The 110,586-nt window shown below is 60.1% G+C and carries 108 protein-coding genes and 6 pseudogenes (2 of these 114 cut by a window edge); 73 read left to right on the forward strand and 41 right to left on the reverse strand.

Translation table 11 applies throughout. From position 1 onward, the window contains the following. The 7 genes from KVY02_RS03595 to KVY02_RS03625 all read left to right on the forward strand — a co-directional run. Nucleotides 1-209, forward strand: the 3' portion of a protein-coding gene (locus tag KVY02_RS03595; protein WP_218314394.1) for an alpha/beta hydrolase. Its footprint begins 646 nt before the window's first position; only the last 209 of its 855 coding nucleotides appear in the window; its start codon lies off the left edge, out of view; it ends in the stop codon at nt 207-209. A 224-nt stretch (nt 210-433) separates the two neighbouring features. Then, on the forward strand, nt 434-2,185 hold the full coding sequence (locus KVY02_RS03600) for an AMP-binding protein (RefSeq protein ID WP_218314395.1): 1,752 nt from the start codon (nt 434-436) through the stop codon (nt 2,183-2,185). Between the two features lie 35 nt (nt 2,186-2,220). Further along, complete coding sequence (locus KVY02_RS03605) at nt 2,221-3,117, forward strand: bile acid:sodium symporter family protein (protein WP_218314396.1); 897 nt, start codon at nt 2,221-2,223, stop codon at nt 3,115-3,117. A gap of 154 nt (nt 3,118-3,271) precedes the next feature. Then, nucleotides 3,272-4,285, forward strand: coding sequence for a Bug family tripartite tricarboxylate transporter substrate binding protein (locus tag KVY02_RS03610; protein WP_218314402.1), 1,014 nt, complete (start codon nt 3,272-3,274; stop codon nt 4,283-4,285). A gap of 67 nt (nt 4,286-4,352) precedes the next feature. Beyond that, on the forward strand, nt 4,353-4,805 hold the full coding sequence (locus KVY02_RS03615) for a tripartite tricarboxylate transporter TctB family protein (protein WP_218314404.1): 453 nt from the start codon (nt 4,353-4,355) through the stop codon (nt 4,803-4,805). Between the two features lie 19 nt (nt 4,806-4,824). Beyond that, nucleotides 4,825-6,333, forward strand: coding sequence for a tripartite tricarboxylate transporter permease (locus KVY02_RS03620; RefSeq protein WP_218314406.1), 1,509 nt, complete (start codon nt 4,825-4,827; stop codon nt 6,331-6,333). A gap of 67 nt (nt 6,334-6,400) precedes the next feature. Then, nucleotides 6,401-7,372, forward strand: coding sequence for an AbrB family transcriptional regulator (locus tag KVY02_RS03625; protein ID WP_256357557.1), 972 nt, complete (start codon nt 6,401-6,403; stop codon nt 7,370-7,372). On the opposite strand, the gene KVY02_RS03630 is transcribed toward KVY02_RS03625, so the two are convergent. Genes KVY02_RS03630 through KVY02_RS03655 form a run of 6 tightly spaced genes read right to left on the reverse strand, consistent with a single transcriptional unit; the run spans nt 7,314 to nt 15,908 of the window. Then, nucleotides 7,314-8,729, reverse strand: coding sequence for a sensor histidine kinase (locus KVY02_RS03630; RefSeq protein ID WP_218314408.1), 1,416 nt, complete (start codon nt 8,727-8,729; stop codon nt 7,314-7,316). The genes KVY02_RS03625 and KVY02_RS03630 overlap by 59 nt on opposite strands. Beyond that, the gene (locus tag KVY02_RS03635) at nt 8,726-9,409 is read right to left on the reverse strand and encodes a response regulator transcription factor (protein ID WP_016916246.1); all 684 of its coding nucleotides are present in this window, start codon (nt 9,407-9,409) and stop codon (nt 8,726-8,728) included. The genes KVY02_RS03630 and KVY02_RS03635 overlap by 4 nt, the downstream gene beginning before the upstream one ends. Nucleotides 9,410-9,459: 50 nt before the next feature. Then, nucleotides 9,460-10,164: a response regulator gene (locus tag KVY02_RS03640; RefSeq protein WP_016916247.1), complete on the reverse strand. Its 705-nt coding sequence runs from the start codon at nt 10,162-10,164 to the stop codon at nt 9,460-9,462. 13 nt (nt 10,165-10,177) lie between these two features. After that, nucleotides 10,178-11,608, reverse strand: a complete 1,431-nt coding sequence (locus KVY02_RS03645; protein ID WP_218314410.1) for an ATP-binding protein — start codon at nt 11,606-11,608, stop codon at nt 10,178-10,180. Further along, a complete protein-coding gene (locus KVY02_RS03650; protein WP_218314412.1) occupies nt 11,605-14,706 on the reverse strand; it encodes an efflux RND transporter permease subunit in 3,102 nt (1,033 codons plus the stop codon). Before KVY02_RS03650 ends, KVY02_RS03645 begins: the two co-directional genes overlap by 4 nt. Beyond that, complete coding sequence (locus tag KVY02_RS03655) at nt 14,703-15,908, reverse strand: efflux RND transporter periplasmic adaptor subunit (protein WP_016916250.1); 1,206 nt, start codon at nt 15,906-15,908, stop codon at nt 14,703-14,705. Before KVY02_RS03655 ends, KVY02_RS03650 begins: the two co-directional genes overlap by 4 nt. A gap of 191 nt (nt 15,909-16,099) precedes the next feature. Between KVY02_RS03655 and KVY02_RS03660 the strand changes: the two genes are divergently transcribed. Together KVY02_RS03660 and KVY02_RS03665 are read left to right on the forward strand one after the other, a co-directional pair. After that, nucleotides 16,100-16,702, forward strand: a complete 603-nt coding sequence (locus KVY02_RS03660; RefSeq protein WP_218314414.1) for a TetR/AcrR family transcriptional regulator — start codon at nt 16,100-16,102, stop codon at nt 16,700-16,702. A 269-nt stretch (nt 16,703-16,971) separates the two neighbouring features. Then, a complete protein-coding gene (locus KVY02_RS03665; RefSeq protein ID WP_016915207.1) occupies nt 16,972-18,117 on the forward strand; it encodes an RNA-guided endonuclease InsQ/TnpB family protein in 1,146 nt (381 codons plus the stop codon). 18 nt (nt 18,118-18,135) lie between these two features. On the opposite strand, the gene KVY02_RS18500 is transcribed toward KVY02_RS03665, so the two are convergent. Together KVY02_RS18500 and KVY02_RS18505 are read right to left on the reverse strand one after the other, a co-directional pair. Further along, on the reverse strand, nt 18,136-18,315 hold the full coding sequence (locus KVY02_RS18500; protein WP_371317397.1) for a hypothetical protein: 180 nt from the start codon (nt 18,313-18,315) through the stop codon (nt 18,136-18,138). Beyond that, nucleotides 18,312-18,599 (reverse strand): hypothetical protein, encoded by a 288-nt coding sequence (locus KVY02_RS18505; RefSeq protein WP_371317416.1) that lies wholly within the window; start codon nt 18,597-18,599, stop codon nt 18,312-18,314. Before KVY02_RS18505 ends, KVY02_RS18500 begins: the two co-directional genes overlap by 4 nt. On the opposite strand from KVY02_RS18505, the gene KVY02_RS18245 reads away from it, so the two are divergent. Next, nucleotides 18,546-18,716, forward strand: coding sequence for a hypothetical protein (locus tag KVY02_RS18245; protein ID WP_254893749.1), 171 nt, complete (start codon nt 18,546-18,548; stop codon nt 18,714-18,716). The two genes, KVY02_RS18505 and KVY02_RS18245, sit on opposite strands and share 54 nt — an antisense overlap. A 70-nt stretch (nt 18,717-18,786) precedes the next feature. On the opposite strand, the gene KVY02_RS03675 is transcribed toward KVY02_RS18245, so the two are convergent. Further along, the gene (locus KVY02_RS03675; RefSeq protein ID WP_081192564.1) at nt 18,787-19,797 is read right to left on the reverse strand and encodes a zinc-binding alcohol dehydrogenase family protein; all 1,011 of its coding nucleotides are present in this window, start codon (nt 19,795-19,797) and stop codon (nt 18,787-18,789) included. 119 nt (nt 19,798-19,916) lie between these two features. Between KVY02_RS03675 and KVY02_RS03680 the strand changes: the two genes are divergently transcribed. From KVY02_RS03680 to KVY02_RS03690, 3 genes are all read left to right on the forward strand, one after another. After that, nucleotides 19,917-20,801, forward strand: a complete 885-nt coding sequence (locus KVY02_RS03680; protein ID WP_218314416.1) for a LysR family transcriptional regulator — start codon at nt 19,917-19,919, stop codon at nt 20,799-20,801. Between the two features lie 30 nt (nt 20,802-20,831). Beyond that, nucleotides 20,832-21,716: an alpha/beta fold hydrolase gene (locus KVY02_RS03685; RefSeq protein ID WP_218314417.1), complete on the forward strand. Its 885-nt coding sequence runs from the start codon at nt 20,832-20,834 to the stop codon at nt 21,714-21,716. A 108-nt stretch (nt 21,717-21,824) separates the two neighbouring features. Continuing rightward, nucleotides 21,825-24,017, forward strand: a complete 2,193-nt coding sequence (locus tag KVY02_RS03690; RefSeq protein ID WP_218314418.1) for an OsmC domain/YcaO domain-containing protein — start codon at nt 21,825-21,827, stop codon at nt 24,015-24,017. A 224-nt stretch (nt 24,018-24,241) separates the two neighbouring features. On the opposite strand, the gene KVY02_RS03695 is transcribed toward KVY02_RS03690, so the two are convergent. Both KVY02_RS03695 and KVY02_RS03700 read right to left on the reverse strand, forming a co-directional pair. Beyond that, a complete protein-coding gene (locus KVY02_RS03695; RefSeq protein WP_016916255.1) occupies nt 24,242-24,622 on the reverse strand; it encodes a type II toxin-antitoxin system VapC family toxin in 381 nt (126 codons plus the stop codon). Next, on the reverse strand, nt 24,619-24,828 hold the full coding sequence (locus tag KVY02_RS03700; protein WP_016916256.1) for a type II toxin-antitoxin system VapB family antitoxin: 210 nt from the start codon (nt 24,826-24,828) through the stop codon (nt 24,619-24,621). Before KVY02_RS03700 ends, KVY02_RS03695 begins: the two co-directional genes overlap by 4 nt. A 325-nt stretch (nt 24,829-25,153) precedes the next feature. On the opposite strand from KVY02_RS03700, the pseudogene KVY02_RS03705 reads away from it, so the two are divergent. Together KVY02_RS03705 and KVY02_RS03710 are read left to right on the forward strand one after the other, a co-directional pair. Next, nucleotides 25,154-26,485, forward strand: a pseudogene (locus tag KVY02_RS03705) (alanine/glycine:cation symporter family protein); the annotation flags it as partial. 4 nt (nt 26,486-26,489) lie between these two features. Then, nucleotides 26,490-27,320 (forward strand): asparaginase, encoded by an 831-nt coding sequence (locus KVY02_RS03710; RefSeq protein ID WP_256357559.1) that lies wholly within the window; start codon nt 26,490-26,492, stop codon nt 27,318-27,320. Between the two features lie 69 nt (nt 27,321-27,389). Here KVY02_RS03710 and tnpA read toward each other — a convergent pair whose 3' ends face one another. After that, the gene (tnpA, locus tag KVY02_RS03715) at nt 27,390-27,803 is read right to left on the reverse strand and encodes an IS200/IS605 family transposase (protein WP_081136200.1); all 414 of its coding nucleotides are present in this window, start codon (nt 27,801-27,803) and stop codon (nt 27,390-27,392) included. A gap of 56 nt (nt 27,804-27,859) precedes the next feature. Between tnpA and KVY02_RS03720 the strand changes: the two genes are divergently transcribed. Further along, a complete protein-coding gene (locus KVY02_RS03720) occupies nt 27,860-29,035 on the forward strand; it encodes an RNA-guided endonuclease TnpB family protein (protein ID WP_218314419.1) in 1,176 nt (391 codons plus the stop codon). A gap of 50 nt (nt 29,036-29,085) precedes the next feature. Here the strand turns inward: KVY02_RS03720 and KVY02_RS03725 are convergent, their stop codons facing one another. From KVY02_RS03725 to KVY02_RS03740, 4 genes are all read right to left on the reverse strand, one after another. Beyond that, nucleotides 29,086-30,315 (reverse strand): nucleoside recognition domain-containing protein, encoded by a 1,230-nt coding sequence (locus KVY02_RS03725; protein ID WP_081136197.1) that lies wholly within the window; start codon nt 30,313-30,315, stop codon nt 29,086-29,088. A gap of 72 nt (nt 30,316-30,387) precedes the next feature. After that, nucleotides 30,388-31,320, reverse strand: a complete 933-nt coding sequence (locus tag KVY02_RS03730; RefSeq protein WP_081136195.1) for a lysine exporter LysO family protein — start codon at nt 31,318-31,320, stop codon at nt 30,388-30,390. After that, a complete protein-coding gene (locus tag KVY02_RS03735; protein WP_371317417.1) occupies nt 31,321-31,965 on the reverse strand; it encodes a hypothetical protein in 645 nt (214 codons plus the stop codon). It lies immediately after the preceding gene. A gap of 199 nt (nt 31,966-32,164) precedes the next feature. Continuing rightward, the gene (locus tag KVY02_RS03740; protein WP_218314423.1) at nt 32,165-33,100 is read right to left on the reverse strand and encodes a 2-hydroxyacid dehydrogenase; all 936 of its coding nucleotides are present in this window, start codon (nt 33,098-33,100) and stop codon (nt 32,165-32,167) included. Between the two features lie 298 nt (nt 33,101-33,398). Between KVY02_RS03740 and doeA the strand changes: the two genes are divergently transcribed. The 7 genes from doeA (at nt 33,399) to KVY02_RS03775 (ending at nt 40,844) form a co-directional block, all read left to right on the forward strand. Then, a complete protein-coding gene (doeA, locus tag KVY02_RS03745; protein ID WP_081136191.1) occupies nt 33,399-34,598 on the forward strand; it encodes an ectoine hydrolase DoeA in 1,200 nt (399 codons plus the stop codon). 27 nt (nt 34,599-34,625) lie between these two features. Continuing rightward, nucleotides 34,626-35,657, forward strand: coding sequence for a N(2)-acetyl-L-2,4-diaminobutanoate deacetylase DoeB (gene doeB, locus KVY02_RS03750; RefSeq protein WP_016916264.1), 1,032 nt, complete (start codon nt 34,626-34,628; stop codon nt 35,655-35,657). Between the two features lie 8 nt (nt 35,658-35,665). After that, a complete protein-coding gene (locus tag KVY02_RS03755; RefSeq protein ID WP_081136187.1) occupies nt 35,666-36,142 on the forward strand; it encodes an Lrp/AsnC family transcriptional regulator in 477 nt (158 codons plus the stop codon). 167 nt (nt 36,143-36,309) lie between these two features. After that, the gene (locus KVY02_RS03760; RefSeq protein WP_218314425.1) at nt 36,310-37,806 is read left to right on the forward strand and encodes an NAD-dependent succinate-semialdehyde dehydrogenase; all 1,497 of its coding nucleotides are present in this window, start codon (nt 36,310-36,312) and stop codon (nt 37,804-37,806) included. A gap of 185 nt (nt 37,807-37,991) precedes the next feature. Beyond that, entirely contained in the window at nt 37,992-39,425 is a 1,434-nt protein-coding gene (locus tag KVY02_RS03765) for an aspartate aminotransferase family protein (RefSeq protein WP_081136184.1), read from the forward strand. 549 nt (nt 39,426-39,974) lie between these two features. Beyond that, complete coding sequence (locus KVY02_RS03770; protein ID WP_016916271.1) at nt 39,975-40,325, forward strand: putative quinol monooxygenase; 351 nt, start codon at nt 39,975-39,977, stop codon at nt 40,323-40,325. A 51-nt stretch (nt 40,326-40,376) separates the two neighbouring features. Continuing rightward, the gene (locus KVY02_RS03775; protein ID WP_081136182.1) at nt 40,377-40,844 is read left to right on the forward strand and encodes an S-ribosylhomocysteine lyase; all 468 of its coding nucleotides are present in this window, start codon (nt 40,377-40,379) and stop codon (nt 40,842-40,844) included. Between the two features lie 77 nt (nt 40,845-40,921). Here KVY02_RS03775 and KVY02_RS03780 read toward each other — a convergent pair whose 3' ends face one another. The 6 genes and pseudogenes from KVY02_RS03780 to KVY02_RS03800 form a co-directional block, all read right to left on the reverse strand. Next, nucleotides 40,922-41,758 carry a DUF3037 domain-containing protein gene (locus KVY02_RS03780; RefSeq protein WP_218314427.1) on the reverse strand — a complete coding sequence of 279 codons (837 nt, stop codon included), beginning with the start codon at nt 41,756-41,758 and terminating at the stop codon, nt 40,922-40,924. Continuing rightward, nucleotides 41,755-42,504: a HipA family kinase gene (locus tag KVY02_RS03785; protein ID WP_016916274.1), complete on the reverse strand. Its 750-nt coding sequence runs from the start codon at nt 42,502-42,504 to the stop codon at nt 41,755-41,757. The genes KVY02_RS03780 and KVY02_RS03785 overlap by 4 nt, the downstream gene beginning before the upstream one ends. A 363-nt stretch (nt 42,505-42,867) precedes the next feature. After that, a pseudogene (locus KVY02_RS18250) lies at nt 42,868-43,026 on the reverse strand (FAD-dependent oxidoreductase); the annotation flags it as partial. Nucleotides 43,027-43,041: 15 nt separating this feature from the next. Beyond that, nucleotides 43,042-44,121, reverse strand: a complete 1,080-nt coding sequence (locus tag KVY02_RS03790) for a YkvI family membrane protein (protein ID WP_100732351.1) — start codon at nt 44,119-44,121, stop codon at nt 43,042-43,044. Between the two features lie 50 nt (nt 44,122-44,171). Beyond that, nucleotides 44,172-44,549: a RidA family protein gene (locus tag KVY02_RS03795; RefSeq protein ID WP_038483437.1), complete on the reverse strand. Its 378-nt coding sequence runs from the start codon at nt 44,547-44,549 to the stop codon at nt 44,172-44,174. A gap of 255 nt (nt 44,550-44,804) precedes the next feature. Beyond that, nucleotides 44,805-45,803, reverse strand: coding sequence for an IS5 family transposase (locus tag KVY02_RS03800; RefSeq protein ID WP_218313908.1), 999 nt, complete (start codon nt 45,801-45,803; stop codon nt 44,805-44,807). A 165-nt stretch (nt 45,804-45,968) separates the two neighbouring features. Between KVY02_RS03800 and KVY02_RS03805 the strand changes: the two genes are divergently transcribed. Next, entirely contained in the window at nt 45,969-46,595 is a 627-nt protein-coding gene (locus KVY02_RS03805; RefSeq protein WP_100732372.1) for a helix-turn-helix domain-containing protein, read from the forward strand. A 985-nt stretch (nt 46,596-47,580) separates the two neighbouring features. Here KVY02_RS03805 and KVY02_RS03810 read toward each other — a convergent pair. Next, nucleotides 47,581-48,931: pseudogene (locus KVY02_RS03810) on the reverse strand (IS1380 family transposase). 282 nt (nt 48,932-49,213) lie between these two features. Here KVY02_RS03810 and KVY02_RS03815 point away from each other — a divergent pair. From KVY02_RS03815 to KVY02_RS03845, 7 genes are all read left to right on the forward strand, one after another. After that, complete coding sequence (locus KVY02_RS03815; RefSeq protein ID WP_100732252.1) at nt 49,214-50,290, forward strand: hypothetical protein; 1,077 nt, start codon at nt 49,214-49,216, stop codon at nt 50,288-50,290. Then, entirely contained in the window at nt 50,272-50,964 is a 693-nt protein-coding gene (locus KVY02_RS03820) for a hypothetical protein (RefSeq protein WP_218314429.1), read from the forward strand. Before KVY02_RS03815 ends, KVY02_RS03820 begins: the two co-directional genes overlap by 19 nt. Beyond that, entirely contained in the window at nt 50,961-51,878 is a 918-nt protein-coding gene (locus tag KVY02_RS03825; RefSeq protein ID WP_100732253.1) for a hypothetical protein, read from the forward strand. The genes KVY02_RS03820 and KVY02_RS03825 overlap by 4 nt, the downstream gene beginning before the upstream one ends. Further along, a complete protein-coding gene (locus tag KVY02_RS03830) occupies nt 51,875-52,477 on the forward strand; it encodes a type I-E CRISPR-associated protein Cas6/Cse3/CasE (RefSeq protein WP_218314430.1) in 603 nt (200 codons plus the stop codon). Before KVY02_RS03825 ends, KVY02_RS03830 begins: the two co-directional genes overlap by 4 nt. Nucleotides 52,478-52,615: 138 nt before the next feature. Then, complete coding sequence (locus tag KVY02_RS03835; RefSeq protein ID WP_218314431.1) at nt 52,616-54,685, forward strand: helicase C-terminal domain-containing protein; 2,070 nt, start codon at nt 52,616-52,618, stop codon at nt 54,683-54,685. A 296-nt stretch (nt 54,686-54,981) separates the two neighbouring features. Then, nucleotides 54,982-56,112, forward strand: a complete 1,131-nt coding sequence (locus tag KVY02_RS03840; RefSeq protein WP_218314432.1) for a FliC/FljB family flagellin — start codon at nt 54,982-54,984, stop codon at nt 56,110-56,112. Nucleotides 56,113-56,197: 85 nt separating this feature from the next. Further along, complete coding sequence (locus KVY02_RS03845) at nt 56,198-56,749, forward strand: hypothetical protein (protein WP_218314434.1); 552 nt, start codon at nt 56,198-56,200, stop codon at nt 56,747-56,749. 246 nt (nt 56,750-56,995) lie between these two features. On the opposite strand, the pseudogene KVY02_RS03850 reads toward KVY02_RS03845, so the two are convergent. Next, nucleotides 56,996-57,199: pseudogene (locus KVY02_RS03850) on the reverse strand (transposase); the annotation flags it as partial. A gap of 73 nt (nt 57,200-57,272) precedes the next feature. Here KVY02_RS03850 and KVY02_RS03855 point away from each other — a divergent pair. The 15 genes and pseudogenes from KVY02_RS03855 (at nt 57,273) to KVY02_RS03925 (ending at nt 65,122) form a co-directional block, all read left to right on the forward strand. Next, a complete protein-coding gene (locus KVY02_RS03855) occupies nt 57,273-57,590 on the forward strand; it encodes an IS66 family insertion sequence element accessory protein TnpA (RefSeq protein WP_218314435.1) in 318 nt (105 codons plus the stop codon). Next, nucleotides 57,590-57,958, forward strand: a complete 369-nt coding sequence (tnpB, locus tag KVY02_RS03860; protein WP_081136160.1) for an IS66 family insertion sequence element accessory protein TnpB — start codon at nt 57,590-57,592, stop codon at nt 57,956-57,958. The genes KVY02_RS03855 and tnpB overlap by 1 nt, the downstream gene beginning before the upstream one ends. Before the next feature lie 45 nt (nt 57,959-58,003). Next, nucleotides 58,004-58,878: pseudogene (locus tag KVY02_RS03865) on the forward strand (transposase); the annotation flags it as partial. Between the two features lie 314 nt (nt 58,879-59,192). After that, the gene (locus tag KVY02_RS03870; protein WP_213262753.1) at nt 59,193-60,050 is read left to right on the forward strand and encodes a tyrosine-type recombinase/integrase; all 858 of its coding nucleotides are present in this window, start codon (nt 59,193-59,195) and stop codon (nt 60,048-60,050) included. After that, on the forward strand, nt 60,043-61,194 hold the full coding sequence (locus tag KVY02_RS03875) for an IS91 family transposase (protein WP_218314437.1): 1,152 nt from the start codon (nt 60,043-60,045) through the stop codon (nt 61,192-61,194). Before KVY02_RS03870 ends, KVY02_RS03875 begins: the two co-directional genes overlap by 8 nt. Nucleotides 61,195-61,530: 336 nt before the next feature. After that, nucleotides 61,531-61,830 (forward strand): hypothetical protein, encoded by a 300-nt coding sequence (locus KVY02_RS03880; RefSeq protein WP_218314438.1) that lies wholly within the window; start codon nt 61,531-61,533, stop codon nt 61,828-61,830. A gap of 128 nt (nt 61,831-61,958) precedes the next feature. Further along, complete coding sequence (locus tag KVY02_RS03885; RefSeq protein WP_081136158.1) at nt 61,959-62,216, forward strand: type II toxin-antitoxin system Phd/YefM family antitoxin; 258 nt, start codon at nt 61,959-61,961, stop codon at nt 62,214-62,216. Continuing rightward, nucleotides 62,204-62,506, forward strand: a complete 303-nt coding sequence (locus tag KVY02_RS03890) for a type II toxin-antitoxin system RelE/ParE family toxin (protein ID WP_218314439.1) — start codon at nt 62,204-62,206, stop codon at nt 62,504-62,506. Before KVY02_RS03885 ends, KVY02_RS03890 begins: the two co-directional genes overlap by 13 nt. A 126-nt stretch (nt 62,507-62,632) precedes the next feature. Beyond that, the gene (locus tag KVY02_RS03895; RefSeq protein ID WP_100731017.1) at nt 62,633-62,914 is read left to right on the forward strand and encodes a type II toxin-antitoxin system RelE/ParE family toxin; all 282 of its coding nucleotides are present in this window, start codon (nt 62,633-62,635) and stop codon (nt 62,912-62,914) included. A 14-nt stretch (nt 62,915-62,928) separates the two neighbouring features. After that, nucleotides 62,929-63,243 (forward strand): HigA family addiction module antitoxin, encoded by a 315-nt coding sequence (locus KVY02_RS03900; RefSeq protein ID WP_008174257.1) that lies wholly within the window; start codon nt 62,929-62,931, stop codon nt 63,241-63,243. Nucleotides 63,244-63,342: 99 nt separating this feature from the next. Then, a complete protein-coding gene (locus KVY02_RS03905) occupies nt 63,343-63,570 on the forward strand; it encodes a hypothetical protein (RefSeq protein WP_218314440.1) in 228 nt (75 codons plus the stop codon). Nucleotides 63,571-63,691: 121 nt separating this feature from the next. Then, nucleotides 63,692-63,847 carry a hypothetical protein gene (locus KVY02_RS03910; RefSeq protein ID WP_218314442.1) on the forward strand — a complete coding sequence of 52 codons (156 nt, stop codon included), beginning with the start codon at nt 63,692-63,694 and terminating at the stop codon, nt 63,845-63,847. Beyond that, a complete protein-coding gene (locus tag KVY02_RS18510; protein ID WP_218314443.1) occupies nt 63,840-64,073 on the forward strand; it encodes an HNH endonuclease signature motif containing protein in 234 nt (77 codons plus the stop codon). The genes KVY02_RS03910 and KVY02_RS18510 overlap by 8 nt, the downstream gene beginning before the upstream one ends. 171 nt (nt 64,074-64,244) lie before the next feature. Continuing rightward, nucleotides 64,245-64,346: pseudogene (locus KVY02_RS03920) on the forward strand (IS5/IS1182 family transposase); the annotation flags it as partial. 125 nt (nt 64,347-64,471) lie between these two features. Beyond that, a complete protein-coding gene (locus KVY02_RS03925; RefSeq protein WP_081136178.1) occupies nt 64,472-65,122 on the forward strand; it encodes a peroxiredoxin in 651 nt (216 codons plus the stop codon). Nucleotides 65,123-65,161: 39 nt separating this feature from the next. On the opposite strand, the gene KVY02_RS03930 is transcribed toward KVY02_RS03925, so the two are convergent. Together KVY02_RS03930 and KVY02_RS03935 are read right to left on the reverse strand one after the other, a co-directional pair. Continuing rightward, on the reverse strand, nt 65,162-66,430 hold the full coding sequence (locus KVY02_RS03930) for a PAS domain-containing methyl-accepting chemotaxis protein (RefSeq protein ID WP_218314444.1): 1,269 nt from the start codon (nt 66,428-66,430) through the stop codon (nt 65,162-65,164). Between the two features lie 131 nt (nt 66,431-66,561). After that, on the reverse strand, nt 66,562-67,575 hold the full coding sequence (locus KVY02_RS03935; RefSeq protein WP_100731020.1) for an isocitrate dehydrogenase: 1,014 nt from the start codon (nt 67,573-67,575) through the stop codon (nt 66,562-66,564). Between the two features lie 475 nt (nt 67,576-68,050). Here KVY02_RS03935 and KVY02_RS03940 point away from each other — a divergent pair, with 475 nt between their 5' ends. Next, entirely contained in the window at nt 68,051-69,541 is a 1,491-nt protein-coding gene (locus KVY02_RS03940; protein ID WP_218314445.1) for a SulP family inorganic anion transporter, read from the forward strand. Nucleotides 69,542-69,560: 19 nt separating this feature from the next. Continuing rightward, nucleotides 69,561-70,418, forward strand: a complete 858-nt coding sequence (locus tag KVY02_RS03945; protein WP_218314447.1) for a universal stress protein — start codon at nt 69,561-69,563, stop codon at nt 70,416-70,418. An 82-nt stretch (nt 70,419-70,500) separates the two neighbouring features. Here KVY02_RS03945 and KVY02_RS03950 read toward each other — a convergent pair whose 3' ends face one another. The 3 genes from KVY02_RS03950 to KVY02_RS03960 all read right to left on the reverse strand — a co-directional run bounded on the left by KVY02_RS03950 (nt 70,501) and on the right by KVY02_RS03960 (nt 73,068). Beyond that, a complete protein-coding gene (locus KVY02_RS03950; RefSeq protein ID WP_218314449.1) occupies nt 70,501-70,890 on the reverse strand; it encodes a fluoride efflux transporter FluC in 390 nt (129 codons plus the stop codon). Beyond that, on the reverse strand, nt 70,887-71,270 hold the full coding sequence (locus KVY02_RS03955) for a fluoride efflux transporter FluC (RefSeq protein ID WP_081192501.1): 384 nt from the start codon (nt 71,268-71,270) through the stop codon (nt 70,887-70,889). Before KVY02_RS03955 ends, KVY02_RS03950 begins: the two co-directional genes overlap by 4 nt. Before the next feature lie 103 nt (nt 71,271-71,373). Beyond that, nucleotides 71,374-73,068, reverse strand: a complete 1,695-nt coding sequence (locus KVY02_RS03960; protein WP_218314451.1) for a 2-isopropylmalate synthase — start codon at nt 73,066-73,068, stop codon at nt 71,374-71,376. Between the two features lie 219 nt (nt 73,069-73,287). Between KVY02_RS03960 and KVY02_RS03965 the strand changes: the two genes are divergently transcribed. Both KVY02_RS03965 and KVY02_RS03970 read left to right on the forward strand, forming a co-directional pair. Beyond that, nucleotides 73,288-73,764: an Lrp/AsnC family transcriptional regulator gene (locus KVY02_RS03965; protein ID WP_081192497.1), complete on the forward strand. Its 477-nt coding sequence runs from the start codon at nt 73,288-73,290 to the stop codon at nt 73,762-73,764. Nucleotides 73,765-73,863: 99 nt separating this feature from the next. Next, nucleotides 73,864-74,223: a RidA family protein gene (locus tag KVY02_RS03970; protein ID WP_039175573.1), complete on the forward strand. Its 360-nt coding sequence runs from the start codon at nt 73,864-73,866 to the stop codon at nt 74,221-74,223. An 8-nt stretch (nt 74,224-74,231) separates the two neighbouring features. Here the strand turns inward: KVY02_RS03970 and KVY02_RS03975 are convergent, their stop codons facing one another. The 4 genes from KVY02_RS03975 to KVY02_RS03990 all read right to left on the reverse strand — a co-directional run bounded on the left by KVY02_RS03975 (nt 74,232) and on the right by KVY02_RS03990 (nt 80,900). Further along, entirely contained in the window at nt 74,232-75,095 is an 864-nt protein-coding gene (locus KVY02_RS03975; RefSeq protein ID WP_218314452.1) for a MurR/RpiR family transcriptional regulator, read from the reverse strand. Continuing rightward, entirely contained in the window at nt 75,085-76,854 is a 1,770-nt protein-coding gene (locus KVY02_RS03980) for an EAL domain-containing protein (protein WP_218314453.1), read from the reverse strand. The genes KVY02_RS03975 and KVY02_RS03980 overlap by 11 nt, the downstream gene beginning before the upstream one ends. Further along, a complete protein-coding gene (locus KVY02_RS03985; RefSeq protein ID WP_218314454.1) occupies nt 76,851-79,472 on the reverse strand; it encodes a GAF domain-containing protein in 2,622 nt (873 codons plus the stop codon). Before KVY02_RS03985 ends, KVY02_RS03980 begins: the two co-directional genes overlap by 4 nt. A 72-nt stretch (nt 79,473-79,544) precedes the next feature. Further along, nucleotides 79,545-80,900 carry an aldehyde dehydrogenase family protein gene (locus KVY02_RS03990; protein WP_218314455.1) on the reverse strand — a complete coding sequence of 452 codons (1,356 nt, stop codon included), beginning with the start codon at nt 80,898-80,900 and terminating at the stop codon, nt 79,545-79,547. 144 nt (nt 80,901-81,044) lie between these two features. Between KVY02_RS03990 and KVY02_RS03995 the strand changes: the two genes are divergently transcribed. The 12 genes from KVY02_RS03995 (at nt 81,045) to lpxL (ending at nt 91,680) form a co-directional block, all read left to right on the forward strand. Continuing rightward, nucleotides 81,045-82,217, forward strand: coding sequence for a GNAT family N-acetyltransferase (locus tag KVY02_RS03995; RefSeq protein ID WP_218314457.1), 1,173 nt, complete (start codon nt 81,045-81,047; stop codon nt 82,215-82,217). A gap of 44 nt (nt 82,218-82,261) precedes the next feature. Further along, entirely contained in the window at nt 82,262-82,627 is a 366-nt protein-coding gene (gene ftsB, locus KVY02_RS04000; protein ID WP_016916293.1) for a cell division protein FtsB, read from the forward strand. Beyond that, nucleotides 82,624-83,349: a 2-C-methyl-D-erythritol 4-phosphate cytidylyltransferase gene (gene ispD, locus KVY02_RS04005; RefSeq protein ID WP_218314458.1), complete on the forward strand. Its 726-nt coding sequence runs from the start codon at nt 82,624-82,626 to the stop codon at nt 83,347-83,349. The genes ftsB and ispD overlap by 4 nt, the downstream gene beginning before the upstream one ends. Beyond that, complete coding sequence (gene ispF, locus KVY02_RS04010) at nt 83,349-83,837, forward strand: 2-C-methyl-D-erythritol 2,4-cyclodiphosphate synthase (RefSeq protein ID WP_218314460.1); 489 nt, start codon at nt 83,349-83,351, stop codon at nt 83,835-83,837. The genes ispD and ispF overlap by 1 nt, the downstream gene beginning before the upstream one ends. After that, a complete protein-coding gene (truD, locus tag KVY02_RS04015) occupies nt 83,830-84,870 on the forward strand; it encodes a tRNA pseudouridine(13) synthase TruD (RefSeq protein ID WP_218314461.1) in 1,041 nt (346 codons plus the stop codon). Before ispF ends, truD begins: the two co-directional genes overlap by 8 nt. 21 nt (nt 84,871-84,891) lie before the next feature. Continuing rightward, nucleotides 84,892-85,638 (forward strand): 5'/3'-nucleotidase SurE, encoded by a 747-nt coding sequence (surE, locus tag KVY02_RS04020; protein ID WP_081192483.1) that lies wholly within the window; start codon nt 84,892-84,894, stop codon nt 85,636-85,638. Beyond that, nucleotides 85,625-86,302 (forward strand): protein-L-isoaspartate(D-aspartate) O-methyltransferase, encoded by a 678-nt coding sequence (locus tag KVY02_RS04025; protein WP_016916298.1) that lies wholly within the window; start codon nt 85,625-85,627, stop codon nt 86,300-86,302. Before surE ends, KVY02_RS04025 begins: the two co-directional genes overlap by 14 nt. 38 nt (nt 86,303-86,340) lie before the next feature. Continuing rightward, nucleotides 86,341-87,252 (forward strand): DUF368 domain-containing protein, encoded by a 912-nt coding sequence (locus KVY02_RS04030; protein ID WP_371317398.1) that lies wholly within the window; start codon nt 86,341-86,343, stop codon nt 87,250-87,252. 56 nt (nt 87,253-87,308) lie between these two features. Continuing rightward, nucleotides 87,309-88,328 (forward strand): peptidoglycan DD-metalloendopeptidase family protein, encoded by a 1,020-nt coding sequence (locus tag KVY02_RS04035; protein WP_016916300.1) that lies wholly within the window; start codon nt 87,309-87,311, stop codon nt 88,326-88,328. 152 nt (nt 88,329-88,480) lie between these two features. Further along, entirely contained in the window at nt 88,481-89,455 is a 975-nt protein-coding gene (rpoS, locus tag KVY02_RS04040; RefSeq protein WP_081136430.1) for an RNA polymerase sigma factor RpoS, read from the forward strand. 200 nt (nt 89,456-89,655) lie between these two features. Next, the gene (alr, locus tag KVY02_RS04045) at nt 89,656-90,756 is read left to right on the forward strand and encodes an alanine racemase (protein ID WP_218314463.1); all 1,101 of its coding nucleotides are present in this window, start codon (nt 89,656-89,658) and stop codon (nt 90,754-90,756) included. Between the two features lie 12 nt (nt 90,757-90,768). Beyond that, nucleotides 90,769-91,680, forward strand: a complete 912-nt coding sequence (gene lpxL / locus KVY02_RS04050; RefSeq protein ID WP_081192479.1) for an LpxL/LpxP family Kdo(2)-lipid IV(A) lauroyl/palmitoleoyl acyltransferase — start codon at nt 90,769-90,771, stop codon at nt 91,678-91,680. 122 nt (nt 91,681-91,802) lie between these two features. Here lpxL and speD read toward each other — a convergent pair whose 3' ends face one another. The 4 genes from speD to KVY02_RS04070 all read right to left on the reverse strand — a co-directional run bounded on the left by speD (nt 91,803) and on the right by KVY02_RS04070 (nt 95,019). After that, entirely contained in the window at nt 91,803-92,597 is a 795-nt protein-coding gene (speD, locus tag KVY02_RS04055) for an adenosylmethionine decarboxylase (protein ID WP_081136133.1), read from the reverse strand. Nucleotides 92,598-92,825: 228 nt separating this feature from the next. Next, entirely contained in the window at nt 92,826-93,245 is a 420-nt protein-coding gene (locus tag KVY02_RS04060; RefSeq protein WP_016916305.1) for an OsmC family protein, read from the reverse strand. Nucleotides 93,246-93,355: 110 nt separating this feature from the next. Beyond that, complete coding sequence (murU, locus tag KVY02_RS04065; protein WP_081192477.1) at nt 93,356-94,012, reverse strand: N-acetylmuramate alpha-1-phosphate uridylyltransferase MurU; 657 nt, start codon at nt 94,010-94,012, stop codon at nt 93,356-93,358. After that, nucleotides 94,009-95,019 carry an aminoglycoside phosphotransferase family protein gene (locus KVY02_RS04070; protein ID WP_218314474.1) on the reverse strand — a complete coding sequence of 337 codons (1,011 nt, stop codon included), beginning with the start codon at nt 95,017-95,019 and terminating at the stop codon, nt 94,009-94,011. The genes murU and KVY02_RS04070 overlap by 4 nt, the downstream gene beginning before the upstream one ends. Nucleotides 95,020-95,089: 70 nt before the next feature. On the opposite strand from KVY02_RS04070, the gene KVY02_RS04075 reads away from it, so the two are divergent. The 7 genes from KVY02_RS04075 to KVY02_RS04105 all read left to right on the forward strand — a co-directional run bounded on the left by KVY02_RS04075 (nt 95,090) and on the right by KVY02_RS04105 (nt 102,901). Then, nucleotides 95,090-97,537 (forward strand): LPS-assembly protein LptD, encoded by a 2,448-nt coding sequence (locus KVY02_RS04075; protein ID WP_100731035.1) that lies wholly within the window; start codon nt 95,090-95,092, stop codon nt 97,535-97,537. 35 nt (nt 97,538-97,572) lie between these two features. Then, entirely contained in the window at nt 97,573-98,610 is a 1,038-nt protein-coding gene (locus tag KVY02_RS04080) for a peptidylprolyl isomerase (RefSeq protein WP_081192474.1), read from the forward strand. After that, nucleotides 98,610-99,653: a 4-hydroxythreonine-4-phosphate dehydrogenase PdxA gene (gene pdxA / locus KVY02_RS04085; protein WP_218314476.1), complete on the forward strand. Its 1,044-nt coding sequence runs from the start codon at nt 98,610-98,612 to the stop codon at nt 99,651-99,653. Before KVY02_RS04080 ends, pdxA begins: the two co-directional genes overlap by 1 nt. A 26-nt stretch (nt 99,654-99,679) precedes the next feature. Continuing rightward, entirely contained in the window at nt 99,680-100,507 is an 828-nt protein-coding gene (gene rsmA / locus KVY02_RS04090; protein WP_016916311.1) for a 16S rRNA (adenine(1518)-N(6)/adenine(1519)-N(6))-dimethyltransferase RsmA, read from the forward strand. Continuing rightward, nucleotides 100,504-100,881, forward strand: a complete 378-nt coding sequence (gene apaG / locus KVY02_RS04095) for a Co2+/Mg2+ efflux protein ApaG (RefSeq protein WP_016916312.1) — start codon at nt 100,504-100,506, stop codon at nt 100,879-100,881. Before rsmA ends, apaG begins: the two co-directional genes overlap by 4 nt. An 86-nt stretch (nt 100,882-100,967) precedes the next feature. Continuing rightward, nucleotides 100,968-101,783, forward strand: a complete 816-nt coding sequence (locus KVY02_RS04100; protein WP_218314479.1) for a symmetrical bis(5'-nucleosyl)-tetraphosphatase — start codon at nt 100,968-100,970, stop codon at nt 101,781-101,783. Beyond that, nucleotides 101,783-102,901, forward strand: coding sequence for a polynucleotide adenylyltransferase (locus KVY02_RS04105; protein WP_218314481.1), 1,119 nt, complete (start codon nt 101,783-101,785; stop codon nt 102,899-102,901). The genes KVY02_RS04100 and KVY02_RS04105 overlap by 1 nt, the downstream gene beginning before the upstream one ends. Here KVY02_RS04105 and folK read toward each other — a convergent pair. Both folK and folB read right to left on the reverse strand, forming a co-directional pair. Then, nucleotides 102,898-103,443, reverse strand: coding sequence for a 2-amino-4-hydroxy-6-hydroxymethyldihydropteridine diphosphokinase (folK, locus tag KVY02_RS04110; RefSeq protein WP_218314483.1), 546 nt, complete (start codon nt 103,441-103,443; stop codon nt 102,898-102,900). The genes KVY02_RS04105 and folK overlap by 4 nt on opposite strands. Further along, the gene (gene folB, locus KVY02_RS04115) at nt 103,440-103,820 is read right to left on the reverse strand and encodes a dihydroneopterin aldolase (protein ID WP_218314485.1); all 381 of its coding nucleotides are present in this window, start codon (nt 103,818-103,820) and stop codon (nt 103,440-103,442) included. Before folB ends, folK begins: the two co-directional genes overlap by 4 nt. 103 nt (nt 103,821-103,923) lie before the next feature. Between folB and KVY02_RS04120 the strand changes: the two genes are divergently transcribed. After that, nucleotides 103,924-104,493 carry a glycerol-3-phosphate acyltransferase gene (locus tag KVY02_RS04120; protein ID WP_218315036.1) on the forward strand — a complete coding sequence of 190 codons (570 nt, stop codon included), beginning with the start codon at nt 103,924-103,926 and terminating at the stop codon, nt 104,491-104,493. A 9-nt stretch (nt 104,494-104,502) separates the two neighbouring features. Here KVY02_RS04120 and tsaD read toward each other — a convergent pair whose 3' ends face one another. Continuing rightward, the gene (gene tsaD, locus KVY02_RS04125) at nt 104,503-105,558 is read right to left on the reverse strand and encodes a tRNA (adenosine(37)-N6)-threonylcarbamoyltransferase complex transferase subunit TsaD (RefSeq protein ID WP_081136116.1); all 1,056 of its coding nucleotides are present in this window, start codon (nt 105,556-105,558) and stop codon (nt 104,503-104,505) included. Nucleotides 105,559-105,758: 200 nt separating this feature from the next. Between tsaD and rpsU the strand changes: the two genes are divergently transcribed. The 3 genes from rpsU to rpoD all read left to right on the forward strand — a co-directional run bounded on the left by rpsU (nt 105,759) and on the right by rpoD (nt 110,096). Further along, on the forward strand, nt 105,759-105,974 hold the full coding sequence (rpsU, locus tag KVY02_RS04130) for a 30S ribosomal protein S21 (protein WP_016416934.1): 216 nt from the start codon (nt 105,759-105,761) through the stop codon (nt 105,972-105,974). 187 nt (nt 105,975-106,161) lie between these two features. Continuing rightward, nucleotides 106,162-108,009 carry a DNA primase gene (dnaG, locus tag KVY02_RS04135; RefSeq protein WP_218314487.1) on the forward strand — a complete coding sequence of 616 codons (1,848 nt, stop codon included), beginning with the start codon at nt 106,162-106,164 and terminating at the stop codon, nt 108,007-108,009. A gap of 230 nt (nt 108,010-108,239) precedes the next feature. Continuing rightward, nucleotides 108,240-110,096, forward strand: a complete 1,857-nt coding sequence (rpoD, locus tag KVY02_RS04140; RefSeq protein WP_081192460.1) for an RNA polymerase sigma factor RpoD — start codon at nt 108,240-108,242, stop codon at nt 110,094-110,096. A 100-nt stretch (nt 110,097-110,196) separates the two neighbouring features. Here the strand turns inward: rpoD and KVY02_RS04145 are convergent, their stop codons facing one another. Then, nucleotides 110,197-110,586, reverse strand: the final stretch of a protein-coding gene (locus KVY02_RS04145) for an AbgT family transporter (RefSeq protein ID WP_039175630.1). Its footprint extends 1,182 nt past the window's final position; 390 of the gene's 1,572 nt are visible here — the last part of the coding sequence; its start codon lies beyond the right edge, outside the window; its stop codon occupies nt 110,197-110,199.

The following is a 110,586-nucleotide window of genomic DNA, read 5'->3' on the forward strand; positions in this document are numbered from 1 at the left end:
TGTTTCACGGCCGCTGGGATCGGCTCGTGCCCGTCGATCACGCCACCGATTTTTATGCCGCGCTTCAGGCGCAAGGTACGCCCAGCGAGCTGTATCTTCAGCGTGGCCGAGGCCATTTCGCCAGCTTCCTGCTGCGTGGCAGTGCCATCGAGGCAGGTATCGCGTTTCTGAATCAGCAGGTTCAGCCGGAGGGCAGGCGCGGGAACTAGATGTCAGAGGGTTGTGTGAGGGCCGAGCTGACGGGGCCAGTGCGTCTTGCGCTTGGCCCGTTTTTTTATTTGACGCCCCACCTGGCGAAAGCAAAAATTAAAACGGTTGACTTAAACTCAGCGGCTGCGTTATTCCATGGAGAGCCTGTGCGGTAGAAAAACATGTAGAAAGCTAATAAAAACAATGGCCCCTTCATGAAAGGGCCCCAACGAAGAGAATGTGCATGTCAAATGATCACTTCTATGACAGCGCGCCGTGGGCACATCTTTATGGCACCAACCATCACGCAATAGGTGACCAGCCGCAGCCGCGCTTTGCCAGTATTCCCGCGATGGTCACTGCGGCAGCCCAGCAGTTTGGCTCCCACACCGCGTTCACCACCTGCATGCCCAACGGCATGAATGGCACGCTTGCTTATCGGCAAACGGATACTCTCTCCGATGCGTTTGCGGTTTACCTGCGTGACACCCTGGGGCTTGCCAAAGGCGACCGCGTTGCGGTGCAAATGCCCAACTGTCTCGCGCTTCCGGTGGCCATTTTCGGCGTTTTGAAAGCGGGCTGTGTGCTGGTGAACGTCAATCCGCTCTATACGCGTCGAGAAATGGAGCATCAGTTCAACGATGCTGGCGTCAAGACGCTTGTCATCATGGATATGTTTGCCGACAAGCTGGAGGACGTGCTCCCCAACACTGGCATTCAGCACGTCGTACTCACTTCGCTTTCGCAATGGTTTTCACCAGTCGTGCGCACGGTATTGGATGCCGTACTGAAATATTGGAACAAAGCCATCCCCCAACACTCGCTGAACGCCGTGACACTGAGCCAGGCCATTCAAACGGGCAGTGCACGGCAAGCCGAACAAGGCATTGACGTAGCGCGCTACTGGCAGGCTATCGCGCGTGAAGACACCGCGCTCTTGCAGTACACCGGCGGCACCACCGGCGTCAGTAAAGGCGCAGAGCTGACGCACGGCAATCTGCTGAGCAATTTAGAACAGGTCGATCTGGTGGTTGGCAGCCACATAGAGGTTGGCAAAGAGTGCGTTCTCACCGCGCTGCCCATCTACCATATTTTCGCGTTCACGGTGAACCTGCTGGCGTTCTACAGCAAAGGGGCGCACAACGTCCTCGTGCCCAGCCCGCGGCCTATTCAGAACTGCCAGCGCGCTTTTGATAACTACCCGATCTCCTGGATTTCAGGTGTCAATACGCTGTTCAACGCGCTGCTCAACGAAGAGTGGTTCACCGTGTACCCGCCTAAAAACATGAAAGTGGCGATGGCGGGCGGCACCGCACTACATAAATCCGTCGCTGAGCGCTGGCGCGCGGTGGTCGGCACACCGATTGCCGAAGGCTACGGGCTAACAGAAAGCTCTCCGGTGATCTGCTTCAACCCGATTGGGCATGAGCGTGCTAACAGCATCGGCATTCCCGCGCCGTTTACTCAGGTGCGCATCGTCGATGAACAGGGCGTGACGGTTGCCCCGGGCGAGCCTGGCGAGATTATCGCGCGCGGCCCACAAATCATGAAAGGTTACTGGAACAATCCGGAAGAGACCGCCAAAACGTTAAAAGATGGCTGGCTTTACACCGGCGATGTGGGAACCATGTCAGAGGATGGTCACTTTCACATCGTCGACCGTAAAAAAGATATGATTCTGGTCAGCGGATTTAACGTTTACCCCAACGAAGTAGAAGACAGCATTGCGCGCTTACCGCAAGTGCAAGAGTCCGCCGTCATTGGTGTCCCCGACGATCAGACAGGCGAAGCGGTTCACGCCTACGTCGTGCTGCGTGAACAGGGGCTAAGCGCCAAGGACGTTATCCGGCACTGTAAAACAGAGCTTGCCGCCTACAAGGTTCCCAGAAAAGTAGTGTTCTGGGATGAACTGCCCAAGACCCCTGTTGGCAAGGTGCTGCGCAAAGAAGTGCGTGCCATCGTGCAGGGCACTCACGCCGAGACTAAACAACAATAACCGCAAACAGCGGCAAGTTACGGAGTTACAGCACTATGCTAAGCCCATTGGAAGAAAGCTTACTGTCGATCATGATGGTGATCATCATGTTCGGCATGGGGGCATCGCTCACCTTCAAGGACTTCAAACTCTCCATGCGCCACCCCCAGGCCATTGGGGTTGGCTTCTCATCGCAGTATCTGCTGATGCCTTTTATCGCCTTTGCCCTGGCGCGCCTTCTCGACCTGTCGGTTGAACATACCGTGGGGCTAGTGCTGATGGGGTGCATGCCGGGCGGCACGACCTCCAATATTTTTGCCTACTTCTCACGAAGCCTGCTCAGCCTCAGCATCATGATGACCATCTGCTCCACGCTGGCGGGCTTTGTTCTGGTGCCGCTGTGGATGGCGTTTTATACCCAGGGGATTGATGACGCCTTCCGCATACCGCCCGACCAAATTGGCCGCCTGCTGTTCGTACTGCTGATTCCAACGCTGTTGGGCATGTGGATACGCCGTAAAAATGCCAACCTTGGCGCGGTCATTGAGCTGGTAGGCGGCGTGTTGGGGGCTATCGTGATCGTGTTTCTGGTGGTGACGTGGGCACCGCGCAACTGGCGCTTGCTGATGGAGACCAGTTGGCAGGTATATGCAGCGGTGATTCTGCTCGGTTTGGTGGGTTTTCTGTTCGGTTATTTATTCTCCCGCGTGCTCAAACTCAGCCCGCAAAAAGCCCGCACGGTATCTCTTGAAACGGGGATTCAAAACGGCCCGCTGGCCGCATTGATCGTCATCATGACGTTTAGCGGCGAAACACAGCAGCTGATTCTACTCATACCCGTCATGTATTCGCTGTTTATCGTGCTGAATTCCACGGCCGTAGCGGTGTTTTACCGCAAGCTAACGAAAAAGGAGGAACTGGCCCGCGATCAAGCCAAGGTCGAACCTTCGTAGGTCGGTCGGAAGGTTCAGCCGGTGGGCAGGCGCGGGGACTAGACTTTAGTTGGTTTTGATCCCCGTGCAAGGTTGATGACAGTTTCGTGGGATAGCGTTGTTCTCTACAGGCAGCCGCCTGATTCTAATAACACCCATACCAAGAGACATCGCTATGCTCAAGCAATCTGTTATCTCGTTTCCTCGCGCGCTTAAATCCCTACTGGTGGGCGCCACCGTCACGGTAGCGTCACTGGCCATGGTGCTGCCTGCTGCGGCAGACAGCTACCCGGAACGCCCGCTCAACATGGTCGTCGGGTTTGGTACCGGCGGCAGCGCCGATCGGTTGGCCCGTTTGATGTCGGGATACATCTCCGAAGAGATTGGCGTACCCATTCAAGTCACCAACCGCCCCGGGGCGGGAACTCAGGTCGCTTCCAACTACGTGCTGAACGTACCGGACGACGGCTATACCGTTTATGCCTCCACCTTCGCCCCTTACCTGACCAACTCGATTCTGACGGGTGGGGCCAATTTCAGCGTGGATGACTTCTCCTACATCAATTTTCAGTGGTTCGACCTCGACCTGATCGCAGCCAACAAGGACAGCGGTTACGACGACCTGCCTTCGCTTTTGGAGGCGATTCGTGAGCAGCGCGGCCAGGTGCGCGGTGCCGTGGTACAAGGCTCGGCGGGCCACCTGATGGTGCGGTTGCTGCTGGAAGAAGCGGGCATCCCCCAGGAAAATCTCAATCTGGTGACCTACAACAGCGGTGGTGAAGCGCGTTCGGCGGTGGCCGGTGGCCAGGTGGATTTCGTCTCCATTAGTGCACAGGGCAGCGAAGGCATTCGTGAGTTCCTGACGCCGCTGGCCATCGTCAACGACGAGCGTATTGAGCAGTGGGATGCGCCGACCATCAATGAGGCCCTTGCTCCCATGGAGCTGGAAGTGCCTGTGCTGCAAGGCTCCATGCGCGGCTTCGCGGTGACCAGCGAAGTCGAGCGTCAGCATCCGGGCCGTTACGAAGCCCTCGCGGATGCCATCCAGAACGCGCTGGCGCGCAAGGACGTGCAAGAGCATCTGGAGCGCAATGAAATGGGCGGCGTATGGGTAGGCCCCGAGCGTTCCAATGAGCTGATGCGCGAAAACTACGACGTGTTCGAGAAGTACGCCCACCTGCTCAACTGATCACCCCATCGTCTGACGATCCTGTAGTGGCAGGCACCCTCAAGGGGTGCCTGCCAGGAGTTTACCCATGACGGCACAAAAACGTGACTATGGGGACGCGCTCGTCCTCATCGGTCTGGCGAGCTTTACGCTGTGGTATCTGATGGATGCCATTCGCGTCTCCGCGACCCCCCAGAACTTACTGCTGATTCTTCCCATGGCGCTGCTGGTACTGGCGCTGATTGCCCTGGAGGTGGTACTGCGCCTGAAGAAAGGCACGCTGCTGACCCAGGACCAGCAAGAGGAACCCCTGCTGCGTACGCTGCCGGTGGTGGGCCTGTTTGCCGCTTACGTGATGTCGTTGGAAACCCTGGGTTTCGACCTGGCGACGGTGGCGTTCATCGCGTCTTTTCTGATTCTCAAGGGTGAGCGCAACTGGCTGGCGGTATTCGGCTTCAGCGCGCTGTTTGGCCTTGGTGCAGCGTTCTTCTTTTCGCGAATGCTGCCTTACCCCATGACGCTGCTGCTGATCCCCAACTGAACGCATCGAAGGAGGCAACATGATTGATTTTGGTGCCGTCGAGCAGAGTATGAACCTGCTCTTCTCCAGCGCAGGCCCTTGGCTCGTGGTGATTCCCGGTATCGTGCTGGGGCTGATTTTTGGGGCAACGCCTGGCCTGCAGATCTCCATGGCCATGGCGATCTTCTTGCCCATGACCATGTACATGGACTTCATTCAGGCCATGCTGTTCTTGACGGCGATTTTTACCGGCGGCTCGTTTGGCGCAGGGATCCCGGCCATCCTGATGAACATTCCCGGCACTTCCTCGGCCATTGCCACGGCCTTCGATGGCTACCCGATGGCGCGACGCGGGCAGCACAATCAGGCGCTGGGAGTGGCGTTGGCCGCCTCGGTGGTCGGTTCGCTGATGGGCTACGTGGTGCTGTTCTTCATGATCCAGCCGCTCTCCTATATGGTCCTGCGCCTGGGGCCCGCCGAGATGTTCGTGGTAATCCTCTGGGGCATGACGCTGATCGCCAGCCTCAAGGGTGAGCAGGTGCTCAAAGGCCTGGTGGCCGGTTTTGTGGGGCTGCTGGTAGGAACCATCGGGTTCAACGAAATTGGCCTGGCCCGGGGCACCATGGGGCAAACCTACCTGCTGGACGGGGTGCCGGTGATTCCTGCCATGATGGGCATGTTTGCGGCGTCCGAGCTGTTCAAGCTGGCCAACAAGGGGTTCATCGTCGAGTCGGCGGATGCGCGCAAGGTGCGTGCCAGCGAAATTTTTCAGGGCTGCAAGATGGCGCTGCGTCATCCTGTGGTGATGATTCGCGGTGGCTTGATCGGTGTGCTGGTGGGCGCGGTGCCCGGTGTCGGGTCGTCGGTTTCCAATTTGCTCTCCTACATCGAGACCAAGCGGCGGGATAAAGACCCGGACTCCTATGGCAAGGGCAACCCCAAAGGGGTCGTCGCGTCCGAGGCCGCCAACAGCAGCTCGGAGGGCGGCTCCATGGCAACCCTGCTGGCACTGGGTATTCCCGGCGGTGGGGCAACGGCGGTGATGCTGGCCGCGTTTGCCATGCACAACATTACCGGTGGCCCGCAGTTCATCCGCCAGCAAACGGACGTGGTCTACGCCATCATCTTTGCCAACTTCGCCCAAGTGTTTTTGCTGGTCATCGTGGGGATTTTGTTCATTCCGCTGCTGGCCAACATCGTCAAGGTACCCATGCGCTATCTGATTCCTTCCGTGCTGGTATTGGCGGTCATGGGGTCGTTCGGGCTCACCGGCAACATGACCGGGCCTGCCACGGTGCTGGTGTTTGCCGTGATCGGCTGGATCTTCCGCCACTACGGTTACTCGGTGCCTGCGGCGGTCATTGGCATGCTGCTGGGGGCTCTGGCGGAGAAGTCGCTGCTGCACTCCTACCAGATCAGTGGCGGGGACATCACCTACGTGCTGGAGCGGCCTGCGACCCTGGCCATCCTGGCGCTGCTGTTGATTTCGCTGTTTGGCCAGCCGCTGGTCAAGCGCTTTCAGGCGCGGCGTGCGGCGGCCCGGGCGTAGCGCAGCAACGGGGGAACGGGTGAAAAAAACGCTGAAAACCATTGGTTTGGGATGTTTGGGTGGCCTAGTGGCCACCCTTTTTTCGCTGCCGCTGGCGTGGATGCTAGGGGCGCTGTTCATGGTCATGGGCGTTTCGCTGGCAGGCGTTCGCACCGGGGTAGACAAGCGCTTGCATCGCGTGGCCATTGCCCTACTGGGACTGTTCATCGGCAGTCGTATCCACGCGGACGAGCTGGTGAGCCTGGTGCAGTGGTACCCCAGCGTGCTGGCCATGCTGGTTTACATGGTGCTGATGCTGGCAGGAGGGTACTGGATCTTTGCTCGTGCCCGCGTCGGCAGCCTGAACGCCATGTTCTGTGCCTACCCAGGCAGCATGAACTCGGCCCTGGTACTGGCCGAGCGTGCCCATGGTGACCTGCGCTGGATCGCCATTTCTCACTCGCTGAGGCTGGTTACCGTGGTATCGGGCGCGGCGCTGCTGGCCAGCCTGTTCGTCGACAGCGTGGCCTTGCCGCCCTCTGCCGAGCCGCTGTCGCTCATGGGGGTGCTGCCACTGCTGCTGGCTCCTGCTTGCTGGTGGCTAGGTCGCCTGATCCGCTTGCCGCTACCGGAGTTTCTGGGGCCGATGGCGGCAGGTGCCTTGATTGCCAATGTGGGCGTAGCCTACACGCTGCCCAATGAAATCCTGCTGGTGACCTTTCTGGTGCTGGGCTCCTCGGTGGGCTCGCGTTTTTCAGGCACCCACTGGAAACAGGTGGTGCGGGTAGGGCGGTTCGGCATGCTGTATGCGCTCTTTGCGCTGGTGGTGGCTGCGTTGATGGCCTGGCTGGTGGCCAGCGTCACGTCATTGCCGTTCGTGGCGGTGATGCTGGCGCTGATACCGGGGGGCGTCGGGGAGATGGCGGTCATCGCCATGGTCATGGGGATCGACCCGGTTTACGTGGTCTCTCACCATATTCTGCGGCTGTTGCTGCTGATCTTCATGACGCCGCTGATGATCCGCTTGACGACGCTGGCAGCACCGGAAACGCCACCGTGACTTCCAGCCCGCCCTGAGGGCGATTGCGCACGGCAAGCTGGGCGCCGTGGGTAGTGGCCACCTGTTCGACGATGGCCAGGCCAAGGCCGCTGCCCGGTGCATGGGCGTTATCGCGGAAAAACCGTTCGGTGAGCTGCGGCAGCCGGGCGGGGTCCACCCCCACGCCGTCATCGTGCACGCTGAGTCGTACCGTATCGGCGTCATGGGTGAGGCCAATGGTAATGGTGCCCTGGTAAGGGAGCGCGCCGCCCGCGTGGAGGCTGGCGTTATCGATCAGGTTGATCACCAACCACTGCAGCAAAATGGGGTCGCCATGAATGGAGGGCAGGGCCTCGGGCTGCTCGAAGGCCAGCTCCTGGCCCTTTTGGTAAATGCCGGTGGCGACCTGCTGGCAAGCCTGCTGGCATAGTGCGATCAGGTCAACGGCCTGCAGCTGGGTGAGTTCGAACAGCTCACTGCGGGTCTTGGCGTATTTCAGCAGCTGTTGCACGGTGTGCCCGGCATGCTCGGCAATGCGCTGAATCTCCAGCAGGTTGGCCCTGTTGGCGGGTGATTGCTCGCTCTTCAGGGTCATTTCCGTGAGTGCCCGAATCTCTGAAATGGGCGTGCGTAGCTGGTGGGAAACGTCTGCGTTGAGCTGTTGGGTGCTGGTAATACTGCTTTGCATGCGTTGCATCAGGTAATTGATGCTTTGCGTCAGGGGACGTATTTCCCTGGGCACGCTGTCGCGGATGGGCTGCAGATCGTGGGGCGAGCGCTGGCGCAGTGCGCGGCTGATGGCGTTCAAGGGGGCGAGGCCACGGTGGATGGCGAGGAGCGCCAGCGTGATCGCCAGCAGCCCGGTCACCGCCGTGAGCCCGGCCAGGGTGACCATGAAGTCGTGGGTCAATGAGTGCCGGGTCTCTTTTGATTCCGCCACGATGACTTCGATGTCCACGACATCACGCCCGCGGCGAAAAGGGAAGGTCAAGGCCACGGCCCGCAGCTCGTTGCCTGCGTAAGCCACGTCGTAAAACAGCGGCGCGTCGAGGGAGTCGGGCGGATCGCCCAGCCCTTGAAAACCGGCAATCATGCCCCCCTGGGCTTCCCGGATACGGTAGAAAATCTTGCCCTCCCCACGACTGCCCAGCGTGCTGATGCTGAAGTAGTGCATGTTGATGCGTAGCTGGCCATCGGCGGTATATACCCGACGCTCCAGGCGCTGGGCGGCATTCAGCAGCATGGCGTCGAAGGCTTCGTTGATCTGCTTGCTCAGCAGCAGGTAGCTGGAGAGCAGGGCCAGGAAGGCCAGGGCGGTGAACGGCAAGGCAATCCACAGCAGCAGGCGACTGCGGATGGAGCGGGGTGTCTGGGTCAAGGCGCGCCTTCCTCCGAGGCGGGTGGGGCCAGGTAATAGCCCAGCCCTCGCACGGTTTTCAGGCCGAAGTCATGGCCGATCTTTTTGCGAATACGTGAAATGTAGGTTTCCACGGCGGCGTAGCTGATGGCTTCATCCGTCGAGGAGAGCCGGTCGATGATCTGGTCCTTGCTGACCAGTCGATTCTGATTGATCAGCAGGTATTCGATGACCTCCAGCTCGCGGCGGTGTAGCGTGAGGGCCTGGCCGTCCACGCGCAGCTCCATGGCATCCGGAAAGAACTCCAGGCGCCCGCAGCGCAGGCTCTCACCGCCAAAATGCTTGGCTCTTCTGACCAGCGCGCGGGCTCTGGCGGCTACCTCGTTCAGCGAGAAGGGCTTGCACAGGTAATCGTCCGCACCGACTTCCAGCCCCAAAATGCGCTGGTCCAGGGTGTCGCGGGCGGAGATGATCAAGACGGGAATGGTGTTCTGCTGGTGGCGCAACAGGCGCAGCAACGACATGCCATCGAGCAGCGGCAGCCCCAGGTCGAGTACCAGCAGGTCATACCCCCCTTGCTGCAGCATGAGCAGCGCTTTTTCACCATCGCAAGCCACGTCGATGGTGAAGCTGGCCTCTTCTAACGTCGAGGCAATCGAGCGCGCAAGATTGTCGTTATCTTCTACGATGAGCGCTTTCATGGTGCATTGACCCGTAGCGGTGCCCAAGTGCGCCTGTCGACCTGCCAGGCTTACCCTTCGGGCTGATATTTGTAACCCACACCATACACCGAGCGAATGATTTCCTGCTCGGGCAGGGCTTCGGTGATCTTTTTGCGCAGCTTCTTGATATGGCTGTCGACGGTACGTTCGGACACGATGCGGTTGTCGCGATACATGTGGTCCATCAACTGCTCGCGGCTGAAAATACGCCCCGGCGACTGCATCATAACGCGTAATAGCTGAAACTCCACGGCGGTGAGCCCCAGGTCCTGGCCATTGACGAGGGCCTGCCAGCCCTCTTCATCCAGGGTGACCGGCGCTTGCCGTGTGGTCGGGGTGTGGCCGGTGGCCTCGGCAATGGCTTGGCTGCGGCGCAGCACGGCCTTGACCCTGGCCACCACCTCGCGGGGGCTGAACGGCTTGCAGATGTAGTCATCGGCGCCCAGCTCCAGACCCAGCAGCCGGTCCACTTCCTCGACCTTGGCCGTCACCATGATGATGGGCAGCAGCGGCCACTGCTGGCGTATTTCCCGGCACAGGGTGAGGCCATCCTTGCCGGGCAGCATGACGTCCAGCAGTACCAGCGCTGGGGAGTGCTGGGTGAGCCAGGGCATCACATCGCTGCCATGGCCGATGATGGTGGGGGCAAAGTTATGGCTGCCAAGGTAGTCCGCCATGAGCCTGGCAATTTTGGGTTCGTCTTCGACGATCAGCAGGGATGCTTCCTGGGTCATGGTCAACTCGCATTCAGTAAGGGTCAGAAGAAATCAGCGGAAAGCGCAGTGTCCAGGCCAGCCCGCCCAATGTCGAGGCGCTGGCTTCCATGGTGCCTCCGTGAGCACTCACCAAAGCGCTGGCAATCGACAGGCCCAGGCCGCTACCGCCGCTGGCACGGTTACGCGAGCCCTCGACCCGATACAGGCGCTCGGTGAGCCGCCCCAGCTCGCTGTCGGGGACACCGGGGGAGCTGTCCTGCCAGACGATGACGGCCTGACCGCGCTCGCAGCCGAGCGTGACGCGCAGCGCCCCGGGCGATTGCGTATAGGCACAGCTATTGTCCAGCAGATTGTTCCACAGCTGGCGCAGGCGTTGGGCATCGCCGCGAATCATGATGTCCTCTTCCAGCTGGCAGGTCAGGCTCAGGCCGCTCTGCTCCAGCCAGCGGTCGGCGTCGGTCAGGCGGCTGCCCAGACTGTCGCTCAGGTTCAGCGGGGCCAGCTGGATGTCCAGCGCTCCCGCATCGCTTTGCGAGAGCAGCCGCAAGTCGGAGACCAGGCGCTCCAGCTGAGCCACTTCCTGGGCCAGCGAGCTCAGGTTTTCCTGATTCAGCGGGCGAATACCATCCTGCATGGCTTCGATTTCACCGCGCAGTACGGCCAGCGGCGTGCGCAGCTCATGGGCCGTGTCCGACACCCAGCGTGCCCGGGCCTCGCGGCTGGCTTCCAGGGTGGCCGCCAGCACGTTGAAATCCCGGGCCAGGCGAGACAGCTCATCGCGGCCGCGTTCGGGCAAGCGGGTATGGTAGTCGCCTTCGGTGAGCCGCAGGGTGGCACCGGCCAGCGCCCGCGTGCGTCGGCCCAGCCACCAGGAGAGCCCGCCGGCCAGCAGCAGGGAGGCAATGCCCAGCGAGATCACGATCAGGATCAGGTTACGCTGCTGGCGCTCCAGAAAGCGGCTCTCCATGCGCTCCATCATCTCCCGGGGTGGGCGAAAACCGAGGGCACCAATGGCCTCGCGCTGGCCATTGGGCGCCAGGTCGCTGTAGAGGGTCATCCAGTGCCAGTTGCGGGAGCCCCGCGGGGTGCCGCCGGGGGGGATAATGGAACGGCCATCGGCACCCTGCAGAGCGAAATCCTGCGCTTCCCCCAGGGGGGATGGCCGATCACGATGCTCCTGGCCCAGCTCGAAGCGCACGATGTAGGGCCAGCGGTCGGGGGCCTCTTCCAGCCACGCCCAGCTGTTCTGAGTTTCCCAACGGGTAATGAGGCCGTCGGCCAGCAGCGTGGCACGGCGCTCCTGGGCCTGGTTCAGGTAGTCGAGAAAGCCGCGGTCGATACTGTAGGTGACCGCCAGAAATACGCTGGCGGCAATGGCCACATTGACGCTCAGGATGGCCGCGAACAGCTTCATGCCCAGCCGCGAAGGGCGCCACTGGCGCAGGCTATGTAACGCCTTCATGGGTTAGCCCTCTCGGGTTCGGGAGGGGGCGGTGCGCTGAGGCGTTCGCGCAGATTCTCCAGGCTGAGATAGAGGCAGGGCACCAGAACCAACAGAATGACCGTGGCGAATAGCATGCCAAAACCCAGAGAGATGGCCATGGGAATCATGAAGCGTGCCTGTCGCGAGGTTTCCAGAATCATCGGTGCCAGCCCCAGGAAGGTCGTCAGTGTGGTCATCATGATTGGCCGCAATCGGCGTGTGGCGGCGGCCACGATGGCTTCCCGAGGCGCCATGCCTTCGCGCCGCTTGCGGTTGGCGTAGTCGATCAGCACCAGGGCATCGTTGATGACCACGCCGGACAGCGCCAGCATGCCCAGCAGGCTGATGATCGACAAGCCAAAACCCATCAGCATATGTCCCCCGATGGCACCCACGATACCAAACGGAATGGCGGCCATCACCAGCAGCGGCTGCAAGTAGCTTCGGAAGGGAATCGCCAGCAGGGCATAGAGTGCCGCAATCATCAGCCACATGGCCTTGCGCAGCGTGGCCAGGTTGTCGGCGGTATCCTGCTGGCGGCCACCCATGCTGACTTCGAGGCCCGGCCAGGTATTGCTGAGGGTGGGGAAGACATCCTCCTGCAAGGTGGCAAGCACCTGATTGATGGCCTGGTCGCCCTCGGAGTCGGCGGTGACGGTGATGATGCGCCGGCCGTTGATGCGTTGCAGGCTGCTGGACGCCTGGCTGAGGGTGATGTCGGCCACCCGCGACAGCGGCACGCTGAGCCCCTCGGGGGTGCGCACGGGAAGCCGGTACAGCTCACTGAGACTATCGCGAGAGGCTTCCGGTAAACGCACTTCGACGCTGACCTCTCGGCGGCCGATGAACTGCTCGACGGCGGTGGCGCCTTGCAGCGGGCCACGCAGTGCCTGTGCCAGGTCACTGCCGGTCAGCCCCAGCGAGCGGCCTTCGGCCGACAGGCGCATTTCCAGCTGTGGCTTGCCGTCACCCAGGCCGCTGTCGATGTCCGTCAGCCCGTACTCTGCCAGCTGTTCGGCCAATCGTGTGGCGGCTGCCTCCAGCACCTGGGTGTTGGGGTGAGAAAGCCGCAGGCTCAGCGCGGCGCCGCTGCCGGGGCCGCCAAAGTCGGATTCGAAGCGGACCGATTGCGCGCCCAGCAGGTCGCCGGTCAGTTCACGCCACTCGCGGGCAATGCGTGAGGGTGGCCAGCTCTCCAGGCTTTCCGAAGCGATGTCGAGGCGTACGGAGAGGCTTTCGCCATCCAGACGGCTACGGGTGCTGGTGAAGTTCAACCCCTCTTCACGCTCGCTCAGGGCCGTGGCGGCGTCCAGCAATTGCTGGCTCAATTCGCGGCTGACGCTGATGTGGCTGCCAATCGGCAGGGTGACGCTGGCCTGCACCTGGTCGGATTCCACCCGGGGCATCAGCGAGAAGCCCAATCGGCCGCTCATGGCCCATGCTAAGGTGATCGCCAGCAGCGCCACGCCCAGCGAGACGGTCAGCAGGCGCTGGTTCAGTGCACCCTGCAGAAAGGGCTCGAAGCGCCGGTAGGTGAAATGATGCAGCCCCTGCTGCATGCGTAGCCGCACGGCCTCCAGAGGGCGCTGCCAGGCTGGCGTTTGCCTCGGCTTGTTGGCGTGGGCCAGGTGCGCGGGCAGGATCAGCAGCGCTTCCACCAGCGAGATCACGAAGACCGTGATCACCACGACCGGCACCGTGGCAAAGATCAGCCCCAAAAAACCGGGCAGGAACAGCAGGGGCAGAAAGGCCACGATGTTCGAGAGGATCGCAAAGGTGAGCGGCGTGGCAATTTCCTGGGCGCCCTTGACCGCCGCATCGCGGAACGAGTAACCCTCTTCGCGATAGCTGTAGATGTTCTCGCCCACCATGATGGCGTCATCGACGACGATGCCCAGCGCAATGATGAATGCGAACATCGACATCATGTTGAGCGAGACGCCTATCCAGGGCAGGAACAGCATGGCCCCGAGAAACGCCGTGGGAATGCCCAGCGTCACCCAGAACGCCAGTCGCGCTTCGAGAAACAGCGCCATCAGCACCAGCACCAGCGCCAGGCCCATCCAGGCGTTCTTGAGCAGCAGGCCGAGCCGGTCTTCGTAGACTTCCGAGCTGTCCCGGGCGATGTCCAGGCTCACGCCGTCGGGCAGGTTGGCGCGCAGCCGTTCCAGCTCGCCGCGAACCGCGTTGGAAATGCTGGTCGGGGTTTGGCCGCCAATCTGGTACACATCCACCGAGATGCCCGGCTGGCCGTTGTAGAACTCCTCTCGGTCGGTTTCGGCAAAGCCTTCACTGACCTGGGCAATGTCACGCAGCAGCACCGGCGAGCCCTGGGCCGTGGTCAGAATGGGCAGCTCGGCGAACTCTTCGGCGCTATTGCGGCGCCCTTGGTAGCGGATCAGCCATTCTCCCTCGGCGGTGGTCAACTGGCCGCTGGCCAGGTCCAGTGCTTCGGCGGCGATGCGGCTGGCCAACTGCTGATGATCGAGCCCGTAGCGCTCGATGGCTTCATCGTCCAGGTGCACCTGGATTTCCCGGTCCCGGTTGCCGGAGAGCTCCGCCCGGGAGATGCCGCTGGTGGCCTGTAACTCGGCCCGCACGTTCTCGGCGGCGTCGTGCAGGGCTTCCTGGCCCACCCTGCCGTACACCTGCAGGCTGACGACGCTGCGCGAGCGGCCTGCCAATGTAATGCGGGGTGGGTCGGCAGCGGCGGGCAGGGTGGTAATGGCATTCACGGCTTGTTGAATGTCCTGGTAGGCGCGCATCACATCCACGCCGTCGATCAGCGTTGCGCTGACCACGCCGCTGCCTTCGCTGGCGCTGGCGGTCATCTCGTCGATGCCTTCCACGTTGGCGATGGCGGCTTCCATGGGCAGCAGCAGGCTTTGCTCGATATCTTCCGGGGTGGCGCCTGGGTAGCTGATGGAGACCTGGACGATTTCCGTTTCGAACTCCGGAAAGACCTCTTTCTTGATGGCCATCGAGGCCATCAGGCCGCCCACGATGAACAGCACCATCATCAAGTTGGGGGCAACGCCGTGATCCACCATCCACGCCAACGGGCCTTTACGCATCATTGAGCGCTCTCCTGATCACGTGCCGGGGTGTCGCCGCGTTGGCGCAGGCGAACTTCCTGCCCCTCGCGGGGCTGCGCCAGGCCTGCAACGACCACGCGCTGGCCCGCTTCCAGGCCCTCCCGGATCAGTACGTCATCCTGGCCGCGATAAGCGAGAGTGACGCGGGTACTGCGCAAGCGGTTGTCGTCGTCCACCCACCAGACCTGCTCGCCGGGGCGAAGCGCGGCAGAGGGTAGCCTGATCAGTGGCTCCTGGGCCCGGGTGTGGAAGGTGAGCCGCATGACGTCGCCCAGCCGTAGGGCGGGACCCTCATGATTCAGGGCCAATGGGTCGTTCACGGCAATCAGCAGCTGGGCCTGCAAGCCGTTCTCTTCCAGGTTGGGCAGCACGGAGAGCAGCTCGCCCTCCCGTTCGGCCTGATCGGGCCAGCCTTGGCTGGTGAGCGTGACGCGACCGCCACTCTCCAGCCAGGCCAACGTATCGCCGGGCAGCGACGCGCGTACCCAGAACTGCTCGACACCCACCAGGCTGAGCACTTCGGTGCTTTGGCTCAGCAGGCTGCCAGCCCCCACCAGGCGCTCCTGAACCATGGCGCGCCAGGGCGCCGTGAGGGTGGCTCGTTCCAGGTTTAGCGCCGCCTGGTCGCGGACTACGCGCGCCTGGGTCAGCTGCGCCTGGGCCTGGCGCAGCTGGGGTTCACGCAGCACCAGCGCACGCCGTTCGGCGCTGAGCTGCCTGCCGAACGACTCGTACTCACTGCGGGCGCGCTGCTGTTCGGCCTGTTCCAGGGCCAGCTGGGCTTCGGCGTTTGCCAGTTGAGCCTGGGCATCCTCCAGTGCCAGCTGCAGGTCGGCCTGGTCGATGTAAGCCACCGGTGCTCCCTGCTCGACCACACGGCCGGGCAGTACGCCTTCGGCAAAACGTTCAAGCTGCCCGGCCACGCGGCTGGCCAGCAGCGTCGACTGTTCCGCTTCGACACGGCCAAAGCCACTCAGGGTAGGCGACTGTTGGCGCTGTTCGACGGTCATCACGTCGACCACCGGGGGCACGGGCGGTGGCGGTGGCCTGCGCTCTACCCTGGGTGGCTGGCTGATGATCCACCAGGCCACGGCAAGGCCGCCTGCCAGTACCAGCAAGGCGGCCAGGGCACCCAGGCCCAGGCGGCCTTGCTGTGAGGAGGCAAAAGAGCGAGGTGGAGTCATGGCCGGGGGGTATCCATTGGCTGAAGGCAAAAATGCCCGAGAAGTGGCAAGATCATGCTAGCATCACCGATTCCTACGCAGCGATTAGGCAAGCATTGTGCAAATAGCGTGCAACCCAAACGCTGACGCGGTTTCCGATACCTGTCATCATTGACGTGAAAAACCATAGACTTCCTGGTCTGCATGACGCTATGAAAAACACCGCCACGCGCGATAAGTTGATTGATACCGGCGCTGAGCTGATTGCCCAGCAGGGCTATAACGCCACGGGTATCAATGCCGTTCTAAAAACCTGCGGTGTACCCAAGGGTTCGTTTTACCACTATTTTGCCAGTAAAGAGGACTTTGGTCTGGCGGTGATCGAGCGGTTTGCCAGCCAATACGATGCCAATCTGGCCACCTTGATGGGAGATTCGGCCGTGCCACCTCTCGAACGCCTGCGTCGCTACTTCGCGGCAGGCCGGGCGCATATGCTCGACTGTGACCACTCCACGGGCTGCCTGATCGGCAACCTGGGGCAGGAGCTGGCGGGCCAGAACGATACCTTCCGCGATGCCCTCAGCGTGGTCTTCCAGCGCTGGGAAAAACGCCTGGTCACGTGCTTGAGCCAGGCGCAGGCAGAAGGCAGCGTGCCGGAAGGGTTGTCACCTGACACGCTGGCCAGCTTCATTCTCTCGGGGTGGGAAGGTGCCATCCTGCGCGCCAAGACGCTCAAGTCGCTGGCTCCCATGGAGCAGTTCGAAGCCATTCTGTTTTCCCATGTGCTGACGACTGCGACGCCACCGCCACGTTAATGGCGCGCACGAAAATGGTACTCCCCTGCGGCGATATCGTTCTGAATGGCGGCCAGTAGCGCCGCATCCAGGGATGGGTCGTCCAGTGCCAGTAGCCCGCACTGGGCGAGCGCTTCGCGCAGGCTGGTCTGTTCATCAGTCTTTGCGCGAGAAACCCCGCACTTCTAGTGCGGGGAGGGATAGCGCGTCGTCCGTCAGGACGACCCTGTTCTCGCTGCCTCCCTCTCTGGTGGTTGCCATCTTACAGCTAATGGCATATTTTGTGAGGCATGACGAAACGCGCCTACAAATACCGCTTCTACCCGACGCCTGAGCAGGAACAGCTCCTGGCTCGGACGTTTGGGTGTGTGCGCTTCGTCTACAACGCAGTGCTTCGCTATCGCACCGATGCGTTCTACGCGCGCAAGGAAAAGGTCGGCTACGTAGCGGCGAACGCCGAGTTGTCGCGCATGAAGAAGGCTGACGATACCGCGTTTCTCAACGAGGTCAGCTCGGTCCCGCTTCAACAGTGCCTTCGCCACCAGCAGACGGCCTTCAAGAACTTCTTCGAGGGCCGGGCCAGGTACCCGAGCTTTAAGAGCAAGCGGCACCGCCAGTCGGCGGAGTTCACTCGCTCGGCCTTCAAGTACCGCGACGGCGAGTTGTTTCTTGCCAAGTGCAAGGAACCGCTGGCGATCCGCTGGAGCCGTGAATTGCCCAGCGAACCGACCACCGTCACCGTGTCCAAGGACGCCGCAGGGCGCTACTTCGTCAGCTGCCTCTGCGAGTTCTCGCCCGAGACGCTGCCCGTGACCCCGAAAATGGTGGGCATCGACCTCGGCCTGAAAGACCTGTTCGTCACCAGCGACGGGCATCGAATCGGCAATCCCCGCCATACGGCGAAATACGCGACCCGGCTGGCCAGGGCACAGCGTCGGCTGAGTAAGAAGCAGCGCGGCTCGAAGAACCGTGCCAAGGCCAGGCAGAAAGTCGCCCGCCTTCACGCCAGGATCTCCGATTGCCGGATGGACAACTTGCACAAGTTATCCCGCCAGATCGTCAACGAGAACCAAGTGATCTGCGTCGAGTCCCTCAAGGTGAAGAACATGCTGCGCAATCGCTCGCTGGCCAAGTCGATCAGCGATGCGGGCTGGGGCGAATTCGTCCGGCAGCTGGCGTACAAGGCCGACTGGGCGGGCCGGCAACTGTCGGCCATCGACCAGTGGTATCCCTCCAGCAAACGCTGTTCTGGCTGCGGGCATGTGATGCCCGAGATGCCGTTGCAGGTTCGGACCTGGACGTGCCCCGAGTGCGCCGCCGATAACGACCGCGACATCAATGCCGCGCTTAACATTAAAGCCGCCGGGCTGGCGGTGTTAGCCCTTGGAGAGAATGTAAGCGGCATGGAGCCAGTCTCCGTGTCCGATTCTCGTTGAATTGGGAATCCTCGTCCTTCAGGGCGAGGAGCAGTCAACCAGCCGCTGATACACCACTCTCACACAGCAGGGCATGCGCTCGCTGTTGTCTGCCACGCCCATCTTCAGCCCCGTCAATCGCGTTACCTGGCTTTGAAAGCTGGGAAACAGAATGGTCTGGGTGATCTCGTGACCGTTCAGAGTTTCGTGGTCGATCAAGAACAGCCGGTCCGCGAGTTTGACTGCCGCCCCCACATAGCGGTTATGGCAGGGGCGTTTGCCGGGGGCCACCGGCATGCGTTCGGTGCGCTGATACACCACGCCGCCGTCGCGCTCCTCCAGACAGACCAGCGTACGCATGATATGACCAGGGCGCGAAAATCCTGGTGGGGGAGGGCAATGTCGTCTGCGGTGACGCCAAGAAAATGGCATATTCGTTGGAGCGCCGCATGACTGGGGTAGTAGCGCCCGCTCAAGTAGCGGTTGAATTGCGCTCGGTTCATCGGCAGGCGGCGGCGCACATCGGCAATCGACGGGTAGTAGCTGCACAGCAGGCGCAAATTGGCCACAAATTCATCGTGCATGGGCGTGACTCGGGGCTCTTGGGCGGTGGCGGCTAATGTGCCGCCTTGCGCCCAAGAGTGCAGCGGCTGATACCTCAAGCGGGCTTGAAATGATCGGCGCGCGTGCTTAAAACCCCGCTAGCACCAGCTTGCCTACGGTGCGGTTGCTCTCGATCAGCGCGTGGGCACGCGTCAGGTTGTCGGCAGTGATGGGGCCAAGTACCTCGCCAAGCGTCGTGGTCAAACGGCCGCTATCCACCATGGCGGCAACTTCGCTCAATAGGTCGTGCTGCTTGGCAATGTCCTCGGTAGTAAACAAAGGCCGAGTGAACATCAGCTCCCAGTGCAGTGACAGGCTCTTGAGCTTGAGTTTACGCACGTCGATCAGCTCCGGGTCATCGATCAGTGCCAATTTGCCCTGGGGCTTCAAGGCATTGATGATCGCCTCGAAGTGGTGATCGGTTTGGTTAAGGCTGATGACCATATCCACCTGCTCGTAGCCTGCGGCTTTGAGCGCTTCATCCAGCGGTTGGCGGTGGTCGATCACCGCATCGGCGCCGAGCGACGTGACCCAGGCTTGGCTTTCCGGGCGTGAGGCCGTCCCAATCACGGTGATATCGGTGAGCTGCTTGGCCAGCTGAATCAGAATCGAGCCAACGCCACCGGCAGCACCTACCACTAATAATGTTTTGCCTTTGGTGTCGCGCAGGCCTAGTTCCAGGCGGTCAAACAGTAGCTCCCAGGCGGTAATGGCGGTGAGAGGGAGAGCCGCTGCCTGGACGTCAGACAGACTTTTCGGCGCCAGGCTGACGATACGCTCATCGACCAGTTGGTACTCGGCATTGGAGCCTTGGCGCGCAATGCTGCCTGCGTACCACACCCGGTCACCTGGCTGAAAGCGAGTGACTGCACTGCCCACGGCATCGACCACGCCCACCGCGTCGTAACCCAGCACCCGCGGCTCGCCGCCTTCGGGCAGCGCGCTTTTGCGCACCTTGGCATCTACCGGGTTGACGGAAACTGCGCTGACCGCGACACGAATATCGTGGGGCTCGGGTGTGGGCAGCGGCAGCTCGACGGCGTGCAGGGCGTCTGGGTGGTCGATCGGTAGGCTTTTGGTAAACGCGAATGCTTTCATGGTCGTTCTCCAAGCGATGATGAATGGCGATATCATGCCTGGGTGTCGTTTTATGAAAAAGAGGGCTAATGTAGCTAACAGTTTCCAATTTTTTTTGAAAATAAGGGCGCTATCGCTCCATGCGTACCGATGACCTAAACGTGCTTGTCTATGCCGCCGAGCACGGCAGCCTTTCCGCCGCCGCGCGGGAGCTGGCGATTACCCCGGCAGTGGCTAGCGTGGCGATCAAACGCCTTGAAGACGCGTTGGGCACGCGGCTACTGGTACGCTCTACCCGCAGCTTGCGGCTAACACCCGCCGGGGCGCACTATTTAGTGCATGCGAAAACGGCATTGAGCGCCCTTGCCGAAGGGGAAAAAGAGCTGCACCGCGAACGCCAGGAGATCGCGGGAGAGCTCAGCCTCTCCATGCCTTCCGATCTGGGCCGCAACGTGCTGCTGGGCTGGCTGGACCATTTTATGGCGCTGCATCCGCAGCTGCGTCTGCGGCTTCGGGTCAGCGACCGGGTGAGCGATCTGTTTCGCCAGCCAGTGGAGATTGCCCTGCGTTACGGCGTGCCGGAGGATTCCAGCCTGGTAGCCCTGCCGCTAAAAAGTGATAACCAACGGGTGGTGTGCGCCGCACCTCGCTATATCGCGCGCCACGGCGAGCCCGCCACGCCAGATGAACTACGCCAGCACAACTGCCTCTGCTTCAATCTTGGTGAGCGGGTGCATGACCAGTGGCAGTTCGGCAGTGAGCGTATCGGCGTGCAGGGCAATCGGGTGAGCGACGATGCTGAGTGCGTGCGCCGCTGGGCGCTGGCGGGAGAGGGCGTTGCCTATAAATCTCGCCTGGATGTTCAGGCAGACCTCGATGCAGGCCGCTTGGTGGCGCTGTTGGCTGCGTTTCCTACCGAGCCCGCGCCGCTGTATCTCGTCTGCCCGCATCGGCTGTCGCTCACGCCCGCCGTGGTCGCGCTGAAAGACTTTCTGATCGAGCGGTTACAAGAAGTCGTCGAATGAAGAGCATCATCTATCCGCGAGGAGCTCGTTATGTTTGAAGGGTTTGAAAAACAGACACGCCGCGTTAACGGCGTCGATATTGCCTACCGCAAGGGGGGCAGTGGCCCGGCGTTGCTGCTGCTTCACGGGCACCCGCAGACCCATATGATCTGGCACAAAGTGGCGGCTACGCTTGCCCAGCACTTCACGGTGATTGCCGCCGACCTGCGCGGCTACGGCGACAGCGGCAAGCCGGACGATGACGCAGAGCATCTCAATTACGCCAAGCGCACCATGGCCGCCGATATGGCTGAACTGATGAGCGCGCTGGGCTTTGAGCGGTTTAAAGTACTGGCCCACGACCGCGGCGCGCGGGTGGCGCATCGTTTAGGCGTTGATTACGCCGATCGGATCGAGCGCATGGTGCTGTTAGATATCGCCCCTACGCTGGCCATGTACCGTGGCACCAATGAGGCTTTTGCCCGCAGCTACTGGCACTGGTTTTTTCTGATTCGCCCTCAGCCGCTGCCGGAAATGCTGATTCAAGCCGACCCCGAGCAGTATCTGAAAAGCGTGATGGGCGCCCGCAGCGCAGGTATGGCACCGTTCGCCCCGGAAGCGCTGGCAGAGTACGAGCGCTGCCTGTCGCTTCCCGGCACGGCCACTGGCATCTGCGGCGACTACCGCGCCAGCGCGACTATCGATTTAGAGCACGATCAGGCGGATATCGACGCGGGTGTGAAGCTCACCTGCCCGATCAACGTGATGTGGGGTGCCCAAGGCGCGATTGAAGCCTGCTTCGATGCCTTGGCTGAATGGCGCAAGGTAGCGACGCAGGTAGAGGGCAAGGCGCTGCCCTGCGGCCACTATATCGCCGAAGAGATTCCTGACCTGCTGCTGGAAGAGGCGCTACCATTCTTGCTACATCAGCCATGAGCGATTCAAGCGACTGCCCAAGACGAAGCGGGCAAAAAACTGGATAATGGCCGCCATTCGCCTGATGCGTTGGCGCTCAGGCTCACTCATTACTCCGGACGCCCGCTTATGGAAATCAAAGTTAACTATCTCGACAACCTCCGCCTGGAGTCCAGGTTCGACGATTTTACGGTCATTTCCGACCAGCCGATTCGCTACAAGGGTGATGGTTCGGCTCCTGGCCCGTTTGATTACTTCCTGGCGTCGTCGGCCATGTGTGCCGCCTACTTCGTCAAGGTGTACTGCAACGCGCGCAATATTCCCACCGAAAACATCCGCCTGTCGCAAAACAACATCGTCGACCCGGAAAACCGCTACAAGCAGATCTTCAAGATTCAGGTCGAGCTGCCGGAAGATATCTCGGAAAAAGATCGCGAAGGCATTCTGCGCTCCATCGACCGCTGCACGGTGAAGAAGGTCATCCAGACCGGCCCCGAGTTTCAGATCGAGGTGGTCGAGAACATCGACGAGGACGCCCAGGCGCTGCTGATGGGGGCACCCGAGGGCGGCAGCACCTTTATCCCCGGCAAGGACCTGCCGCTGGAGCAGACCATCGCCAATATGAGCACGATTCTGGCGAACCTCGGTATGAAGATCGAGATCGCCTCCTGGCGCAATATCGTGCCTCACGTGTGGTCGCTGCATATCCGCGATGCGGCCTCGCCCATGTGCTTTACCAACGGCAAAGGCGCGACCAAAGAGAGCGCGCTGTGCTCTGCGCTGGGCGAGTTCATCGAACGCTTGAGCTGCAACTTCTTCTACAACGATCAGTTCTTTGGCGAAGAGATCGCGAACAGCGAATTCGTGCACTACCCCAATGAGAAGTGGTTCAAGCCGGGGCCGAATGACGAGCTGCCCGCCGAAATTCTCGACGAGCACTGCCTGGCGATTTACAACCCGGAAGGCGAGCTGGGTGGCTCGAACCTGATTGATACCAACTCGGGCCGTGAAGACCGGGGCATCGTTTCGCTTCCCTTTGTGCGCCAAAGCGACGGCGAAACGGTCTACTTCCCCTCCAACCTGATCGAAAACCTGTTCCTCAGCAACGGCATGAGTGCCGGCAATACGCTGGTGGAGGCTCAGGTACAGTGCCTTTCAGAGATTTTCGAGCGGGCAGTGAAGCGTGAGATCCTCGAACAGGAGCTGACCCTGCCCGACGTACCGCAAGAGGTGCTGGCCAAGTACCCGAGCATCGTGGAGGGCATTAACGCCCTGGAAGCCCAGGGCTTCCCGGTGCTGGTCAAAGATGCCTCTATGGGCGGTCAGTTCCCGGTGATGTGTGTCACGCTGATGAACCCGCGCACCGGCGGTGTGTTTGCCTCCTTTGGTGCCCACCCAAGCTTTGAAGTGGCGCTGGAGCGCAGCCTGACCGAGCTGCTTCAAGGGCGCAGCTTTGAAGGCTTTAACGACCTGCCGCTGCCGACATTTAACTCGCAAACCGTCTCTGAGCCGAACAACTTCGTCGAGCACTTCATCGATTCGGTGGGCGTGGTCTCCTGGCGCTTCTTCAGTGCCAAGCCCGACTTCGAGTTCAGTGAGTGGGACTTCTCTGGCAGCAACGAGGAAGAAGCCAAGACCCTGTTCGGTATTTTCGAGGAGCTGGGGGCCGAAGTGTACATGGCGGTACACGAAGACCTGGGCGCACCGGTGTGCCGCATTCTGGTGCCGGGCTACTCCGAGGTGTACCCCATCGAAGACCTGATTTGGGACAACACCAACAAGGCGCTGGATTACCGCGAAGATATCCTCAACCTGCACCGCCTGGACGACGCACAGCTGACCGACCTGGTCGAGCGGCTGGAAGAGAGTCAGATGGACGACCACGTCGATATCATCACGCTGATCGGTATCGAGTTCGACGAGAACACCGTGTGGGGGCAACTGACCATTCTTGAGCTGAAGCTGCTGGTCTACCTGGCGCTTGGCCGTCATGAAGAGGCGCTGGACTGCGTGCAGATGTTCCTGCAGTACAACGACAACACCGTCGAGCGTGGCCTGTTCTATCAAGCCGTGAACGCGGTGCTGGAGATTGCCCTGGACGACGAGCTGGCGTTGGACGACTACCTGCCCAACTTCCAGCGCATGTTCGGCGAAGCCACCATGGCGGCGGTGGTTGGCTCAGTGGACGGCAGCGTGCGCTTCCACGGCCTCACCCCCACCAACATGCAGCTGGAGGGGCTGGAGCGCCACCAGCGCCTGATCGAAAGCTATAAGAAGCTTCACGCGGCCAGGGCGGCAAACGCGGGCATTGCGTGCCCCTAATCGGTGGTAATGATGTTACGGATGTAGGGGTTGGCGATGTATTAAGCACTCCGTAAGCTAAGCGTTATCCACGCCCTGGGCAGTAAGCTTTCCCACATATCTCGGGATAAGCCGACCCCTGGGGCGTTTTTCGTTTGAAGAAGGAAAAGAAGCCATGCCTGCAGCAATGTTGATCGATGGTGGCTATTTTATTAAGCAGCTCAAGCGGATATTGTGATCAGCTCTCAATGTACCGCGACCCGGTAGGCCGCAGCGAACTTGTCCGCCATATCCGCGAGACGCTTGTCTAGCGTCCATAACTGCGTATCGGGCGTGATAAGTGTTGAGGCAAGTAAGCACATGTCGACTAAGCCGCAGCCCAGGCCATAGAGCTTTTCACGTTCGATGAAGTCCATCACCTCCGACAAACTAGCCTGATGACAGGGCCGCAAGAGGGCAACACTCTTTAGCGTTTGAGTGCGCGGGGAGGGAGGTGTCCCGCAGGCAAGCTCAGCCAAAACCATGGGGTGGTTGAGCACAAGATCTTTTTCGATCAATCCGATCAGGGCATCGTTTCGTTTTCTGAAATGATCCACCCAGACCGATGTGTCGACTAGCACGTTCATTGCGTTGAAGGCGCCTCGCGACGGCGGGGTATGTCGGGCATCTCTGGCGCAGTCCCACCCAGGGCTGCAAGGCGTCGACCGGCTTGCACGCGGACATAGGTTTTCATGGCCTCGCGAAAGAGGTCTGACGGTTTATCCATTCCCGGCTCGGCAAACGCCAATGCCTGCTCGTAGAGCTCATCGTCAATGGTAACAGTGGTTCGCATCGTTCACTCCTGCCTGGTCGTGCACTCGCTTGCATCGATATTGATGTTATTTAACGTCAATCGGTGCATCTTCACAAGTGGGCATCGCAGTAACATCATCAGATGACTGCTCGGTACATTCTCTCTAGCGGTCATCATCTCGCGGGGGCTGTATACGCCTGATGCACTGTGATGCACCCACTGGCGCAGTGAGTGCAACCAACTGCATCGCTGCGCCAAACGTCATCCCGTGTTTGGCTTGGTACAACACTCTCCGCGCCTCTCAATCGCAAACAAAGACGCGATCACAACCATAACGCCAATATAAAAATGCGGAGACTATCCCATGCTCGATATGCTCAACGACCTCCTCTGGGGGAAGGTCCTGCTCGTTTTACTGGTGGGCGTTGGTATCGGTTTTACCGTTGCCTCCCGCTTCGTACAGTTTCGTTATTTTGGTCAGATGTTCCGTATTCTGGGTTCCGGTCAAGCCTTCAAGCGTAATCAGCACGGCCACTTGAGCTCGTTTCAGGCGCTGGTACTGTCGGTAGCGGGGCGCGTGGGCGGCGGTAACATCGCCGGCGTGGCCGTGGCGATTACGCTGGGCGGCCCGGGGGCGATTTTCTGGATGTGGATCGTCGGTTTGATGGGTATGGCGACCAGCTTTCTAGAGTGCACCCTGGCGCAAACCTACAAACAGGCGGAAGGCGACGGCACCTACCGTGGTGGTCCGGCGTACTACATCGTCAAAGGTCTGGGCAAGCAGTGGCGCTGGCTGGCAGCGTTCTACTCGGTACTGCTGTTACTCACCTTCGGTTTTGCCTTTACCGCCTTGCAATCCTATGCCGTTGCCACTTCGTTTGGCGACGCCTTCGGCGTGCCGGTGCTGTACAGCGGTATTGCGCTGGCAATGCTGGTGGGCCTGATCATCTTTGGCGGCATCAAGCGGATTGCTCGCATCTCCGAATTCCTGGTGCCCTTCATGGCCGTGGGCTATATCGCCGTGGCGCTGTTAGTGATTGCCATGAACCTGGGGGATATCCCCGCGGTGATTGCCCTGATTGTCAAGAGCGCCTTTGGCCTGGAGCCGCTGGTGGGTGGTGGGATTGGCGCTGCCATCATGATGGGCTTGAAGCGTGGCCTGTTCTCCAACGAAGCGGGCCTCGGCAGTGCGCCCAACGTGGCTGCCGTGGCGTATGTGCCACACCCGGCCAACCAGGGCATCGTGCAGGCGTTCTCGGTGTTCATCGATACGGTGATCATCTGCTCGGCCACGGCGTTTCTGATTCTGCTCAGCGGCGTGTATGACCCCGCCGCCGGGGCGGGTGTCGAAGGTATCGCGCTCACCCAGGCTGCCTTGGCAGACCACGTGGGCGAGTGGGGCCGCACCTTCGTGAGCCTGGCGCTGCTGCTGTTTGCCTTCAGCACCATCCTCTACAACTACTACCTGGGCGAAAACAGCCTGAACTTCTTCAGCCGTGACAACCAGAACCTGTTCAACGCCTTCCGGGTGGCGATTGTACTGCTGGTGTGCTGGGGCGCGACCACCGATCTAGGCACCGTGTTTGGCTTCGCCGATGTGACCATGGGCCTCTTGGCAGTGGTCAACCTCGTGGCGCTGATCCTGCTGTTCAAGTGCGGCCTGCGCATTCTGAACGACTTTGATCGACAGCGCCGAGCTGATGCCCGAGGCGTGGAATCGACTGATCGCGGCGCTGGAAGCCCACTGGCAGGTCTACGATGCCTTCGTGATTCTGCACGGCACCGATACCATGGCCTACAGCGCGTCGGCGCTGTCGTTCATGCTCGGGGCCTTGAACAAGCCGGTGATCTTCACCGGCTCTCAAATTCCGCTGGGTGAGCCCAGAAGCGACGCGCTGAACAACGTGGTCAGCGCGCTACAGCTGGCGGCTCATCCGGCCACACCCTGCGAAGTGAGCCTGGTCTTCCATGACCGGCTGCTGCGCGGTAACCGCGCCCGCAAGGTGCGTACTCAAGGTCTGGATGCCTTCGACTCTCCCAACTTCCCCTGGCTTGCCGAGATCGGCATTGGCATCACCTTTCCCCAGCCCTCGGCGCTGCTCAGCGGGGAGCCCAACTTTGCTCCCATCGAACTCGATGACGAGGCGGTAGCGGTGCTGCCGCTGTACCCGGGTATGTCGCTAACGCGCGCCAAAGCGCTACTGGCAGACGACACGCTGAAAGGTGTGGTGCTACACAGCTACGGCGTGGGGAACCCGCCCAGCTTTGACGGTGCACTGCTCGACGCCTTGAAAGCGGCCCATGAGCGGGGCGTGGCGCTGCTCAACGTCACGCAGTGCGCTCAGGGGGAGGTCATTCAAGGCGCCTACGCCACCGGGGCGGCGCTCAATCAGGCGGGCGTGATCGCTGGAGGAGACATCACGCTGGAAGCCGCCGTGGCCAAACTCACCGTTCTGCTTGGCCGTGGGCTTTCTGGGCCAGCGCTGCGCAAAGCACTCAGCGCAGCGATGCGTGGCGAACGGGCTTGCTGATTCAGCAAAAACCCGCGTGAACCCTCACCCACTCGGGCGGGGAGGTAAGCGGGGGCCGCGCAAGCGGCCCTATTCTGGTGTCTTCTGTCCCTGCACATAAGCCTTGAGCGTCTCGATAGTGGCTCCGCCTGCGCTACAAGCGAAATACGATCTCGACCACAGCACGGCGCTCTTGCTGAGGCGCGGAATATGGGCATTCAAGAACCGCACCCGTCGGGACGACGTGGACTTCAAATTGTTGACCAGCACACTGATCGACAGCCTTGGCGGATATTCCACGAGCAGGTGAACATGGTCTTCTTCACCATCGAACTCAAGGATGCGGCAGTCGAGTTTTTCGCAAGCTGATTCAAATGCCTCTCGGAGCTGCCCGATCATGTAGCCGTCGAACACTTTGCGCCGATACTTCGTCGTAAAAACAAGGTGGACGACTAGCCGAGTGACGCTATGCCGCCCTCGCCGATAACTTTCATGCACACTCACTTTACATTCCTCGCTATAGCCCTTAATCTCTGGCTATTGTAGCAGTGAGCACTGACATGCTGAAGGCCACCAAGGTACGCATCTATCCCACGACCGAGCAGGCGGAGTTCCTGAACCGCCAGTTCGGCGCGGTACGTTTCTGCTACAACACCGGCCTTCGCATCATGTCGCATCGCTACAAGCGTCACGGGCAGTCGCTGAGCGCCAAGCACGACATCAAGAAGCTGCTGCCGGTGGCCAAGAAATCGCGCAAGTACGGCTGGCTGAAAGAGGCGGATTCCATGGCGCTCCAGCAGTCTTGCATCAACCTTGATCAGGCCTTCCAGCGCTTCTTCGACCCCAAGCAGAAGGCCGGCTATCCGCGCTTCAAGAGCAAGCGGGGCAAGCAGTCCAGCTATCACTGCGTCGGCGTCAAGGCCGGCGACAACTGGATCAAGGTGCCCAAGCTCGGGCCGATCAAGGCCAGGATGCATCGCCAGGTCGAGGGCAGGCTGAAAAGCATCACCCTGACCCGTACCGTCACCGGCAAGCACTACGCCTCGTTGCTGTTTGACACTGAGCAGGCTGCCCCGGCACCGCTGAAGGACGTTGACGCCGCTAAGGTCGTGGGCCTCGATATGGGGCTGTCGCATCTGGCCATTGACTCCACCGGCCGCAAGGTCGCCAATCCGCGCTTCCTCAAGCAGGCGCAGAAGAACCTCAAGCGCAAGCAGCAGGCGCTGTCCCGCACGAAGAAGGGCAGCGCCCGCCGAGCCAAGGCACGATTACTCGTTGCCAAGGCTCACGAGCGGGTTGCCAACGCCCGCAACGACTTCCAGCACAAGCTCTCTCGACAGCTCGTTGACGACAACCAAGCGGTGATCGTCGAGACGCTGAAGGTCCGCAACATGATGAAGAACGCCCGCCTCGCCAAGCACATCGGCGATGCGTCCTGGCATGCCTTGATGACCAAGCTGGGCTACAAGGCCAGGGAGCAGGGCAAGCATCTGGTCAAGATTGACCCGTGGTTTGCCAGCTCCAAGACCTGCCATGTCTGCCAGCACAAGATGGACGCCATGCCGTTGAACGTCCGGTCGTGGGAGTGCCCCGCCTGCCACACACAGCACGACCGGGACATCAACGCGGCGCTGAACATCAAGCATCAAGGCATTATCGAGCTGAAGGCGGAAGGGCTGTCCGTCTCTGCCCATGGAGGCTTGCGTAAGTCCGGCACATCGTCGGCAGCTGCCTGAGAAGTGGGAAGCCTCGCCCGTGGCGCGTCAGCGCTTAGGGCGGGGAGCAGTCACCCAAAGAACCAGTAACACACCAGAATGGCGGTGGTGATGCCTGCCACATCGGCGACCAGGGCGCATCCCAGTCCATGGCGAATGCGGCTAATGCCTACGGCGCCGAAGTAGACCGCCAGCACATAAAAGGTGGTTTCGGTGCTGCCCTGGAACGTGGCAGCCAGTAGCCCTGGGAAGCTATCGACACCAAAGGTGTTCATGGTCTCGATCATCATGGCGCGGGAGCCGCTGCCGGAGAGTGGCTTTACAAAGGCGGTGGGTAGTGCATCCACAAAGCGGGTATCCCAGCCAATGCCTTCCACCAGCCAGCGAATGCCGCCAAGCCCGGCATCCAGCACGCCGCTGGCGCGCAGCACCCCGACGGCCACCAGCATGGCCACCAAGTAGGGCAGCAGGGTGATGGTAAAGCTCAGGCCTTCTTTGGCACCCTCGATAAAGGCGTCATACACCTTCACGCCGCGCAGTGCCCCCACGACCAGGAACATGATCACAATGCTGAACAGCGTGAGGTTGCCAACCAGCGTGGAAGCCGCGGCCAGCGCTTGAGCCGACATCCCCGCCAGCGTGGTGATCAAAAGCCCCAGGGCCAGCGCAGCGGCCAGCAAGTACCCCAGCACCACCGGTTGCCAAAGCTTCAGACGCTGCATGATGGCCACCGCCAGCAGCCCGGCGAGGCTGGACGCACTGGTCGCCAGCAGAATCGGCAGGAACACCAGCGTCGGCTCTGCCGCCCCTTGCTGGGCGCGGTACATGAAAATCGTGACGGGCAGCAGGGTCAGCGACGAGGTATTCAGTACCAGAAACAGGATTTGCGCATTGCTGGCGGTATCGCGGCTGGGGTTCAGGGTTTGCAGCGAATGCATCGCCTTGATGCCAATGGGCGTCGCAGCGTTATCCAGGCCGAGAATGTTGGCGGCAAAGTTCATGCTGATCAGCCCCATGGCCGGGTGGCCGCGGGGCACTTCGGGCATCAAGCGGCAGAACAGCGGGTCGAGCACTCGCCCCAGCAGGCGGATTAACCCCGCCTTTTCAGCAATGGCCAGAAATCCCAGCCACAGCGTCATGGTGCCCAGCAGCACCAGAATGATATCGACGCTGACCCTTGCCATATCGAACAGCGACTGCACCAGGCGGGCAAACACCTCGCTGTCGCCACCCACCAGCCATTGCCAGAGCGATGCCGCAAAGGCGGCAATGAAAAAGCTTAACCAGATTCCGTTGAGCATGGTGGGTGGGCGTCCTTGATGATCGAAGCAATACGCTAGCTGCGTATCCTACCCAAGGAGCGCCCGCTCACGCTAACCCGACAGCGAAAGAAAGAACAGAATCAGCGGCGGGGAGAGTAGCGAGAGGATAAAGCCGCTGACCACGGCAATGGGCACACAGGCCACGCCGCCATGCTGCTGAATCACGGGCAGGGTGAAGTCCATGGAGGTGGCCCCGCCATAGCCAATCGCCAGCGCGGTATGGCGGTGGATGACCAGCGGAATCAGTATGAACGCCAGCAGCTCGCGGGTCAGGTCGTTGAAGAACGCCACGCCGCCCATCAGCGGGCCGAGCTGGTCGCCAATCAGAATGGCCGACAGCGAATACCAGCCAAATCCGGAGGCCATGGCCAAGCCTTCGTTCCAGCGCAATGAGAGCAAGGGGGCGGCGGCCAATCCTGCCAACAGCGAGCTGAGCGCCAGGGTGACCGCAATAGCGAGCCCCAGGCGATTGAGCAAAATCTGTTTGAGCGGCATGCCCGAATTACGCAGTTGGCAACCAATCAACACCAGCAGCACGTAGAGCACCCACTCTGCCAGCCAGTCCGCCATGGTAAATAGCGCTTCTCCCAGCGTGGGGCCGAGCAGCAGCCCCAGCGCCACGCCACCTGCCACCACGGCGACGAGCATCAGCGAGCCGCCCATGGCCGCCAGTTTGCTGGTGGGGGCGTCCTTGACCACGGGAGAGCTCCCCGCGCTCAGGCGTACGCGTCTGGACAGCCACCAGAGGGCGGCAAGATTGAAGAGGGTGGTGATACTGAAAAGCAGCAGGGCGTTACCCCCGAGGCGAGACAGCTGGCTACCCAGATTTTCAAGCCCCGCCAGGCTCACTCCCATGAACAGCAGTATCAAGTACACCGAGCCACTGACGGCTCGGTTGATGAGATTCAGCCACGCCGTGGAGCGAACGCGAACCAGATAGCCCAGAAACAGCGGCAACAATACGATCAATAAGCCTGAGAGCATCTAGCGTTCATTACCCTCGTCAGGCGTGAAGCGTGTCATGGTGATGGTGGTCTGGCGACGCCCCTCCTTTTGGTACTCCGCAGAAAGGATCAGCCCGGGCCAGTCAGGGTGAAAATTGATCACCAGGTAACGGTCGGGTTTGTCGGCATCCACCAGGGTAACCGGCTGGGCATCGAAATCCCCAGCGGGGACGCTGACGCTGGCCGGGGCATTCAGGTAGTACTGAAAGTGCTCGTCTCGGCCCCGGTGATCCACGAACGAGATATCGCAGGGCGCCTGCTGGGAGCAGTCTTCATGGCCGACCCGCCGTGACAGGTCGAACAGAGCCGTCTGGCGGTCCAGCGAGTGGATATCGGCTTCGTTCAACTGGTAGCTGTCGCCCACGCCAAACAGCGAGTAGCTGCTGTTATAGAGCAGCGAGCGAGTGGCGTCATCGTCCACCGCAAAGCGGCTGCGCTCTTGGCCGCGCGCCACGGCCACGGAAAAGCTCATGTCGCTGAGCCAGTGCAGGCCTTCGTTGGATAGCGTATGGGTGATGGTCGCGCCCGGCCAACCACGAATCTCCAGCCGGTACTGTGCTTCGAACGGCTGCGGGGCAGCCCAGGCAGCATCCTCGACGGGCTGCTCTGCGACGGCGGCTGTCATGCCAGACATAGTCAGGGCACCCACGGCAATGCTCAGCCAGCGATGAGCCGCAGTGACGTTAATATGACGCAAAGGCCATTCCTCCATTGAATATATGATCCTCAGAGCCCTTGACTCAGCCCTTGGTTCCCTTGCGTCGCTGGCCCGTTCTCAGCAAACGATAGCACTTGGCAAAGTATAACGTGCCGAGCAGTGGGCGTCAGTAGCCCGCCTCAGGGTTGACGGTGGCGAGAGGTTCACCGGCATCGAAGGCATGCAGATAGGAGATGACCTGATCGATGGCGTCATTCAGCGGAGTCGGGGCCGCCATATGCGGCGTCACGATCACCCTAGGGTGCTGCCACAGTGGGTGGTTGGCAGGCAGCGGCTCTTCGTGGAAGACGTCCAGCAGCGCACCGCGCAGGTGGCCTGGCTGCTGTTCCGTGCCAAGGGCTTTCAACAGGGCTTGTTCGTCGATCAGACTCCCGCGCCCAGGGTTGATCACACTTGCCCCTGGCGGAAGTTGCGCCAGCCGGGCGGCGTTCAGGATATGCCGAGTGGCCGGGGTATCCGGCAGGATGGTCACGACGCTCTGCACCTTGCTTAACAGCTGGTCCAGGCCCTCGTCACCGTGCAGGCAGCGTACCCCGCTGATCTGTTTGGCAGAGCGGCTCCATCCCCAAACCGGAAACCCTGCCTGCTGCAGTGCACTGGCCACATAGCCACCAATGGCCCCGAGCCCCAGCACGCCCACCGGCCAGTCGGCCTTGCCGGCGACTGGCTGCGGCGTCCACTGGGCGTGGGTCTGCTGTTGGCGATAGCGGTCCATGCTGCGGTAGAAGTGCAGCACGCCGTATAGTACGTAGTCGGCCATCAGTTCGCTCATGCCCGCGTCGCGCAGCTTGACGATGGGCACGCCTTCAGGAAGGCCCGGCGTATTGAGCAAGTGGTCGACGCCTGCCCCGAGATTGATGATGCCCTTCAGGTGCGTTTGCTCCTGCAGCAAATGGGCCGGAGCCTTCCAGACGGCCAGGTAATCAGCGTCGAGCCGCTCGCTGGCCGGGGCGTCGCTGGTCAATACCGTGGCCTGGGGCAATGCGTCGGCAATAGCGGCCTGCCACTGCGCGGCATTGTCGATATGGACGACAATTTTCATGAAGGCTCCTTAGCTGCGGCTTCTGGGGGGAAGCTTTATCATGAGCGAGAGAACCCGAAGACCGCAACCCATGCGAGGCGCGTCGCTTCGCGGTCAACGCCTCGTTAGAAGCGATGTTAACGGTCTATGCAATTTTTGCCATAAAGGCTTTGACCGCTGACCAAGGAGGGGTGCTAGTATCGGGGCAAGGCGACATTGGCGGGCCAGCAGCGGCGGTGACCAGGTCGATCCTGTGGCCCAGTGCCGCGACTTACCGCGGGCGCTGGTTCTAAGTGATCTTTTATTGGCGAGTTGCCCGATGACAGAGGTTTCCCTGCCTTTCACCCGTGAAGAGTACGCCAGCCGTTTATGGAAAGTGCGTGCTGAAATGGCCGGTCGCGGCATCGATGTGTTGATCGTCAGCGACCCTTCCAACATGGCGTGGCTGACCGGCTACGACGGCTGGTCATTTTATGTGCACCAGTGCGTGCTGGTGGGGTTGGAGGGTGAGCCGGTGTGGTTTGGTCGCCGGATGGATGCCAATGGCGCGCTGCGCACCTGCTGGATTCACCCCGATAACATCACCTATTACCCGGATTACTACGTCCAGAACCCCGACATGCACCCGATGGAGTATCTGGCGCAGTCGATCATGCCCGATCGTGGCTGGCACACCGGCGTGGTGGGCATGGAAATGGACAACTACTACTTTTCTGCCAAGGCTTACCAAAGCCTGCTCAAGGAGCTTCCCCACGCGCACTTCATGGATGCCAATGCGCTGGTGAACTGGTGCCGGGCGATCAAGTCTCCCCAGGAAATTGCCTATATGCGGGTCGCCGCCAGGATTGTCGAAGGCATGCACTCGCGCATTCTGGAAGTGATCGAGCCGGGGTTGCCCAAGAGCAAGCTGGTGTCTGAAATCTATCGCGTGGGCATCGAAGGGTTCATCGACGAAAACGGCAAGGTGTTTGGCGGTGATTACCCGGCCATCGTGCCCATGCTGCCTACGGGCAAGGATGCAGCGGCGCCACACCTGACCTGGGACGATACGCCGTTCCGCAGTGGTGAAGGCACCTTCTTCGAAATTGCCGGGGTGTTCAAGCGCTACCATGCGCCCATGTCGCGCACTGTGTTCCTCGGCACGCCGCCCACCGACTTCATCCGCGCCGAATCGGCCTTGCTGGAAGGCATCGAAAACGGCTTGGCCGTTGCCAAGCCCGGCAATCGCACGGCCGACATCGCCATGGCGCTGGGGGCGGCCATGGACAAGTATGGTTTTGACCGCGGTGGCGCGCGCTGTGGCTACCCGATTGGCATCTCTTACCCCCCCGACTGGGGCGAGCGCACCATGAGCCTGCGCCCCTCGGACGAGACGATTCTGCAGCCGGGCATGACCTTTCACTTCATGCCGGGCCTGTGGGTCGATGACTGGGGGCTGGAAATTACCGAAAGCATACTGATTACCGAAGACGGCTGCGAAACGCTGGCAAACTTCCCCCGCCAGCTGTTCGTGAAATAGCCGCTCGTTCAATAAAAAGGATTTACCATGACGCTTCAACCGAACTCACTGCGGCCCAGCCCCATCTCTGCCACCGTCGACTTCGACGCCGACGGCGTGCAGCACGGCTTCTTGAAGCTGCCAATCTCCACCGATGAATCCGCCTGGGGGGCGGTGATGATTCCCGTGACCGTGGTGAAGAACGGCGAAGGCCCCACGGCCCTGTTGACGGGGGGCAACCATGGTGACGAGTACGAAGGCATAACGTCGCTGCTCAAGCTCTCCTCGACGCTCAAGGCCGAGGAGGTGACTGGCCGTGTGATCATCGTGCCCTGCATGAACACCCCGGCGGTGATGGCAGGCAAGCGCACCTCGCCGATGGACAAAGGCAACCTGAACCGCAGCTTTCCCGGCGACCCTAACGGCACGGTGACCTCACAAATTGCCGACTACTTCACCCGGGTGTTGGTGCCCATGAGCGATGTCGTGCTCGACCTGCACTCCGGTGGCCGCACGCTGGATATCCTGCCGTTTGGTGCGTCTCACGTACTGGATGACAAACACCAGCAGCAGGCGGCGCTGGAAGGCGCCAAGGCCTTCGGTGCGCCTTATGCCATGGTGATGTTCGAGCTGGATGCCGAAAAGTTGTTCGATACCGCCTGCGAACGTCAGGGCAAAGTATTCGTGGCCACCGAGCTTGGAGGCGGCGGTACCTCCACCCCGCAAAGCATCGCCATTGCCGAGCGCGGCGTGCGCAACTTCCTGATTCATTACGGTTTGGTAGAAGGCAACGTGGAGATGCCCGAAGGCGGGCAGATGTACCTGGATATGCCGGACGCCAGCTGCTACGTGCAGAGCCAGCACGCCGGCGTGTTGGAGCTGCTGGTGGCACTGGGCGACGAAGTGAAGAAGGGCCAGACCATTGCCTACGTTTATGACATGACCCGCAGCGGGTCGGCACCGGTAGCGTACCAGGCCGAGCGCGACGGCATTCTGATGGCGCGCCGGGCCCCTTCGTTGATCAATATGGGCGACACCCTGGCGGTGATCGCCGACGTTGTCGAACGCCTGGAGGCATAGCCCTCGGCATGATGAAACTGGATCGCTATGATTTAAAAATCCTCGATATCCTCTCCCGGGATGGACGGATCACCAAATCGAAGCTGGCCGAGGCGATCAATCTCTCGGTCAGCCCCTGTTGGGAGCGGGTGAAGCGCCTGGAGAAGGCGGGTGTGATCGAAGGCTACACGGCACGCATCAATGCGGAGGTATTGGTGCCGCGCAACCCTGTGTGGGTGCAGATCGAGCTCAAACAGCACAACGCCGAAAGCTTTGCCCGTTTTGAAGCACTCGTGATGGCTACCCCCGAGGTCACCGAATGTGTGGCCGTGGGCGGTGGCGTTGATTACCTGGTGAAGTTCGAGGCCCGCACCATCGACAGCTACCAGCGGCTGATGGACAAGTGGCTGATATCGGAGGCGGGGATCGAGCGCTATTTCACCTATATCGTCACCAAAACCGTCAAGCAAGCGCCCATCGGAATCGATATCGACAGCGCCCAGTAGCCGCGCTGCCGAAAAAACCCACGCTCACGCCGCATTTTGCAAAAAAAGCGCAGGGTTTGCCGGTCGCTTTCAAAAACACTTCGTGGCCACTCTCCGTTAACCTGAAGGCATTCGATAGCCGGGCGGATCTGCCTGGCTGACCATGCTGTTCAGGAGGGGGAGGTGCCATGACCATACTATCGGCCACGCTAGTAAAACGCCTGGAAGATCCGCGCCTGTTTCGCCAGTACGCGTATGTGAACGGCAAGTGGGTCCATGGAGAGGGCGGCCGTGAGGAAGCGGTGGTTGACCCCGCGACGGGTGACGTCATCGGCCATATTCCCCTGCTGGAAGCCGAACAAATTACCGCCGCAGTGGATGCCGCCGAAGCGGCATTCGTTCACTGGCGGGCGCTGCGCGCCGATGAGCGCTACGAGCGCCTGCTGGCGTGGTACGACCTGATTCAGGCCAACCGCGAAGACTTGGCCACCATCATGACGCTCGAGCAGGGTAAGCCGCTGCCGGATGCCCGTGGCGAGGTCGAGTATGGCGCCAGCTTCGTGCGCTGGTTCGCGGAGGAGGGCAAGCGCACCTACGGCGAGACCATTCCCAGCCACATTCCCAACGCATCGCTCGGCACCATCAAGGAGCCGGTGGGCATTGCGGCGATGATCACGCCCTGGAACTTCCCGCTGGCGATGATCACACGTAAAGCCGCCGCTGCGCTGGCGGCTGGCTGCCCGGTGATTGTGAAACCGGCCAACGAAACGCCATTTTCGGCGCTGGCGCTGGCTGAACTCGCCGAGCGTGCGGGCATTCCAGAAGGTATCTTCAACGTCGTGCTGGGCGAGCCTGCGGAAGTCTCGAAAATTCTGTGCGGAGAGCCGCGCATCCGGGCGCTTTCATTCACTGGTTCCACCCGTGTTGGCCGCTTGCTCATCGAGCAGAGCGCCAACACCGTAAAGCGGCTTTCGCTGGAGCTGGGCGGCAACGCCCCCTTTATCGTCGGGCCGGATATGGACCCCAAAGAAGCGGCCTACGCCGCCGTGGCCGCGAAGTTCCAAACCGCCGGGCAGGATTGCCTTGCCGCGAATCGTATTCTGGTACACGAATCCATTCACGATGAGTTCGTGGCCCAGTTCACCGAGCGCATGGCGGCACTCACCGTAGGCAACGGCCTGCACGGCGAAGTGGATCTTGGTCCTCTGATTCACCGCCAAGCGGTCGAAAAAGCGGCTGCGATTGTGGACGATGCCATCTCTAAAGGGGCCACCCTGATCGCGGGTGACCAAAGCCAAGCGCCGGGCGACAACTTCTTCATGCCGGTACTGCTGACCGGTGTGACGCCAAAAATGAAGGTATGGCGGGAAGAGAACTTTGCCCCGGTGGCTGGCATTACCGCTTATAGTAGCGACGACGAAGTCATCGAAATGGCCAACGACACCGAGTACGGCCTGGCCGCGTATATCTACACCCATGATATACGCCGCATCTGGAAGCTGATGCGTGCATTGGAGTACGGCATGGTGAGCGTCAACTCGGTGAAAATGACCGGGCCGCCCGTGCCTTTCGGCGGCGTCAAACAGTCCGGCCTTGGCCGTGAAGGTGGCGCGACGGGGATCGATGAGTATCTGGAAACGAAGTACTACTGCCTGGGCGCGCTGGGATCGGTATCGGGGAGCTAGCGCGGATAGTGTCGCAGTCGAGGCTGGTTAAGCACTAAGCGAACCGTCTTTTTCAGGGATGAAAAAGCCGAGCGCCCAGGGACGGGTTTACAGCGTGTTCGCGTGTGCTTAACCAGCCGTTCAGCCCGCAATATTTTAAGTGCCGCCCCGCTGATCGGGGAGGCTTATCGTACAGAGAGAACGTTATGAGCTTGCATCAGGATCTGATTGAACGCGATCGCAAAGTCACCTTCCACGCCTCTACCCATCTGCGTGATTTTGCCCATGGCGATGCGCCGGGCCGCGTGATTACCGGCGGTAAAGGCATCCACATCGTGGACAAGGATGGCCGCGAGTTCATCGATGGTTTTGCGGGTCTTTACTGCGTCAACATCGGCTATGGTCGCACCGAAGTGGCGGAAGCGATTTACAAGCAGGCGCTGGAACTTTCCTACTATCACACCTACGTGGGCCACTCCAACGAGCCGCAAATCGAGCTTTCCGAGCGTGTGCTGAAAATCGCAGGCCTCAACATGTCCAAGGTCTACTACGGCATGTCGGGCTCTGATGCCAACGAAACCCAGCTCAAGATCGTGCGTTACTACAACAACGTGCTGGGCCGCCCGCAGAAGAAAAAGGTCATCTCGCGCATGCGCGGTTACCATGGCTCAGGCATTGCGTCTGGCTCGCTGACTGGCCTGAAGGCGTTCCACGACCACTTCGACCTGCCCATCGATACCATTCGCCATACCGAAGCGCCGCACTACTACCTGCGCGCCGCCGAGCAGCACGGCATGACCGAGCTCGAATTTTCTGCCTACTGCGCGGACAAGCTGGAAGCCATGATTCTAGAGGAAGGCCCTGAGACCGTCGCGGCCTTCATCGGTGAGCCGGTGCTGGGCACCGGGGGCATCGTGCCGCCGCCGGAAGGCTACTGGGAAGCGATTCAGCCGGTGCTGGACAAGTACGATGTATTGCTGATTGCCGACGAAGTGGTGTGTGGCTTTGGCCGTACCGGCTCCGACTTCGGCAGCCACCACTACAACATGAAGCCTGACCTGATCACCATCGCCAAAGGCCTGACCAGCGCCTATCAGCCTCTTTCAGGTGTGATCGTTGGCGACAAGGTGTGGAAAGTGCTGGAGCAGGGCACCGGCGAATTCGGCCCCATCGGCCACGGCTGGACCTACTCCGGCCACGCCCTGGGCTGTGCCGCAGGCCTTGCCAATCTGGATATCATCGAGCGCGAGAACCTGGTGGGCAACGCGGCAGAAACCGGCGCTTACTTCCAGCAGCAGCTGAAAGCAGCCTTCGAAGGTCACCCGCTGCTGGGCGACGTACGTGGCGTTGGCTTGATGGCGGCGTTGGAGTTTTCGCCGGATGCCAAACAGCGTCTGCACTTCGACCCCATGCTGAAAGTCGGCCCGCGCGTCGCGGCGGCGGCCATGGAAGAGAACCTGATTGCCCGCGCCATGCCCCAGGGCGACATCCTCGGCTTTGCGCCGCCGCTGACCATCAATCGTGGTGAAGTGGACGAGATGATTGGCCGCGCCAAGCGCGCCATCGACCGTGTCACTGACGAGCTGGTACGCTCTGGCGATTTGAAGACCGGCCAACAGGAAGCGACTTTTACCGTATAAGTTCAGGCCTGCATTGCTTAAACGCCGCTGCCGATGGCAGCGGCGTTTTGGTTTGAATAGCCACATTGGGCCAAAACTGGCTCAGGACGACAGGGCGGTAAACTCGCTAAGCTGTAGCAGTGCGCCAGGAGATGGATTGAACCAGGACTGTCGTTAGCGCATGAGCACACGCTTGACATCCTCCCCTCCCTCAGCTTGCGCTGCCGTCTAGCGACGGAAAGGAAGGGGATTCCCAGGTTGTTACCTTCCTGGTTTCTGCTTCCAAGACGATTGCCCGAGGGAATGGCTTGGTTATCGCCGTAAAAGTCCCACAGTGGGGATTTTTACGGTGGCGAACCAACTCATATCCCCCAGGTCTCACATCGTCTCCACAGACGTAACTTTCCGAGTGCCCCTCGGTAGGTCGTGTCGACGTGAGTAGTATAGCACTGTGCAAATCATCAGCAAGGGCATCCTGCGGATGCCGCGCTATCCATCCGCTCACTAAAAGTAAGCGGTTTTTCGCGCTGATTGATAATGGTCGCTGTTCCATCATCAGGATGCTTGATCATGTCGAAGAAAATCTACTGCACCGCCAGCTTCAAACCCAAGCCTGGCAAAGAAGAAGCGGTCTTCAAGGCGCTGCAAAGTCTTGAGCCCAACGCCCATCGTGAAGATGCTTGCCTGCTGTACACGGTGACTCGCCAGATCGATAACCCGTTTGCCCAAGGCACCAGCTACCCCATCGTGTTTCATGAAATCTGGGCCAGCCGTGAGGAGTTCGAAGCGCATTGCCAGCGTAAAGAGATCCAGGAGTTTTTCGCTCAGCACGTCGAGTCGCCGGATGGCGACATCGAAGACGCCAACGTATGTGTCTACACCGATGAGCCGTGGAATTTCGACGCCCCCAAGGTGTCATGAGTGCACAACGTGTAGAATAGCCCCGCGAACGAGAGCGACTACGGAGCCAACATGACCGAAAAAAAGATGAACGTCGAAAGCTTTAACCTGGATCACACCAAGGTAAAGGCACCCTATGTGCGTCTGGCCGATATCAAGGAAGGCCAGCACGGCGACCGTATTCACAAATACGACCTGCGTATCTGCCAACCCAACAAGGAGCACATGGAGATGCCCGCGCTGCACTCCCTGGAGCACCTGATGGCGGAGTTGTCGCGCAATCATACCGATAAAGTCGTCGATATCAGCCCGATGGGCTGCCAGACCGGCTTCTATATCGCGTTGATCAACCACGACGATTACGACGACGTACTGTCGATCATCGAGCAGACGCTCAACGACGTCTTGACCGCCACCGAAGTGCCTGCCTGCAACGAAATACAGTGCGGCTGGGCCGCCAGCCACAGCCTGGAAGGTGCCCAGGAACTGGCGCGTAACCTGCTGGCCAAGCGCGGTGAGTGGACTGAGGTGTTTGCTTAAGCAGCCTTGAGTCGACTCAGCATGCAGAACGCCCCATCCGGGGGCGTTCTAGTGTGAGTTTGAGAAGCTGAGGGCAACTAGCGATGGGTTGATGAAAATGGGGTTGAAACGGCCTTGAGAATGATGTGCTGCCCCAGTTGCTCTGGCAGTACCCGAGCTGAGTAGTCGCCCTCTATTTCTTGACAGATCTCTCGATATGCGTGCAATTTAGGACCTTTTTGTACCTTCGGAGCCTGACTAATAAACACCATATCGTCAGGGTTATGGCCAGAAGCTTTAAGGCGGCGTAAATGCGCTAGCCACTTATCGCCCTTCTCAATAATTTTGCTGGCATCATCCAAATCAAAGCTGATGGGTTTAATGGCCTGCCGTATGTGCGCGCCTTCCTGCCAGACAAACGGCAACTTTACACGCACGATATCGTTTCCTAGCGTTTGCTCTGTGTAATGACGGTTCAACGATTTTAGCCATTGCGTGACATCTTTGGTGAGCTGCTCTTCTGGTGATGCTACGTGCTTAAAATCATGATGAACATAGCGGTTGAATAGTTCATCTAGCGCTGCTTGTGGATCCTTTGCGGCTAGCGTGCCAGGCCTGCTAAAGCGAAACATGGCTTCACGAGGCTCTATCAAATCTTTGAAAATGCGCAGCTGCACCTCAGGTTGGGCTTGGTGTTGATTGGCTAGATCAACCGTCCTTTTGAGCTCTGTGACGAAATGTTGGCGTGCCTGAGTAAACACTTTCGCTGGCAGTTTATCGAAAAATTGTGTGATGCGTTTTCGAGCAACGGTTTCAACGCGTTGCAGGAACACACCGTTATTGCAGAGCATGATGACTCCCAGGTTCGCGAACTCGCCCGTGTCCAGGTAGGGTTGAAAGCGCAGCACTGCATAATTACAAATAATGGCGCTCATATCAGGCTCCAAAAGGAAGGGTCGCGTAACCGTGCTAATAGATTGAAGCGCTCTGCCAGTGAGGGATATATCTCTGAGGTGGCATCGTCTATGTCGTAATAGATCCACTCTAGAGGAATCGAATCAATGATCATATCCCAATCGTTCAGGGCCGCGTCAAGCACCGCCTCGTGGCGTGCCCGCACCTCCAGGTCCGCAAAACAGGCACGCTGATGGCTAAATACATGATTTTCAAAATCGCCGTTAGCGTCGATAGGATCGAAAGCTAGATTATGATCAATCACCACCAAACCGCTCATTGAGCTCCATAGCAGGTTGACGTTGCCACCTTGAGCGCTCAGGCGACGATCCTCATTGTTAACCCACATATCGAATAGCAAAAGCCGCTGCTGTGTCACTTCATCGACTTCTGAGATTTGTGAAAAAAGCAGATCCTGACTATGCGAAGCGACCTTGGAGGCAAATGCCAGCCCACCCTTCAGGTCGTCGGCGCGAGGTTCCATGGAAAAATCTAGCATGCCTGCCGGAAATCGCATCAAAGCGTACTCAGCGATGGGTAATTCACACCGCCGTGCCAATTCAGCGCAAATAAGCTCAGCGACCAATGACGGCTGGCCAACGCCATTGATGCCTTTGACCACGTACTGTTCATCCATGACATCACGCACAATAAATGGCTGCGTGCGGCCTTGAGTTGATTGGCGCAGAATTTCCTTGGCTTCTACGATGCGGGGCTTTTCCATCATCACCTCACCAGCCGCCAGTGTTCGTTTTCTTGCTGTGCCTGGCCGAGTGTATCGCGTAGCACGCGACTCGGGTGGCAAGGACTCTGGGCCAAGCGGTTTTAATCTTGGGGGCTGTTGGAATGCTTACCTCAGCTCCAGTGCTTTGCAGCTTGATTTGGGCACGAGAGGTTTCCACAGGATTGAAGGTGAATTTTCAATAATACAAGTAGATGCCACCTATGGCCCACTGGGTTTCACCGCGTTAATTGAGAAATAAATCTAACAATGCGCTGCAAAGGACGTTTGACCCGTTGCCGATTTTTGCTGCCGCAAAAAACGTCACCGCGTCAAACGCCTCTGAGCTTAGGCGTAGGAGCAAGAAAAGACGACTTCTCGTTGAATCAGCCCGGCATTGCCAGAGGAGGTCTCGCACCCAGGTGCTTTGCGATCCCCCAATGTGACCTTATGGCCTCTCTGCTGTAGGTGCTAGGCAACGGATACTCCGACCATGCCAGCACCCAGAATCAGAATCTCACGTGCCATAAATCCATTAACTTCTTATTGGGCTCGTGCAGTTTGTGCCTTGTGGCTGTGCTTCATGCGTTGGCGCACCCAGGCAACGGTTATTGCGGTAATCAGGATGAACCCGATATAGCCGAACACGGGATACACCATGCCGACCAGACTGACAAATCCAAACATGCTGCAGGCATAGGCAATGATGCCCGCTATTAAGGATCCAACGCGGAAAGACGTGGTATCGGCCTGCAAAAATCGGGATGAAAAAGAGTAGAGGCAGCCCACTGCGGTATTGAAAATCATCAGCAGAATGACGATCGACACCAGCGAGGAAAGCGCAGGGGAAACCTCTAGTGCTAAAGCCAGCATCGGCATAGGCGTATCAACCAGACTGTCCAGGCGCGACAGCATGGCTAGACTGATCGTCATCATCAGCGCACCCAGGGTAATGCCGCCAAGAATACCGCCCCAGGTTGCTTTGCGGCGGTCTTTTGCAGCACCGCTGGAGATGGCAAGAATCGCGACGCAGCCGAAGATGTTATACGAAACGTACAGCATGGCGCCCAGTGCCCAATGGCTGGTGGCTGCGTTTTGGTCGAGTGCCAACTGGTTCAGTGTCGTCAGGTCGGTTTCTCGGGTTGCCAGTGCGTAGATCGCGATGCCGAGTGCCACCAGAATCAGCAGAGGAGTGATGCTGCTGATCAGCGTGAGCACTTTTTTCAGTTTGAGACAGGTGGCTGCAATTACCAGCAGAGTCACCAGCGCGCTGCCCCAGGCTACAGGCAGGCCCAGCTTTTGTTCCAGCAGTGCGCCGGCACCGGCCAGCATCACTACGGCGATGGCAAGCATGAAAAATGTCATCAGCAAATCGATGGGTTTGCTAAGCCAGGGGCCACAGATAGCCCGTACAACTTCCTTGTGAGAAGTCGCTTGAAGCTCGCTACCCAGATTCGCCAGAGTCATGCCCAGGAAGATAAAAGCGGCAGTACTCAGCGCGACACCTGCCAGCCCCCAAACGCCGAAGCTAACAAAGAATTGAAGCAGCTCCTGGCCTGAAGCAAAGCCTGCTCCAACCAGAAATCCGACAAAAGCGCCCGCGATTTTCAATACATCTTTCATGGTGCCAAATCCTCAGTTTCTTATTTATGTGTGCCAGTTAGCTGGCTGAATCAGGCTTCACCGACCCAGGCTTGCACTTCTACTTCGACATCAACGCCCAGTGCTAGGCCTGCTGTCACGGTGGAGCGAACCGGCAGACCTGCTTCGAAATAGCGTTTGTAGACTTCGTTGAAGCCCGCAAAGTGCTTCATGTCCGACAGCCAGACGGTCGCTTTAACGACCTGCGCAAAACTTGCACCACAGTGTTCAAGGGACTCGCCGATACGGGTCATGACCGCTTCGGTTTGCTCTTCGATACTGCCTTTGACGACTTCGCCTTCAGCAGTCATGGGAATCTGGCCTGAAAGCATCAGGAAACCTCCCACGCGAACGGCACGGGAGAATGGGAAGGGCAAATCGCTGGGGATACGTTCGATTGAATTGGACATGGAGTTATATCTCGTTGATGGCTATTGAGTGGCCGAGCCGCACGCGCAGCACGATAGAATCACAATTTCTCTTAAATGATAATTCTCGTAAAAGGGAATATCAAATGTGAGAACCTTAAGGAACCGCTGATCAATTCGTCTCTGAGCGGCTAAAGCACTCAGGGCGGCATATTCACCGCGTCAACGGTCACTTTCTGGCCACGGAAGGTGGCCTTTTTACCCTGGCAGCCTGGTTATCCAGCTGCCAGGCCAGATTCAAGACACACTGGCCCCGTCAGCATGCCCCTGGCATCGTCCAGCCAGCACCAAATTGCCGAGGGCGAACAGGGTGAACAGCTGCGCCTGGTTCCTGGCCAGCCCCTTGTAGCGAACCTTCCGGTAGCCGAAGAGGTTCTTGATGACATGAAACGGGTGCTCGACCTTGGCGCGGATGCTGGCCTTGGCCTTCTCGATCGCCAGCAGCAGCGCTTTCATGGGACTGTCTTCCATCTTCTTGATGGGGCCGCGCTTGGCGGCGACACAGCAGCGGGAGTCCGGGGCATCCTTCTCTTCGTCCAGGTACTTCCACATGCCGGTGTAGCCCGCGTCGCCGTATACCCGCTTGTCATCCTCCCGGACCAGAGCGCCGGCCATGGTGACATCGGCGACGTTGGCCGACGTGGCGGCGACACTGTGGGTCAGTCCGGTGACCGCATCGACACCGATATGGGCCTTCATGCCGAAGTAATACTGCTTGCCCTTCCGGGTCTGCTTCATCTCCGGATCGCGCTGCCTGGCCTTGTTCCTGGTGGAAGGGGCGGCCGCCACAATGGTGGCGTCGACGATGGTGCCCTCGCGCATGAACAGGCCCTGCTCGGCCAGGTGGGCGTTGATTTCCTCGAAGATCCGCTGGGTCAGGGCATGCTGCTCCAGCAGGTGACGGAAGCGCAGCAGCGTGGTCGCATCCGGCACACTCTCGATGGCCAGATCGATACCGATGAAGTCACGCATGGCCTGGCTGTCGTAGATGGCATCCTCCAGCGCTTCATCGGCCAGGGCATACCACTGCTGCAGGAAGTAAATGCGCAGCATGCGCTCCAGGCCAATGGGTGGTCGGCCTCGCTTGCCCGCTGAATTCGGGAAGTAGGACGGCGACAGTGCTGCGATCAGCCGTTGCCACGGCACCAGCTTCTCCATCCTGGCAAGAAACCGCTCGCGGCGGGTGACCTTCTTCTTGTTCTGGTGCTCAGCCTGGGCGAATGAGATCTGTTTCATCGGAGTGGCTCTGTCAGCGGGTGTTGGACGACAGGTCAGATTTTACCTCGTCGGTGGCTATGAGGCAGCTCCGACGGGATTTATGCAGCGTTTCCTTAAAGTCAAGCTGTTTTCGGGATACACTAGGACTTCGTATTCATAGTCAGGTCGAGCCGCGAAGCTTTCATGCCAACAGACTCACAATCCCAGCCGTCCGATACACTGATCGACCGAGTACTGGTCGGCTCTCGCCTAAGGGCTCACCGTAAACAGCAGAAATTCACCCTGAAACAGGTGTCTGAGAAAAGTGGTGTTGCGCTTTCAACGCTGTCGAAAATGGAGTTGGGGCAGGCAACTGTCAGCTATGACAAGCTTGCTGCTGCCGCACGTGCTCTGAATGTCAGCCTGCCCCAGCTGTTCAACCCTGAATCGGGTGCGGACAGGTCAGATAAGCCAACGGTGGTCACCAGCAAAATTTCTGAGGCGACTGGGTATGCTACTGGCAGCTATGAATATCATCCTATTGCGGGTGAGTTTCCCGGTCGGAGCATGATGCCGGTTTATGCTCGGATTCAGGCGCGTGATCTGGGTGAGTTTGAAGACTTCATCCGCCACCCCGGAGAGGAGTTTGCCATGGTGCTATCGGGGCGCGTCTGCATTCACTTTGAAAATGGTGAAAGCATCAGCCTGGGTGAACGAGAAACGGCTTATTTCAACAGTTCCATCGGGCATATTTATCTGGCCGAGGGTGATGAAGATGCAGAAGTAATAGCTGTGATGTCGGAACCCAAAGAGGGCGATCTTCAAGGCTGAACCAGCTATCAGGCTTCGCCAATTTCGTGAAAACACAGAATGTAAAGGGGGAGCCCCTGACAGGCTCTTCCTCTTGTTTTGGCTGAAGCAGGTTACAGCGACTTGGCCAGCTCCAATGCTTCAGCAAAAGTGATCCGCTGACGGCTAAGTTTTGGTAGGATTGAGGAAAGAGGCGAGGAATGGTCGGGCACGTTCAATGAATTGGACGATAAGCGTGAGAAACTCAGAGGCCTGATTCAGCATCACCTACTGGCGCACCGCGCGAGATGAGGCCAAGACGGAAGCCAATCTGGATCGGGATATCCGACGGGCCAAGACGATTCTCTCGCTAGATGCAGCCATGAACAAAGAGGATCGTTTTCTAAAGACGCACAGCCCAAGCCTGGTGCACCACTACAGACCAAGTCGTTGAAACCCTGCGTTACGTCCTCAAAGCCTAAGCTCATGCGTCTCCCGCAACACCGTCACTGTATTAGCAGTGTTGTAGGAGGGCGCTTCAGCGCGCGATGATCACACCACATAAGCAATCTAGCCACCCCGTAGCGCGGCGTAACGCTTGGCGAGGAACGAGCCAAAAGGCACCCGCAGCGGCGGCCCGGCGCGAAGGCAGCGTCAGCTGCCCAAAGCCTGCTCCAGCTCAATTTTTCTTCAAAGCCACGTGACCTAAGCCAAATTTATCAATAAAGTATGATTAAATCGTGAAAACGAGCCGGCACGCGAATTTTGGATATGTTGCCTCGCTGGGTAAATAAGACCTGAATCCGTGAAGCCGGCGCCGACACTTTCCCTATCACCGCCAGCGAGCACTTTTTGATCATTCGCCCCGTGCAAGTTGGCTTTCGCAAGCCCGTTATTGCCAAAACCCACCGTGCTGATCGGTGCTGACGGCCCGTTTTGTCATGCCTTTCCACCCGCCAGGCACGACATATCTGGCGATCGCGTGTCGCCTGGAACTGCTTGTGGATAGAGTGTCGCCGATTGACGGTCAGCATGGCGTTCCTCGTGGATAACGCAGTCGGCTCCGCAGCGTCTTGAGCACCGTCATGCGCCCGATATCCTGCCCGACGTCGAGGATGATCTGCCGTGCCTTGTGAATCACGAGAGCCGCACGGTGCACCAACTCTTGTAGCACGGTGCGCAGCCGGCGCCGCTTGGCCGGGTGGCGAACCGGGCTCAGCTCGCCGGTCATGCCTAGCTGTCCCATCAGGCGCAGGATGTTGTAGGCCAACTGGGCGAGATGCAGGATCAGATCGTTGGTGGCGAACTTGCCGGACGGCAAGCGCTCCAGGTCGAGATCGGTCTTGATCTCGCTGTGAAACTGCTCATGGGTGGCATGCGCCGGTAGCGCTTGATCACCGCCTCCGGCGCCTCGTCGAGCTGGTCCACCAGCCTTCCAACTCATAGTCCGGTTCGAGCAGCAACTGGTATCGCGATCGGCGGTGCGCTCTACCGGGCGCATCACGCGTTGGACGACGTATTCGGTCTTGTTGTCGTCGTGGATCGAGACGGTCTGCGTCCACAGCGCACGGCGCTTGCCGGACGCAGCTCTTCCCAGTAGTCCGCCGCCACCGCCAGCCGGTATCTCGATCAGCCGTGGCCGAGCCGCGCGGGTTCCATTTGACGACATAGTCGAGCCGGCGCCCCTCGTCGGCAAAGACCGGCGTTGCTGTTCGAAAGCGCCGGTGCGCCGGCTGTCGAAGCCGCTGTCCTCGCGTAACAGGATCGGTTGCTGGTCAGGCATTGGGCGCGAGGCAGTACCCGCTCGGGAAGGCGTTGCTCTCCTTCATGGTGTGCTGCTTGCCAGGCCGCAGTTCCAGACCCAGGCACCACCCTTCGTTGCCCAGATAGGCGGCGATCGGGGTGTAGCCATCGACCTTCTGGTAGGTCCGCGAGACGCCTTCCTTCTTCGAGTTGCTGTTGTCCATGACGAAGGTGTCGATGTCCAGGCAGACGTGCGTCGTCTCGGCGGTGATCGGTGCTTCGATCAGTGACAGCAGGGTCGTGGACCAGGTGGCGGTGCGTGCCTGCAGGTCGTTGGCGGCAAGTTTCTCCAGCCGCTGTCGCAACGTCGCCGCGCTCGGCACCTTCTGCAGGGTCAGCAGTTGTTGGAAGGGCTTGTCGCGGCGGAAGTTCTCGACAGCCTCATAGTCGCTCATGCCCAGACACAGCAGGCCCAGGTAGCTCTTGATCACGTCACTGGTGCGCATGCCCAGCGTGGTGGGGAAGCGGCCGTCGATGCTGTCGACGCCAGCGATCTCGAAGCATTGCCCGATGATGGACAGCCCGGCGTGGCTGGTGAGGGTGCGGCGACTGGCGCGGAACTTTATGTTGGGCATGGCACTGTCTGGGTGAATGGCGATAATGGCTATATTGCCATGCAGGTCAGTGGGTTAGAAGTGCTTCCGAGGGCCGGTCTCACGGATTCAGGATCCACCCTCATTCCTGCCATCGGCAACGCTTACCTTTTCTTTAGCCTTATTTCCCTAGCTTTGGGTATCGAGGAGCCGCCTCTATAGGGAAAAGTGCAACGCAGCGGCTGCGCTCAGCACGGGGCTATTTGTCGATGGTGAGCGTGGTAGGATATGCCGCATCATCCGTGCCGTTTCAGGAACATCTGCATGCCCCAACCCCTCGCTTACCAGTTCTCTGGCCTCATCACTGCCGAGGCGCCGATCACGGTGGATTACGTTGGCATGGAGCAGCGTCTACCGCGTACGCCGCATGGCCAGGTGTTTCTCAATGGCGGTACCTTGCGTGGTCCGCTGCGCAAGGCGGGGCTGACCATGTTGATCCGTGAGTTGGCGAAGGCACACGGCAAGCCGCTGGATGGCATCTTCAACCGTGCCGAGATGTACATGCTGGGCGAAGGGGTGGATATCACCCGCCAGGTCAATAGCGAGGAAGGCGGCACTCACGATCCCCGCGCCGAGGCGTTCCTGCGCGCCGCTAATCCTTTCCTCAGCCTGTTCGGACGCTGGAAGCTGGCCGGCTATCTGGAGGTAGGCGCATTGCTGACCTCGCGCGATAACCTGATCACGGCGGGGCAAGGCGTGCGTCACGACCAGTTTGAGCATAGCCCGCAGTTGGCTCAATACCTGGATGAAGCCGAGCATGAAGCGCTACTCACTGAGCTGCGCAGTGCCCGCGAGAGCATGGTAGAGATTGAGGCGCTGCGTGCTCAAGTGCGCGAATTACGGGAACGCTCACGCAATAGCGACGACCGCACCGTCAGGCAGGAAATCAGCACGCAGATCAAGGAACTGGAAGCTCAGGAAAAGGAGATCCGCAAAGCACGGGAGGGGTCGGAAGAATCGATCAAGCATCCGATCCAGGGTGTCGAGGCCATCGCGCCGGGCAGCCAGCTACAGAGCCGCCTGCGTATCATCGAAGGCTCAGCGGAGTCCTTGGGCCTGTTGCTGCATTGCTTGGGCGAGTTTTCCCAGCGCCCACGCCTGGGCGGGCATCTGGCGACCGGCTTTGGCGCGATCAGCGCTGAGTGGGAGGTACTACAGCGGGCAGCAGGGCAGCGCCGGGCCAGTGTGATAGGTCAGGTACGGCTGGATGACATGGGCATCGAACTTGACGGTGAACCGCTGGAAGCTGCTTGGGAGGCATTCGCCCAGGCACTGCCGCAATACGACTTTACACTCTCTACCCGCCAGGAGGCCCGTAAGCAGTGGAAGTCACGCAAGTGAGCGAGCGTGAGCCCCCTTCTCCCAAGGGCATACCTGCTGCGCGGGCACAGGCCTTTCGCCTGCTGCTGCAACTCCACACCCCGCTTATATTGCCCTTGGTGGTACCCCGGCTCGATACCCTGCTGCAAGAAGCCGCTTGTCGGCGGGCGCTCGACTGGTCGCGTTACCACACCTTGCCGCTGCTCTTCGATAAGGCACGCGGCGGCTACCGCGCTTCACAACTGATTTTCGGCGTGACGCCGCACGCTGGCTTGGAAGCGCAGGCGCAGGCGAAGATCGGGCATATCCAACGTCTGCCGCTGCTGCAGGCGCGCAACGTGCGCGCCGCGTTGCGCATTGATGGTGGCGACTGGGCACCTAAAATGACCCACCATCAGGCGCTGCTGAGCCCCTACGTGCTGTTTTACGCCGAAGGCGATCCGGATGCCTGCATCAACCTATTGCAAGAGCTGCCGCAAATCGGCATCGGACACAACCACGGCCAAGGCATGATCAGTGTGGCCAGTGTATCTCCCAGCACTGAACAGCGCTGGCGGCAGCGCCCCTGGCGGCAAGTGGAAGAGCATACGGGCATGGCCTACTCACCGCTGGCTGACACATTGCGGATGACCTCTTGGGGTACGGATGAACCCGTGTTTCGACCGCCGCGCATTCTGCGGGAGATCCTGGCATGAGCCGCCATCTTGCTTACCAGCGTCTGTTTGCCGCCACCCACGAGCTGCGCGTGGGGGCCGAGTTTTCTCGCTTTACCCCGGATACCCCCAGTTGCGCTTGCTGTAACCGCCGCTGGAGTGAGGTGGAAGCCCCATTTCAGGCAGCGGAATACCGTTACGGCAAGTCCGGTGAGCCGGAGCAGGTATGCCTGACCTGCTATACCCCGCGCATTCCGAGTGAACGCCTGCTGGGTCTGGAACGCTATAACCACACTGGCAACACCACCACACCGATCTACGGCAAGCTCGGCATGCTGGTAGGCTCGGGGGGCATCATCACGCCGCGCAACGAGCTTTATCTGACCCTGCCGCCCAAGCTGCACGCCAAGTACAAAAAGGGCGAGTGGGGGCAGCAGGGCCGCTTGAGTACCGATAAACCACTGGCTCGATTGCTCGATTTACTGATTGCCGGTGCCCTCTCTGCGCCGGGAGAGCGCCCCCTGGAACAGGGCTTCGTCTATATCGAGAACTGGGGCCGCAAAGCGGATATTTTGATGCGGCGCTTGCTGGCAACCACCTCGCTGAAAGAAGTGTGGTGCAACAGTGAGCAAGGTGTCACGCCGCTAGACCTGCAGGCGATTCTGGAAACGGCACAGGTGTTGAAAACCCTGGAACTAACCAACCAGGCTGACCGCCTCGTGTTCTGGAAGCCGATTACGGATGCTGCACGGGGCCAGCGTGACGATGCTGCTTTCGATGCCTGGCTTGGCAAGGTACCCGACCCCCGTGCGCTATTGATGGCGCTACCGACCGACCCCTTCGACCGGCTGCGTTTACCTGCGGTGCTGCGTGAAGTGATGCCACGCCTGTCAGCCCTTGAAGCCTACCTGACACCCGCGCCCCCACAAACACAACGGCAAGGATCGCTGTTTTGAACACCATGACGGTTCACACCTTCGAGGCCGCTGTGCTCTGCCACCCCGGCCATGCGCCGGGGCAAGCTCCCACCCTGGACGACTACCACCGCACCGCCTGGCGACTGTTTACCGGCGATACTCACTATTCCCAGGGTGAACGTCCCTTCTTGTTTCGCTTCGATGCACTCGATGATGATCGCCATCTGCTGACCCTCAGAGCTGACCGGCCATTCCCTGGCGCCTATCAACGCCAACAGGCGTTTACCGTCGGTGCTGATCTCTGCCTGGAGTGGCTGTGGGTGCCCAGTGTCGCCACACGGCTATCGCCGCAGGGGGAGCGGTTGCCGCGTAGTCGCCATGTGCCTGCGCCCCGTGAGCGCTGGGAATCTCTGCTCAGCGAGCGCTTGATGCGCCATGGATTTACCGCACAGCCTGATCGGATTCACTGCCTGCCGCTAGGTCGCTGGCAACAGCGTACTGGCTTGGCCGCCTGGCATGAAGTCGTACACGTCAGCGCACAGCTCACCGTCACCGACCCGCAACGTGCCGCGCTGGCCTGGCTCGGCGGGCTCTCGCGGTTACGTACTTACGGCATGGGCCTGCTGTTCCAGCAATAGTGAAACCACCTGCCAAGTGCGCTACCATGGCCGTCTCCGCCCTTGCGGAGGTGTTAGCAACGCACTGCAGACCTCGATGGAACGTCTGTTGATCCCGCCCCTGCGGGAGTCATATCGCCCCGGCGCTGCTGGGGCGATATGCTAATCTGGCCCGCTATTTCTCCAATACCTGTGTTCATGCATCCGGTTATCGACTACCTCACCAACGTCTTGCCCCAACGCCCCGGTTTTCAACACAACCCGGTGCAGGTGGCTTATGCCCAGGCACTGCTCGACGGCGTCAAGGCGCAAGGCCAGGTGCATTTCGTTGAAGGCGATACCGGCATCGGCAAATCACTGGCCTACCAGCTGGTACTGGCCGACTGGGTCGCCAAGGGTAAGCGCATGGGCGGCAAGCAGGCCGCCCGCCGGGCGGTGATCTCGACCCACTCCCGCGCCTTGCAGCGGCAACTGCTGCAGCCGGAGAACCTCACCATCGTGCGCGATTACCTTACTCGCGCCGAGCTGCCGGCACTCAGTTTTCAACTGCGCATGGGCCGTGAAAACTACCTGAGCCCCGAGCGCCTGGCCCTGCAGTTGGGGGCGATCAGCCTGGAAGCGGCGCAAAAGGATCGCCACCTACCCGCCAACTTGCGGCAACTGGTGCGTTGGGCACTGGAGAGCGATGGATGCCTGCTCGATCTCGATCCTGCCTGGTTACCGGAGGGGTGGCAGGTATCGGACTTGGCCTTGCGGCGCGACGACCCCTTGCCGGAGAGCCTGGAGGCCCAGCTCAATGAAGCGGTAAATAGCGATATCCTGGTGATCAACCACGCCCTGCTGGTGGTGGACCTGGTCACACAGGGGCGCGTCACCCAGGCGGCCTCGCCCTATGTACTGCTGCTCGATGAGGCCGAGCACTACCCCGAACTGGCCGAAGAGCTGCTTAGCCAACGGCTATCGTTACAGACCACCGTGCGTCTGCTGACGCTGCTGAAACAGCATCCTGCGGCTGCCGAGTGGCAGGCACTGCTGGCGTCACTCACCGATGCCGAGCGTGCCGGCAGCGCTCACGGTATCAGTGATGAGCAAAGCGCCCAGCTTCAAGGCGCCATTGAGGCGCTACTCAAGCGGCGGCCACGGGAATCGGCTCACGATCCGGCGCTATGGCGGGAGTGGCTGCATGTACGCCACAGTGCCGAAACCATCGCCACTCGGCTGCGTGAAGCCAGCCATTACCTGGTACTGGACTACTCACCGGTGCGCGGGCTGCCGGGCATCGTCGCTCATTCACCCAGCGCGGCCTCCAGCCTGCGCAATGGCGTGGGTGATCGTGCCACACTGCTGACCTCCGCCACCCTCTCTGATCTCGACCATGCGCCAGGCGAGGCGCCGCAGTTTCGTCAAATGCGCAGCCGCCTGCAGCTACCCACCACCAGTAAGCGCAGTGGCCAGCAGGTCAGCTTTCAGGCACGACACTTCGGCACACTGCAATTCCGCCTGCCGGTTGGCTTGCCGCACCCCATCGCCCGCCTGCCCAAGGGCGGCTACCGGCTTTCCGCTGACTATGTGCACGGCGTGATGCCCTACCTGATCGACCAGCCGGGCCGTACTCTGGTGCTATGTGCCAGCTACGCCGATGTCGAAGCGTTGGTGGATGCCTGGCCGGATACACAACGCCACCGACTGGTCGCGCATCAATTGGGCCAGGGATTAAGCGAGCTGGTGGCACGACTTGAGGACGACGCCATTCTATTAACCCCGGCAGGCTGGGAAGGACTATCGCCTACCCGTGAAGGCAATAGTGCCTACTGGTCGCATCTGGTGGTGTTACGCAATCCACGTGCGGCACGTAGCGCCGTGGAGCAGCGCTTGGTCGAACAACTGCTGCAACGCCGTGGCCTGGATAGTGAACGGGCAACGGCCATGGCCAGCGGTATGCTCTACCGCAAGAGCACCGTGCGCACCCTGCATAAGCTGCGCCAAGGGCTGGGGCGGGCAATTCGCCACCCTGATGATCAAGTGTTGGTAACGCTGTTGGAACCGCGCTTTCCCCGCCCCTCCGCCGCGCCGCCACTGGCGGGCGTCATTCAAAGCGATGCCCTTTTGGGCGCCATACCCGCCCGTTTTCGCCCCGCCTGGCAGCAAGCAGAAGAGCCAAAGGCCGGGGGCGCTGATGGTGAAAATACAGTGCCTACGGGCAGTACCGCTCTCTCGGCACTGCTCTAACCGGCTGATTTCTTTGTCACCCGACAAAATCACCCAACGAAAAAGCCGCAGCCCCGGCGTCTTCCAATGACGGCGGGGCTGCGGCTCAGAGCTTGTAAACGACATGTAAAGGGTAAGTGCTAAGGCCGGGGTAAGCAAGGAAAGTCAAAAATTTCGCTCGAAGCCCTAAAGTCTTCGCAAGGGGGGGCCGATAGTAAAGACAACGGAGCTGAAGAGCGCCGTCAACATAGGCTCTACGGCTAGCAAGCGAGACACGCTGCACCAAGAGCCGGTAAACGACACAAGGAGTTCACCCCATGTCAGTGATCAATACCAACATTACCTCCATGATTGGCCAGTCCAATCTGAACAAGTCGCAAAATGCGTTGCAGACCAGCATGGAGAGGTTGTCCTCCGGCCTGCGTATCAACAGTGCCAAGGACGACGCCGCCGGCCAGGCCATCGCCAACCGCATGACCGCCCAGATCAACGGCCTCAACCAGGCCCAGCGCAACGCCAACGACGGCATCTCGCTGGCCCAGACCGCCGAAGGCGCCCTGAACCAGATCAACGACAACCTGCAGCGCATCCGTGAGCTGACCGTGCAGGCGCAAAACGGCACCAACAGCCAGGCTGACCTGCAGTCCATCCAGGAAGAGATCGATCAACGTCTGGCCGAAATAGACCGTATCTCCCAAGAAACCAACTTCAACGGTGTCAGGGTTCTCGACACTGACGTGTCGACCATCACCATCCAGGTGGGTGCCAACGATGGTGAGACCATCGATGTCAATCTTCAAACAATCAATGTCGAAACTCTGTTTGAAGATGGCTTCAGCGTTGTCGGCGCTCCCGCTGCTACTGCCACCGACGTGCTTGAGCTTGCGGCAGAAAACGATACCGTCACTCTGGGTGAAGAAGAATCTGAAGTTGTATACACCAAGCTCGCAGATGGTACTTGGGTGTATGATACCGGTGAGGTAGATGGCGACGATAACGCGATCATGGCCACCGTCTCCTCTTCCGAACTGGCAAGCTTGATCGCTGATGAAGATGGTGATGTAACGGTTGGCGACTACACCATCGCTGCCGATGGGTCTGTGACCAACGAAGGTGGTGAGCTGATCTATGTGGAAAACGACGCTCTGACCGCCGACCCTGAAACGGTTGCCACCGAGAATCCGCTGGCCGCGCTGGATGCCGCTCTGAACCAGGTCGATACTCTGCGCTCCGAGCTGGGTGCCGTGCAGAACCGCTTCGAGGATGCCATCATCAACCTCAACACCAACTCCACCAACCTGGCCGCCGCCCGCTCGCGCATCGAAGATGCCGATTACGCGGTGGAAGTGGCCAACATGACCCGCGCGCAGATCCTGCAGCAGGCTGGTACTTCCGTACTGGCACAGGCCAACCAGATCCCGCAGAACGTGCTGTCTCTGCTGGGTTAATCTGAGGCTTGGTCGCAAGACTGAAGTGGTAAGTAATGACGGGGGCCTAAGGGCTCCCGTTTTAATGTTATGGAGTCAGACGCTAATGGATGATAATTTTGAACAGTTCAGTATATATTCAGGAAAGATACTGGAAACTCTATCTTTAGAATTTCCAGTTCCTTGCTCTTTGGATAAAAATGGAGCTATTAACGAGTATCTGAAATTTGAAAAAAATGAGGAGTTAAAAGAAGCTAAGCTAAAAAAAGATATAGCAGATATCGTAATTGCTCTTGAGAGACATAGTGAAGAGGAAGTTGAATATGCAAGGAGTAAAAAAATAGAGCTAGAAAACTCTATTGATTTAATAACCGAAGAAAAAGAAAGTGACTATAAAAAGCAGGTTGCTATATTCGAAGGTTCTTTAGTGTTTCTGATAGCAGAGGGGCTTGTTAGAGAGGTTGAAGGTGTTGGTTTTCAGTTAACTTCCCGTGCTTTTTTTCACTTGAATAAAACGTTTGAAGAAGGTTCTATAAAAAATAGCGATACACCGTTACTTCGACTGAAAGAAATCTTTGCTTCTGGTGCGAATGTTTCTAAGAGCACTGCCGCTGGAGTTGCCTCAGGTGTTATAACGAAAATATTAGGTTTTGGGTAGTTAAGTGCTGAAGATGAGCCAACTTCATACTTCTTCTTTGCTCTTCCTTTTGAGATTGATTCTTCTTGCTGTTCGAGTATCTAGAAAGCCACTTAAGTTTGATTAAGTGTCTATGCAAGGTTGAACGTGCATATTTTCTCAGTGAGGTGTTGGTTTTACGCCTTCCTAAGTGCGCTAAAATCTCTGTATAAGCACTTAATTTCAACTGATTTAAGTGGGCGGATGCAGACTCTGAGTGCAACACACTCATTGGATGGTTGATGGGCTTTCATGGTACTTGGCCATCAGCTCGCTCATCACTTCTATCGGACATTTAAAATCAAAGCGTTTTCGAGGCCGCATATTCAGCTCAAAGGCAATGGCATCCAGCTCTTCCTGGCTGTGTACTGAAAGGTCTGTTCCTTTCGGTAAATATTGACGGATAAGGCCATTGATATTCTGTAAGCGCCCATAAATCGGCACCTACAGCCACGCCCTGAAATTGCCCACACTGATTTCCTCATAAACACCAGGAGGAATCAGCATGACACACATCGAACGCAAACGTCTCTGGCAGCAACATATCGAGGACTGGCAGGCATCCGGTTTGTCCGGCATGGCCTACTGCCAACAGCAGTCACTAACCTATTGCCGCTTTGTTTATTGGCGTAAAAAGCTGACCGAACCGGAGGCGTCGTTTCCGGAGCAACCCGTGTCGTCGCCCGGCTTTGCCAAGGTATCGGCAGTGCCTGGTCCGGAGTCGTCAGAAGGATTAACGGTGTCATTGCCCGGCGGCGTCTCGATCACCGGCCTGCACGCTGGCAATGTGGAGTTGCTCGGTGCCGTGCTGAGGCAACTGTAATGCGCCACCGCTATCTGCGCCCCTCCTGGGACCTGCCGGAGATATACCTGTACCGACAGCCTATCGACTTTCGCAAGCAGGCCAACGGCCTGGCGTTGATTGTCGAGCAGGAGCTGGGGCACAGCCCGTTCTCCGGCGCGCTTTACGCTTTCACCAACCGGCAGCGCAACAAGATTAAGTGTCTGATGTGGGAAGACAACGGCTTTGTGCTTTACTACAAGTCCCTGGCCGAGGAAAAATTTAAATGGCCGGGCCCGTCGGATGAGCTGATGCCGTTGAACGGCGAGCAGATCAACTGGTTGCTGGACGGCTACGACATCACCCTGCTGCAGGGCCATAAAACGCTGCATTACGAGAGCGTTGGGTAGCACTTTTCAAGTGTGTCAGGGCGTTGTTTTTGCTATCATTTCGCCATGAAAACAACGCCTGATAATACGCCAAAAACACCCGATCTCAGCGGTCTATCGCCCGTTGAAATGGCGGCGGTTATCAACGATTTGCAGGAACAACTGGCCGCGAAAGAAGCGGCTCTGCAGAGTCAGTTGCAGCAGCATGATGAGGCCCTCCGGCGTCGCGACAACTATATCGCTATTCTCGAAGAGCTGCTGCGTCACAAGAAGATCCAGCAGTTCGCCGCAAGCAGTGAAAAACAGCCCAACCAGATCGTGTTGTTCGATGAAGCCGAGCTGGAAGTGGCGATTGACGAACTACGCGACGAACTCCCTGACGATGTGGAAGAAGCCGATGCACCGCCTCGCTCCCGCAAGCGCCATCAACGCGGCTTCTCCGACACGCTCTTGCGTGAGCGTATTGAACTGACCCTCAGCGACGACGAGAAAGCCGGAGCTTCCAGGACCTTCTTCACCAAAGTGAAGGAAGAACTGGAGTACATTCCGGCCCAACTGAAAGTCCTGGAGTACTGGCAGGAAAAGGCGGTGTTCGAACAAGACGGCCAAGAGCATGTCATTGCGGCCGCCCGGTCCAAGCACCCACTGGGCAAGTGCATTGCCACACCGTCACTACTGGCTTACCTGATCACTTCCAAGTACGCCGATGGCCTGCCACTGTACCGGCAGGAGCAGATGTTCAAGTGTTCAAGCGCCTGGGTCATGACCTGAGCCGCACCAGCATGGCCCACTGGATCATCCGCCTGAACGACGTGTTCAAACCGCTGATGACCCTGATACGTGAAACCCAGAACAGCAGTGATTACCTGCAGGCCGATGAAACCCGGATCCAGGTACTCAAGGAGGATGGCAAAAAAGCCCAATCGGACAAGTGGATGTGGGGATGGGAGAATGCCTCAATAGTGCTGTATATAAAAACAGTATTATTGAGACGAGCAAAACGCGCAAGCCCGCGAATTTTGGCTACATCGCCAAAATTCTCTTTGCACGCTGTAGAATCAATGAGGTAGATTCAATTTGGTGGCTGTGAAACCTCAGTCATTGTGATGTCACGTTCATTGAGGTTTCATGGCAGGGCGTATAATCACTGTTGAACTAAACCGCTTCGCGGTAGCTGTTGACGAATCACGTTTTTCGCCTCATCGGGCCACACTATTGATTGACCCACGTGGGTCAATCAACAGGAGTGACGACGATGACTGCCCTGCGACAGAAGATGATCGCGGCCATGCGTCAGCGTGGCTTTGCGCAACGTACCCACAATACCTACCTGATGGTGGTCACTGATCTGGCACGTTATTTCCACCGTTCGCCAGACACGTTGAGTACCGACGACCTGCAACACTTCTTCAATCACCTGGTTCAGGAGCGCGGTTTGTCTGCCGCCAGTTGCCGTGTCTATCTGCACGGCGTGCGGTTCCTGTATTTGCACGTGTTGCAGTGGCCGTCGTTTGATGTGCCGCTCACCGTCCCCAAAAAACCGCAGCGGATTCCAGAACTGCTGACCCGCGACGAGGTTCGGCGGATCCTGGCCGCCTGCCAAAACGCCAAGCATCGCATGATGCTCGAACTGTGCTATGGCTGCGGATTGCGTGTGACCGAGGTCTGCCACCTGCGAGTTAGTGACATCGACAGCCAGCGTTACCAACTCCGTGTGACGCAGGGCAAGGGCGGCAAGGATCGTATGGTGTTACTACCCGTGACCCTGCTTGATCGCTTGCGCGATTACTGGCGCGCTTATCGGCCAGTCACATGGCTGTTCCCGAGCGCTCTGTTTCCCGATCAAGCCCTGCACGCCAGTGCGCCACAGAAGGCCTTTACCCAGGCCAAGCGTCTGGCCGGGGTCGAGCGGGTGGGTGGCATCCATAGTCTGCGCCATGCCTATGCCACCCATGTTCTGGAGCAAGGCCTGCCCGTCCATCAGCTCCAGCGACTACTGGGCCACCGTAACCTCCAGTCGACGATGCGCTACCTGCACTGGCTACCGAACCAGCAAGGGGGAGATCAGTGTCATATTGACCTGGTGGCCGCCCTGGAGGTGAGCCATGACTAAGGCCGCTACCTTGCAACAGGCATTGACCCGCTTTCTCGACCCAAGCGGTCTTGATCGCCAGCGCCAACGGGTGTGTACCCATCTGCTGGCCTGCCGAACGAAGGCGATGGGTGGGATGGTCTTACAGTGCTCTGACTGCGCTCATGTACAGCCACGCTACTTTGGCTGTCGTGATCGTCACTGTCCACAGTGTCAGGGCCGCGCCATGGCGCAATGGGCTGAGCGTCAGCAGGCCAATATGCTGCCGGTGCGCTATTACCACGTCGTATTCACGCTACCGCACAGTCTTAATGGCTGGGTTCAGCTTCATCCCGAGGTGATTCACCGATTGCTGTTCCAGAGTGCCTGGCAAACGCTGTGCACGTTTGCACGAGACCCAAAACGCCTCAACGGCGAAATGGGCATGATCGCGGTGCTTCACACCTGGGGCCAGAACCTGAGCCAGCATGTGCATCTGCATTGTCTGGTTCCAGGCGGTGCCTTGAGTGACGATGGCAAGTGGCATGAAGCGCGAAGCAACTACTTGTTCCCCGTGCGGGCCCTGTCACGCCACTTCCGTGGGCACATGGTGAGCGCTCTGCGCAAGGCCGCCCATGCTGGCGATCTCCACCGGGTTACCCGGCCCGGCGATGTCGATGCTCAATTGAACACACTGATGGCCACTGACTGGGTGGTTTACAGCAAGGACTGCCTTGAACACACCCAGGCGGTAGTACGCTACCTGGCGCGCTACACGCGCCAGATCGCCATCAGCAACGCACGTATCCTCGCCGTAGACGACCAGCAAGTGACCCTACGTTACAAGGATTACCGCGACCACAACCGACACAAGCAACTCATTCTGGATGGCGAGGAGTTCGTGCGTCGCTTCCTGCTCCACGTCCTGCCTAGGGGACTGATGCGAGTGCGGCATTACGGCTTTCTGGCCAATCGCTGCCGACGGCAACGTCTGGTACAGATCCGTCGAGCGCTAGCGATGGTTGACCAGGCCCCCCATGTCGATACAGCCGCCAGCGATGCGGAGCCGACCTACACCTGTCCACACTGCAAGCAGCCCACCTTACGGATGATCGGGACGCTCACACCCCAGCGCCCCCTCCATGATCAGCCGCCTAACGACAAGGAGCAACACTATCGAGCATGATGTAACGCCCTACGACAACAACAGACCTGGCTAACCGGCTCGCTAGCGAGTCATGGATAAGCTCGTCCCGATGATGGATTTTAGCCATCAGACGCGCTACATTGGGTTAAATTGGATTTGGAAGTGTCGACATAATGACGAAACGGACGATCAGAGCGCGTGCCCCCCGACCTGCCAATGCGCCGTTTGGCACCTCAGGCCACCTGTCAGTCAATACAATTCCCTATTAAATAGCCGCCTGATGGACGCGCCTTAGTCCAACAGGCATTTATTTGCCATGCTCCGCACGGCGAATAAATGCTTCACTGTTATGCCGAGTAAACAATTGGAGATACTATGAAGGTCACAGAGTTATTCGAGAAGAACTACACACCAAGAATCAGAATCGATATGAGTCGTATAAGGAGCGATGATAAAGGCGAAGTTTCAAGTATGCTTCGAGGGTTGATGTGTTCAATTGAGGGGTGGGGAGCGATTTCTGGCTTAACAAACGATGAGTTTCAAACTCGTGATCCGTTAATCCTTGAGTTCTCCTCAGTAGAAAATGCCCACTATTTCAAGGAATGTGTCGAATATTATTTCTCGGACGACATCCTCGACAGGCTTGAGGTGAAGCGGCGCGTCAAAAAGGCATAACAAATTGCTACACACGGAAAAATTACTCGCTACGCTCCTAATTTTCCGGTGAGCAAGGCGTTAGCTGTGATTGCCCTACCTGAAAAGTGATACTATAGTGTCACTATTAGTCGATTCGGGGTGAGCCCATGAAAGTTGAGCTTGTTACGAACCTCAAGCGCCAAGCCACAAAGATTTTGGCAGATCTGCACTTGTCTAAAGAGCCGGTACTGATCACGGAGCATGGTCAGCCATCCGCATACCTTGTTGATGTGCAGGATTACGAGTTCATGCAGCGCCGACTTGAGCTGCTTGAGGGACTCTCACGGGGAGAGCGTGCTGTACTTGAGGGAAGAACTTACAGCCAGAGTGAGGTCAGGGAGAAAATGAGTAAATGGCTGAAGTAATCTGGACGGAGCCCGCCATTCAGGAACTGGATGCCATCGCTGAGTACATTGCTCTGGATAATCCTGTTGCCGCAAGTCATCTGGTCCAGGAAGTTTTCGATAAGATCGAGCGTTTGGAAAATTTTCCCCAATCTGGGCGGGTTCCTCCAGAGCTCCCTGATTCGGTATACAGGGAGGTAGTGGTTCCACCGTGTCGCATTTTTTATCGTGAGGACGGGCAGCGGGTTTTCGTTCTCTATGTCATGCGAGAGGAGCGGCAGCTTCGTGCGTACATGCTTGGGAACAGCTAACCAGGCGCGTCACTCGGACGCCCTTGTCTCCGCTTCGCTGCGTCAAGGTCGCCGGTGCGCTCTGCGTTATGCAGTCACATCCAGGCCGCATTGACAAGTGTCACGTGACGCGATACGCTCTTCTTCATGATTAAATCCTTCGCTGACAAACGGACCCAAGAGCTCTACTCCAAGGGCAAGTCAAAGAAATTTCCTGCGGATGTTGCTCCGAGAGCCGCTAGAAAACTTGAATACGTGGATCTGGCCTTACAGCTTGAGGATTTGAAAGTGCCGCCCGGCAACCGCCTTCACCCACTGTCGGGAAACAGGCAGGGGCAGCACGCAATTTCAATCAATGATCAGTGGCGTATCTGTTTTCGTTTTGAAGGTGGTGATGCGTATGAAGTCGAAGTGTGTGACTACCACTGAGTGAGGTGATGACTATGGCTATTCTTAATACTGCCGGTATGCAGCGCAAACCGACTCATCCTGGTGAAATGCTGAGGGAAGACTTTCTTCCGGACTATGGCCTTACCGTTTCGGGGTTGGCTGAATCTCTGGGCGTCTCTCGTCAGTCAGTTAATGAGTTACTACGCGAGCGTCGTGCTGTGAGTCCTGAAATGGCGCTCCGGCTTGCGCGTTTGTTTGGTAATTCGCCGGAGTTCTGGCTGAACGCACAGCGGTCTGTTGATCTTTGGACTGCCGCGCAGTCGGTCAAGGAAGAAGTGGATCGAATCAAGCCGCTACATGCTGCATAACCAGGCCGTGCACCGGATGCCAAAACCTCCGCTTCGCTCTGGCTTTGTCACCGGTGACGGCAGGCGTTACGCTCCATCACATAAATCAGAGGGTAAAAAATGAATATTGAAATTAAGATTTTGAAAAAGGGCGATGAAGTATTAAACGTCTTTAATTACTTGGATAGCGTGGCTATATCGGTAAAACGGAAAAAAGGGCATGTTGATGTTGTGTTGCTCGATAAGACTGAAGATGGGATTCCGAAAATTAAATCCATCTGGACAGTAAGTGAAGGTGATAATGAAGTTGTAGTTAGCAAAGATGATGTAAAAATTTCTACATTCTAAGGATGGTTCTATGCGATGTAGTAATTGTGGCAATGAAGGCCACAACAGACGAACATGCCCTAATTCCGCCTCTACGAATGCAGAAGTTAGAGATAGAGCTCTTATTCTCAGAATTGATGGGATGACCGAGAAAGAGCAAAGTGAGATGCACTCAGAGCTAGTAAAATTGAAGAAAAAAGTAACGTCTGATCGTGCTAAAGCGACTTTAGTTGAGGGTAAAGCTAACGAACTACCAAGTAAGATTCGAGCACTAATTGAAGATCAGCGCGATGAGTAAAAAACGTCCATACTCACACACGAAAAAGCAGCGTGAAATAAAAGAGCTTCAAGCAAATATCTGTATTGTGTGCTGGGATACCGAAAAAAAGGTCGCCAGAGGGCACCATCTTATTCCTTACTCTGAGGATGGTAGCGACAATATTCTAAATTTTGTCACTCTATGTGATGATTGCCATAAAAAATACCATGCAGGAAAGTTGTCGATTGATATATATCGCTTCTAAATCAGAGCGTAACAAGGCGCTGCTGTCGGACAAATTTTCCGCTGCGCTCCAAATTTGCCGCAGAGCGCGGCGTTAGGGAAACGCTGCATAAATCCCGTCGGAGCTGCCTCATAGCCACCGACGAGGTAAAATCTGACCTGTCGTCCAACACCCGCTGACAGAGCCACTCCGATGAAACAGATCTCATTCGCCCAGGCTGAGCACCAGAACAAGAAGAAGGTCACCCGCCGCGAGCGGTTTCTTGCCAGGATGGAGAAGCTGGTGCCGTGGCAACCGCGGGCATTTGTGTGTTTCCATCATGAACGCCGTTTACCTGCTTAGCTCAAAAAGTTCTATAGTGAAGGGCGGTAAAGTCATATAAGGTATGAAAACCGGATACCCTTACTTGAGGAGCCACCATGTCACTACGTATCAATGCCGTTGTACCTGACTTCGAAGCGGAAACCAGCCAGGGGCCGATTCGCTTTCATGAATGGATAGGCGACAGCTGGGCGATTCTGTTTTCCCACCCCAAGGATTTCACTCCTGTCTGCACCACCGAGTTTGGCGCGGTGGCTACCCTGAGCGCTGAATGGGAAAAGCGTGGCACCAAGGTGATCGGGGTGTCCGTGGACGGTGTCGAGGATCACAAGCGCTGGGCGGGCGATATCGAGACCGTCAGCGGCAGTGCTGTGAGCTTCCCTATCATCGCCGATGAAGGGCTCAAGGTCTCCAAACTGTTCGACATGCTGCCGGAAGACGCCTACTTGCCCGATGGCCGCACGCCTGCCGATAGCGCGACGGTGCGCTCGGTTTTCATCATTGGCCCGGACAAGCAGCTGAAGCTCTCGATGACCTACCCGATGACCGTCGGACGCAATTTTGCCGAGATCCTGCGCGCGCTGGATGCGCTGCAAACCACCGCCAAGCACGGCGTGGCCACGCCTGCGGATTGGAGTGTAGGGCAGGATGTCATCATTCCTCCCAGCGTTTCCAATGAGGATGCTCAGCAGAAATTTGGTGAATTCGACGCGGTACTGCCGTACCTGCGTAAAACCAAACTGCGCTAAACCGTAGCACGCCCCGCCAGCCTGAGCTGGTGGGGTAGCTCAGCTCGCTTCGAGCGCGAGTCGCTCGATCGAGTGAGATACGCTTTGCGCTCCCTGCAATATCTCGTTTACGATCGCCTCGATCTCCTTCACGCTGGTTTGGCTATTCTGGCCCTGCTCCACCACCTGCTGCATGGCTTGTGTCGTCTTGCTCACTAGGGCGTTGTTCTCCTTGAGCACTCGGGTAATCTCACTCACGGCATCGCTGGAGCCCTTGGCCAGTTGGCGCACCTCGTTGGCCACTACGGCAAAGCCACGACCCTGCTCGCCTGCGCGTGCAGCTTCTACCGCGGCATTCAGCGACAACAAGTTGGTCTGGCTGGCAATCCGAGCGATGGAGCTGGTGATGCTATTGATCTGGGCAGCCTGCTGGTTGAGGGCGTTGATCAGTTGCTGTGCTTCGACCAGCGTCGAGGCGGCCTGCTGCGAGTCGGCAAGCACCTTCTGCAGATGTGAAAGCCCCTCTTGAGCAATGCGCTCGGTCTGGCTGGATGACGTTCTGGCGCTGCCGACGGTCGCCCTGGCAGCCTCGGTGGCAGTCATTTCTGCCGTGATGTCGGTGGCGAACTTGACCACTTTAACCACGCGCCCTTCGGCATCGAAGATGGGGTTGTAGGTCGCTTCCAGCCAGACCACCTGCCCTTGGGCATTGAGCCGGACGAACTTGCCCTGCTTGAACTCGCCGCGGGCCAGCTCTTGCCAGAAGTGGGGGTGCTGTTGATAAAACTGGGGCTCACAAAACAGGCGATGGTGTTCACCGCGAATGCGGCTCAGCGGATAGCCCATGGCCTGCTCGAAATTGTGGTTGGCTTCCAGAATGTAGCCATCAGGGGTGAACTCGATGACCGCCATGGAGCTGTCGAGCGCTGCCAGAATGGCCCGCTCCCGTGCCGCCCTCTGGTGTTTCTCGGTCACGTCGCTGGCTACCTTGAACACCTGCACCACCTTGCCACGGCGGTTCTTGATCGGCAGGTAAGTGGCTTCCAGCCAGACCTCTTCCCCTTGTGCATTTACCCGCCGAAAGCGCCCCTGCTGGCTCTCTCCTGCGGCCAGCGCTTGCCAGAAAGCCTGGTACTCCTGGCGGTTGGCATCTTCGGGAAAGCAGAACATTCGGTGGTGCTGCCCTTTAACCTGCGCCAGTGAATAACCTACCGTACTCAGAAACAGATGGCTGGCATCTTGAATCACGCCCTCAGGAGTAAAGTAGATGCAAGCGGTGTGTTGTGACAGTGCACTACGCAGCTGGTCAGATTTCAGGGAGGTAAGCATGGCCGTAAAATTCCGGGAGCGTTGTTATAAACGCTCCTAGAATAGACCAGTTGCTTATAAAAAACACTGTTTTGTATCTTTATGGCACAAAATGTCAAATTGGTAATATAAGGTATCTATTTTAATAATTATCAATGATTGACCTGCTCCACCAGGGCTTGAGCAAAGGTCGACGTCGTGCCAGTGCCGCCCATGTCGGGGGTGATCATGTCTCGGCGGGTTTCGAGTACCGCACGGATGCCGTTGCGAATGGCGTCTCCTTTTTGCTGCATGCCCAGGTGGTCCAGCATTTGTGCTGCTGCCAGCAGCAGCGCACAGGGGTTGGCCATATTCTTGCCCGCAATGTCGGGCGCAGAGCCGTGTACGGCTTCGAAGATAGCGGCTTTTTCACCGATGTTGGCGCCTGGGGCGAGCCCAAGCCCACCCACGAGCCCGGCGCACAGGTCCGAGAGAATGTCGCCAAACAGGTTGGTGGTCACCACTACATCGAACTGGTGCGGGTTCATGACCAGCTGCATGCAGGCGTTATCCACGATCATTTCCTGAAATTCGATCTCCGGATACTCGCTGGCGACTTCCCTGGCTACGTCCAGAAACAGGCCGGAACTGGTCTTGATGATGTTGGCCTTGTGGACAGCCGTCACCTTTTTACGCCCGTTCTGCTTGGCCAGCTCGAAGGCGTAACGCACGATGCGCTCGGAGCCCTGGCGGGTCACCTTGATCACGGAAAGCCCGGTATTGCCGTCGTCCACCATTTCCTGGCCATCGGAGAGATAGGCACCTTCGGTATTTTCCCGCACGGTGATCATGTCGATGCCATCGTAGCGTGAGCGAGTGCCGGGAAAACTGATGGCCGGGCGAACGTTGGCATAAAGGTCAAAATGACGGCGCAACTGAACGTTGATGGAGGAGAAGCCCTTGCCAATCGGCGTTGTCAGCGGCCCTTTCAGAGCAACACCGTGTTTCTCGATGGCATCCAGCGATGCTTGAGGCACCAGCGTGCCGTGCTTCTCGAGCGCGACCAGTCCTGCATCGATAAACTCATAGGCCAGCCCGCACTCGAGGGCCTCCAGCACCTTCAGGGTGGCGTCCATGATTTCGGGGCCGATGCCGTCGCCTTTGATCACTGCTACTGTCTGGCTCATGTGCGGATCCTCTCGTGACGTGGTTGAAAAGTGATGGAGAGCAGGCGATGGGCCCGCTATTTGAGTGCCATGGTAAGCGATACTTAGGGGGCGGGGCATCGTCTAAACGTCCAGGGAGATGGGTGCGAAGGCCCCTGTTTACTGATAAAATGCCGCGCTCATGGCGGCTTCTCCCTCGCCGGACACAATAAAGCAGTAAGGTTTCTGTGTAATGAACGACACCATGGCAGCCATCGTCCTGCCGATATCAGGGCTGATGACTCCACCCTAGGTTCTCCCTCCTTTTCGGCGCCATGACGCGCTTCGCGTCATCTCGGTGCCATGGCATTCCGTTGCCGTTATTTGGCTATCGGCGCGTCAGCGTCTTCGTTTGGTAGTCTTCCTTCAACAAACTTTGACAACGCTATGCCCACATGCTGCCTCCGTGCGGTCCTGGTGTGCAATGTCGATCACCCTCAAACCATGGATTCCTTGAATGGCACTTTTCAGCAAGCAAGAATGGTTCTCCAATATCAAGGGCGATACGCTCTCAGGTATTGTCGTCGCGCTGGCGCTAATTCCTGAAGCCATCGCATTTTCGATCATTGCTGGCGTCGACCCCAAGGTGGGGCTGTATGCCTCGTTCTGTATTGCCGTCATCATCGCCTTTACCGGTGGTCGCCCCGGCATGATTTCTGCCGCCACCGGAGCGATGGCGCTGCTGATGGTGACGTTGGTGAGAGAGCATGGCCTGGAGTACCTGCTGGCGGCCACGCTATTGACGGGTGTATTACAAATCATCGCGGGCTACCTGAAGCTGGCGGAGCTGATGCGCTTCGTCTCCCGCTCGGTGGTCACCGGGTTTGTGAACGCGCTGGCGATTCTGATTTTCATGGCCCAGTTGCCGGAGCTTACCAGCGTGACCTGGCATGTTTATGCCATGACAGCCGCCGGGCTGGGCATCATCTATCTGTTTCCCTATTTACCGGTGGTGGGTAAGTCGATTCCGTCACCGCTGGTGTGCATCGTGGTATTGACCGTAGTGTACATGGTCAGCGGTATGGAAATTCGCAGCGTCGGCGATATGGGCGAACTGCCGGATACGCTGCCCGTTTTCCTGTGGCCGAACGTGCCGCTGACTCTTGAAACGTTGATGATCATTTTCCCTTACGCGGTCATGCTGGCGGTCGTGGGCCTGCTGGAATCGATGATGACGGCCACGATCGTGGATGACCTCACCGATACCTCCAGCGATAAGAATCGCGAGTGTAAAGGCCAGGGCGCCGCCAACATTGGTGCCGGACTGATGGGCGGTATGGCGGGCTGTGCCATGATTGGCCAATCGGTGATCAACATCAAATCCGGTGGTCGCACGCGCTTATCCACGCTGATTGCGGGTGTCGTGCTGCTGCTGATGGTGGTGTTCCTGTCGGAGTGGGTGTCGCAAATCCCCATGGCCGCGCTGGTGGCGGTGATGATCATGGTCTCGATTGGTACCTTTAGCTGGGAGTCCATTCGCGACCTGAAGAAACACCCGATGAGCACCAATATCGTCATGCTGGCAACCGTCGCCGTTACGGTGAGCACTCATAACCTGGCGATGGGTGTCTTTGTGGGTGTACTGCTGGCGGCCATGTTCTTCGCCAATAAAGTCGGCAACATCATGTACGTGGGCTCCAAAGAGCTCGTGCCTGGAGAGAAGCGCGAATATCAGGTGGTCGGGCAGGTGTTCTTTGCGTCGTCCGAGCGCTTCATGGCTGCGTTCGATTTCAAAGAGAGCGTCGACAAGGTCACCATTGATCTATCGAAAGCGCACTTCTGGGATGTGACCGCTGTGCAGGCCCTCGATCGCGTGGTGATCAAATTCCGCCGTGAAGGCACCGAGGTCGAGCTGGTAGGCCTGAACGAAGCTAGCGCCACCGTGGTAGATCGCTACGCGGTGCATAACGACCCGGAAGCGGTTGAAAAGCTGATGGGCGGCCACTGAGCACGGTAAGGAGAACAACATGACTGAACAGGTAATCGCCGCCATTGACGGCTCCCAATTTGCCGAAGGCGTTTGTGACTACGCCGCCTGGGCCAGCCTGGCCCTGGAAGCACCTTTGACGTTTGTGCACATCGTGGATAATCACGCAGGCGTGCCCGAAGCCCAGGACTTGTCCGGAAGCCTGCGTTTTGGTGCCCGCGAAAAGTTGATGGAAGAGCTTTCGGCGCTGGATGAGCAGCGTGCCAGGGTAAACCGAGAGCAAGGCAAGCTGATGCTTGAAGCTGCCAGTGCCAGAGCGGTAGAAGGCGGTGTGAGTGCGCCCACTCTCCGCCAACTGAATGGCACGCTGGTGGAAACGCTGGTGGCGTTGGAGAAAGAGATGCGCTTGCTGGTAGTGGGCAAGCGTGGTGAAACCGACCATCAGGCAAGCGGGCATCTGGGCGCCCACCTGGAGCGTATGGTGCGTGAAATGCACCGTCCGATTTTGATGGTGCCCAGAGCCTTCAAGCGTCCAGAGCAGGTGCTGATAGCCTTCGACGGCAGCAAAACGGCCAGGAAGGGGGTCGAAATGTTGGCCCGTTCCCCGCTGTTCGCGGGGGTCACCTGCCATGTGCTGATTGTCGGGGCAGACACGGCGGAACATCGCAGCGAGCTGGCATGGGCGCTTGGCACCTTACGCGATGCGGGACATCATGCGCAGGGAGAAATTCGTGCCGGGGAAGTGGATGACGTTTTACAGGCGTATGAGCAAGAAAACGCCATCGACCTGCTGGTCATGGGCGCTTACGGGCACTCGCGAATTCGTCATTTGTTGGTCGGCAGCACAACCACGACCATGCTGCGCAATAGCCGAATTCCGGTACTGATTCTGCGCTGACCTACCATCTGCCGTCAGGAGTGCCATGCACGCCAGTCTTTATTCGAGACTGGCGTGTGCCTGTGCGCTTGGCACACAGACGTCACGGTGTGGGCGAGGAGGCAAGCGCCCAGCGCTCTCCGGCCCAGGCGGCCAGCAGCCATAGCGGGACGCTGACCAGCACGTAGAGCGGTGCTAGCCACCACTGGGGCTGTTGGGCGAGGTAGAGCGTTTCCAGGCCGAACAGTGAAAAGGTGGTGAAGCCGCCACAAAAGCCTGCCACCAGCAGAGGTTGGTGGCGTGCCAGCGCGCGGTGAGGAAAGCGCGAGGTGGTGGCCGCCAGCCAGCCGATCAGCAGCGAGCCCGCGACATTGACCAGTAGCGTGCCCCAGGGGAAATAGCTGCCAAGCGCTGCCAGGGATGCCAGTGACACCCCGTAACGCAGCAGGCTGCCCACGGCGCTGCCGAGCCCAACGGCCAGATAGGCGTTCATGACAACCCCCCGCCCAGCCACCAGCCCAGGGTAGCCATCAAAAGCCCCAGGCCTAGCGTGCTGGCAACATTGAGTGCCGCCCGAGCGGCTTGCCCCGACTGGTAAAGCTCCAGGGTTTGCAGGCTGAAGGAGGAGACGGTGGTATAGCCGCCCAGCAGGCCGATGATGGCGAATATCCAGATGGGGTCGTGATGCTGCAAGCCATAACGTGCCAGCAGCCAGCCCGCCACGAGCGCGCCGCTGGCATTGACCATGAGCGTGCCCCAGGGGAAGGCTTTGCCTAGCCGTTTCGCGGCGGCATTGGACACGGCAAAGCGGCCCATGCCGCCAAGCGCGCCTCCCAAGGCAATCAGAAAGAGACTGGCCATGCCAGCGTCCATGGTGGCCTCGTGTGGAAAGCAGAATCAAGGTCAAAAAGTGTAGCATGTTTGGCAAGGCCCTGAGGGCGGGCCTTGCTCACTTTCATGCCCCAACCGTCGAAGATCAAGCGGTGGCCATGGAGGAGTGCTCGACGGGGGCCTCGCTGGATGCTGCCATGCTGGCCATGTTGATGCCTGACAGCACGGCCTTGAGCGAGGCACTCACCGTGTCGCTGTCCTCTGCCACGGCACATACCCGTTGGCCGTCGATATTCAGCTGCACGAAGGCAATGGCATTGGCCTCGCTGCTGCCCCCCAGTGAGTGCTCGCTGTAGTCCAGAATGGCCACGTGGCTGCCGGTATGCTGTTTCCAGGCGTCGGTGAACGATGACATGGCTCCGTTGCCCGTGCCGGAAAGGCGCAGCGTTTCAGTGCCGTGCCACAGGGTGATGTCGATGCCTTCCTGATGGCCTTTGGAGAGCCGATAATCCGCCAGAGAGAGTGGTGCATCCAAGGCGAACTGATCGAACATCACCTGGCGGACCATGGCGCTGGAGAGTTCGCTGTTGCGCCGCTCGCTCTCTTTCTGCACATAAGGGGCCAGTGCCAGCATCATCCAGCGGGGCAGGTGAATGCCGTAGTCCCGCTCCAGCAAAAAGGCCATGCCGCCTTTGCCTGACTGGCTGTTGACCCGGATCACCGCCTGGTAGTCGCGGCCGATGTCATGGGGGTCGATGGGCAGGTAGGCCACTTGCCATGGCTCATCCGGCTTCTGATGCTTGAGCGATTTACGAATGGCATCCTGGTGGCTGCCGGAAAACGCGGTGTAGACCATCTCGCCCACCCAGGGGTGGCGGGGGTGAATGGCAATGCCGGTGCACTCATGCACGACCTGGATGATCTCGTCGGGGTTGGAGAGGTCCAGCGCCGGGTCGATGCCTTGGCTGTAAAGGTTCATGGCCAGCGTCACGATGTCCATGTTGCCGGTACGCTCGCCGTTGCCCAGCAGCGTGCCCTCGACGCGATCGGCACCCGCCAGCAGGGCCAGCTCGGCAGAGGCCACTGCGCCGCCCCGGTCGTTATGGGTATGTACCGAAATGATCACGCTATCGCGGCGGCTGATGTGCTGGCAGAAGTACTCGATCTGATCGGCGTGATGGTGGGGACCTGCCACTTCCACGGTGGTGGGCAGGTTGAGAATGCACTTGTTGTCTGGGGTGGGCTGCCAGACATCCATCACCGCTTCGCAGATGGCCAGTGAAAAATCGATCTCCGTGCTGGAGAAGCTTTCAGGGGAGTACTGGAAGCGCCAATCGACGTCGGGGTACTGCGCGGCATGAGTCTTGACCCAGGTGGCGCCCTGAACGGCGATGTCGGTAATACCCTCGCGATCCATCTCGAAGACCCGTTCGCGCTGAATGGTCGACGTGGAGTTGTACAGGTGGATGATGGCGCGCTTGACGCCCACCAGCGAGGCAAAGGTTTTCTCGATCAAGTGCTCTCGGCACTGCACCAGCACGGCAATGGTGACGTCATCGGGAATCTGATCCTCTTCGATCAGCCAGCGCACGAAGTCGTAATCCGGCTGGCTGGCGGAGGGAAAGCCGACCATCACTTCCTTGATACCGACCTTGATGATCTGGTGCCAAAAGCGCTGCTTCTGCTCGACGGTCATCGGCTCCAGTAGCGCCTGGTTGCCATCGCGTAGGTCTTCGCTCACCCAGATGGGGGCGTGGGTCAGTTCCCGGTCGGGCCACTGGCGATTGAACGCGGGTACCCGCGGGGCAGGGCGATACTTGCGATGATCGAAGGCAGACATGGTGAGTTTCCTGAAAGCATGAGGTTGTTTGAGGCGGCCGCTTGTGGCGTGAGCCGCGTGCCAGGCCTCCGGGTAAGAGGCCCTGGGAGCAGCTGCTTTTGGCAGCCATGCTAGTGTAACCATAACGCCGCGAAAGGTTATTGCGAAAATAGGTCAGTAGGCAAAAAAAGTGGCAGAATATGGCGGTTTTATGTATTTCATTAGTAGAGGCTGTCGAGTATGTCGGTAACTCCCCTGACGCTGGATCGTTATGATCGTCGTATCCTGGCTATTCTCCAGCAGGAAGGGCGCATCAGTAACCAGGAGCTGGCCGAACGCATAGGCCTTTCGCCATCCCCCTGCCTGCGCCGGGTTCGAGCGCTGGAAACCCATGGGCTGATTACCCAGTATCGGGCCGTGGTAGACGCTCGGCCGCTGGGCTATCAACTGATGGCGCTGCTGCATATTTCCATGGACCAACACACCCCCGAGCGCTTCGATAACTTCGAGCGCCACGTGCGTGACATCCCCAACGTGGTGGAGTGCTTGATCATCACGGGTCAAGCCGCCGACTTTCAGCTCAAGATTCTGGTCAAGGACATGGATGACTACCAGCATCTGCTGCTGCATGTCATCAATCGGATCGAAGGGGTCACGGGGGCGCATACCAGCTTTGTGTTGCGCCGCGTCTTCGAGCACCGCCCGGTACCTACCTGAAACGGGCAGTTCGATATGACCGGGCAGTTCGATATGGCATAGGCAGTGGCTTGCTGGCGGTTTACACTGCTTTTTTTAATCGATACAGGAGATTGAACCATGAGTATTCAGCGTCATGATACAAAAGCCCGCATGAGCCGTGCCGTGATCCATGGCGGCGTGGCGTATCTGTGCGGCCAGGTGGCGGGCCCCGAGGCGCGCCATGGCGATATCAAGGAGCAGACCGAGAGCATGCTGGCGCGAGTGGATGCGCTGTTGAAGGAGATCGGCTCCAGCCGCGAGCAGTTGCTCAGCGCGACGATCTACCTCAAGGAGGGCAGCGATTTTGCGGCCATGAACGAGGTTTGGGATGCCTGGGTACCGGAAGGCCATGCACCGGCACGCACCTGCGTGTGTGCACCGATGCCTGCCGATGAGTTGAAAGTCGAGATTACCGTGACCACGGCGGTGGATGCGTAGTCGCCGCGTTACTTGGCTGGTTTTTCGGCCGGAAAACGGGTATCGCGCAGGCTGTCCTTGATCTTCTTCAGGTGCGGCAAGAAGTCTTCGCCGCGCCTGAGGGTGACCCCCGTGGCCAGCGCATCGATCAAGGTGAGCTGAATCATTCGGGAGGTCATGGGCATGTAGTGGTCGGTATCTTCGGGGGTGGCGACGTCCAGGGTCGCGGTGCACTCCCGTGAGAGCGGAGAGTCCGGTGCGGTAATCCCCAGCACCACGGCGCCTGCTTCGCGGGCCACCCTGGCGATATCGACCAACTCCCGCGTGCGGCCCGTGTAGGAAATGATCACCACCACATCGCCCGTATGGCAGGCGGCAGCCACCATGCGTTGCATCAGCACATCCACATACGCCATGACCGGCAGGTTGAAGCGGAAGAACTTGTGCTGCGCATCCTGGGCCACGGCGCCGGAGGCACCCAACCCGAAAAAGTGAATCTGCTTGGCCTGGGTCAGGTAATCCACCATGCGCTCGACGGCGGCCATGTCCACCTCGCGCTGGGCTTCGTCCAGGGCGGCAATGGTGGCTCCGAAAATCTTGTGCGTGTACTGAGTGGCCGTATCGCCGGGCTCGACGGCACGGGTCACGTAAGGCGTTCCGCCGGCCAGGCTCTGCGCCAGCTTGATCTTGAAATCGGGATAACCCTTGGCGCCGAAGTTGCGGCAAAACCGGTTCACGGTAGGCTCGCTGACGCTGGCCGCCTGAGCGAGGCTGGCAATGCTCAGGCTGGTGGCGGCTGCCGGGTCGTCGAGGATCACGTTCGCCACCTTGCGCTCCGAACGATTCAGCTCTTCGAGACGTTCCCTTAGGCGGTCTAGCAGGTCATGCGCCATTGACTGACTCCGTGGCAGGCGTTGAGGGTAAACGAGGCGTCCACTGGCTGCACCAGTGATAAAACTCATCTGCAGGCAGTGGACGAGCATAGTAATACCCTTGCGCCGCTTCGCAACCTATCGAACGCAAATAGTCGGCCTGGGCAGCCGTTTCGATGCCCTCGGCGACGACGTCACAGCCCACCGCATGGGCCAGTTGGGTGATGGTCAAGGCCAAGTGACGATCCACGGCGTCCTTTTCCAGATCCATGACGAAGGCCCGGTCAATTTTCAGCGTCGAGAAAGGCAGGGTCTTCACATAAGCGAGGGATGAGTGGCCGGTGCCAAAATCATCGATGGCCACGGCAATATTCACGTCCGCCAACTGGGCCAACTGGATACGCGCGTTATCCAGGTCGCTGAGCAGACCAGACTCGGTCACTTCGAGCGCAAAAAAGCGCGCCGGAATCCCGTGCCGGGCGAGTCGCGCCAGCAGCGCTTCGGCAAAGTCCTTGCGTGCCAATTGCCGCGCGGCCACGTTGACGGCGATATGGAAGACATCATCCAGCAGGCCCTGCTGCCGCCACTGGGCAATATGGCGCATAGCCTCTTCCAGCACCCACTCACCAATCGACAGAATATCGCCACTGGCCTCGGCCAAGGGGATGAAATCGCCAGGCGAGACATGCCCCAGCTCGGGATGGTGCCAGCGCAGCAGCGCTTCGGCACCCAGCACCCGCTGAGTGCCCAGCGATAGCTTGGGCTGAAAGGCCAGCGACATCTCGCCACGCTGGGTCGCCCCGCGAATCGCCTGCTGCAGGTGCAGGCGGTGGCGCTGCTGGGTTTCCAGCGTTTCGTTGTAGCTTTGAAGGCGCAGCGAGCCAGTCTGAGGCAGCGCCAGAGCGGCCTTGTGCACCAGCCGCTCGCTGTCGAACGAGCCCTGTGACCAACTGATACCGATACGTGCATTTAGCGGCAGCAGCAGGTCTCCCACTGCCTGATCCTGATCGAAACAGCTCAGCAGCTTGGATGCCAGCTGGCGCAGTGCCTTGAGGTCGTTGCTATCGGCAATGACCAGCAGTTCACTGCCGCCCCATACGCCCAGGGTGCAGCGTTCACATAGCTGGGCGTGGAGCCGATGGCTGATATGCACCAGCAGCTGGTCGGCCACGCCGTAGCCGTGCAGGCGTACCACATCGTCGAGGTGATCCAGGGCAATGAACAGCAGGCCAGTGTCGTCACCTGCCTGGGCGGCCTCTTGTAGCGTCTGGGTCAGCGCCCGTCGGTTGGGTAGCTGGGTGATGTGGTCGGTGCGCGACTGGCGGTCCAGCTCTTCGGTGCGTTTGGCCACCATCTGTTCGAGGGTCTCGGCCTGCTGATCGCGCACTTGATAACGGTGCTCCACGTCCAGCGTATTGCGAATGCGCTGGAGGACTTCGTCATGCTTGAAAGGCTTGGTGAGAAAGTCACGCACTCCCATGCCCAGCGCTTTGTGGCGTGTCTCGTCATCGATCTGCGCGGTCAGCACGATGACCGGCGGCATCTGAGCCTCGAAGTGCGCCTGTAGCTGCGCCATGACCCCATAACCGTCCAGGTAGGGCATCCGAATATCCAGCAGAATCAGGTCGGGCAGCTGCTGCTGGCACAGGCCTAGCACTTGGCGCGGGTCGCTGACCCCCTGCACGTTATCGAAGCCGTGGTCGTCCAGCAGGTCCAGCAGCAGCTCGACGTTGATGCTGTTGTCGTCGACGATGAGTAAGCGCTTGCTCATCAGGGTCATGTGGCCATCCTTGGAGAGTGGGCGGGGGCGACAGCCAGATAGTGGCTCAGGGTCGCGGAGAGCTTGTCGAGGTCGATGGGCTTGGTCAGGTAGTCGGCAAAGCCAGCCTCGAGGCCTCGGGCAATGTCCCGTTCCATGGCGTTGGCCGACAGGGCAATGATGGGAAGGTGCTTAAGCTGCGCATCGTGGCGAATGATCTCCAGCGCTCGATAACCGTTCATGCCGGGCAGGTTGATGTCGATCAATACCAGGTCGGGCGGTGAGTAGCGCATGATTTCAAGCCCCAGCTCGGCGCTGGACACGGTTTGCAGCTGGACGTGTGGGTAGTCGTCCACGATATCTTCCATGAGCTTCTGGTTGGTGGGGTTATCCTCGATATAGAGCAGGCGGTAGCTGCTCTGTGAGGCAGTGTCTTCCAGCGTTGCCGACACCGCCGAGGAAGGCTCGGCGGTGTTTTTTTCTGCCATGGGCAAGGTAAACCAGAAGGTGGAGCCACGTTCGGGTTGGCTGTCCACGCCAATGGCCCCCCCCATTCGCTCCACCAGCTCACGGGTAATGGCCAGGCCGATGCCCGTCCCTTCGATGACGCCGTGCTCCTCATCCAGCCGATTGAAGGGTTCGAACAACTCTTCCAAACGTTCGGCAGGGATGCCTTTGCCGGTATCGGTGACGCAGATGCAGAACATGGGCGCCTGCGGCACCACCTCAAGGGTGATGCTCCCCTGAGGGCGGTTGTATTTGATGGCATTGGAGAATAGGTTCAGCAGGACCTGTTTGGTGCGCGTGTAGTCCGCCTGCACGACCCAGTCTGGCGCAATGTCCGGACGCTGGAAGTGAAGGCCTGCGGCATCCACGTTGGCTTCCAGGGTGCTGGCGGCATCTTCTATCAACTGCTGAAGAGAGATGGCTTCGAGGGATAGGCTCATGTGCCCCGACTCTATCTTGGCCAGGTCCAGCACTTCATTGATCAGGCTTAGCAGGTGCTGGCCGCTCTTCTCGATTTGGCCTACCTGCCGCTGCTGTTTGTCGCTCAGCAGGTCTCGACGGCCCTGGGCCAGCAGCTGGGCAAAGCCGATGATGGCATTCAAGGGGGTGCGCAGCTCATGGCTCATCGAAGAGAGGAAATCGCTCTTGGCTCGGTTGGCCTTTTCCGCCTGGTCACGGGCCGTGGCGAGGTCCAGGGCGACCTGTTCGCGTTCGGCCATTTGCCGATAAAGATTGATCAACAGGGCGCAGGTATCGGTAAAAGGCTGCAGCCAATTGAGTAACGACTGGTCCAGCGGTTGTCTGCTGTTGGCGATGGCAAACATGCCAATCAAGCGGTCGCCACTGAAAATGGGCGCACCCAGGTAGTTGTCCAGCCGCGGGTGACCGGGAGGGAAGCCGCCTCGCTTGCTGTGCCCATCAACGTCATCGGTGATGACCGTTTCGCCATGGGCGTACACCCGCCCCAGCAGCGAGTTTGGGTTGATCAGGGTCATGTCGCCACTGCGTAACATTTCCATCAGGTGGCGCGACTCGTCGTTCCAGGACAGATCGGTAATGGCGTGGATCTTCAAGGCACTGGTGGTGTCCGTGGGGAGCACTTCGCCGATCAGGGCGTAGTCACTGTCGGTCAGCTCGCGCAGTGCCTCCATCAGAAACGTCCACAGCTGCTCGCCGGACATCAGCGCCTGATAGTCGGTGATACCCTGATGCAACACCTTGAGCAGGCTCTGCTCCTTGTGCATGCGCTGGTTGGCGGCATGGACATCCGTCAGGTTGGTCAGGATGCCCAGAAACTCGACGACGTCTCCTTTTTCATCGGCAATGGCATTGACCGCGAGATGCACCGGCACGGTGTGGCCCTGCTGGTGCAGGGCGTCGACTTCCCGGCCACGGCCAATCACCCTGGGGTCGCCTCCGGCCAGAAAGTGGGCCAGGAAACCGTCATGTTGGTCACGGATGGACGCGGGTGTCAGTATGGAAACGTTGCGCCCTACCACTTCATGATGGGCATAGCCCAGCATGCTGAGCGCGTAGGGATTGATGCTCAGCACCTTGCCTGAGCGGTCGATGCGGACGATGCCCGTGGCGCTACCATTGAACAGAGTCTGATAGCGCAGATTCGTTTGGGAGAGGTGATAGCGCATCTGATGCTGACGCAGCAGCTCATCGACCTGGCCTGCCAGCTGTTCGAGTAGCCGGTGGTCACGATCGGAAAATGGGCGTGGCTCGGGGCCAATCAGGCACAGCGTGCCCACGACCATCCCTTGAGTCGGTCGGAGAGGGTGGCCTGCATAGAAGCGTATGTAGGGAGCTCCGGTGACTAGCGGGTTATCGCAAAAACGTTCGTCCTCGTGGGTATCCTCCACCACCAGCGGCGCGTCGGCCGCCACGGCGTGGGCGCAGAACGACACTTCACGGTTGGTTTCGCAGGCATCGAGCCCTTGGCGCGCCTTGAACCACTGGCGGTCTCGGTCCACCAGCGATACCAGCGATGTGGGCACGTCAAACAGGTCGCAGGCCAACTGTGTCAGGCGTGAAAAGCCCTCGTCGTCGGCGGTGTCGAGAACGTGTAACCCATGCAGGGCTGCCAGGCGCTGAGGTTCATTGTCTGGTAAGTCGGCCGCGTGCATGGCAATCCCTGAGTGTGTGAGCGTATGCAGTCAAAGCATATTAGATAAATATCGGGCGTTGGCCTGTAATCTTTAGCCGAGCCTGAGTAATTTCAGCAGCCAGCGGCGATAGGGAGGCCGCAGCCAGCGGCTGCTGCCGCGTTTGGACTGATAGAACTCCCCCCGCATATGGCTGAAACGCTCGAAGCCGTGGCGGCCATGATAAGCCCCCATGCCGCTTTCACCGACGCCCCCAAAAGGCAGCGAGGGTACGGCGTGGTGCAGCAATGTTTCGTTGAACACTAGCGCGCCCGAGCGAGTGCCCTCACGCAGCAGCTGCTGCAGCGCCTTGTCATGGGTAAAGGCATACAGCACCAGCGGCGCTGGGCGAGCATTGATGAAGCGCAGCGCGTCCTCCTGATGCTGCACGCTAATGATCGGCAAGGCGCGGCCAAAGATCTCCTCTTGCATGAGAGCAAGCCCCTGATGGGGGTCGACGACCAGCGCGGGGGCGTGGGGGCCGTGATCGATCACGCGGCAACCTTGATCACGCGCTTGCTCGATCAGGCGCTCACTGCGTGTGGCGAAGTGTTCACTGACATGGCCGGTGGCTTCCCTGGCGTTGGGCCGCTGATGGCGTATGGCCAACTCCAGCGCCTTGATCAAGGCCTCCATGCGGCTGGCGTCGACCAGCACGTAATCCGGGGCCAGGCAGGTTTGGCCGTTGTTGAACCCTTTGCCGAACACGATGGCCTCGGCAGCGCTATCCAGGTCCGCGTCACTGGCAACCAGCGCCGGCGACTTGCCGCCCAGCTCCAGCGTCACCGGGGTCAAGTTGATCGCAGCGGCGGCTGCGACCAGACGGCCCACGCGGCTCGAGCCGGTAAAGACCAGGTGGTCGAACGGCAGTGCGCTGAAGGCGGCGGCCACGTCCTCACCTCCCTCGATCACCACGAACTCGTCATCGGTAAAGTATTGCGGCACCAGCTGGGCCAGCAGCGCGCTGGTATGCGGCGCCTGCTCGCTGGGCTTGAGGAGCACGGTATTACCCGCGGCCAGCGCATCCACGATGGGCATTAGCGCCAGGCACCAGGGGTAGTTCCAGGCAGACATGACGCCCACCACCCCCAGCGGCTGGGGCGAGATGCGCGCGCGGGCTGGCCACAGCCGCCAAGGCATGGTGGCGGCTTGCGGGCGCATCCAGTGCCACAAGTGCAGGCGGGCGTGGCGAATGGCGTGCAGCACCGAGCTGATCTCGGCCAGGCGAATTTCCACTTCACTGCGCTGACCAAAATCCGCTTGAATCGCCTGGATGATCGCCCGTTGATGGCGCCGTGTCATGAGTGCCAAGCGTGCCAGACGCTCACGCCGAATGGCGAGGGTCGGGTAGGGCGCAGTGGCGGCGGTTTCCCGCTGCGCGGTCAGTAGGGTCGTGAGATCACGCTTCATGGCCACTCCTTGGAATCGTTCGACATTGACCATACTGGCAGGTTATAGAGGGGGAAACCCTCGACGCCAGACATTGACAATTGTTCACATCGTTAATGGTAAAGTAAGCCATCCACGGCGTCTGCCCGTGCCCTGGGAGTTGTCATGCCTTCTCTGTCGTTGACCATTCTACCTGCCATCGAGGCCGTTTCGGCAAGCCAGTGGGATGCATTGGCTGCGACGGGTCAGCCGTTCATGCGTCATGCGTTTCTCCAGGCGCTGGAGCAAAGCGGCTCGGTCAGTGCTGCCACGGGATGGCAGCCCAGTCATCTGTGCGTCTGGCAAGGGCAGCAGCTCGTCGGGGCGCTGCCGCTGTATCGCAAATACCACTCCTACGGTGAGTACGTGTTCGACTGGGGCTGGGCCGACGCGCTGGAACGGGCAGGAGGGCAGTATTACCCCAAGGCGCTGAGTGCGGTGCCGTTTACCCCCGTGCCTGGGCCACGCACTCTGATCGCCGTGGAGGCACCTGCTGCTGAGGTATACGCCTGTTTAGCCCAGGGTATCGAGCAGCTGTGTGAAGCCCGGGAGCTCTCCAGTTGGCATCTGCTGTTTGCCCATGAGCAGGAGGTGGGCGCCTGGCAACGACAGTGGCCGCAGCTCATCACTCGTGAAGGCGTACAGTTTCAGTGGCGTGACCAGGGGTTTGGGGATTTCGAAGGCTTTCTGGCCTCGCTGGCCTCCAAGCGCCGCAAGATGATCAAACGTGAGCGCCGATTGGTGGCCGAGCAGGGGATTACCCTGACGCGTTTGGTGGGCAGTGAGATCAGTGACACAGACATGGCGCACTTCTACCGCTGCTACACCATTACCTACCATGAGCGTGGTCGCCCACCGTATTTGAATCACGCCTTTTTCGAGCGCCTGCGTCATACCATGAGCGAGTCGCTGGTGCTGATCCAGGCCCGGTTGGAAGACCGCCCGGTGGCAGCGGCGCTCTGTTTTCAGGATGCCACGACCCTCTATGGCCGCTACTGGGGCAGTGAAGTGGTCGCCGACTGCCTGCACTTCGAAGCTTGCTACTATCAAGGTATCGAGTATTGCCTGGAAGCCGGGTTGACGCTGTTCGACCCCGGCACGCAGGGAGAGCACAAACTGGTGCGCGGCTTTACCCCGCAGCGCGTGCGTTCGCTGCACTACATCGTTCACCCTGGGTTGGCTGCCGGAGTAGGGCAGTTTTGCCAGCAGGAAGCCGAGCATGTTCAGGCGTATCGGCAGGCGGCCAGCCAGTCTTTACCCTATAAGTCGCCTCTGGCGTCGCAGGACCCTGCGGCTTGATGGCATAATGCGCGCCGCTCTGGCTTTTATACAGGAACACTCTCATGCACAGATGGCTCTTGGTGATACTGCTGGCGGTGCTTGGCCTGATGCAGTACCAGCTGTGGCTGGGCAACGGCGGCTGGCGCGACCTTCAGCGGGTCGAAGAGCGTGTGGCTGAACAGGAAGCGGCCAATCAGCCCCTGCGCGAGCGTAACGCCCGACTGGCGGCCGAGGTCACGGATTTGAAAACCGGGCTGGCCGCCATCGAAGAGCGTGCGCGCAGCGATATGGGCATGGTGCGTTCCGACGAGCAATTTTTCTGGGTGCCTGGTGTCGCCATCGAAAACGAGCTGCTGGGGATTCATGCGGGGTTGATCGCCCAGCCGGGAGTCATTCCACCGCGTGAGCGCGAAGGCGGTGAGCCATGAGTGAAACGCTCTGGCTGGTGGTGCCCGCCGCAGGGCAGGGCAAGCGCATGGAGGCTGATCGACCCAAACAGTATTTGTCGCTCGATGGGCAGCCGATCCTGGCCCACACCCTGGCACGGCTAGCCCAGGCTTTTCCTGAGGCCCACTTGGTGCTCTGTCTGGATCGCGACGACGGCTGGTTCGACCCGCATAGCGTACCGTTCAAGCGCTGGCAGCGGGTCGATGGCGGCCAGGAGCGCATGCATAGCGTGCTCAACGCGCTGCGTGCCATTCCCGCTCGTGCGGATGACATCGTCATGGTGCATGACGTGGCGCGCCCCTGTATTACCCAGCAGGACTTGCTGGCGCTGCATGCGGCCATCCAGCGCCATTCGGCCGGTGCGCTGTTGGCCATGCCGGTGGCCGACACCATGAAGCGTGACCGAGGTGATCAGTGCAGCCTGCGCACTGAACCCCGCGACGGTCTGTGGCATGCGCTGACTCCGCAAGGCTTTCGTTACGCGCTGCTGCTGCGCGCCCTGGAGCATGCCGAACAGCACGGTACGCTGGTCACCGACGAAGCCTCTGCCGTCGAAGCATTGGGAGAAGCGCCGCGGCTGGTCAGCGGCCGCCGCGACAACCTGAAAGTGACCCACCCCGGCGATCTGGCGCTGGCTGGCGCCATCCTACACACTCAACAAGCCGCCGCGTCGATGGCGGATAACGGCAACAGGAGCGCCTAATGCGAATTGGCCATGGATTTGACGTGCATCGCTTTGGACCCGGCGACCATCTCATGATTGGAGGCGTCGCGCTGCCCTTCGAGCAGGGGTTCGTGGCGCACTCCGATGGTGATGTGCTGCTGCATGCCATCAGCGATGCGCTGCTGGGTGCCTGTGCGCTGGGCGATATCGGCCATCATTTTCCGGATACCGACCCCGCCTGGCAAGGCGCCGACAGCCGTGGCCTGCTGCGTCACGTCATGTCGCTGGTGCGCCATGCCGGCTACGAGGTGGGCAATCTCGATGCCACTTTGATGGCGCAGGCCCCTAAAATGGCGCCTCATATCCAGGCCATGCGAACCGTCATTGCCCAGGATCTGGAAATCGCCCTGGGCCAGGTGAACGTCAAGGCCACCACCACCGAGCGGCTGGGCTTCACCGGGCGGGGTGAAGGTATCGCTGCCGAGGCCGTGGTGCTGCTGACCCCGCGAGTGTCAGCGGATGCTTGAACTTCCTGATTGGCAGCGCAGCCTGACGGCCGATTTCGGCCCGCCCGCCCCTGGCCACTACCGCACCGCGCCGGAAGATTTTTGGGTCGACGAGCAGCTCGACTTCATCCCCGAAGGGCAGGGCGAGCATCTCTGGCTGCGGGTGGAGAAGCGCAACCTGACCACGCTGGAGGTGGTCAGACAGCTCAGCCGACTATGCAGCGTGGGGCAACGCGACATCGGCTACTCAGGAATGAAAGACCGGGTTGCCGTCACGCGGCAGTGGCTTAGCGTACATCTGCCGGGGCGCCAAGCGCCTGAAGGGCTGGCAGGTGCCCTGGCCGAGCTGGGCATTCAGGTGCTGGAGCAGGCGCGCCACCCGCGCAAGCTGAAGCGCGGCGTGCATCGCACCAACCATTTTCAACTGCGGCTCAGTGGCGACGCCGTGCAGCGGGAAGACTTTACCGCGCGTTGGGAAGCACTGTGCCGTCACGGCGTCCCCAACTATTTTGGCCATCAGCGCTTTGGCGCGGGTGCCCGCAACTTGCAGCGAGCCCAGGCGGTGCTGGCCAAGGGCTGGCGCAAACGCGATGACCGTCAGGGCATGATGCTCTCCACCGCCCGCAGCTTTCTGTTCAACGAACTGCTCAGCGTGCGCTTGCAGGACGGCAGTTGGTGCTGCCCGCTGGCAGGCGACACGCTGATGCTGGAAGGCACCCAGAGCGTGTTTGCCGTCGATTCAGTGGATGAGGCGCTGATCGAGCGGGCCGCCGCGATGGATCTTCACCCCACCGGGGTGTTGTGGGGTGTTGGTGAATTGGCGCAGGGGGCGGCGGCGAAGTATGAAACTCTGCTTCGACAGCGGCATCCAGCGCTGTGTGAAGGGCTTGAAAAAAGTGGCGTCAAGCGTGCTCAACGGGCACTGAGGGCCTGCCTGGTGGCGCCCAGCATCACCCATGAAGACGGCGCTGTGCTACTCTCATTTGCCCTGCCGCGAGGTAGTTTTGCCACGGCGGTGATCGGCGAGTTGATCCACCACCCCGATACCGCCTGATGTACGTGTAAGGAGACCGACATGCGGCGACTGCTGCTTTCCAATGACGATGGCGTTCACGCCCCCGGCCTGAAGGCGCTGCATGATGCGCTCACGGCCCATGCGCACCTGCGCGTGGTTGCCCCTGACCGCGATCGTAGCGGGGCCAGCAATTCGCTGACCCTGTCTCGGCCGCTGTCGCTGACCGCACTGGACAGCGGTTTCTATAGCGTCGATGGCACCCCGGCCGACTGCGTCTATCTGGGCGTGAACGGCCTGTGGGACGAACGGCCAGAGCTGGTCATCTCCGGCATCAATCATGGCAGCAACCTGGGCGATGACGTGCTCTACTCCGGGACGGTAGCCGCCGCCATGGAGGGCCGTAACCTGGGCATGACGGCCATCGCCATGTCGCTGTGCGGCACCCAGCACTTCGCTACGGCCGCGCACGTAGCGGCCAGCCTGGTGGGGGCCTCTGATCGACTGTCGCTGCCGCCGCGTACGCTGCTCAACGTCAATGTGCCCGATTTGCCTTGGGAAGCCATCAAAGGCGTCAAGGTCACTCGGCTAGGGTATCGCGGCCCCGCTGAAAAGCCCGTGCCGGTGCAAGACCCCCGTGGCCGCACGCGCTACTGGATTGCCCCGGTGGCGGCCAACGCCGATGATGGTGAAGATACCGATTTTGCGGCGGTCGAGGCGGGCTATGTCTCGATTACCCCGCTGCAAACTGACCTGACGCGCCACCCGGCGCGCCGTGATGTACAGGACTGGTTGGATGCCTTTGCCTGATCTATCTCCCGGCGAGTTGAGAGGGCGTGGTATGACCTCTCAGCGCACCCGAGATCGCATGATCGAACGGCTGCAGCAGCAGGGCGTACAGGATACGCGGGTGCTGGAGGTCATGGCCCGTGAGCCACGCCACTTGTTCGTGGACGAAGCACTGGCGCACCGCGCCTATGAAGACACCGCGCTGCCGATTGGTTTTGGACAGACCCTGTCGCAACCCCTGACCGTAGCGCGCATGACCGAGCTGGTCTTGAAGGCGTCGCCCCGGCGTGTGCTGGAGGTCGGAACGGGTTCCGGCTACCAAACGCTGATTCTGTCGCGCCTGGTCGACACTCTCTACTCCGTCGAGCGCATCCACGCGCTGCACGCGCGTGCGGCAGAGCGACTGTGGCGGCTGGATGCCCCGGCGACTCTCGCCGTGGCCGATGGGGGCGAAGGGTGGCCGGAAGCCGCCCCTTTCGATGTGATTTTGCTCACTGCCTGTGCGCAAACGCTACCCCAGGCATTGCTTGAGCAGTTGACGCCAGAAGGCGCATTGATTGCGCCGCTGGAAGAGTCCGACGGCAGCCAATGGCTGACCCAGGTCAAGCGCATTGGCTGTGCATTTGAAAAGCGCCGGCTCGAACCCGTGCGCTTTGTTCCCCTGTTGCAAGGAGTTGTGGATTGAAGCGTCGAGCGATAGAACTTTTTTTCAAAGGCACTGGCATGGGAGCCGCCGATGCCGTTCCCGGAGTGTCCGGTGGCACCATTGCGTTCATTACCGGTATCTATGAAGAGCTGATCAACACCATCAAACAGTTTGGCCCCAGCGCCCTGGGGGCCTGGCGTCATGGTGGGCTGCGCGGGCTTTATGTCCACCTCAACCTGGCCTTCCTGACGCCTCTGCTGGCCGGTGTCGCCATCAGCCTGTTCAGCGTCGCGCACTTGGCGCTTTGGCTCATGGAGGCCCAGCCGCTGCTGCTGCAAGGCTTCTTTTTCGGGCTGGTGGCGGCTTCGGGGCTGGTCGTCGGGCAGGCGGGCGAGCGCTGGAAATTAGCCTATCTGCTGCCGCTCACCCTGGGGTTGCTGCTGGCTCAACTGCTGCCGGGCATGATGCCGCTGGTGTTGATGATCGGTAATGAAGCCATGGTCGTGGTGGTCGCAGGCGCCATCGCCATCAGTGCCATGCTGCTGCCGGGCGTGTCGGGGAGTTTTCTATTGCTCACCATGGGCCTCTACGGCACCATCATGGGCGCGATTCGCAGCTTCGACCTGGGGATCATCATCCTGTTCGGCATGGGTTGCCTGCTGGGTCTTGCCCTGTCCTCACGGCTACTGTCATGGCTATTGAAGCGCTATCATGGGGCAACCCTGCAGCTGCTGCTGGGGTTTATCGTCGGTTCGTTGCCGGTTCTCTGGCCCTGGCGTGAGCTGTTACGCTACCAGCTGGGTTCGGAGGGGCAAATGATACCGCTGGCCTATCGCTATCTGTTACCCAGCGACTACGCCGTGCTGACCGGCGAGTCCGCGCAGGTCGCTGGTGTCGTATCGTTGATGGTCTTTGGAGCGCTGCTGGTCGTACTATTGAATCGTCGCGCAGTGACGCACTCCTCACGCTCAACGACCCCGAGCCATTGAGCGGGAATCGAATCAGTGAGTGTGAGCGCACGGCATTGAAAAGGAGTAGGGATTGCATGCGTAAGGTTTTTATCGTGTCGGTGTTGGCGCTGGCGATCAGCGGCTGTGCCAACCAACAGCAGGGTACGCCACAGGTACGCGATTTGAGTGAAGCGCGTCGCGTGGTTGAAAATACCCCTCAATACACCGTCAAGGCAGGCGATACCCTGTATGGCATTGCCTGGCAGCACAACCTGGATTATCGCCAGTTGGCGGCCCTGAACAACATCAGCCCTCCTTATCAAATTCACCCGGGACAAACCATCGCCCTGCGGGAAGGCGCGGGTGCCAGCACGGCCCCCAGTCAGGCACCTGCCACGGCGTCGCGGGGTGTGGTAGCCACTGGGTTACAGCCTCAGGCCACGGCCGTTGCCAGTAACGAGCAGGAACTGGACTGGCTGCTGCCCGATGAGAGCGCCATCGAGCGTAACCAGCGCCTGACGGCGGAGCCTCGCGCCGTGGAAGCTGCGCAGCAGGTGGCTGCCAATACGGCGCCGTCAGAACCGCCTGCATCGGCTGCTGCTGAGCCGCCGTCTGAACCTGCCGCCGAGCCCGAGCCGGCTCCCGAGCCCGCGCCCGCCGCAACGCCAGAGCCAACGCCTGCGGCGCAGCCTGCTCAGGCCGCTCGCCCGGATCGCTCCTCGCGTACCTTCACGCCTGTCGATAATGTCGACTGGCGCTGGCCTACCGATGGAGAGATTACCGGTGAGTTTGGTCAGGGTGGGAGCATTACTGCCGGGATTGATATCGCGGGGCAAAAGGGGCAACCTGTGCGAGCGGCAGGCCCCGGTATCGTGGTGTACGCGGGCAGCGGTGTGCGTGGCTACGGTAACCTGATATTGTTGAAGCACAACGATCAGTACCTCAGCGCCTACGCACACAACGACAGTTTAAGTGTCAAAGAGAACGATGTCGTCGAGGCCGGTGAGGTCATTGCCACCATGGGCGATAGCGACGCAGATAGTGTCAAGCTGCATTTTGAGGTGCGCCGCGATGGCCAGCCACAGAATCCACTCGACTATTTGCCCGCTCGCTAGGCACCACGCTCTGAAGGTAACGTATTAGCTCGATCAAGGTAACCCGGACAGCTAACTAAGGCGTCATATAACAATAAGGTGCACGCGCACAGGGAGTGCGACCACCCGGACTTTTTCGAATGGCGGATAGGTGAGACAACGGGGGTATGACCATGAGTATGCTGGAGAAGGACCTACAGGAAATCGACCTCGACGAGGTTGAGGAAGCGCTGGATGAGGCCGATGACGATGCCACGGCTGAGGAGGCAGAGTTCGAGAAAGCGCTGGGTCGGGACGACCGCCAATCCACTCAGAGTCTGGATGCTACCCAGATCTACCTCAATGAAATCGGCTTTTCGCCGCTACTGACGCCGGAAGAAGAGGTCTATTACGGACGTCTGGCGCGCAAGGGGGATGCCCTGGGGCGCTCACGGATGATCGAGTCCAACCTGCGTTTGGTGGTCAAGATTGCTCGGCGTTATTTGAACCGTGGCTTGACGCTGCTGGATTTGATCGAAGAAGGTAATCTCGGGTTGATTCGCGCGGTGGAAAAGTTCGACCCTGAGCGTGGCTTTCGCTTTTCCACTTATGCCACCTGGTGGATTCGTCAAACCATCGAACGCGCCTTGATGAACCAGACACGCACCATTCGTCTGCCGATTCATGTGGTCAAGGAACTGAATATCTACCTGCGCGCTGCCCGTGAGTTGACCCAAAAACTCGACCACGAAGCCACCGCAGAAGAGATTGCCGAGCATCTCGACAAGCCGGTGGAGACCGTCAAGAAGATGTTGGGGCTCAACGAACGTGTGTCTTCGGTGGACTACCCGATGGGCGGTGAAAGTGACAAACCTCTCATCGATACGCTCACCGATGATGACGTGCAAGGACCTGAGGCGTGCCTCGTGGATGGCGACGTGCGTGAGCATGTCGACCACTGGCTGGACGAGCTCAGCGAGAAACAGCGTGAGGTGGTGGTGCGCCGCTTTGGCCTGCGAGGGCATGAAGCCGCCACGCTGGAAGAAGTGGGCGCCGAAATCGGTCTGACCCGCGAGCGTGTTCGTCAGATTCAGGTGGAAGCGTTAAAGAAGCTGCGACGCTCGCTGGAAAAGCAGGGGCTTTCTCTGGATTCGATTTTCGAGGCGTAGCCTCGTCGAAGCCGTCTGGCTTCGCCAGCACGTTTGATACGTACGTCTACCGCGCACCGAGCATTTCACTCGGTGCGCTGTTTTTGATAGCCAGTTTGTCTGGCAACCGGGTAACACCCGCTAAACCCATATCCGTTCGCTAGCCGTACGGATTGTCAGCACCGCGCTGTCGTACGAGCGCTCTGATAAGTGAGATAGCCATGCGCCCGTTAGTGGCCCATATCGATCTGGACGCGCTGCGTCACAATTACCAATTAGCCTGCCGCTGTGCGCCTCAGAGCCGCTCGGTCGCCGTCATCAAGGCCAATGCCTATGGCCACGGTGCGCTGGCCTGTGCCAACGCCCTGGAAGCCGAGGTGCCTGCGTTTGCGGTGGCCTGTATCGAAGAGGCGTTGAGCCTGCGTGAAGGCGGCATCAAGGCCCCCATCATCCTGTTGGAAGGTATCTTTAGCGCTGATGAGCTGGCGCTGGTCGACCATCATGGCCTGTGGATCAGCGTGCACAGCCATTGGCAGGTAGAGGCGCTTTTGGCCTACTCCCCGCAGCGGCCGATTCCCGTCTGGTTGAAGGTCGATTCCGGCATGCACCGGCTGGGGTTCTCTCCTCAGGAGGCGCCTGCGGTATGGCAGCGTCTGCACAGTGCCCCACAGGTCACCGCGCTGCACCTGATGAGCCACTTCGCCAACGCCGATGCCCAGGATGCCAGCTACTTCGAGCATCAGATGGGCGTGTTGCAGGCCCTGGCGGCCACGTTGAAGGCACCGCTTTGCCTGGCCAACTCACCTGCCACCCTGGCTCGGCCAGCCGCCCATGGCGACTGGAACCGGCCGGGTATCATGCTGTATGGCAGCGACCCCTTGGAAGTCGCCAGCGAGCTGACCCGGCAACTGCGCCCGGTGATGACGCTGCGCTCGGAAATCATCGCCCTGCGTGAGCTGGCCGTCGGCGAGCCAGTGGGCTACAGCGGACGCTGGAAGGCCCCACGCCCCTCGAAGATTGCCGTCGTCGCCGCAGGGTATGGGGATGGCTATGATCGCCATGCCGTGGATGGCACGCCGGTACTGGTCAACGGCCAGCGCTGCCCCATCGCCGGTAAGGTCTCCATGGACATGCTCACGGTGGATGTCACCGAGGTGTCCGACGCCGCCATTGGTAGCGAGGTCGTGCTGTGGGGGCGCGCTACCCAGGGCAGCGTGCTGTCGGTGGACGAAGTGGCCCGCTACTGCGATACCATCAGCTATACCCTGCTGACCGGCGTGCTGCCCAGAGCACCTCGGCAGTACCATGGGGCCAACGTCTAAACGGTTATCTGTATGTCGAAATCTTATCCGCGCTCTTTTGCGCACCCCCGCTACTGGCCGACCTGGCTGGCCATTGGTGCCATGTACGTGGCGGCCTGGTTGCCTTGGCGAGTCAGGCTTTGGGTAGGCAAGATGATAGGCCTGCTGGCGTGGCGGCTTGCCAAGCGTCGGCGGCACATCACGGCCACCAATCTGGCGCTCTGCTTTCCCGAGAAAAGCGCCGATCAGCAGCGCCAGCTGGTCAAGGAAACCTTCATCGCCAACGGTATTGGGCTGGTGGAAACCGCCACTGGCTGGTGCCGCGATGCCGAAGGCTTGCGTCATCGCGTGGCCTATCATGGCCAGGAGCACCTGGCCCATGCCAAGGCTCAGGGCAAGGGCGTGCTGGTGGTTGGTATTCACTTCTCGACGCTGGACCTGGGTGGCGCGCTGCACTCGCTGTTTTTCCCGGCGGACGTGGTCTATCGCCCCCACAACAACCCGCTGTTCGAACGCTTCATGACCCGGGCACGCTCGCGCATTTTTGGCCAGGCCATCGACCGTCACGACCTGCGTGGCGTGGTGCGGCGGATCAAGGCGGGACATATCGTATGGTACTCCCCGGATCAGGACTTCGGTCGCGATGTCAGCGTCTTCGCTCCGCTGTTTGGTCAGCAGGCGGCGACCATTCGCCTGACGGCTAAGATCGCCCGCATGACCGGAGCGCCGGTGGTACCGCTGATGTTTCACCGCAACCCGGACAACCGTACCTACACCATCGAATGCCTGCCCGCCTTCGAAGGCTTCCCCAGCGGCGACGAAGTGGCCGATGCCACCCGGGTGAACGAATTCATCGAGCGGGCCATTCGCAAGCACCCCGAGCAGTACCTGTGGCTGCACCGGCGCTTCAAGACGCGCCCTGAAGGCGACGCCGGGTTTTATTAGCGCGACCCCGGGTGTCGAGTACTGATGTCGAGTACTGATGTCGAGCACTGAACAAGCATGAAAAAAGCCGCCCGGAAGAGGGCGGCTTTGCGTTGTGCCAGCGGAATCTTTTGCCAGCAACCTCAGTCGAGGTTGCGCGAGTAGAAGATTTCCAGCATCTCTTTGCGCAGACGGCCTTCGATATCGCGGGCTTCTTCGAAGGTGATGTCGCGGCGCGACGTGCCGAACAGGTAGTTGTCCAGCTCGAAGTCCTTGAGCAGCATCTTGGTGTGGAACATGTTTTCCTGATACACGTTCACGTCGATCATCTGGTAGGCCTGCTTGGTATCTTCTGCCAGATAGTCCTGAATCGAGGTGATGTCGTGATCGATGAACAGCTTCTTGCCATCGACGTCACGGGTGAAACCGCGCACGCGGTAGTCCATGGTGACGATGTCGGAGTCGAAGCTGTGGATCAGGTAGTTCAACGCTTTCAATGGGCTGATATGCCCACAGGTGGATACATCGATATCCAGCCGGAAGGTACTGATGCCGTTGTCGGGATGCGACTCGGGGTAGCTGTGTACCGTCACATGGCTTTTGTCCAGGTGGGCCACGACCGTTTCCGGAAGTGGGCCAGGTCCTGGCTCGGTTTGCCCTGGCGTCGGTTCATCCAGCTCGTGCTCGGCAATCAGAATGGTCACACTCGCGCCATGGGGCTCATAATCCTGACGCGAGATGTTCAGTACATGAGCGCCAATGATGTTGGTGACGTCTTTCAGGATCTGCGTCAAACGTTCGGCGTTGTAAAGCTCATCGATATAGTCGATATAAGCCGCACGCTGCTCTTCGGTTTTGGCGTAACAGATGTCGTAAATATTGAAGCTCAAAGAGCTGGTCAGGTTGTTGAACCCGTGGAGTCGGAGATTATCTGACACTTCCGAACCTCCCTATGGCAGATGAGGACACCCCGACGAGCCAGCGCCGGAACCGATAAACACTTGTCACCGTGCTAACGCAGCCGCCTTGTAAGCGACCCCGCACTACGCAGTAAAGGGAAAAACAAGCGGGCGTATTATGCCCGCCCAGGGCGTGGCTTGCATCCAGCCACGCCATTTTTTTTGATGCTGCAGCGTCACCCGCGTGGTCAGCCGACCTGTGACGGCTCAAGCTTCGCGGATCTCATAGGAGTGAGTGATGTCGACACCGCCTTTGACCAGCATGATCGACGCGCTGCAGTACTTCTCGGCAGAAAGCTCCACGGCGCGCTGGACCTGCTTCTCTTTCAAGCCGCGACCAGTGACCACGAAGTGGACGTGGATTTTGGTGAAGACGGCGGGAACTTCATCGGCGCGCTCGGCATCCAGCTCGGCCACGCAGTCGGTGACCTCTGCCCGTGCCTTGTCGAGAATGTTGAGAATATCAAAAGCGGTACAGCTGCCCATGCCCATCAGCAGCATTTCCATGGGGCGAGGCCCGGTATTACGGCCACCGTGGTCAGGTGGGCCGTCGATCACAACGCTGTGTCCGCTTCCAGACTCCGCCACGAACTGGCGTCCATCGGTCCATGCTACCCGTGCTTTCACGTTGCTCTCCTCATGCTGGCGACGAAAGGTAAGTCGCGCAGCATAACATTTCCAGGCGCAGACGCACGGCTTCTCTCCATGTCGCCTGCACGTCCTCTATCGCAAACCCGTCAGGCAAGGTGGCGTTCCAGCACCGCAAGGCGCTCTGGCGTGCCCACGTCTACCCAGTGGCCAGCGAAATGCTCGCCCGAGACACGCCCTTCGTCCATGGCCCGGCGCAGCAGCGGCGCCAGGGCAAACGCCCCAGGCGGCTCGCTGGCCACCAGAGCGGGGCGCAGCAGGCTGATGCCCGCAAAGGTCAGGCGTGACGCTCCAGCGCTCGCCACCCGGCCCTGATGCAGCGCGAAGTCGCCCTCAGGGTGTTGCACCGGGTTGTCCACCAGCACCAGATGCGCCAGATCCTCGGCGGCCAGCGCGGCAGCGTCCGGCAGGTAGTCGCACCACACATCGCCGTTGATCAACAGAAAAGGCGCCTCGCCCAGCAGCGGCAGTGCCTGGCGAATACCGCCGCCGGTTTCTAGCGGAGATGGCTCGTGGCTCCACTGGATGGATACCTGATGGGCGCTGCCGTCGCCCAGCGCGGCCATGATCTGCTCGGCACGATAGCTGACATTGATGACCAACTCATGAATGCCCGCCTGCCGCAGGCGCTCGATGTGATGCACGATCAGCGGCTTGCCCGCGACGGGCAGCAGCGGCTTGGGGCAGTGGTCGGTGAGCGGGCGCATGCGCTTGCCAAGGCCTGCGGCCAGGATCATGGCCTTCATGCGCTCTGCTCCGCCAGGCGCTGCATGATGGCGGGGCGCAGTACGCTGCTGGCCCACTCGGCAAACGTGCGATGTTCAGGCAGGGCCGCCAGGCTATCTTCCAGGTGATCGAGGAAGTGGGGCAGGCGGGCCAGGTAGCCCTGCTTGGCGTCGCGTAGCGTCAACCGACAAAAAATGCCCAGTACCTTGAGCGAACGTTGGGCTGCCATGGCATGGCACTGGACCAGAAAGTCCGCTTCCGAGGTGGTGCGGAGCAGTCGCCCCTCCTGGCGAGCCTGCTGGTAGAATAGCGATACCAGCTCGGCAAACTGGCTGGCGCTGAAACGGCAGTAACGCCCCCGCAGCAGCGAGATCAGGTCGTAGCTGAGCGGACCAGCCACGGCATCCTGAAAGTCGATCATCGTCAGCTGCTGAGCCTGGCACATGAGGTTCATGGCATCGAAGTCCCGATGCACGCTGACCACGGGCTGTGCCAGCGCGCTATGGATCAACGCCTGACGCAGCGCGGGCCACGACTCGGGGGCGGCCAGCCCTAGCCAGTGTTCCAGGCACCATTCGGGGAACAGGTCGAGTTCACGCCCCAGTAGGGCTTCATCGTAGGCGGGTAGCGCCGCAGGGTCGGCACGATTCTGCAGCTGAGCAATCAGCGCCATGGCTTCCAGGTGGCGCTGACGAGTGCTGTCAGGGTCCGTGAAAGTGTCCTGAAGCGGGGTGTCGCCCAAGTCCTCCAGCAGCAGGAAGCCCGCGTCCAGGTCGCTGGCGTGGATGTAGGGAACCGCTAGCCCGGCGGCATGCCAGCGTTTGCCGATGGCTACGAAAGGCGCCGAGTCCTCCTGGGCGGGCGGCGCGTCCATGACGATACGCGTGCTGCCATCGGGAAGCGTGAGGCGAAAATAGCGCCGAAAACTGGCGTCACCGCCCGCCGGTGCTAATTGAATATGCGCGGGCTCAAGGCCATGATGCTGCGCTGCCCACTGGGTGAGGGCGTCAATCCTGGAAGAGGACATGCAAGCTCCTTGCTGGTCGGGCATGATGCGGGCTGTATAATACCGATTCTGGATGCCAAGGATAACGAACATGGGCAAGCGAATCTCGCGCACCACTCCGGTTGCGCAAACGCTGTTGGGCAGTGTGCTCGCCGGTGCCTCGCTGTCAGCGGTGGCGCAGGGTCAGCCATTGCCTGCTGACGCGCTGGACTGGCAGCCCTGGGGGCAGGACGAAGCACGCCAACAGCTGTGCCGTGGGCGCTATGTGATGCCCGACTATCGTTTGCCTGCGCAAGAGAACCCGGAAACGCTCTTGGTGGAAACCGATGAAGCGGATTATGCCGCGGATGGCGAAGCGCTGCTGCGCGGCGATGTGGTCTTGCGTCGCGGCAATACCGAGCTGCAGGCCGATCAGGTCTTTGTTCCGGCGGACCGCCAACGCGTCGATGCCGAAGGTGACCTGGTCATCCGTGACGGTCAGGCCATGGTGCGTGGTGAGCAGGCCACGCTGATGCTCAACGAGGATCGTGCCTCGCTGCGCAATAGCCATTACGTGCTCTATGAGCAGCACCTGCGCGGCCAGGCCAGCCAGCTGGAGCAAACCGGAGAGGAGCAGTATCGCCTGCGCGATGCCACTTTCACTACCTGTGATCCGGGTGCCAACAGCTGGCAACTGGTGGGTAGCGATATCCAGTTGAACCAGGCCACCGGATTCGGCACGGCACGCCACGCGCGCCTGCAGGTCAAGGACGTACCGATTTTTTACTGGCCCTGGCTGCGTTTTCCCATCGATGACCGCCGCCACACGGGGCTGCTGTCGCCCACGCTGAGCTTCTCCAGTGACGGCTTTGACTATGCTCAGCCGTTTTACTGGAACATTGCGCCTAACCATGACGCCACCATTACACCGCGCTGGATGTCGGACCGTGGGCTGCTGCTCAATGGCGAGTATCGCTACCTGTTCGAGCAAAGCCAGGGGATCGTGGAGGGTGGTTTCCTGGGCAGCGATGGTGGCAGCAGCACCGGAGACAATCGCTTCGAAGGCGAAGAGCGCTGGTACATCGATGCGCAGCACGCCGGTGCCTTGGCCCCGCGCAGCGACTATCAATTGCGCTACGGAGCGGCCAGCGATGGGCGCTATTTCGACGACTTTGGTGGTGAGTTCGGCAGCGGTGATCGGGTCAGCATGGAGCGTCTGGCGCAGGTGGACTACCGCGGCGAGCGCTGGCAGCTGGACGCCAGGGCCCAGGGGTTTCAGCGCCTGGAAGACCCGCTCAGCGATACCGATCGCCCTTTCTACCGCCTGCCCAGCCTGACCGCCAACTCGGACTGGCAGTTGGGCAGCGGGTTTTATACCCAGTGGCGCTCCAACGCGACCTATTTCTGGCGTGACGTGGACGAACGGCGGGTCCCCGAGCGGGAAGCCGCCATTGGTACCCGCCTGCACCTGACCCCCAGCGTGGGCTGGCGCTATGAGCAGCCCTGGGGCTATATCGAACCGCGCAGCGAGCTGTGGCATACCGCCTACGAACTGGATTACGGCGACCGTATCACGGACCGCGATACGTCGCCCTCGCGTAGCGTCGCCATCACCTCCATCGACGGTGGGCTGGTCTTCGAGCGTGAGCTTGAGCTGGGCGGGCGTGACTATCGCCAGACTCTCGAGCCCCGTATCAACTACGCCTACGTGCCGCGTACCAACCAGACCCAACTGCCGGACTTCGATAGCCGTGAACGGGCATTCTCCTGGGATCAGCTCTGGTCCCCGCACCGCTTCTCGGGGGCTGACCGGGTCGGTGATCTGAATCGCGTCTCGTTGGGCGTGCAGTCTCGGTTGATCGAAGACAGCGCCGGGCGTGATCGCTTGACGCTGGGCGTTGGCCAGAGCCTCTACTTTGCCGAGCGGCGCATCGACAGTGACGGTGACCCGAGCACGCTGCCGCCGCGTCCGGAAGATGCCCCCGACGCCAATCCGCTGAGCCGCTATCAGGCCACGCGGGATCGCTCGCCGCTGGTGACACGGCTGGAGTGGCAGATCAATGACCGTTGGAGTACGGGCTATGAATGGCTCTATGACGACGAGCGTGAGCAGACCGAACGCTCCAGCGTCGACCTGCGTTATCGTCATCCTGATGGCCACGTAGTGAACCTTGGCTACCGCTGGGAGATCGAAGGGTTCGATCCTTCCGTGGTGCCCGGTGACGACGGCTTCCGCGACTACAGTCGTGAAGAGTGGGACCTGTCGCTGGCCTGGAAAGCCAGCCCAAGGATTGATTTGATTGGCCGCTACCTGCACGATCAAACCAACGATCGTCCTCTGGAGCAGTTGGCGGGCTTGCAGTGGAACGACTGCTGCTACGGCGTACAGCTTGTCTGGCGGGAGTGGATAGACGACAACGATACCGCCAGAGTGGAAGACGACTTTAGCGACCGTGGCCTGTTCCTGCGCTTTGTCTTCCGTGGTCTTGGCGGTGTTGGCCAGGAAGCCGACAGCTACTTTGAACAGGCGATCCCAGGCTACCGCCCCACACCCCTTTAACGATCACCTTGAATGGCGACTGAAAGAGACTTTTTATGACGATCAGAAAGACCCTGCGGACCCGCAAGCTCACCCAGCGGGCAAGACAGCTTTCAGCGGGCACCATGATGACGCTTTGCCTGGGCGCTGGCGCTGCCCTGGTACCCTTGACCGTTCAGGCCCAGAGCTTCGAGTCCACACAGCGTCAGCCGCTGGATAGCGTCGTGGCCGTGGTCAACGATGGTGTCATCATGCGCAGCGAGTTGAACGAACGCATCGCGGAAATCGAGCAGCAGGCGGCCGCTCAAGGCGGCCAACTGCCGCCCCGCAGCCAGCTGGCCCGGCAGGTGCTGGAGCGCATGGTGATGGACGAAATTCAGCTGCAGATGGCCAGCCGTGCCAACCTGAGCGTGGACGACACCGAGCTGAATCGTCAGCTGCGTAGCATTGCCGAGTCCAATGGCATGAGCCTGGATCAGTTTGCCGATGCCGTGGAAGCCGATGGCATGAGCCTGGCCAGCGTGCGTGAGGAAGTGCGGCGCGAAATGTTGATGCGTCAGGTGCAGCAGCGTCAGATCAGCCAGCGGGTTTCCGTGTCGGACCGGGAAGTGGAGCGCTTTCTCGAGCAGCAGCCCTCTCAGCAGGGCCAGTCGTTCATCGAAGAGACCCGTGCGCGCCACGTGCTGGTCGAGCTGACGCCCACCCGTGACGAAGCGCAAGCGCGTAGCCGTGCAGAACAGGCTCGCCAACGCCTGCAGCAGGGCGAAGACTTTGCCACCGTTGCCCGTGAGCTCAGCGATGACCGGGGAAGCGGCATGAACGGTGGCGACCTGGGTTGGGTACGCCCCGGCCAGACGGTGCCTGCCTTCGAAGAGGCCATGAACTCGCTCAGCCCCAACCAGCTGTCCGAGCCGGTGCGCTCGCAGTTTGGCTACCACGTGATCGAAGTGCTGGAGCGCCGTCGTCAGGACGTGACCGAAGAGAGCCGTCGCGAGCAGGTGCGCCAGGCCATCTTCCAGCGTCGTGCCAATGAAGAGCTGGAAGTATGGCAGCGTGAAATTCGCGAACAGGCCTTCGTGGACATTCGCCTGTAATGGCGCTGCCGCTGCTGATCACCACCGGGGAGCCCGCCGGTATCGGCCCCGAGCTGACGCTGATGCTGGCGGCCCAGGGGCGTCTGAACAACACCGTGGCGGTAGGTGACCCGACGCTGCTCGCCCAGCGGGCGGCGTTGCTTGCGCTCACGGTGGAGATCGTGGTCGCCGAGCCGGGCAGCCAGCAGGTCTCCTCGCCAGGGCGCCTGGTGGTGTGGCCGGTCGCCTTGCGCGCACCGGCCACGCCCGGCGTGCTGGACCCTACCAATGCAGGCTATGTGCTGGACACCTTGCAGACGGCAGTGGATGCCTGCCTGGCCGGACACGCGGCGGCCATGGTGACTGCCCCGCTGCACAAGGGCGTGATCATCGAAGGTGGCTACCCGCACTTCACGGGCCACACCGAGTGGCTGCGGGACGCCTGCGGCGTGGATGAGGTGGTCATGCTGTTGGCCACGGACGCTGCGCTGCACGCTACGTCGCCACAGTGGCAGGGCGAAAGCGACCTGCGGGTTGCTCTGGTGACCACCCATCTGCCGCTGCGCGATGTGGCGGATGCCATCACCGGCGAGCGCATTGCGCGCATCAGCCGTCTGCTGGTGGCGGACCTGCAGCGTCAATTTGGTATCGCCCAGCCCAGGGTGGCGGTGTGTGGGCTCAACCCCCATGCGGGTGAAGATGGTCACTTGGGCCGCGAAGAGCTGGAAATCATCACGCCCACCCTGCAGGCGCTGCGTGCCGAGGGCCTGAACGTGGAAGGCCCGTTCCCGGCCGATACCCTGTTTACCCCACGCCATCTGGCGGGGGTCGATGCGGTACTGGCGATGTACCACGACCAGGGCCTGGCAGTGCTAAAATACGCGGGCTTTGGTCAGGCTGCCAACATCACCCTGGGGCTGCCGCTGGTACGCACCTCGGTGGATCACGGCACGGCGCTGGACCTGGCAGGCCGTAGCATTGCCAACCCCTCCAGCCTGGGCGTGGCGGTGGCACTCGCCCAGCGGCTGGCCACCCAGCGTGCCTCCTCTCAGGCCGCCCCATGAATCAACCCTCCAAGGAACTCTGCTAGATGTCTCAAGTGCCCCAGCAGCACCGTGCTCGTAAACGCTTCGGTCAAAACTTTCTCCGTGATCTCGGGATCATTTCACGGATTGTCCGTGCCATCGGGCCGCGTGAAGGCGATCGGCTGGTCGAAATCGGTCCCGGCCAGGGCGCGCTCACTGCTCCCTTGCTGGAAGCGACCGGCACGCTGGAAGTCATCGAGCTGGATAGAGATCTGATTCCGGGGTTGCGGGTGCAGTTTTTCAACTACCCCGAATTCGTGATTCACGAAGGCGACGCGCTGAAGTTCGATTTTGCCGCCCTCAAGGGCGACGGTCAGCCGCTGCGCGTGGTGGGGAATCTGCCTTACAACATTTCGACGCCGCTGATCGTGCACCTGCTGACCATGGGGTCAGCCATCGCCGATATGCACTTCATGCTGCAAAAAGAGGTGGTGGAGCGGCTGGCGGCCGAGCCCGGCAGCACCGATTGGGGGCGGCTCTCGGTGATGGCGCAGTATTACTGTCAGGTGGACCAGCTGTTCATCGTGCCTCCGGAAGCCTTCGTGCCCCGTCCCAAGGTCGATTCCGCCATCGTGCGGCTGACGCCCCATGCATCGCTACCCCAGGTGGCCGATGATCCGGCACTGCTTTTCGAGCTGGTCAAGCTGGCCTTTGGGCAGCGCCGCAAGACGCTGCGCAACAACCTGAAGGGGCGGGTCAGTGCGGAGGCCCTGGAAGCGTTGGGCATCGACCCTGCCCGGCGCCCGCAAACCCTGACCGTGGCGGAATACGTGACCATCGCCAATCATGTGGCCGCCAATGAGGACGTGGAACAGCGGAGTGGTGACGCGTGAGCGGGCTGGAGATCGAGGTCAGCGTCACGCCAGAGTTTCAGGACGCCGAGTCGAGTGCCAGCGAGGCCCGCTACGTGTTCAGCTACACCGTGACGGTGCACAACCAAAGCCCCCATAGCGTGCAGCTGATGGCACGCTACTGGAAAATCACCCAAGGCAATGGCGACAGCCAGGAAGTGCGCGGCAAGGGCGTGGTGGGTCAGCAGCCGCTGATTGGCCCGGGGCAACGGTTCCGCTATACCAGCCGAGCGATACTGCAAACCCCGGTAGGTGTCATGGAGGGGGCTTACACCCTGTTGAACACCTACACCCAGCGGGCGTTCGATGTGCCCGTCTCGCCCTTTCGGTTAGCGGTGCCCCGCCAGCTGCATTGAGGCGGGAGCCTTCGTCGGCGGTTTTCCATGCTCGGCAAGCCGCCCACGCCAGCCAACTTCGTCAATGCGTTAACAGGCCTTTACCCATGAGCACTTATGTCATTGGCGACCTGCATGGATGTCATGCCGAGTTTGTCGCCTTGCTGGATAAAATCAGCTTTGATCCCGCCCGCGATACGCTCTGGCTGGTGGGCGATTTGATCAACCGGGGGCCAGGCTCCCTGGCCTGCCTGCAGGAAGTGAAAGCGCTGGGCAGCGCCGCACGCAGCGTGCTGGGGAACCACGATTTCCACCTGCTGGTGGTGGCACGGGGGGGCGGCAAGCTCAAGCGCCACGACACGCTGGACGACATTCTGTCTTCGCGGCACCGTGACGATTTGCTGGACTGGCTTCAAGGCCTTCCCCTGGCGGTACAGGCCGATAACACGCTGATGACCCACGCCGGGCTGCTGCCCAGTTGGAATGCCGAACAGGCGCTGGCACTGAGCGGAGAAGTACAAGCGGCACTGGGCAGCGAGCAGGCGGGAGCTTTCCTGAGCCAACTGTTCGGTAATCAGCCTGACCGCTTCCACGACCAGCTCGAAGGCATGGACAGGCTGCGCTGCATCGTCAATGTGTTCACTCGGATGCGCTTCATCGATGCCCAGGAGCGGCTCGATTTTGCTGCCAAGGAGGGGTTGGAGAGTGCGCCTGCGGGCTTTGCGCCCTGGTTCCAGTTTCCCCGTGCCGACGATCTGCGCCTGCTGTTTGGCCATTGGGCGGCGTTGGAGGGGCGCACCCCTGGCGCGAAGGTGGATGTGCACGGGATCGATACCGGGTGCGTGTGGGGCGGTTCGCTGAGCGCGCTGGTGCTGGAGAGCGGCCAGCGTGTCAGTGTGCCCAGCCAGCAGGGAGGTCGCTGATGTTTCAGCTGGATGCATACACTCAAGGGCTGGAGGTCTACCGCGTGGGGGGGGCCGTGCGGGACGAGCTGTTGGGATGGCCCGTGGTGGATCACGACTGGGTGGTGGTGGGGGCAACCCCCGACATGATGCAGCAGCGTGGATTCAAACCTGTAGGGCGCGATTTTCCGGTGTTCCTGCACCCGACCACCCAGGAGGAGTACGCGCTGGCGCGTACCGAGCGCAAGTCGGGCCATGGGTATGGCGGGTTCGAGGTGCACGCCAGCCCCGACGTGACGCTGGAAGAGGATCTCTCCCGTCGGGATCTGACCATCAATGCCATCGCCCAGGCGGCGGATGGGCATTTGACCGACCCTTATCACGGACAGCGGGACATCGAGCAACGCTGGCTTCGCCATGTCTCCCCCGCCTTCAGTGAAGACCCCTTGCGCGTACTGCGGACTGCGCGTTTTTTAGCCCGCTATGCCTCCATGGGGTTTGCCGTTGCGCCGGACACTCTGGACTTGATGCGCGCGGTCAGCCGCAGCGGAGAGCTGGCGCATCTGGCAGCCGAGCGCGTGTGGGTCGAGACCGAAAAAGCGTTGGCCGAACCCAGCCCCGAGTGCTATTTCACGACTCTGGCCGCGTGTGATGCCTTGGCCGTCTGGTGGCCTGAGCTGGCAGCGAAAGCGTGTCTGGCTCAGGCCCTGGAGGCCATGCAGGCAGCTCCCGAACAGCGCGAGCCGCCGCTGGCGCACTGGCGCTATGCGCTGCTGGTGTCGGTGCTGAGTGAGTCACAGCGCGAGGCCCTGACCGTGCGTTTGAAGCTGCCCAATAGCGTTGCGCAGCTGGCACGCCATGCCGCCTCGACCAAGGCGCTGCTGGCAGCCCCACTGGAGGCCGAGAAAGTGCTGTGCTGGCTGGAGCGTCTGGATGGCTGGCGCAAGCCTGCCCAGGTCAGCGCGCAATTGCAGTTGCTGGAGCGGCTTGCGCCTGGCTTGCGCCCCGTGCTGGAGGCGGCCTGGCAAGCCGCCTGCGCGGTCAGCCCTCAGGCGTTGATGGGCGAAGGCTACCGAGGGGCAGCCTTGGGAGAAGCGCTGTGTCAACGGCGGCGCGAGGCCGTGGAGGCATCGCTTTAGCGCGCGTGGACCTTGCGCGGCAAGGGGTCGGCCTGGGAAACGAAGCGCCCTTGCCAATGAAAGTCGATGGCCCACAGTCGCTGATGGCCCAGGGAAAAGCGTTGCCACAGCGTGGCGTAAGGCGTATCACAGCGAGGGTGTCGCTCGTCGGGCAGCAGCTCTGCCAGGGGTTGCAGTACGAAAGCGTTCTGGGTGATTTCAGCCCGGGGCAGGGCTACGTCATCGACCACGCCGCAGGCGTCCCCCACGGTCAGCAGATCGATATCCAGGGCGCGCGGGCTACACTTGACCATGTCAGGCGTCCGCCCATGGGCCATTTCCAATGCCTTGGCCCAGGCCTGTAGTCTGGCCACGGACCAGTTGCTGTGGAACGCCACCACCAGATTGTAAAAATTGCGGCTATCCTTGAATCCGACCGGCTCGCTCTCGAAAATGCGCGATATCTGCAGTTCGCCAAACGTCTCTGCCAGGGCGTCCAGGCACAGGCGGATGTGTTTTTCCGGGTCGATATTGCTGCCCAGGCTAAGCGTGACCAGGTTCATGGGTCGCTATCCTTGCTAGCCTTTGGCAGGCTGCCGCGGGTGATTTCCAGGCCGACACTGGCCGCCTGGGGCACCGCACCGGGCTTGCGCACACGGAGCTGCAGCCAGCTAATCGGAAACTCGTGCTGTAAACAGGAGGCCAGCCGCTCGGCAAAGGTTTCGACCAGCGCAAACTGGTGCTCATCGGCGAACTGCTGGATTCGCTGGCAGATCGCGGCATAATCGAGGGTCAGACGCAAATCATCAGTGGCGGCGGCAGGCCGGATATCGGTGGCCAGCGAGAGATCCAGGCTCAGCGATTGCGTGATGGTGCGCTCCCAATCGTATACGCCAATCACGGTATCTACGGTGAGTGCTTCAATCAATATGCGGTCCACAGGCCATTCCCCAGCGTCGACAAGCGGGCGATTGTACTTGAGGACGACCATAAACGACAGTCAGGCGGCGGCGCTGGCTGATGAGGGGCAGGGTGAGCAGGGGATGCTGTGGATCGTCATGGGGTACTTGAGCGGCAGTTGGCTGGCGGCAGTGAGCGTCTGTCGCTGGGCAGGCGTGGCCGACCCGCGCTTTTGCGGTTCCTGTAACCCCGGATTTTCCAACGTGTTACGGCTATATGGCCCCCGGCTGGCGGCGGCCACCCTGGCGCTGGATGCCTTGAAGGCGGTGCCGGTGGTCTTGGCCGCCAAGTGGCTGGCCTTGCCGATTATGTGGCAGGGGCTGGTAGGGCTGGCGGTGCTGCTGGGCCACAGTTTCCCGCTCTGGTATGGGTTTCGAGGTGGCAAGGCCGTCGCCAGCGCCTTCGGGGTGTTGCTGGTGCTGGTGCCCAGCGTTGCGCTGCTCAGCGCCCTTGCCTGGGCGCTGATGGCGTGGCGGTGGGGTACCGCCGCGCTGGCGTCGGTTGCGAGCGCGCTGTTGGCGCCCCTGCTGTGCGCCTGGCTGGCGCCTGACTATATGATCGTGGTGGGCGGGTTCAGCCTGCTGGTACTGGCCCGCCACATGCTCAATATTCGTCGTTGGCGGCAGGGGGAAGAGCCCCCGCTGCGCAAATAGGCCAACGACTTATCGGGTGGTGCTGAGGGGCGCTGTCAGCGTGTCCAGTGGCCAGCGCGGGGTGGCCTGCATGATACCGCTTTCGTCGCGTTCTCCTGCCGCCAGACGCTGGGCGCCCACGTAGGCAATCATGGCGCCATTGTCGGTGCAGAAGCGCCCACGGGGGTAATAGGCACGGGCCTGGCGCTTTTGGGTCTCCAGGGCCAGACGCTCGCGCAGCCGCGTATTGGCACTCACACCCCCCGCCATCACGATGCGTTTCAGGCCGGTCTCGTCCAGGGCTCGGCGGCATTTGATGACCAGCGTGTCCACGACGGCCTCTTCGAAGGCGCGTGCCACGTCGGCTTTGGCCTGTTCGTCCAGCTCGCCTGCGGCTTCCAGCTGGCGAATCGTCGTCAAGGTGTGGGTCTTCAGGCCTGAAAAGCTGAAATCGAGCCCGGGGCGGTCGGTCATGGGGCGCGGGAAGCGAAAGCGTTTAGGGTCGCCCTGTTCGGCCAGTTTGGCCACCAGCGGGCCGCCTGGGTACGCCAGGCCCAGCATCTTGGCGGCCTTGTCGAAGGCCTCACCGGCCGCATCGTCTACTGATTCGCCCAGGAGTCGATAGCAACCCAGCCCCTGTACTTCCACCAGCTGGGTGTGGCCGCCGGAGACCAGCAGGGCCACGAAGGGAAAGGCAGGAGCCTCCTCCTCAAGCATGGGGGCCAGCAGGTGGCCTTCCATGTGATGCACCCCCAATACGGGGATGTTCAGCGCCCTGGCCATGCCATGGGCGGTGCTGGCACCGACCATCAGCGCACCCACCAATCCCGGGCCCGCCGTATAAGCGATGCCGTCCAGGTCGTGGCGGGAAAGATGGGCCTCTTTCAACACCTGTTCGATGAGCGGCAGCAGCTTGCGTGTGTGATCCCGAGAGGCCAGTTCGGGCACCACGCCGCCATATTCGGAGTGCATGGCAATCTGGCTGTACAGGGCATCGGCCAGCAGACCCTGGCCGCCGGTGTAGGCCGTGTCGTAAATGGCGACGCCGGTTTCGTCGCAGGATGTCTCGATGCCCAGTACACGCATGGCAAAAGCACTCATCTGATTGAAAAGGCAGGTACTCGAAACCGGCTAGTCTAGCATTGTCGTGCCCGCTGGGCGTAAGCATTTGCAAAGATGGCCAACCACGACTAGACTACTGTGCGCTGTAAAACTGGGTCGTACACCGTCTTGTTCGGTGTGCGTACTATCCGAACTCAAGACTCCTTAAGGTAGGTGAGTGCTTAATGCCTTCTGTAAAAGTACGTGATAACGAGCCGTTTGACGTCGCCCTGCGTCGCTTCAAGCGTTCTTGCGAAAAAGCTGGCGTTCTGTCTGAAGTACGTCGTCGCGAGCACTACGAGAAGCCGACTGCTGAGCGCAAGCGCAAAGCGGCAGCTGCCGTAAAACGTCACGCCAAGAAGTTGCAGCGTGAGCGTAAGCGTTTCGAACGGCTCTATTGATCCGTACCTGGAGAGAGCCAGAGCAGTTGGCTGGTTGTCTCAAGAGGGATGCCAAGCGGCCGCCACCAGGTGGCCGTTTGTTTTTCGTTTCGTGTTGTCTGTTTTGCGCGGTTTAAGGTGATCAGGCGCGTGGCCTGATGACGTTAGACCCGCCCACAAGCGTGTTGCGCGAGGATGCCCTCAGCCCATGGCAGGTCAAATTCCACAGCGATTTATCGACGATCTGCTTGGCCGCGTCGACGTGGTCGAGGTGGTGGGGGAGCGCGTACAGCTCAAGAAAGCGGGCCGTAATTTTTCCGGCCTGTGTCCTTTTCATCAGGAAAAAACACCTTCGTTTACCGTCAGTGCCGACAAGCAGTTTTATCACTGCTTTGGCTGTGGTGCCCACGGTAATGCGCTACGCTTTTTGATGGAATACGACAAGCTGCCCTTTCCCGAGGCAGTCGAGCAGCTGGCCGGGCGGCTGGGGCTGGACGTGCCCAGGGAAGGGGCGGACGACCCGCGTGCCCAGCAGCGGGAGAAAAAGCGCAAGGAAGGGGTCAATCTTCTCGAGGTGGCGGCCAGCTTCTATCGCGAGCGATTGAAGATGCAGGAGGGCCAGGCGGCCCAGCGCTACTTGCAGGGGCGCGGCCTCTCGCCAGATGTGATGACCACCTACGGGATTGGTTATGCCCCCGGCGGGTGGGAGGCGCTGAAGCAGCATCTGAGCGCCAAGGGCATCGGTGAGCCGGTGCAGATCGAGTACGGTCTGCTGATTCATCGCGAGGACACCGGGCGTACCTATGATCGCTTCCGCGACCGGGTGATGTTCCCGATACGCGATTTGCGCGGTCGGACCATCGCCTTTGGCGGTAGGGTCATGGGGGATGAGCAGCCCAAATACCTCAACTCGCCGGAGACGCCTGTCTTTCACAAGGGGCGCGAGCTCTACGGCCTGTACGAGGCGCGTCAGGCGACCAGCAAGCTGGAACAGCTGGTGATGGTCGAGGGCTACATGGACGTGGTGGCGCTGGCGCAGTACGGCATTCACAACGCCGTGGCCACGCTGGGCACCGCCACCACCGAAGATCATCTGTTGCGGCTGTTTCGTCTGGTCAGTCGCGTGGTGTTCTGTTTCGACGGTGACCGCGCCGGGCGTCAGGCGGCCAGCCGTGCGCTGGAAACCGCGCTGCCGCAGATGATCGATGGCCGCGAGGCGCGGTTTCTGTTCTTGCCGGAAGGGGACGACCCGGACTCGCTGGTGCGCCGCGAGGGTCGCGAGGCCTTCGAAGACCGCGTGACCTGCGCCATGCCGCTGTCTGAGTTTCTGTTCGAGCAGGCTGCCCAGGGGCGCGACTTGCAGACCGTGGAAGGGCGCGAGCGCTTCGCCAGCCACGTGCTGGAGGCGCTGCAGAAGGTCCCGGAAGGCATGCTGAAGTCGCTGCTGCTGGAGACGCTCGCCAAACGAAGTGGGCTGTCCCAGACGCAGTTGCAGGGGTTGCTGGACAAACGCGTGGCAGCAGCCTCCAGGGTGTCGCCGCAGTGGGAGCCGGTCGATGCGCAGGCGGCGCCGGAAGAGCAGGCCCGCCCGCGCGGCGGTCGGTCATCGCGACAGGCGAGCACCTCGCGGACGCTCTCCACCGTGGGACGCATCGTGCAGCTGTTGCTGCATGAGCCGACGCTGGTGGCCGTTCTGCCGGAAACGCAGGATTGGCTGCCTGGTCAGGATCCGCAGGCATCGCTGTGCCGCGACCTGATTGCCCTGCTGCGCGCCGGACGCTACCGCAGCCCGCAAGTGGTGCTGGCGCACTTTCAGGGCAGTGATGAGGGGCGTGTGCTGGCAGAGTTGGCCGCGCGTGAGCTGCTGATTCCCAAGGCGACCCGTGAAGCCGAGCTGACCGGGCTGGTCGAACACCTGGCCGAGCAGCAGCGCAAGCGTTCGCCTCAGGAAGAGTACGATGCCTTGCTGGCGCTGGAGCGCTCAGGGCAAAAACTGGATAAGGAGCAGCGGCAGCGGTTGGCCGGGTTGGTGTTGGAATTGACCCAGGGCCGCTAATGCACAAGGTGGTTGCAAGAGGTGAGGGGTTGAAATCTCGAACTTCAGGGCCACATAGAGGTTATGCCGCCAAGTATTGGCTAACCGAACAACCTAACACACCTGAATGATCGCGCAAATACGTTTCGCTGGAAAAAATCCAGCTATTTACGCTATACTGTTCGGCTTGTTGAGTTTAATCGATTCAGCGCCCCAGGTGTTTCATTCTTCTTCGTCGAGATAGGGTTTCTATGGCTGGAAATGCGCAGCAGCAGTCACGTCTGAAGGAGTTGATCGCGCGCGGCAAGGAACAGGGCTACCTGACCTATGCCGAGGTCAACGACCATCTACCCGAGGATATCGCCGACCCGGATCAAGTGGAAGACATCATTGGCATGATCAACGACATGGGTATCAGTGTCGTTGAAGAAGCGCCAGATGAAGACACTTTGATGATGTCGGATCACTCCACGGACGAATCCGCTGCGGAAGAGGCCGTTGCGGCACTCGCCGCCGTGGAAAGCGACGTCGGTCGCACTACCGACCCGGTCCGCATGTACATGCGCGAGATGGGCACGGTGGAGCTGCTGACCCGTGAAGGCGAAATCGAAATCGCCAAGCGGATCGAAGAGGGCACGCGGGAAGTCATGTCGGCGCTTGCGTACCTGCCCGGTGCCGTTGCCTCCATCCTCGAAGCCTACGACGCAACCCAGGACGAGGAAGCGCCAGGGCGCCTTTCCGATCTGTTCTCTGGCTTCATCGATCCCGACGAAGGCATTCCCGGGGTGGCCGAAGCGGAAACCCCCGAGCCGGAAGTCGATGCCGAGCTGAGCGATGACGATGATATCGACAGCGACGATGACGATGATGACGAGGACACCAACGCCAGCGAAGGTGGCCCGGACCCGGAAGAAGCCAAGGCGCGTTTCGAGCAGATTCGTGAGCAGAACGCCGCCGTCGAAGCGGCGCTGGCCAAGTTTGGCCGTGGCAGTAGCGAGCTGAAAGCCGAGCAGGCACGTCTGGCCGAGCTGTTCTCACCCATCAAACTGGTGCCCAAGCACTTCGAGCGCCTGGTGGGGCAGATCCGCATCAGCGTGGAGCAGGTGCGTGCCCAGGAAAAGGCGGTCATGCAGCTGTGCGTCAAGAAAGCCAAGGTGCCGCGCAAGACCTTCATCAAGTCCTTTCCGGGGCATGAGTCGGATTCGTCGTGGCTGGACGCTTTCCAGGAAGCGCAGCCCAAGTATGCCGACCGTCTTGAGCCACTGCGTGCCGACATCGCACGCTCTCAGCGCAAAATTGCGTTCGAGGAAGACATGGTGCAGCTGACGGTGGCGGACCTGAAGGAAGTCAACCGCAAGCTCTCCATCGGTGAAGCGAAGGCGCGCCGGGCCAAGAAAGAGATGGTCGAGGCCAACCTGCGTCTGGTGATCTCGATCGCCAAGAAGTACACCAACCGTGGCCTGCAGTTCCTGGATCTGATTCAGGAAGGCAATATCGGTCTGATGAAAGCGGTGGACAAGTTCGAGTATCGCCGTGGCTACAAGTTCTCCACCTACGCGACATGGTGGATTCGTCAGGCCATTACGCGCTCCATCGCGGATCAGGCGCGTACCATTCGTATTCCGGTCCACATGATCGAGACCATCAACAAGCTCAATCGTGTGTCGCGTCAGATGCTGCAGGAAATGGGCCGCGAGCCGACCCCTGAAGAGCTGGGCGAGCGTCTTGAAATGCCGGAAGACAAGGTGCGCAAGGTGCTCAAGATCGCCAAGGAACCGATCTCCATGGAGACGCCGATTGGTGACGACGACGACTCTCACCTGGGTGACTTCATCGAGGACAGCACCATGCTGCTGCCCATCGATATGGCGACCGGCGAAGGCCTGATCGAAGCGACCCGTAACGTCCTCGGTGGTTTGACCGCTCGCGAAGCGAAGGTGCTGCGCATGCGTTTCGGTATCGACATGAATACCGATCACACCCTGGAAGAAGTCGGCAAGCAGTTCGACGTGACCCGCGAGCGGATCCGTCAGATCGAAGCCAAGGCGCTTCGCAAGCTGCGTCATCCCAGCCGTTCCGAGCCGCTGCGCTCCTTCCTGGACGAGTAAGCGTCGCTCGAAAAAGCCCGCCGTGGAAACACGGCGGGCTTTTTTGTGGGCGGCTGTTGGGCAAGGTGCCAGTAGCACCTTGCCGCTTTTGTTGAAGCCTTTACAGGGTGTAGTGAGTCGCGGAGCCCGGTCCTACGGGCAGACCCAGTACGAATACCCAGAGGAAGAACAGAAGGCTCCAGCCGATCAGCATGAACAGGGTATAAGGCAGCATGAGCGCTACCAGGGTGCCAATGCCCATATCCTTGCGGTAGCGGGTCGCTACGGCCAGAATCAGCCCGAAATAGCTCATCATCGGGGTGATCAGGTTGGTGACCGAGTCGCCGATCCGGTAGGCGGCCTGAATCACTTCCGGGGCGTAGCCCATCAGCATCAGCATGGGCACGAAGATGGGTGCCGTCACGGCCCACTGCGCCGATGCGCTGCCCAGCGACAGGTTGATGAAGGCGCACATGATGATGAACAGCGCAAATAGTCCAGGCCCGCGCAG

The sequence above is a fragment of the Halomonas sp. 18071143 genome (genome assembly GCF_019211725.1).
In the GTDB taxonomy this organism is placed as follows: domain Bacteria; phylum Pseudomonadota; class Gammaproteobacteria; order Pseudomonadales; family Halomonadaceae; genus Vreelandella; species Vreelandella stevensii.

What these genes read in the sequence shown, in the direction of transcription:
- KVY02_RS03855 (WP_218314435.1), top strand. Translation starts at nt 57,273, where the DNA reads ATGACACACATCGAACGCAAACGTCTCTGGCAGCAACATATCGAGGAC.
- rsmA (WP_016916311.1), top strand. Translation starts at nt 99,680, where the DNA reads ATGTCTCAAGTGCCCCAGCAGCACCGTGCTCGTAAACGCTTCGGTCAA.
- KVY02_RS03805 (WP_100732372.1), top strand. Translation starts at nt 45,969, where the DNA reads ATGCCAACAGACTCACAATCCCAGCCGTCCGATACACTGATCGACCGA.
- lpxL (WP_081192479.1), top strand. Translation starts at nt 90,769, where the DNA reads ATGTCGAAATCTTATCCGCGCTCTTTTGCGCACCCCCGCTACTGGCCG.
- KVY02_RS03870 (WP_213262753.1), top strand. Translation starts at nt 59,193, where the DNA reads ATGACTGCCCTGCGACAGAAGATGATCGCGGCCATGCGTCAGCGTGGC.
- KVY02_RS03875 (WP_218314437.1), top strand. Translation starts at nt 60,043, where the DNA reads ATGACTAAGGCCGCTACCTTGCAACAGGCATTGACCCGCTTTCTCGAC.
- alr (WP_218314463.1), top strand. Translation starts at nt 89,656, where the DNA reads ATGCGCCCGTTAGTGGCCCATATCGATCTGGACGCGCTGCGTCACAAT.
- KVY02_RS03960 (WP_218314451.1), bottom strand. Translation starts at nt 73,068, where the DNA reads ATGTCTGCCTTCGATCATCGCAAGTATCGCCCTGCCCCGCGGGTACCC.
- KVY02_RS03680 (WP_218314416.1), top strand. Translation starts at nt 19,917, where the DNA reads ATGCGTACCGATGACCTAAACGTGCTTGTCTATGCCGCCGAGCACGGC.
- KVY02_RS03885 (WP_081136158.1), top strand. Translation starts at nt 61,959, where the DNA reads ATGAAAGTTGAGCTTGTTACGAACCTCAAGCGCCAAGCCACAAAGATT.
- ftsB (WP_016916293.1), top strand. Translation starts at nt 82,262, where the DNA reads ATGCACAGATGGCTCTTGGTGATACTGCTGGCGGTGCTTGGCCTGATG.
- KVY02_RS03785 (WP_016916274.1), bottom strand. Translation starts at nt 42,504, where the DNA reads ATGATGGAAAAGCCCCGCATCGTAGAAGCCAAGGAAATTCTGCGCCAA.
- KVY02_RS03890 (WP_218314439.1), top strand. Translation starts at nt 62,204, where the DNA reads ATGGCTGAAGTAATCTGGACGGAGCCCGCCATTCAGGAACTGGATGCC.
- KVY02_RS03765 (WP_081136184.1), top strand. Translation starts at nt 37,992, where the DNA reads ATGAGCTTGCATCAGGATCTGATTGAACGCGATCGCAAAGTCACCTTC.
- KVY02_RS03840 (WP_218314432.1), top strand. Translation starts at nt 54,982, where the DNA reads ATGTCAGTGATCAATACCAACATTACCTCCATGATTGGCCAGTCCAAT.
- KVY02_RS03835 (WP_218314431.1), top strand. Translation starts at nt 52,616, where the DNA reads ATGCTAATCTGGCCCGCTATTTCTCCAATACCTGTGTTCATGCATCCG.
- KVY02_RS03700 (WP_016916256.1), bottom strand. Translation starts at nt 24,828, where the DNA reads ATGCGAACCACTGTTACCATTGACGATGAGCTCTACGAGCAGGCATTG.
- rpoD (WP_081192460.1), top strand. Translation starts at nt 108,240, where the DNA reads ATGGCTGGAAATGCGCAGCAGCAGTCACGTCTGAAGGAGTTGATCGCG.
- truD (WP_218314461.1), top strand. Translation starts at nt 83,830, where the DNA reads ATGCTTGAACTTCCTGATTGGCAGCGCAGCCTGACGGCCGATTTCGGC.
- KVY02_RS03780 (WP_218314427.1), bottom strand. Translation starts at nt 41,758, where the DNA reads ATGAGCGCCATTATTTGTAATTATGCAGTGCTGCGCTTTCAACCCTAC.
- KVY02_RS03640 (WP_016916247.1), bottom strand. Translation starts at nt 10,164, where the DNA reads ATGACCCAGGAAGCATCCCTGCTGATCGTCGAAGACGAACCCAAAATT.
- KVY02_RS18505 (WP_371317416.1), bottom strand. Translation starts at nt 18,599, where the DNA reads ATGAACCGAGCGCAATTCAACCGCTACTTGAGCGGGCGCTACTACCCC.
- KVY02_RS03730 (WP_081136195.1), bottom strand. Translation starts at nt 31,320, where the DNA reads ATGCTCTCAGGCTTATTGATCGTATTGTTGCCGCTGTTTCTGGGCTAT.
- KVY02_RS03725 (WP_081136197.1), bottom strand. Translation starts at nt 30,315, where the DNA reads ATGCTCAACGGAATCTGGTTAAGCTTTTTCATTGCCGCCTTTGCGGCA.
- KVY02_RS03845 (WP_218314434.1), top strand. Translation starts at nt 56,198, where the DNA reads ATGGATGATAATTTTGAACAGTTCAGTATATATTCAGGAAAGATACTG.
- tsaD (WP_081136116.1), bottom strand. Translation starts at nt 105,558, where the DNA reads ATGCGTGTACTGGGCATCGAGACATCCTGCGACGAAACCGGCGTCGCC.
- KVY02_RS04100 (WP_218314479.1), top strand. Translation starts at nt 100,968, where the DNA reads ATGAGCACTTATGTCATTGGCGACCTGCATGGATGTCATGCCGAGTTT.
- murU (WP_081192477.1), bottom strand. Translation starts at nt 94,012, where the DNA reads ATGAAGGCCATGATCCTGGCCGCAGGCCTTGGCAAGCGCATGCGCCCG.
- KVY02_RS03900 (WP_008174257.1), top strand. Translation starts at nt 62,929, where the DNA reads ATGGCTATTCTTAATACTGCCGGTATGCAGCGCAAACCGACTCATCCT.
- KVY02_RS03740 (WP_218314423.1), bottom strand. Translation starts at nt 33,100, where the DNA reads ATGAAAATTGTCGTCCATATCGACAATGCCGCGCAGTGGCAGGCCGCT.
- rpoS (WP_081136430.1), top strand. Translation starts at nt 88,481, where the DNA reads ATGAGTATGCTGGAGAAGGACCTACAGGAAATCGACCTCGACGAGGTT.
- KVY02_RS03815 (WP_100732252.1), top strand. Translation starts at nt 49,214, where the DNA reads ATGCCCCAACCCCTCGCTTACCAGTTCTCTGGCCTCATCACTGCCGAG.
- KVY02_RS18245 (WP_254893749.1), top strand. Translation starts at nt 18,546, where the DNA reads ATGACTGGGGTAGTAGCGCCCGCTCAAGTAGCGGTTGAATTGCGCTCG.
- KVY02_RS03950 (WP_218314449.1), bottom strand. Translation starts at nt 70,890, where the DNA reads ATGAACGCCTATCTGGCCGTTGGGCTCGGCAGCGCCGTGGGCAGCCTG.
- KVY02_RS03925 (WP_081136178.1), top strand. Translation starts at nt 64,472, where the DNA reads ATGTCACTACGTATCAATGCCGTTGTACCTGACTTCGAAGCGGAAACC.
- KVY02_RS04030 (WP_371317398.1), top strand. Translation starts at nt 86,341, where the DNA reads ATGGGAGCCGCCGATGCCGTTCCCGGAGTGTCCGGTGGCACCATTGCG.
- KVY02_RS03940 (WP_218314445.1), top strand. Translation starts at nt 68,051, where the DNA reads ATGGCACTTTTCAGCAAGCAAGAATGGTTCTCCAATATCAAGGGCGAT.
- KVY02_RS03660 (WP_218314414.1), top strand. Translation starts at nt 16,100, where the DNA reads ATGAAAAACACCGCCACGCGCGATAAGTTGATTGATACCGGCGCTGAG.
- KVY02_RS03970 (WP_039175573.1), top strand. Translation starts at nt 73,864, where the DNA reads ATGAGTATTCAGCGTCATGATACAAAAGCCCGCATGAGCCGTGCCGTG.
- KVY02_RS03790 (WP_100732351.1), bottom strand. Translation starts at nt 44,121, where the DNA reads ATGAAAGATGTATTGAAAATCGCGGGCGCTTTTGTCGGATTTCTGGTT.
- KVY02_RS03735 (WP_371317417.1), bottom strand. Translation starts at nt 31,965, where the DNA reads ATGACAGCCGCCGTCGCAGAGCAGCCCGTCGAGGATGCTGCCTGGGCT.
- KVY02_RS03980 (WP_218314453.1), bottom strand. Translation starts at nt 76,854, where the DNA reads ATGACCCTGATGAGCAAGCGCTTACTCATCGTCGACGACAACAGCATC.
- KVY02_RS03655 (WP_016916250.1), bottom strand. Translation starts at nt 15,908, where the DNA reads ATGACTCCACCTCGCTCTTTTGCCTCCTCACAGCAAGGCCGCCTGGGC.
- KVY02_RS03605 (WP_218314396.1), top strand. Translation starts at nt 2,221, where the DNA reads ATGCTAAGCCCATTGGAAGAAAGCTTACTGTCGATCATGATGGTGATC.
- folK (WP_218314483.1), bottom strand. Translation starts at nt 103,443, where the DNA reads ATGAACCTGGTCACGCTTAGCCTGGGCAGCAATATCGACCCGGAAAAA.
- dnaG (WP_218314487.1), top strand. Translation starts at nt 106,162, where the DNA reads ATGGCAGGTCAAATTCCACAGCGATTTATCGACGATCTGCTTGGCCGC.
- KVY02_RS04075 (WP_100731035.1), top strand. Translation starts at nt 95,090, where the DNA reads ATGGGCAAGCGAATCTCGCGCACCACTCCGGTTGCGCAAACGCTGTTG.
- KVY02_RS03990 (WP_218314455.1), bottom strand. Translation starts at nt 80,900, where the DNA reads ATGAAGCGTGATCTCACGACCCTACTGACCGCGCAGCGGGAAACCGCC.
- KVY02_RS04120 (WP_218315036.1), top strand. Translation starts at nt 103,924, where the DNA reads ATGCTGTGGATCGTCATGGGGTACTTGAGCGGCAGTTGGCTGGCGGCA.
- KVY02_RS03620 (WP_218314406.1), top strand. Translation starts at nt 4,825, where the DNA reads ATGATTGATTTTGGTGCCGTCGAGCAGAGTATGAACCTGCTCTTCTCC.
- KVY02_RS03720 (WP_218314419.1), top strand. Translation starts at nt 27,860, where the DNA reads ATGCTGAAGGCCACCAAGGTACGCATCTATCCCACGACCGAGCAGGCG.
- pdxA (WP_218314476.1), top strand. Translation starts at nt 98,610, where the DNA reads ATGGCGCTGCCGCTGCTGATCACCACCGGGGAGCCCGCCGGTATCGGC.
- KVY02_RS03795 (WP_038483437.1), bottom strand. Translation starts at nt 44,549, where the DNA reads ATGTCCAATTCAATCGAACGTATCCCCAGCGATTTGCCCTTCCCATTC.
- KVY02_RS03985 (WP_218314454.1), bottom strand. Translation starts at nt 79,472, where the DNA reads ATGCACGCGGCCGACTTACCAGACAATGAACCTCAGCGCCTGGCAGCC.
- rpsU (WP_016416934.1), top strand. Translation starts at nt 105,759, where the DNA reads ATGCCTTCTGTAAAAGTACGTGATAACGAGCCGTTTGACGTCGCCCTG.
- KVY02_RS03965 (WP_081192497.1), top strand. Translation starts at nt 73,288, where the DNA reads ATGTCGGTAACTCCCCTGACGCTGGATCGTTATGATCGTCGTATCCTG.
- KVY02_RS03955 (WP_081192501.1), bottom strand. Translation starts at nt 71,270, where the DNA reads ATGGACGCTGGCATGGCCAGTCTCTTTCTGATTGCCTTGGGAGGCGCG.
- KVY02_RS03665 (WP_016915207.1), top strand. Translation starts at nt 16,972, where the DNA reads ATGACGAAACGCGCCTACAAATACCGCTTCTACCCGACGCCTGAGCAG.
- tnpB (WP_081136160.1), top strand. Translation starts at nt 57,590, where the DNA reads ATGCGCCACCGCTATCTGCGCCCCTCCTGGGACCTGCCGGAGATATAC.
- KVY02_RS04035 (WP_016916300.1), top strand. Translation starts at nt 87,309, where the DNA reads ATGCGTAAGGTTTTTATCGTGTCGGTGTTGGCGCTGGCGATCAGCGGC.
- KVY02_RS04070 (WP_218314474.1), bottom strand. Translation starts at nt 95,019, where the DNA reads ATGTCCTCTTCCAGGATTGACGCCCTCACCCAGTGGGCAGCGCAGCAT.
- KVY02_RS03930 (WP_218314444.1), bottom strand. Translation starts at nt 66,430, where the DNA reads ATGCTTACCTCCCTGAAATCTGACCAGCTGCGTAGTGCACTGTCACAA.
- KVY02_RS04025 (WP_016916298.1), top strand. Translation starts at nt 85,625, where the DNA reads ATGCCTTTGCCTGATCTATCTCCCGGCGAGTTGAGAGGGCGTGGTATG.
- KVY02_RS03645 (WP_218314410.1), bottom strand. Translation starts at nt 11,608, where the DNA reads ATGAAGGCGTTACATAGCCTGCGCCAGTGGCGCCCTTCGCGGCTGGGC.
- KVY02_RS18510 (WP_218314443.1), top strand. Translation starts at nt 63,840, where the DNA reads ATGAGTAAAAAACGTCCATACTCACACACGAAAAAGCAGCGTGAAATA.
- KVY02_RS03615 (WP_218314404.1), top strand. Translation starts at nt 4,353, where the DNA reads ATGACGGCACAAAAACGTGACTATGGGGACGCGCTCGTCCTCATCGGT.
- KVY02_RS03755 (WP_081136187.1), top strand. Translation starts at nt 35,666, where the DNA reads ATGATGAAACTGGATCGCTATGATTTAAAAATCCTCGATATCCTCTCC.
- KVY02_RS03775 (WP_081136182.1), top strand. Translation starts at nt 40,377, where the DNA reads ATGACCGAAAAAAAGATGAACGTCGAAAGCTTTAACCTGGATCACACC.
- KVY02_RS03650 (WP_218314412.1), bottom strand. Translation starts at nt 14,706, where the DNA reads ATGATGCGTAAAGGCCCGTTGGCGTGGATGGTGGATCACGGCGTTGCC.
- KVY02_RS03800 (WP_218313908.1), bottom strand. Translation starts at nt 45,803, where the DNA reads ATGAAACAGATCTCATTCGCCCAGGCTGAGCACCAGAACAAGAAGAAG.
- ispD (WP_218314458.1), top strand. Translation starts at nt 82,624, where the DNA reads ATGAGTGAAACGCTCTGGCTGGTGGTGCCCGCCGCAGGGCAGGGCAAG.
- KVY02_RS03675 (WP_081192564.1), bottom strand. Translation starts at nt 19,797, where the DNA reads ATGAAAGCATTCGCGTTTACCAAAAGCCTACCGATCGACCACCCAGAC.
- doeA (WP_081136191.1), top strand. Translation starts at nt 33,399, where the DNA reads ATGACAGAGGTTTCCCTGCCTTTCACCCGTGAAGAGTACGCCAGCCGT.
- KVY02_RS03905 (WP_218314440.1), top strand. Translation starts at nt 63,343, where the DNA reads ATGAATATTGAAATTAAGATTTTGAAAAAGGGCGATGAAGTATTAAAC.
- KVY02_RS03935 (WP_100731020.1), bottom strand. Translation starts at nt 67,575, where the DNA reads ATGAGCCAGACAGTAGCAGTGATCAAAGGCGACGGCATCGGCCCCGAA.
- KVY02_RS04105 (WP_218314481.1), top strand. Translation starts at nt 101,783, where the DNA reads ATGTTTCAGCTGGATGCATACACTCAAGGGCTGGAGGTCTACCGCGTG.
- KVY02_RS04080 (WP_081192474.1), top strand. Translation starts at nt 97,573, where the DNA reads ATGACGATCAGAAAGACCCTGCGGACCCGCAAGCTCACCCAGCGGGCA.
- KVY02_RS03910 (WP_218314442.1), top strand. Translation starts at nt 63,692, where the DNA reads ATGACCGAGAAAGAGCAAAGTGAGATGCACTCAGAGCTAGTAAAATTG.
- KVY02_RS03635 (WP_016916246.1), bottom strand. Translation starts at nt 9,409, where the DNA reads ATGAAAGCGCTCATCGTAGAAGATAACGACAATCTTGCGCGCTCGATT.
- KVY02_RS03685 (WP_218314417.1), top strand. Translation starts at nt 20,832, where the DNA reads ATGTTTGAAGGGTTTGAAAAACAGACACGCCGCGTTAACGGCGTCGAT.
- KVY02_RS03770 (WP_016916271.1), top strand. Translation starts at nt 39,975, where the DNA reads ATGTCGAAGAAAATCTACTGCACCGCCAGCTTCAAACCCAAGCCTGGC.
- KVY02_RS03695 (WP_016916255.1), bottom strand. Translation starts at nt 24,622, where the DNA reads ATGAACGTGCTAGTCGACACATCGGTCTGGGTGGATCATTTCAGAAAA.
- KVY02_RS03995 (WP_218314457.1), top strand. Translation starts at nt 81,045, where the DNA reads ATGCCTTCTCTGTCGTTGACCATTCTACCTGCCATCGAGGCCGTTTCG.
- KVY02_RS03945 (WP_218314447.1), top strand. Translation starts at nt 69,561, where the DNA reads ATGACTGAACAGGTAATCGCCGCCATTGACGGCTCCCAATTTGCCGAA.
- ispF (WP_218314460.1), top strand. Translation starts at nt 83,349, where the DNA reads ATGCGAATTGGCCATGGATTTGACGTGCATCGCTTTGGACCCGGCGAC.
- doeB (WP_016916264.1), top strand. Translation starts at nt 34,626, where the DNA reads ATGACGCTTCAACCGAACTCACTGCGGCCCAGCCCCATCTCTGCCACC.
- KVY02_RS03975 (WP_218314452.1), bottom strand. Translation starts at nt 75,095, where the DNA reads ATGGCGCATGACCTGCTAGACCGCCTAAGGGAACGTCTCGAAGAGCTG.
- KVY02_RS03760 (WP_218314425.1), top strand. Translation starts at nt 36,310, where the DNA reads ATGACCATACTATCGGCCACGCTAGTAAAACGCCTGGAAGATCCGCGC.
- KVY02_RS03825 (WP_100732253.1), top strand. Translation starts at nt 50,961, where the DNA reads ATGAGCCGCCATCTTGCTTACCAGCGTCTGTTTGCCGCCACCCACGAG.
- KVY02_RS03610 (WP_218314402.1), top strand. Translation starts at nt 3,272, where the DNA reads ATGCTCAAGCAATCTGTTATCTCGTTTCCTCGCGCGCTTAAATCCCTA.
- KVY02_RS03895 (WP_100731017.1), top strand. Translation starts at nt 62,633, where the DNA reads ATGATTAAATCCTTCGCTGACAAACGGACCCAAGAGCTCTACTCCAAG.
- KVY02_RS03710 (WP_256357559.1), top strand. Translation starts at nt 26,490, where the DNA reads ATGCCCGAGGCGTGGAATCGACTGATCGCGGCGCTGGAAGCCCACTGG.
- surE (WP_081192483.1), top strand. Translation starts at nt 84,892, where the DNA reads ATGCGGCGACTGCTGCTTTCCAATGACGATGGCGTTCACGCCCCCGGC.
- KVY02_RS03600 (WP_218314395.1), top strand. Translation starts at nt 434, where the DNA reads ATGTCAAATGATCACTTCTATGACAGCGCGCCGTGGGCACATCTTTAT.
- KVY02_RS03880 (WP_218314438.1), top strand. Translation starts at nt 61,531, where the DNA reads ATGAAGGTCACAGAGTTATTCGAGAAGAACTACACACCAAGAATCAGA.
- KVY02_RS03690 (WP_218314418.1), top strand. Translation starts at nt 21,825, where the DNA reads ATGGAAATCAAAGTTAACTATCTCGACAACCTCCGCCTGGAGTCCAGG.